This window comes from Mycobacterium sp. NPDC050853 (assembly GCF_040653875.1).
In the GTDB taxonomy this organism is placed as follows: domain Bacteria; phylum Actinomycetota; class Actinomycetes; order Mycobacteriales; family Mycobacteriaceae; genus Mycobacterium.
In genome coordinates this window covers 1,350,479-1,464,891 of sequence record NZ_JBFAGW010000001.1, presented here as the reverse complement: position 1 = coordinate 1,464,891, position 114,413 = coordinate 1,350,479, and the positions used below count along the sequence as shown (strand labels likewise).

Annotated in this window: 104 protein-coding genes and 6 pseudogenes (2 of these 110 running past the window's edge); 52 read left to right on the top strand and 58 right to left on the bottom strand. The window is 64.2% G+C overall.

The features are described 5' to 3' along the window. Positions 1–2, bottom strand: partial view of an adenylate/guanylate cyclase domain-containing protein gene (locus AB0H22_RS07220; protein ID WP_180749293.1) — a 2-nt sliver only. The gene continues 1,522 nt to the left of window position 1, outside the view; a 2-nt sliver of its 1,524-nt coding sequence is all that appears in the window; its start codon straddles the left edge of the window (only 2 of its three bases are visible, at positions 1–2); its stop codon lies off the left edge, out of view. A gap of 156 nt (positions 3–158) precedes the next feature. Between AB0H22_RS07220 and AB0H22_RS07215 the strand changes: the two genes are divergently transcribed. The 14 genes from AB0H22_RS07215 to AB0H22_RS07150 all read left to right on the top strand — a co-directional run bounded on the left by AB0H22_RS07215 (position 159) and on the right by AB0H22_RS07150 (position 16,321). Beyond that, positions 159–1,037, top strand: coding sequence for an alpha/beta hydrolase (locus AB0H22_RS07215; protein WP_358145715.1), 879 nt, complete (start codon positions 159–161; stop codon positions 1,035–1,037). Between the two features lie 42 nt (positions 1,038–1,079). Further along, positions 1,080–2,279 (top strand): AI-2E family transporter, encoded by a 1,200-nt coding sequence (locus AB0H22_RS07210; protein ID WP_358145713.1) that lies wholly within the window; start codon positions 1,080–1,082, stop codon positions 2,277–2,279. A 75-nt stretch (positions 2,280–2,354) separates the two neighbouring features. Continuing rightward, entirely contained in the window at positions 2,355–3,497 is a 1,143-nt protein-coding gene (locus AB0H22_RS07205) for an ATP-binding protein (RefSeq protein WP_180749785.1), read from the top strand. Between the two features lie 41 nt (positions 3,498–3,538). After that, positions 3,539–4,171 carry a response regulator transcription factor gene (locus AB0H22_RS07200; protein WP_180749784.1) on the top strand — a complete coding sequence of 211 codons (633 nt, stop codon included), beginning with the start codon at positions 3,539–3,541 and terminating at the stop codon, positions 4,169–4,171. 659 nt (positions 4,172–4,830) lie between these two features. Continuing rightward, positions 4,831–5,688: an ABC transporter permease gene (locus AB0H22_RS07195; protein WP_358146132.1), complete on the top strand. Its 858-nt coding sequence runs from the start codon at positions 4,831–4,833 to the stop codon at positions 5,686–5,688. Position 5,689: 1 nt separating this feature from the next. After that, positions 5,690–6,547: an ABC transporter permease gene (locus AB0H22_RS07190; protein ID WP_180749289.1), complete on the top strand. Its 858-nt coding sequence runs from the start codon at positions 5,690–5,692 to the stop codon at positions 6,545–6,547. Further along, positions 6,547–8,046 (top strand): MCE family protein, encoded by a 1,500-nt coding sequence (locus AB0H22_RS07185; protein ID WP_180749288.1) that lies wholly within the window; start codon positions 6,547–6,549, stop codon positions 8,044–8,046. The genes AB0H22_RS07190 and AB0H22_RS07185 overlap by 1 nt, the downstream gene beginning before the upstream one ends. Continuing rightward, a complete protein-coding gene (locus tag AB0H22_RS07180; protein ID WP_180749287.1) occupies positions 8,043–9,110 on the top strand; it encodes an MlaD family protein in 1,068 nt (355 codons plus the stop codon). Before AB0H22_RS07185 ends, AB0H22_RS07180 begins: the two co-directional genes overlap by 4 nt. Beyond that, entirely contained in the window at positions 9,103–10,149 is a 1,047-nt protein-coding gene (locus AB0H22_RS07175; protein WP_358145710.1) for an MlaD family protein, read from the top strand. The genes AB0H22_RS07180 and AB0H22_RS07175 overlap by 8 nt, the downstream gene beginning before the upstream one ends. A gap of 29 nt (positions 10,150–10,178) precedes the next feature. Next, entirely contained in the window at positions 10,179–11,273 is a 1,095-nt protein-coding gene (locus AB0H22_RS07170) for an MCE family protein (protein WP_358146130.1), read from the top strand. After that, positions 11,273–12,466, top strand: coding sequence for an MlaD family protein (locus AB0H22_RS07165; protein ID WP_358145708.1), 1,194 nt, complete (start codon positions 11,273–11,275; stop codon positions 12,464–12,466). The genes AB0H22_RS07170 and AB0H22_RS07165 overlap by 1 nt, the downstream gene beginning before the upstream one ends. After that, positions 12,463–13,713, top strand: coding sequence for an MlaD family protein (locus tag AB0H22_RS07160; protein ID WP_358145706.1), 1,251 nt, complete (start codon positions 12,463–12,465; stop codon positions 13,711–13,713). Before AB0H22_RS07165 ends, AB0H22_RS07160 begins: the two co-directional genes overlap by 4 nt. Positions 13,714–13,742: 29 nt before the next feature. Further along, the gene (locus tag AB0H22_RS07155; RefSeq protein ID WP_358145704.1) at positions 13,743–14,402 is read left to right on the top strand and encodes a TetR/AcrR family transcriptional regulator; all 660 of its coding nucleotides are present in this window, start codon (positions 13,743–13,745) and stop codon (positions 14,400–14,402) included. Positions 14,403–14,449: 47 nt separating this feature from the next. Next, the gene (locus AB0H22_RS07150; RefSeq protein WP_358145703.1) at positions 14,450–16,321 is read left to right on the top strand and encodes a DUF2339 domain-containing protein; all 1,872 of its coding nucleotides are present in this window, start codon (positions 14,450–14,452) and stop codon (positions 16,319–16,321) included. A 39-nt stretch (positions 16,322–16,360) separates the two neighbouring features. On the opposite strand, the gene AB0H22_RS07145 is transcribed toward AB0H22_RS07150, so the two are convergent. The 3 genes and pseudogenes from AB0H22_RS07145 to trmB form a co-directional block, all read right to left on the bottom strand. Beyond that, positions 16,361–19,390: an MMPL family transporter gene (locus AB0H22_RS07145; protein WP_358145702.1), complete on the bottom strand. Its 3,030-nt coding sequence runs from the start codon at positions 19,388–19,390 to the stop codon at positions 16,361–16,363. A 37-nt stretch (positions 19,391–19,427) separates the two neighbouring features. Beyond that, positions 19,428–20,108 carry an NYN domain-containing protein gene (locus AB0H22_RS07140; protein WP_180749281.1) on the bottom strand — a complete coding sequence of 227 codons (681 nt, stop codon included), beginning with the start codon at positions 20,106–20,108 and terminating at the stop codon, positions 19,428–19,430. Further along, a pseudogene (gene trmB, locus AB0H22_RS07135) lies at positions 20,105–20,806 on the bottom strand (tRNA (guanosine(46)-N7)-methyltransferase TrmB); the annotation flags it as partial. The gene AB0H22_RS07140 and the pseudogene trmB, both read right to left, overlap by 4 nt. Before the next feature lie 237 nt (positions 20,807–21,043). Between trmB and AB0H22_RS07130 the strand changes: the two are divergent. The 5 genes from AB0H22_RS07130 to AB0H22_RS07110 all read left to right on the top strand — a co-directional run bounded on the left by AB0H22_RS07130 (position 21,044) and on the right by AB0H22_RS07110 (position 26,858). After that, complete coding sequence (locus tag AB0H22_RS07130) at positions 21,044–22,123, top strand: hypothetical protein (RefSeq protein WP_358145700.1); 1,080 nt, start codon at positions 21,044–21,046, stop codon at positions 22,121–22,123. Next, the gene (locus AB0H22_RS07125; protein WP_358145698.1) at positions 22,120–23,625 is read left to right on the top strand and encodes a hypothetical protein; all 1,506 of its coding nucleotides are present in this window, start codon (positions 22,120–22,122) and stop codon (positions 23,623–23,625) included. The genes AB0H22_RS07130 and AB0H22_RS07125 overlap by 4 nt, the downstream gene beginning before the upstream one ends. Beyond that, complete coding sequence (locus AB0H22_RS07120) at positions 23,622–23,978, top strand: DUF6802 family protein (protein ID WP_180749278.1); 357 nt, start codon at positions 23,622–23,624, stop codon at positions 23,976–23,978. The genes AB0H22_RS07125 and AB0H22_RS07120 overlap by 4 nt, the downstream gene beginning before the upstream one ends. Positions 23,979–24,147: 169 nt before the next feature. After that, positions 24,148–25,968, top strand: a complete 1,821-nt coding sequence (locus AB0H22_RS07115) for a phosphoenolpyruvate carboxykinase (GTP) (protein WP_180749277.1) — start codon at positions 24,148–24,150, stop codon at positions 25,966–25,968. 56 nt (positions 25,969–26,024) lie between these two features. Continuing rightward, positions 26,025–26,858, top strand: a complete 834-nt coding sequence (locus AB0H22_RS07110) for an LLM class F420-dependent oxidoreductase (RefSeq protein WP_180749276.1) — start codon at positions 26,025–26,027, stop codon at positions 26,856–26,858. Positions 26,859–26,927: 69 nt separating this feature from the next. On the opposite strand, the gene AB0H22_RS07105 is transcribed toward AB0H22_RS07110, so the two are convergent. Further along, positions 26,928–27,152, bottom strand: a complete 225-nt coding sequence (locus tag AB0H22_RS07105; protein WP_180749275.1) for a hypothetical protein — start codon at positions 27,150–27,152, stop codon at positions 26,928–26,930. A gap of 136 nt (positions 27,153–27,288) precedes the next feature. On the opposite strand from AB0H22_RS07105, the pseudogene AB0H22_RS07100 reads away from it, so the two are divergent. Beyond that, positions 27,289–28,240 (top strand): annotated as a pseudogene (locus AB0H22_RS07100) (cytochrome c oxidase assembly protein). Here the strand turns inward: AB0H22_RS07100 and mmsB are convergent. From mmsB to AB0H22_RS07070, 6 genes and pseudogenes are all read right to left on the bottom strand, one after another. Then, positions 28,228–29,139 carry a 3-hydroxyisobutyrate dehydrogenase gene (gene mmsB / locus AB0H22_RS07095; RefSeq protein ID WP_180749273.1) on the bottom strand — a complete coding sequence of 304 codons (912 nt, stop codon included), beginning with the start codon at positions 29,137–29,139 and terminating at the stop codon, positions 28,228–28,230. The pseudogene AB0H22_RS07100 and the gene mmsB overlap by 13 nt on opposite strands. A 4-nt stretch (positions 29,140–29,143) precedes the next feature. Continuing rightward, positions 29,144–30,529, bottom strand: a complete 1,386-nt coding sequence (locus AB0H22_RS07090) for an MFS transporter (protein ID WP_358145693.1) — start codon at positions 30,527–30,529, stop codon at positions 29,144–29,146. Positions 30,530–30,608: 79 nt separating this feature from the next. Then, positions 30,609–32,069 carry an aldehyde dehydrogenase gene (locus AB0H22_RS07085; protein WP_180749271.1) on the bottom strand — a complete coding sequence of 487 codons (1,461 nt, stop codon included), beginning with the start codon at positions 32,067–32,069 and terminating at the stop codon, positions 30,609–30,611. Continuing rightward, the gene (locus AB0H22_RS07080; protein ID WP_180749270.1) at positions 32,066–33,193 is read right to left on the bottom strand and encodes a hypothetical protein; all 1,128 of its coding nucleotides are present in this window, start codon (positions 33,191–33,193) and stop codon (positions 32,066–32,068) included. The genes AB0H22_RS07085 and AB0H22_RS07080 overlap by 4 nt, the downstream gene beginning before the upstream one ends. Further along, positions 33,190–34,402, bottom strand: a pseudogene (locus AB0H22_RS07075) (phosphotransferase family protein). Before AB0H22_RS07075 ends, AB0H22_RS07080 begins: the two are co-directional and overlap by 4 nt. A gap of 43 nt (positions 34,403–34,445) precedes the next feature. Then, positions 34,446–35,216: a class I SAM-dependent methyltransferase gene (locus AB0H22_RS07070; RefSeq protein WP_358145690.1), complete on the bottom strand. Its 771-nt coding sequence runs from the start codon at positions 35,214–35,216 to the stop codon at positions 34,446–34,448. 80 nt (positions 35,217–35,296) lie between these two features. Between AB0H22_RS07070 and AB0H22_RS07065 the strand changes: the two genes are divergently transcribed. Continuing rightward, complete coding sequence (locus AB0H22_RS07065) at positions 35,297–36,529, top strand: glycosyltransferase family 4 protein (protein WP_358145688.1); 1,233 nt, start codon at positions 35,297–35,299, stop codon at positions 36,527–36,529. Between the two features lie 85 nt (positions 36,530–36,614). Here AB0H22_RS07065 and AB0H22_RS07060 read toward each other — a convergent pair whose 3' ends face one another. Further along, complete coding sequence (locus tag AB0H22_RS07060) at positions 36,615–38,282, bottom strand: hypothetical protein (protein ID WP_358146128.1); 1,668 nt, start codon at positions 38,280–38,282, stop codon at positions 36,615–36,617. 85 nt (positions 38,283–38,367) lie between these two features. After that, a complete protein-coding gene (locus AB0H22_RS07055; protein WP_180749266.1) occupies positions 38,368–39,549 on the bottom strand; it encodes a DUF3068 domain-containing protein in 1,182 nt (393 codons plus the stop codon). Between the two features lie 214 nt (positions 39,550–39,763). Between AB0H22_RS07055 and AB0H22_RS07050 the strand changes: the two are divergent. Next, a pseudogene (locus AB0H22_RS07050) lies at positions 39,764–40,888 on the top strand (acyltransferase); the annotation flags it as partial. Here AB0H22_RS07050 and AB0H22_RS07045 read toward each other — a convergent pair. Together AB0H22_RS07045 and AB0H22_RS07040 are read right to left on the bottom strand one after the other, a co-directional pair. After that, positions 40,834–45,120, bottom strand: a complete 4,287-nt coding sequence (locus AB0H22_RS07045; RefSeq protein WP_358145686.1) for an alpha-(1->3)-arabinofuranosyltransferase — start codon at positions 45,118–45,120, stop codon at positions 40,834–40,836. The pseudogene AB0H22_RS07050 and the gene AB0H22_RS07045 overlap by 55 nt on opposite strands. 42 nt (positions 45,121–45,162) lie before the next feature. Continuing rightward, a complete protein-coding gene (locus tag AB0H22_RS07040; protein WP_078360726.1) occupies positions 45,163–45,336 on the bottom strand; it encodes a DUF2613 domain-containing protein in 174 nt (57 codons plus the stop codon). Between the two features lie 275 nt (positions 45,337–45,611). On the opposite strand from AB0H22_RS07040, the gene AB0H22_RS07035 reads away from it, so the two are divergent. Both AB0H22_RS07035 and AB0H22_RS07030 read left to right on the top strand, forming a co-directional pair. Then, positions 45,612–46,613 carry a hypothetical protein gene (locus AB0H22_RS07035; RefSeq protein WP_358145684.1) on the top strand — a complete coding sequence of 334 codons (1,002 nt, stop codon included), beginning with the start codon at positions 45,612–45,614 and terminating at the stop codon, positions 46,611–46,613. 68 nt (positions 46,614–46,681) lie between these two features. After that, the gene (locus AB0H22_RS07030) at positions 46,682–48,358 is read left to right on the top strand and encodes a sulfatase-like hydrolase/transferase (RefSeq protein WP_180749264.1); all 1,677 of its coding nucleotides are present in this window, start codon (positions 46,682–46,684) and stop codon (positions 48,356–48,358) included. A gap of 18 nt (positions 48,359–48,376) precedes the next feature. Here AB0H22_RS07030 and AB0H22_RS07025 read toward each other — a convergent pair whose 3' ends face one another. Further along, on the bottom strand, positions 48,377–48,709 hold the full coding sequence (locus AB0H22_RS07025; RefSeq protein ID WP_358145682.1) for a TfoX/Sxy family protein: 333 nt from the start codon (positions 48,707–48,709) through the stop codon (positions 48,377–48,379). A gap of 87 nt (positions 48,710–48,796) precedes the next feature. Between AB0H22_RS07025 and AB0H22_RS07020 the strand changes: the two genes are divergently transcribed. Continuing rightward, positions 48,797–50,023, top strand: coding sequence for an RNA polymerase sigma factor (locus AB0H22_RS07020; protein WP_358145680.1), 1,227 nt, complete (start codon positions 48,797–48,799; stop codon positions 50,021–50,023). Here AB0H22_RS07020 and AB0H22_RS07015 read toward each other — a convergent pair. Next, entirely contained in the window at positions 50,020–50,823 is an 804-nt protein-coding gene (locus tag AB0H22_RS07015) for an alpha/beta fold hydrolase (RefSeq protein WP_358145678.1), read from the bottom strand. The genes AB0H22_RS07020 and AB0H22_RS07015 overlap by 4 nt on opposite strands. A 170-nt stretch (positions 50,824–50,993) precedes the next feature. Between AB0H22_RS07015 and AB0H22_RS07010 the strand changes: the two genes are divergently transcribed. Beyond that, positions 50,994–52,130 carry a glycoside hydrolase family 3 N-terminal domain-containing protein gene (locus tag AB0H22_RS07010; RefSeq protein ID WP_358146126.1) on the top strand — a complete coding sequence of 379 codons (1,137 nt, stop codon included), beginning with the start codon at positions 50,994–50,996 and terminating at the stop codon, positions 52,128–52,130. Here AB0H22_RS07010 and AB0H22_RS07005 read toward each other — a convergent pair. Both AB0H22_RS07005 and AB0H22_RS07000 read right to left on the bottom strand, forming a co-directional pair. Beyond that, a complete protein-coding gene (locus tag AB0H22_RS07005; RefSeq protein WP_180749260.1) occupies positions 52,127–53,419 on the bottom strand; it encodes a cytochrome P450 in 1,293 nt (430 codons plus the stop codon). The genes AB0H22_RS07010 and AB0H22_RS07005 overlap by 4 nt on opposite strands. Before the next feature lie 58 nt (positions 53,420–53,477). Then, positions 53,478–54,818: a cytochrome P450 gene (locus tag AB0H22_RS07000; RefSeq protein WP_180749259.1), complete on the bottom strand. Its 1,341-nt coding sequence runs from the start codon at positions 54,816–54,818 to the stop codon at positions 53,478–53,480. Between the two features lie 361 nt (positions 54,819–55,179). On the opposite strand from AB0H22_RS07000, the gene AB0H22_RS06995 reads away from it, so the two are divergent. From AB0H22_RS06995 to AB0H22_RS06985, 3 genes are all read left to right on the top strand, one after another. Beyond that, a complete protein-coding gene (locus AB0H22_RS06995) occupies positions 55,180–57,015 on the top strand; it encodes a fatty acyl-AMP ligase (protein ID WP_180749258.1) in 1,836 nt (611 codons plus the stop codon). Positions 57,016–57,149: 134 nt separating this feature from the next. Beyond that, a complete protein-coding gene (locus AB0H22_RS06990; protein WP_180749257.1) occupies positions 57,150–57,506 on the top strand; it encodes a YciI family protein in 357 nt (118 codons plus the stop codon). A gap of 1 nt (position 57,507) precedes the next feature. Further along, positions 57,508–57,870 carry a YciI family protein gene (locus AB0H22_RS06985; RefSeq protein ID WP_180749256.1) on the top strand — a complete coding sequence of 121 codons (363 nt, stop codon included), beginning with the start codon at positions 57,508–57,510 and terminating at the stop codon, positions 57,868–57,870. A gap of 2 nt (positions 57,871–57,872) precedes the next feature. Here AB0H22_RS06985 and AB0H22_RS06980 read toward each other — a convergent pair whose 3' ends face one another. After that, complete coding sequence (locus tag AB0H22_RS06980; RefSeq protein WP_180749255.1) at positions 57,873–58,613, bottom strand: MerR family transcriptional regulator; 741 nt, start codon at positions 58,611–58,613, stop codon at positions 57,873–57,875. Between the two features lie 80 nt (positions 58,614–58,693). Here AB0H22_RS06980 and AB0H22_RS06975 point away from each other — a divergent pair, with 80 nt between their 5' ends. Genes AB0H22_RS06975 through AB0H22_RS06965 form a run of 3 tightly spaced genes read left to right on the top strand, consistent with a single transcriptional unit; the run spans position 58,694 to position 60,887 of the window. Beyond that, complete coding sequence (locus tag AB0H22_RS06975; RefSeq protein WP_358145674.1) at positions 58,694–59,584, top strand: metal-dependent hydrolase; 891 nt, start codon at positions 58,694–58,696, stop codon at positions 59,582–59,584. A gap of 6 nt (positions 59,585–59,590) precedes the next feature. Beyond that, the gene (locus tag AB0H22_RS06970) at positions 59,591–60,406 is read left to right on the top strand and encodes a hypothetical protein (RefSeq protein WP_358145672.1); all 816 of its coding nucleotides are present in this window, start codon (positions 59,591–59,593) and stop codon (positions 60,404–60,406) included. Next, complete coding sequence (locus tag AB0H22_RS06965) at positions 60,315–60,887, top strand: cytochrome P450 (RefSeq protein WP_358145670.1); 573 nt, start codon at positions 60,315–60,317, stop codon at positions 60,885–60,887. The genes AB0H22_RS06970 and AB0H22_RS06965 overlap by 92 nt, the downstream gene beginning before the upstream one ends. On the opposite strand, the gene AB0H22_RS06960 is transcribed toward AB0H22_RS06965, so the two are convergent. Then, positions 60,884–61,771 carry a TerC family protein gene (locus tag AB0H22_RS06960; protein ID WP_180749253.1) on the bottom strand — a complete coding sequence of 296 codons (888 nt, stop codon included), beginning with the start codon at positions 61,769–61,771 and terminating at the stop codon, positions 60,884–60,886. The two genes, AB0H22_RS06965 and AB0H22_RS06960, sit on opposite strands and share 4 nt — an antisense overlap. A gap of 176 nt (positions 61,772–61,947) precedes the next feature. Here AB0H22_RS06960 and AB0H22_RS06955 point away from each other — a divergent pair, with 176 nt between their 5' ends. Further along, the gene (locus AB0H22_RS06955; protein WP_180749252.1) at positions 61,948–62,589 is read left to right on the top strand and encodes a TetR/AcrR family transcriptional regulator; all 642 of its coding nucleotides are present in this window, start codon (positions 61,948–61,950) and stop codon (positions 62,587–62,589) included. A gap of 4 nt (positions 62,590–62,593) precedes the next feature. Here the strand turns inward: AB0H22_RS06955 and AB0H22_RS06950 are convergent, their stop codons facing one another. From AB0H22_RS06950 to AB0H22_RS06930, 5 genes are all read right to left on the bottom strand, one after another. Further along, entirely contained in the window at positions 62,594–64,384 is a 1,791-nt protein-coding gene (locus tag AB0H22_RS06950) for a SulP family inorganic anion transporter (RefSeq protein WP_358145667.1), read from the bottom strand. After that, positions 64,385–65,503 (bottom strand): sulfate ABC transporter substrate-binding protein, encoded by a 1,119-nt coding sequence (locus AB0H22_RS06945; protein WP_358145665.1) that lies wholly within the window; start codon positions 65,501–65,503, stop codon positions 64,385–64,387. A 98-nt stretch (positions 65,504–65,601) separates the two neighbouring features. Further along, the gene (locus AB0H22_RS06940; RefSeq protein WP_358145663.1) at positions 65,602–66,162 is read right to left on the bottom strand and encodes a TIGR03086 family metal-binding protein; all 561 of its coding nucleotides are present in this window, start codon (positions 66,160–66,162) and stop codon (positions 65,602–65,604) included. A gap of 157 nt (positions 66,163–66,319) precedes the next feature. After that, complete coding sequence (locus AB0H22_RS06935; RefSeq protein WP_180749248.1) at positions 66,320–67,162, bottom strand: MaoC/PaaZ C-terminal domain-containing protein; 843 nt, start codon at positions 67,160–67,162, stop codon at positions 66,320–66,322. 4 nt (positions 67,163–67,166) lie between these two features. Then, on the bottom strand, positions 67,167–68,525 hold the full coding sequence (locus tag AB0H22_RS06930) for a 3-oxoacyl-ACP reductase (protein WP_180749247.1): 1,359 nt from the start codon (positions 68,523–68,525) through the stop codon (positions 67,167–67,169). A gap of 71 nt (positions 68,526–68,596) precedes the next feature. On the opposite strand from AB0H22_RS06930, the gene AB0H22_RS06925 reads away from it, so the two are divergent. Continuing rightward, a complete protein-coding gene (locus AB0H22_RS06925; protein WP_219602600.1) occupies positions 68,597–69,961 on the top strand; it encodes an acetyl-CoA C-acetyltransferase in 1,365 nt (454 codons plus the stop codon). A gap of 204 nt (positions 69,962–70,165) precedes the next feature. On the opposite strand, the gene AB0H22_RS06920 is transcribed toward AB0H22_RS06925, so the two are convergent. Continuing rightward, positions 70,166–71,665 carry a molybdopterin-dependent oxidoreductase gene (locus AB0H22_RS06920; protein WP_358145661.1) on the bottom strand — a complete coding sequence of 500 codons (1,500 nt, stop codon included), beginning with the start codon at positions 71,663–71,665 and terminating at the stop codon, positions 70,166–70,168. A 66-nt stretch (positions 71,666–71,731) separates the two neighbouring features. On the opposite strand from AB0H22_RS06920, the gene AB0H22_RS06915 reads away from it, so the two are divergent. Continuing rightward, positions 71,732–72,187 carry an AAA family ATPase gene (locus tag AB0H22_RS06915; RefSeq protein ID WP_358145659.1) on the top strand — a complete coding sequence of 152 codons (456 nt, stop codon included), beginning with the start codon at positions 71,732–71,734 and terminating at the stop codon, positions 72,185–72,187. Positions 72,188–72,216: 29 nt separating this feature from the next. Here AB0H22_RS06915 and AB0H22_RS06910 read toward each other — a convergent pair. From AB0H22_RS06910 to AB0H22_RS06900, 3 genes and pseudogenes are all read right to left on the bottom strand, one after another. Beyond that, a pseudogene (locus AB0H22_RS06910) lies at positions 72,217–72,846 on the bottom strand (DUF1361 domain-containing protein); the annotation flags it as partial. Positions 72,847–72,878: 32 nt separating this feature from the next. Next, positions 72,879–73,832 (bottom strand): alpha/beta fold hydrolase, encoded by a 954-nt coding sequence (locus tag AB0H22_RS06905; protein WP_180749243.1) that lies wholly within the window; start codon positions 73,830–73,832, stop codon positions 72,879–72,881. A gap of 81 nt (positions 73,833–73,913) precedes the next feature. Next, a complete protein-coding gene (locus tag AB0H22_RS06900) occupies positions 73,914–75,749 on the bottom strand; it encodes an acyl-CoA dehydrogenase (RefSeq protein WP_180749242.1) in 1,836 nt (611 codons plus the stop codon). 248 nt (positions 75,750–75,997) lie between these two features. On the opposite strand from AB0H22_RS06900, the gene AB0H22_RS06895 reads away from it, so the two are divergent. Next, complete coding sequence (locus AB0H22_RS06895; protein ID WP_180749241.1) at positions 75,998–76,573, top strand: DinB family protein; 576 nt, start codon at positions 75,998–76,000, stop codon at positions 76,571–76,573. On the opposite strand, the gene AB0H22_RS06890 is transcribed toward AB0H22_RS06895, so the two are convergent. After that, positions 76,570–78,336 (bottom strand): serine/threonine-protein kinase, encoded by a 1,767-nt coding sequence (locus AB0H22_RS06890; protein WP_358145656.1) that lies wholly within the window; start codon positions 78,334–78,336, stop codon positions 76,570–76,572. The two genes, AB0H22_RS06895 and AB0H22_RS06890, sit on opposite strands and share 4 nt — an antisense overlap. A gap of 109 nt (positions 78,337–78,445) precedes the next feature. Between AB0H22_RS06890 and AB0H22_RS06885 the strand changes: the two genes are divergently transcribed. Both AB0H22_RS06885 and AB0H22_RS06880 read left to right on the top strand, forming a co-directional pair. Continuing rightward, entirely contained in the window at positions 78,446–79,411 is a 966-nt protein-coding gene (locus AB0H22_RS06885; RefSeq protein WP_358146124.1) for a 2-oxoglutarate and iron-dependent oxygenase domain-containing protein, read from the top strand. 96 nt (positions 79,412–79,507) lie between these two features. Continuing rightward, positions 79,508–79,819, top strand: a complete 312-nt coding sequence (locus AB0H22_RS06880; RefSeq protein ID WP_180749239.1) for a hypothetical protein — start codon at positions 79,508–79,510, stop codon at positions 79,817–79,819. Between the two features lie 44 nt (positions 79,820–79,863). Here AB0H22_RS06880 and AB0H22_RS06875 read toward each other — a convergent pair whose 3' ends face one another. Together AB0H22_RS06875 and AB0H22_RS06870 are read right to left on the bottom strand one after the other, a co-directional pair. Then, positions 79,864–80,577, bottom strand: a complete 714-nt coding sequence (locus AB0H22_RS06875) for a hypothetical protein (RefSeq protein ID WP_358145654.1) — start codon at positions 80,575–80,577, stop codon at positions 79,864–79,866. A 5-nt stretch (positions 80,578–80,582) separates the two neighbouring features. Further along, positions 80,583–81,380, bottom strand: coding sequence for a crotonase/enoyl-CoA hydratase family protein (locus AB0H22_RS06870; protein ID WP_180749237.1), 798 nt, complete (start codon positions 81,378–81,380; stop codon positions 80,583–80,585). A gap of 28 nt (positions 81,381–81,408) precedes the next feature. Between AB0H22_RS06870 and AB0H22_RS06865 the strand changes: the two genes are divergently transcribed. Then, entirely contained in the window at positions 81,409–81,897 is a 489-nt protein-coding gene (locus AB0H22_RS06865; protein ID WP_180749236.1) for a flavin reductase family protein, read from the top strand. Here AB0H22_RS06865 and AB0H22_RS06860 read toward each other — a convergent pair whose 3' ends face one another. Continuing rightward, on the bottom strand, positions 81,898–82,332 hold the full coding sequence (locus AB0H22_RS06860) for a tautomerase family protein (protein WP_180749235.1): 435 nt from the start codon (positions 82,330–82,332) through the stop codon (positions 81,898–81,900). A gap of 35 nt (positions 82,333–82,367) precedes the next feature. After that, a complete protein-coding gene (locus tag AB0H22_RS06855; protein WP_358145651.1) occupies positions 82,368–83,063 on the bottom strand; it encodes an SDR family oxidoreductase in 696 nt (231 codons plus the stop codon). Between the two features lie 89 nt (positions 83,064–83,152). Between AB0H22_RS06855 and AB0H22_RS06850 the strand changes: the two genes are divergently transcribed. Next, positions 83,153–83,620, top strand: a complete 468-nt coding sequence (locus tag AB0H22_RS06850) for a helix-turn-helix domain-containing protein (RefSeq protein ID WP_358146122.1) — start codon at positions 83,153–83,155, stop codon at positions 83,618–83,620. On the opposite strand, the gene AB0H22_RS06845 is transcribed toward AB0H22_RS06850, so the two are convergent. The 11 genes from AB0H22_RS06845 to AB0H22_RS06795 form a co-directional block, all read right to left on the bottom strand. Next, entirely contained in the window at positions 83,617–84,231 is a 615-nt protein-coding gene (locus AB0H22_RS06845; RefSeq protein ID WP_180749233.1) for a flavodoxin family protein, read from the bottom strand. The genes AB0H22_RS06850 and AB0H22_RS06845 overlap by 4 nt on opposite strands. 11 nt (positions 84,232–84,242) lie before the next feature. Beyond that, positions 84,243–84,782, bottom strand: coding sequence for an SRPBCC family protein (locus AB0H22_RS06840; protein WP_180749232.1), 540 nt, complete (start codon positions 84,780–84,782; stop codon positions 84,243–84,245). Then, positions 84,779–85,096, bottom strand: coding sequence for a metalloregulator ArsR/SmtB family transcription factor (locus AB0H22_RS06835; protein WP_180749231.1), 318 nt, complete (start codon positions 85,094–85,096; stop codon positions 84,779–84,781). The genes AB0H22_RS06840 and AB0H22_RS06835 overlap by 4 nt, the downstream gene beginning before the upstream one ends. An 81-nt stretch (positions 85,097–85,177) precedes the next feature. Continuing rightward, positions 85,178–85,333 (bottom strand): hypothetical protein, encoded by a 156-nt coding sequence (locus AB0H22_RS06830; RefSeq protein ID WP_180749230.1) that lies wholly within the window; start codon positions 85,331–85,333, stop codon positions 85,178–85,180. A gap of 75 nt (positions 85,334–85,408) precedes the next feature. Then, positions 85,409–86,017 (bottom strand): SRPBCC family protein, encoded by a 609-nt coding sequence (locus tag AB0H22_RS06825; protein WP_180749229.1) that lies wholly within the window; start codon positions 86,015–86,017, stop codon positions 85,409–85,411. 81 nt (positions 86,018–86,098) lie between these two features. Further along, positions 86,099–86,845: a succinate dehydrogenase/fumarate reductase iron-sulfur subunit gene (locus AB0H22_RS06820; protein ID WP_180749228.1), complete on the bottom strand. Its 747-nt coding sequence runs from the start codon at positions 86,843–86,845 to the stop codon at positions 86,099–86,101. A 1-nt stretch (position 86,846) separates the two neighbouring features. Continuing rightward, complete coding sequence (locus AB0H22_RS06815; RefSeq protein WP_180749227.1) at positions 86,847–88,763, bottom strand: fumarate reductase/succinate dehydrogenase flavoprotein subunit; 1,917 nt, start codon at positions 88,761–88,763, stop codon at positions 86,847–86,849. A 32-nt stretch (positions 88,764–88,795) separates the two neighbouring features. Further along, positions 88,796–89,605 carry a hypothetical protein gene (locus AB0H22_RS06810; protein WP_180749226.1) on the bottom strand — a complete coding sequence of 270 codons (810 nt, stop codon included), beginning with the start codon at positions 89,603–89,605 and terminating at the stop codon, positions 88,796–88,798. Positions 89,606–89,657: 52 nt separating this feature from the next. Then, positions 89,658–89,930, bottom strand: a complete 273-nt coding sequence (locus AB0H22_RS06805) for a hypothetical protein (RefSeq protein ID WP_180749225.1) — start codon at positions 89,928–89,930, stop codon at positions 89,658–89,660. 203 nt (positions 89,931–90,133) lie between these two features. Further along, positions 90,134–91,189 (bottom strand): isocitrate/isopropylmalate family dehydrogenase, encoded by a 1,056-nt coding sequence (locus tag AB0H22_RS06800; RefSeq protein WP_180749224.1) that lies wholly within the window; start codon positions 91,187–91,189, stop codon positions 90,134–90,136. Further along, the gene (locus tag AB0H22_RS06795; RefSeq protein ID WP_180749223.1) at positions 91,186–92,649 is read right to left on the bottom strand and encodes an NAD-dependent succinate-semialdehyde dehydrogenase; all 1,464 of its coding nucleotides are present in this window, start codon (positions 92,647–92,649) and stop codon (positions 91,186–91,188) included. The genes AB0H22_RS06800 and AB0H22_RS06795 overlap by 4 nt, the downstream gene beginning before the upstream one ends. Positions 92,650–92,715: 66 nt before the next feature. Here AB0H22_RS06795 and AB0H22_RS06790 point away from each other — a divergent pair, with 66 nt between their 5' ends. Next, complete coding sequence (locus tag AB0H22_RS06790; RefSeq protein WP_180749222.1) at positions 92,716–93,960, top strand: aminotransferase class III-fold pyridoxal phosphate-dependent enzyme; 1,245 nt, start codon at positions 92,716–92,718, stop codon at positions 93,958–93,960. Then, positions 93,960–94,454 carry a DUF3830 family protein gene (locus tag AB0H22_RS06785; protein WP_358145644.1) on the top strand — a complete coding sequence of 165 codons (495 nt, stop codon included), beginning with the start codon at positions 93,960–93,962 and terminating at the stop codon, positions 94,452–94,454. The genes AB0H22_RS06790 and AB0H22_RS06785 overlap by 1 nt, the downstream gene beginning before the upstream one ends. A 10-nt stretch (positions 94,455–94,464) precedes the next feature. Here AB0H22_RS06785 and AB0H22_RS06780 read toward each other — a convergent pair whose 3' ends face one another. Continuing rightward, the gene (locus AB0H22_RS06780) at positions 94,465–95,856 is read right to left on the bottom strand and encodes an amidase (RefSeq protein WP_358145642.1); all 1,392 of its coding nucleotides are present in this window, start codon (positions 95,854–95,856) and stop codon (positions 94,465–94,467) included. Continuing rightward, positions 95,849–96,814: a D-2-hydroxyacid dehydrogenase gene (locus tag AB0H22_RS06775; RefSeq protein ID WP_180749217.1), complete on the bottom strand. Its 966-nt coding sequence runs from the start codon at positions 96,812–96,814 to the stop codon at positions 95,849–95,851. Before AB0H22_RS06775 ends, AB0H22_RS06780 begins: the two co-directional genes overlap by 8 nt. A 123-nt stretch (positions 96,815–96,937) precedes the next feature. On the opposite strand from AB0H22_RS06775, the gene AB0H22_RS06770 reads away from it, so the two are divergent. Genes AB0H22_RS06770 through AB0H22_RS06755 form a run of 4 tightly spaced genes read left to right on the top strand, consistent with a single transcriptional unit; the run spans position 96,938 to position 99,920 of the window. Continuing rightward, the gene (locus AB0H22_RS06770) at positions 96,938–97,699 is read left to right on the top strand and encodes an Asp/Glu/hydantoin racemase (protein WP_180749216.1); all 762 of its coding nucleotides are present in this window, start codon (positions 96,938–96,940) and stop codon (positions 97,697–97,699) included. Further along, positions 97,692–98,414 (top strand): maleate cis-trans isomerase, encoded by a 723-nt coding sequence (locus tag AB0H22_RS06765; RefSeq protein WP_180749215.1) that lies wholly within the window; start codon positions 97,692–97,694, stop codon positions 98,412–98,414. The genes AB0H22_RS06770 and AB0H22_RS06765 overlap by 8 nt, the downstream gene beginning before the upstream one ends. A gap of 28 nt (positions 98,415–98,442) precedes the next feature. Beyond that, positions 98,443–99,135 (top strand): GntR family transcriptional regulator, encoded by a 693-nt coding sequence (locus AB0H22_RS06760; RefSeq protein ID WP_180749214.1) that lies wholly within the window; start codon positions 98,443–98,445, stop codon positions 99,133–99,135. Positions 99,136–99,164: 29 nt separating this feature from the next. Continuing rightward, complete coding sequence (locus tag AB0H22_RS06755) at positions 99,165–99,920, top strand: isocitrate lyase/phosphoenolpyruvate mutase family protein (RefSeq protein ID WP_358145639.1); 756 nt, start codon at positions 99,165–99,167, stop codon at positions 99,918–99,920. Here the strand turns inward: AB0H22_RS06755 and AB0H22_RS06750 are convergent. Further along, positions 99,917–100,864, bottom strand: coding sequence for a hydrogen peroxide-inducible genes activator (locus tag AB0H22_RS06750; RefSeq protein WP_180749212.1), 948 nt, complete (start codon positions 100,862–100,864; stop codon positions 99,917–99,919). The genes AB0H22_RS06755 and AB0H22_RS06750 overlap by 4 nt on opposite strands. A gap of 97 nt (positions 100,865–100,961) precedes the next feature. Here AB0H22_RS06750 and AB0H22_RS06745 point away from each other — a divergent pair, with 97 nt between their 5' ends. Further along, positions 100,962–101,549, top strand: a complete 588-nt coding sequence (locus AB0H22_RS06745) for a peroxiredoxin (RefSeq protein ID WP_180749211.1) — start codon at positions 100,962–100,964, stop codon at positions 101,547–101,549. A 1-nt stretch (position 101,550) separates the two neighbouring features. Beyond that, positions 101,551–102,078 carry a carboxymuconolactone decarboxylase family protein gene (locus tag AB0H22_RS06740; protein ID WP_180749210.1) on the top strand — a complete coding sequence of 176 codons (528 nt, stop codon included), beginning with the start codon at positions 101,551–101,553 and terminating at the stop codon, positions 102,076–102,078. 61 nt (positions 102,079–102,139) lie between these two features. On the opposite strand, the gene AB0H22_RS06735 is transcribed toward AB0H22_RS06740, so the two are convergent. From AB0H22_RS06735 to AB0H22_RS06725, 3 genes are all read right to left on the bottom strand, one after another. Further along, positions 102,140–102,868 carry an isochorismatase family protein gene (locus AB0H22_RS06735; protein ID WP_358145636.1) on the bottom strand — a complete coding sequence of 243 codons (729 nt, stop codon included), beginning with the start codon at positions 102,866–102,868 and terminating at the stop codon, positions 102,140–102,142. 88 nt (positions 102,869–102,956) lie between these two features. Then, complete coding sequence (locus tag AB0H22_RS06730; protein ID WP_358145634.1) at positions 102,957–106,139, bottom strand: cytochrome P450; 3,183 nt, start codon at positions 106,137–106,139, stop codon at positions 102,957–102,959. A gap of 162 nt (positions 106,140–106,301) precedes the next feature. Further along, the gene (locus tag AB0H22_RS06725; RefSeq protein WP_180749207.1) at positions 106,302–107,012 is read right to left on the bottom strand and encodes a cutinase family protein; all 711 of its coding nucleotides are present in this window, start codon (positions 107,010–107,012) and stop codon (positions 106,302–106,304) included. Between the two features lie 345 nt (positions 107,013–107,357). Here AB0H22_RS06725 and AB0H22_RS06720 point away from each other — a divergent pair, with 345 nt between their 5' ends. Beyond that, on the top strand, positions 107,358–108,326 hold the full coding sequence (locus tag AB0H22_RS06720; RefSeq protein ID WP_180749206.1) for an acyl-ACP desaturase: 969 nt from the start codon (positions 107,358–107,360) through the stop codon (positions 108,324–108,326). Positions 108,327–108,352: 26 nt separating this feature from the next. Here AB0H22_RS06720 and AB0H22_RS06715 read toward each other — a convergent pair whose 3' ends face one another. Further along, on the bottom strand, positions 108,353–108,772 hold the full coding sequence (locus tag AB0H22_RS06715; protein WP_358145631.1) for an Hsp20/alpha crystallin family protein: 420 nt from the start codon (positions 108,770–108,772) through the stop codon (positions 108,353–108,355). A 148-nt stretch (positions 108,773–108,920) separates the two neighbouring features. Here AB0H22_RS06715 and AB0H22_RS06710 point away from each other — a divergent pair, with 148 nt between their 5' ends. From AB0H22_RS06710 to AB0H22_RS06700, 3 genes and pseudogenes are all read left to right on the top strand, one after another. Then, a complete protein-coding gene (locus AB0H22_RS06710; protein WP_358145629.1) occupies positions 108,921–109,580 on the top strand; it encodes a VC0807 family protein in 660 nt (219 codons plus the stop codon). 20 nt (positions 109,581–109,600) lie between these two features. Continuing rightward, positions 109,601–110,281 (top strand): VC0807 family protein, encoded by a 681-nt coding sequence (locus AB0H22_RS06705; protein ID WP_180749203.1) that lies wholly within the window; start codon positions 109,601–109,603, stop codon positions 110,279–110,281. A 47-nt stretch (positions 110,282–110,328) separates the two neighbouring features. After that, positions 110,329–110,901: pseudogene (locus tag AB0H22_RS06700) on the top strand (VC0807 family protein); the annotation flags it as partial. 59 nt (positions 110,902–110,960) lie between these two features. Here the strand turns inward: AB0H22_RS06700 and AB0H22_RS06695 are convergent. The 5 genes in view from AB0H22_RS06695 to AB0H22_RS06675 are tightly spaced (at most 56 nt apart) and all read right to left on the bottom strand, a layout consistent with a single transcriptional unit that may run on beyond the window. Further along, positions 110,961–111,512: a GNAT family N-acetyltransferase gene (locus tag AB0H22_RS06695; RefSeq protein ID WP_180749775.1), complete on the bottom strand. Its 552-nt coding sequence runs from the start codon at positions 111,510–111,512 to the stop codon at positions 110,961–110,963. 18 nt (positions 111,513–111,530) lie between these two features. Continuing rightward, a complete protein-coding gene (locus AB0H22_RS06690; RefSeq protein ID WP_358145627.1) occupies positions 111,531–112,406 on the bottom strand; it encodes a biotin-dependent carboxyltransferase family protein in 876 nt (291 codons plus the stop codon). Next, on the bottom strand, positions 112,403–113,038 hold the full coding sequence (locus AB0H22_RS06685) for an allophanate hydrolase subunit 1 (RefSeq protein WP_180749201.1): 636 nt from the start codon (positions 113,036–113,038) through the stop codon (positions 112,403–112,405). The genes AB0H22_RS06690 and AB0H22_RS06685 overlap by 4 nt, the downstream gene beginning before the upstream one ends. Before the next feature lie 39 nt (positions 113,039–113,077). Beyond that, positions 113,078–113,791 (bottom strand): queuosine precursor transporter, encoded by a 714-nt coding sequence (locus AB0H22_RS06680; protein WP_180749200.1) that lies wholly within the window; start codon positions 113,789–113,791, stop codon positions 113,078–113,080. 56 nt (positions 113,792–113,847) lie between these two features. Then, a protein-coding gene (locus AB0H22_RS06675; RefSeq protein ID WP_358146120.1) for an ABC transporter substrate-binding protein crosses the window boundary here: on the bottom strand, positions 113,848–114,413 show its 3' portion. 409 nt of this gene lie beyond the right edge of the window; 566 of the gene's 975 nt are visible here — the last part of the coding sequence; its start codon lies beyond the right edge, outside the window; it ends in the stop codon at positions 113,848–113,850.

Below are 114,413 nucleotides of genomic sequence, written 5' to 3'. Positions count from 1 at the left end.
ACTCAGGTATTCCGATCGGTCTACTCCCGTTTTACCCCAATTTCTGTGACATCACGAAGCATGCCAGTTCTTCCTGCTCTAGGGCGTGTGTATGCCCTGGACGGACCGGGAAAGGTGGGGGTATCTCGCGGAACCTACTGCGCGGTAGGGTGCCGTGCATGACGCAGCGCAGCATGCCCGTCCTGGAGGGCGTGACCCACGAATACGTACAAGCCGGGGACGTGAAGATTCACGTCGCCGTCGCCGGTCCACAGGACGGGCGCCCGGTGGTGCTGCTGCACGGCTGGCCGGAAAACTGGTGGATGTGGCACAACGTCATCCCGGCGCTGGCCGACTCCGGGCACCGGGTGTACGCCATCGATCTGCGTGGCGCGGGCTGGAGCGAGGTCACTCCGAAGGGCTACGAGAAGGAGCAGTTCGCCTCCGATGTGCTCGCCGCGGCGAGTGCGCTGGGGCTGGAGAGCTTCGATTTGGTCGGCCATGACTGGGGCGGCTGGACCGCGCAGCTGGTCGCGCTGAAGGCGCCACAACGCATCCGGCGGCTGGCCATCCTCAACATCCCACCGGTGTGGCAGGAGCCGGGACGCGTCGCCAGGCACGCCCACAAGCTGGCCTACCAGCTGGTGGTGGGCGCTCCGCTGGTCGGGCCGTTATCGCACCTGTCGCCGACGCTGTGGTGGTTCATCCGCCGCAGCGGCATGCCCAAAGAATCGGTGGACTTCTTCCGGAGCTGCTTCCGGGACCGCGACCGCCGGGTTGCCGGATCCAAGATCTACCGGTCCATGGTCGGCAAGGAGTTCGCCAAGCTGGCGCGGGGACCGTACGACGATCAGAAGCTCGCCATGCCGGTGCGGGTGCTGTTCGGGCTCGACGATGTGGCCGTGCATCCCTCGCTTCTGGAGGGCTTCAGGGATCATGCCGACGATCTGAACATCACCGAGGTGCCCAACTGCGGTCACTTCATCGTCGACGAACAGCCCGAACTTGTGGTGAAGTGGCTGACCGAGGTGCTGGCCGAGCCTGTCGCGCAGGGGTAGATCTACTGCTCTTCGCCTACGTTGCTGGGTTAGGCTCGCCGCATGACGCACGCTGACGCCGCCGAGTCGGTTCATCCATATGTGCGCAAGGGGGCTGCCTGGTCCTGGCGCCTGCTGGTGCTGCTCGCCTTCGGGCTTGCATCGCTGTGGTTGTTCTGGCACCTCAAGACGATCACCATCCCACTGCTACTTGCTCTGATGGGCGCGGCACTGTTGGTGCCGACGGTCAACTTCCTTGAACGGCATAAGGTTCCGCGCTCGCTGGCGGTAGTGGTGGTTCTCCTCACCGGTACCGCAGCGGTCGGCGGAATCCTGACGTTCGTGGTGGACCAGTTCATCAAGGGCTTGCCCGACCTGTCGACCCAGCTGACCAACAGCATCGATTCGCTCAAGAACTGGGCCATCAACAGCCGGTTCCACGTCAGCGAAGAACAGATCGGCAAGGCCGGCGATGCGTTGGTCAACAGCATCAAGGACAACCAAGACAAGGTGACCAGCGGGGCGCTGGCCACCGCCACCACGGTCACCGAGATCATCACCGGCCTCGTGCTGACGCTGTTCACGCTGATCTTCTTTCTGTATGGCGGCAAGGAGATCTGGGAGTTCATTACCCGGATATTTCCCACGGATGTGCGGCCGCGGGTGCGCCGTGCCGGCGTTCTGGGCTTCGGCTCGCTGATCGGCTACGTGCGGGCCACCTTCGCAGTGGCGCTCGTCGACGCCGTGGGCATCGGTGTGGGTCTGGCGGTTTTCAGTGTGCCGCTTGCGCTTCCGTTGGCCTCGCTGGTCTTCCTGGGAGCGTTCATCCCGATTATCGGTGCCGCGATATCTGGATTCGTGGCGGTGTTCATCGCGCTCATCACCAACGGGCCCTTCACCGCGGCGATGATCCTGGTGATCGTCATCGTGGTGATGCAGGTGGAAGGCCATGTGCTGCAACCGCTCATCATGGGGCGTGCGGTCCAAATCCATGCCTTGGCGGTGGTGCTGGCCATTGCGACCGGCGGCGTGCTGGGTGGCATCATCGGCGCGCTATTGGCCGTGCCGGTTGTCGCAGTGCTCAACACTGCCATCCGTGCACTGATAGAACGGGACGACTCCGACGATCCGTATCTGATTGAAGGAGAAGAGGAGGCGGAGATCCTCGATCCGGAGATGGTGCCCGACAAGGGCCCGCCGGCGGTCAACGCCGGCCCGGGCAACGGAGTACCGGAATTGGGCCCGGCTCCGCCCAAGGAGTGACGGAGCGTCTGCGATGAACCTCTTGGGTGAAGAGCATTGAGCAGCGCATCCGGACACGGAACCGTCCCACGCTGGGTGAGCGGTAACGATCCGACGGCGTCGCTGTGGCGGGCCGCGCAGGTGTTCCGGCTGGCGAGCTTTGGGTACGCGCTGCTGGCCTCACAGTGGGTGTCCTACACGCACTACGACCGGCAGGCGCTGAGCTGGGCGCTGTATGCCGTCATGGCGATATGGACGGGGTTCGCGGCAGTCGCGCTGTCTCGCAACTGGTTCCGCCGGTGGCAGCTGGTGCTGTGTGACCAGGTGATCGTGATTGCGCTCATGCTCGCCGGACGCCTGGTGGTCGATGTGCAGTGGTACAGCGGGCATCAAGCCCTGCCGACCACGCTGTGGGTGGCCAACGCGGTGGTGTCCGTGGGGCTGCTACGCGGACAGCTGGCCGGTGTCATATCCGGTTTCGTTCTCGCCGCTGTCAGCATCGCGGCGCGTGGACTCCCGGTCAGCGCGCTGTGGCTCGATTCGACCATGCCCGCGTTGGTGGTGGTGGGGCTCGCGATCGGTGCCGCGTCGACTACCGCGAAGCGCACCTTCTACGAACTGCGCCGCGCGGAACGAGCGGCCGCGGCGGCGATCGAACGCGAGCGGTTGTCCCGGCAGGTACACGACGGAGTGCTGCAAGTGCTGTCCTATGTGAAGCGGCGAGGTACCGAGATCGGTGGCCCGACAGCAGAACTCGCTGCGATCGCCGGTGAACAGGAAGTTGCGCTCCGGGAGCTGATATCGGGTGCGACACAGACCACGCTCGCCGATGACGAATTGGTCGATCTGCGTCCACTCCTGCGCACTCAGGCCAGTACCGCCGTTTCGGTGTCGGCCCCGGGCTCGCCGGTGCTTATCGGTCAGCACATGGGCAGTGAACTGGCCGCCGTGGTGCGTAGCGCACTGTCCAATGTGGCATTGCATGCCGGACCGGAGGCGCACGCGTACGTGCTCATCGAGGATCTGGAGGATTCGGTGGTCGTAACGGTGCGCGATGACGGCAGCGGTATTGCGGACGGCAGGCTGGATCAGGCCGAACGTGAGGGACGGATGGGCGTGTCCCGGTCGATTCTGGGCCGGGTAGCGGATCTTGGCGGCGCGGTCCTGCTGGAGACCGCGCCCGAGGAGGGAACCGAATGGGAGATCACGGTGCCCAAATCTCAGGAGGTGGGGTTATGACCGACAGGCCCGAAAGCACTGACAACGAGCCTATTTCGGTGATGGTGGTCGATGATCATCCGATGTGGCGCGATGGCGTTTCCCGTGACCTGCAGGCGGCGGGGCTGCGGGTGGTGGCCACTGCCGACGGTGTCGCCTCATCAGGCCGGATCGCGGCGACGGTGAAACCCGATGTGGTGCTGATGGACATGCAGCTGACCGATGGTGATGGCGCACAGGCCACCGCAGCTGTACTGGCGGTTTCCCCGGGCAGCCATATCCTGGTGCTGTCGGCCTCCGCTGAACGCGAGGACGTACTGGAAGCGGTGAAGGCCGGAGCCACGGGGTATCTGGTCAAGAGCGCATCCGCTGTCGAGCTCATCGACGCCGTGAATGCCACGGCCAAGGGCCAAGCGGTATTCACGCCGGGCCTGGCCGGGTTGGTGCTCGGAGAGTTCCGGCGCATGTCGAGCACACCCGCGACGGATACCGATGACACGCCAAGGCTCTCCGACCGGGAAACCGAGGTGCTGCGGCTGGTCGCGAAAGGATTGAGTGCCAAGCAGATTGCGACTCGACTATCGCTGAGCCACCGAACCGTCGAGAATCATGTGCAATCGACCCTGCGTAAGCTCCAGCTGGGCAACCGTGTGGAACTGACCCGGTACGCCATCGAACACGGGCTCGACGAATAGATTATTCAGCCGGCGGCGACCTCTGGCGCCGATTGCGCGAATCGATAGTTGCATGGGCTGAATGTCCTACTGTGTCAGGCTATTTCAATAGTTGCGATCGGGCGGAGCGTCGTTGTTCTTGTCGAAGTAGTAGCTGTTGACGTGCGCGCAGCTGTGCTGCCAGAAGATCTGCCGACGTCGGCTGTCCGGCAGCACGCGCCTAGCAAATAGTGTCGACATGGGTTTGTGAGGCGTGCGCGATGCGCCCGGCGCTACCTTCTCGGCTATTGCGGGGGAACGGTGAGCGGTAGCGCTGGTGGGGAGTTGGGATCGCGGCATCCCTCTGCCACCGGCCCGATCGACCCCCCGGGCCGAGGTGTAACCCCAAAACTCCCTGATTACTGCATGATTCGTGCCGACAGCGGCGGGTCGATATGGGCCACATTGACTGCGACTACATAATGTGTGATCTGGCACACAGTAGACCAATCGGTGTGATTTAGGATATGACCGACTATTCAATTAACGATTGATCGTTTATCGTCAACGCTCACTGGCACCGCAGCCCGTGGCTCGTCAGCGAATGCCGGAATCAATGAGGAGTCTGGAATGCGTGGTGCGCCGATCCGTGCGTCACTTCCCGTCGTCGGACGAGAAGTGACGCTGTGTCCAGCTCTGTCGTGACCGCACCCGCCGGACAAGCCGCGGCCGAAGACGGTGCAGCGGTAATCCAGGATTGGGCCACCGGGTATGTCAAGCGGCACCCGCTCGAATCTCTGAGCACGGTCGGTGAGCAGTTCATGCTTGGGGTCCGCACTATCCAGTGGTTCTTCATCGACCTGTTCACCGGACAGTTCCAGTGGCAGGAGTTCGTCAGGCAGGGCGCCTTCCAGGCCTCGACGGCCATCGTTCCGGTCATCCTGGTGACGTTGCCCATCGGTGTCACGCTGTCGATCCAATTCGCCTTGCTGGCAGGCCAAGTGGGTGCGACCTCATTGGCCGGCGCGGCCAGCGGTATCGCGATCATCCGCCAGGCCGCCTCGCTGGTGGCCGCGGTGTTGATGGCTTCGGCCGTGGGATCGGCGATCACCGCGGACCTCGGTTCTCGCACCATGCGAGAGGAGACCGATGCCATGGAGGTCATGGGTGTCTCGGTGATCCGTCGGCTGGTGGTGCCCCGGTTCGCCGCGGCGATCATGATCGCCGTAGCGCTGACGGGTGTGGTGTGCTTCGTAGGATTCCTTGGCGCCTACCTGTTTAACGTTTACTGGCAAGGCGGCGCGCCCGGCAGTTTCGTGTCTACCTTCGCCTCCTTCGCCACCCCTGGCGACATGGTGTTGGCGGTACTGAAGGCAATCATCTACGGAGCCATCGTTGCTGTGGTGTCGTGTCAAAAGGGCCTGTCCACCAAGGGTGGTCCCATTGGTGTTGCCAACTCCGTGAACGCCGCGGTGGTGGAATCGATCCTGTTGTTGATGGTCGTGAATGTCGCCATCAGCCAGCTGTACATCATGTTGTTCCCGCGAACGGGGCTGTGACATGACGGTATCCAGCTATCTGGCGCCAGGGCGTCGGCCGTTCATACTTATCTACAACAGGATTCGTCGTCCGCTGATGCGGTTCGGCCACATGGTGGCCTTCTTCTTTCGCACTCTCGGCGCTATCCCGGTGGTGCTGCGGCAGTACCGGAAGGAGTTTCTGCGCCATCTGTCCGATATCGCCTGGGGCAATGGATCATTGGTGGTCGGCGGTGGAACTGCGGGAGTGGCGTTGGTCCTGGGGGTCACCGCAGGTGCACTCGTGGCCATTGAGTCGTACAACTTCCTGGACCTTCTCGGGCTGGGACCCGCCACCGGCATCATCAGCTCGCTGGCCAGTACTCGGGAGCTCGCGCCGATCATGGCCTCCCTGGCATTCGCGATGCAGGCGGGTTGCCGGTTCACCGCACAGCTGGGGTCGATGCGGATCGCCGAGGAGATCGACGCCATGGATTCCGTTGCCATTAGGCCGATCCCGTTCCTGGTGACAACTCGGCTGATGGCGGCGGTTATCGCGGTGATCCCGCTGTATCTGGCCTGCTTGGCGATCAGCTATATGTCCTGCCAGGTCATGGTGGGCATCCTCAGCGGCGGCTCGGTGGGTTCCTATCTGCACTACTTCGGTATTGGTGTCAGCGGTATCGACATCGTGTATTCGATCATCAAAACGGTGGTCTTTGTGTGGATCGCCTCAACGGTCCAGTGCTACTACGGCTTCTACGCCAGCGGTGGGCCCGAGGGCGTGGGAATTGCTGCCGGGCATGCCATGCGTGCCGCCATCACAGTTGTCGTGATGGTGAACATGCTGCTGACCATGGCGCTGTGGAGCGTCGATGCCGGCGCCAGGCTGGGTGGCTGATGCCGAATTCCTTTGAAGTGGATGGGCGCGGCCCTTCCGATAACCAGCTTCTTGCGGTTTCCGTTGTGACAATCGCGGCAATCGCGGCACTCACCGGGACCATGCTGTTGAAGTCTGCGGGGCGGCTCGATGATCACGTCCGAGTGGTGGCCGATCTGGTGAATGTCGGTGACGGGCTGCCGCAGAAGTCGGACGTGAAGTATCGCGGCGTGCTGGTCGGCGAGGTCGACGAGGTCATACCGGCGATCGGCAACAAACCGAACTTCGTACATATCAATCTTAAACCCCAGTACGCCAAGTCAATCGCGGCGACCGCCACCGCCCGCGTGGTGCCGAGCAATGTGTTCGCGGTGTCTTCGGTGCAGCTGGTCGACCGCGGACCCGGTGCCCCCATCCGCGCCGGCGCCCACATCGCCGAGGACCAACAGCTGCCCACCGTGTTGTTCCAGACCACCGTGAGCAAGCTGCGTGATGTCCTCAATGCCACCGGCCGTGGTCGTGAAGACAACTCGGTCGGCATCCTGGCTGCGGTGGGGGCAGCCACCGACAGCCGACGGGTCAAACTGCTCACCGGTGGCGCCCAGCTCAACCGGCTCATCGCCGAGCTGAACGCGATCGTGGCCACCGACGCCGGGCCCTCGACCGCCTCGGCACTGCTCGATGCCACCGAAGGCCTTAAACAAACCGCTCCCGATCTGCTGGACTCACTGCACCAGGCGGTGCGGCCCATGCAGACCCTGGCCGAGAAGCGCGAGCAGCTGACGAGCCTGGTGCACGCCGGGCTGACGACAGTGGGCAACACCAGGCAGGCCTTCGACAACCACACCGACCAGCTCATCGGCATCACCACCGGGCTCACCCCTCCGATCGGTGTTTTCGCCAAGAATGCCGACAAGTTTGTTCCGATTTTCCGGAATATGAACAAGCTGTCCCGCAACTGGTTTGAGCAGATGTGGATGGCAGACCGGGACCTCCCGAACATGCCTATCGCCGTGACACTGGCCCCCAGCTACACCTACACCCGTGCCGACTGCCCGCGCTATGGCGAGATAAAGGGGCCGAGCTGCTTCACCGCTCCTGAACAGGTGGTGCGCCCGGATCTTCCCGAGACACTGCTCCCGCAGAACTACAAGCCACCGGCGGATCTGACGCCACCGGCTGGAACGGTAGTGGGTCCCAACGGAAACCTCGTCGCAGTGGGTCCGCCGAATGTCACGCCGCCGGGCGGCCCGAACCTGGTCGACCCCAACCCACCGCTGCCGTGGTGGCAGCCTGTCCCGGCACCTCGCGTGCCCGGCACCTCTGATCCCGAGGACGTGCAACCGCCGACAGCAGCGCCCGCCTCATTTGGCGGGAACGTCGGACCCGTTGGTAGCCGGCGTGAACGGGATCAGCTCGGTGTGCTCACCGGTGGTCCGGCGACTCCCGCCACTCAGCTACTGCTCGGGCCGGTGGCTCGGGGGACCGCAGTGTCGTTCGTTAAGGAGGTACCGCGGTGAAGTTCCGTGGTCCGTTGATCGCACTGGTGGTCTTCATGACCGTGGCCATGACACTCAGCTGGTTGGTATACGCCACACTGCGCCGCGATGTATCGGGAAGCACCACAGCGTATTCGGCGGTATTCACCGATGTGTATGGCCTGCGTGATGGGGACGATGTGCGCATGGCCGGTGTGCGGGTGGGCCGTGTGCAGAAGATCGAGCTGGTCGACAACGAGCAGGCCAGGGTCGACTTCGTGGTTCAGAACGACCAGAAGCTCTACGGCAACACGATTGCCTCGGTGACGTATCAGAACATCGTGGGCCAGCGTTATCTCGGTCTGTCGCCGGGCAAGTCCGGTGACCCCGCCAGCAGCACAGTGCTCTCCGCGGGGGCGACGATCCCAGTGGAGCGCACCGACCCGTCCTTCGATGTGACGACACTGCTCAACGGTTACGAGCCCTTGTTCAGCACGCTGTCCCCGGAGCAGGCCGACAACCTGACCAAGGGTGTCATTCAGTCGCTCCAGGGGGATAACGCCTCGATTGTCACCCTGGTCAATCAAACCTCGGTTTTGACAAGAACATTCGCGGGCCGCGACCAGGCGCTGGGCAACGTGATAACCAGCATGAACACCGTGACGGGCAATCTCGCCCAGCAGAACGACGGCCTGGACAACATGCTGACCCAGACGCGACAGATGGTGTCGGACCTGGATCGCAAGCGTCCCGAGTTGGTGTCCTCGGTGGGGTCGCTGGCGCAGACCATGCGTCGCCTGTCGAAGATCACCAACGAAGTCAACCCGTCGCTCGACGAGCTGATTACCCGCCAGCCCGGATTCGGCAAGCACGTGGTGAGTATCGAACCTCAATACGCCTTCCTGGGGGACAACCTCCCGATCGTGCTGAAGGGGCTGTCCCGCTTCTACTCCGAGGGTGCGTTCATCAACGTCTACATGTGCGATCTGAACCTCACCGGCTTCTTCCCGGGCCTGAACGACGTGATACCGATCATCGTCAACGCGGCGACACCCGGAAACGTGGCTCAATACACCCCGCGATGCAGGAACATGGCCAATGGCTGAGCAATCCAGGCGGCAGAGGATCAAGAACCGACCGGTCGAGACCTACAACAAGACCTGGCTGGGGTTCATCGCCATCGCGGTGATCGGCGCACTCGTGGGCGGCATGCTGCTCATCAAGGCCATCGGTCTCGGCTACACGAGCTACACCGCCGAGTTCGCGCAGGCCGCGTCGCTGCGGGCGGGCCAGCCGATCACCGTGGCAGGCATCCCCGTCGGGAACATCACGAGCATGAAGCTGGTCGGCGATCACGTCGAGGCCGGGCTGAGCGTCCGCGACGACATCAAGCTCGGCAAGGACACCAAGGCCTCGATCCGGGTCACCACGATTCTGGGCTCCCGGTACCTGGATTTGCGTCCCAGGGGTGCAGGACCGTTACCCGACAAGACAATTGACCTTGCTCATACCGAGGTTCCCTACGATTTGCAGTCCGCGTTGGCCGGGGCGACCAACACCTTCGATCAGGTCGATTTCGACAAGGTGGCGCAGTCACTGAGCATCTTGGGCAAGCAGCTGCAGGGGCTGCCCGATGTCATTCCACAAGCTATGGCGAACATTCAGACGCTGTCCTCGGTTATTGCCGATCGGCGCGATCAACTTGGCGCCCTGCTTAAGAGCACCGAGAGGATCACCAACACGCTGCGCCGCCAGCAGTCCGGTATCGGCGTTCTGGTCAACCAGGGACAGGATCTACTCGGTCAGTTCGTAATGCGCAGCAGTACCTTCCACGCGATGCTGCAGTCGTTCACGAATCTTGTCGAACAACTCAGCAAGGTTGTCGTCAAGGACCGGCCGCAGCTCATCGAGATGCTCAGGACCGCACATGAGCTCTCCGACATGCTGGGTAAACACGATGACCTGCTTCGGAGCCTTTACCCGATTGCACCGGTCTTGTTGCGCGGGATCGCCAATTCCACCGGCACCGGTAACGCCATCGATATCAACCTGACGAACGGTCTGCTGGTCGACTCGTGGATGTGTGCGATCAGCGGTCGGGCAAAGCAATTCGGAATGATCCCGTATTTCAAGGACTGCAAGTGACGGACAAGGGCGACAAAAGAAGTCGGCTGATGGCCATGATCGGCACGTTGGCCGTAATGGCCGCGGCCATTGTTGGTGCCGGCGCGTACTACGTGAAGTCGAAGCTGGATAACATCACGCTGACCGCGCAATTCGAGAATGCCTCGGGCCTTTATGAAGACAATGTGGTTGCGGTGCTGGGCATGCCGGTCGGCAGGATCACGAGGATCACGCCCAAGTCGGGGTACGTGGAGGTGCAGTTCACCGTCGACAAGGACGTGAAGGTGCCCGCCGATGTGCAGGCCGTCACGCTGTCGACGTCGATCTTGACCGACCGCCAGGTGGAGCTGTCCCCGCCCTACCGGGGCGGACCCACACTAAGGGACGGTGACACGATCGGGCTGGGCCACACCAAGACCCCGGTGGAGTTCGATCGGGTGCTGGGCACACTGGACCGGCTTTCGCTGTCCCTCAAGGGAGATGGCAAAGGACAGGGCCCGGTAGCCGATATCATCAACTCCGCAGCCGGAGTCGCCGATGGTAACGGTGAGAAGATCAAGGCCGGGCTGGGGGAGCTATCCAAGGCGCTGCGGCTGAGCTCGGAGGGTGGGGCGACCACCCGCGAGCAGATGACCACCATCATCAAAAACGTCAGCTCTCTATTCGACGCGGCGGCGGCCAATGACGGCAAGCTGCGTGAATTCGCTTCTACCGTGCGTCAACTGAGTCGGATCCTCGATGATGAGGCGTTGGGCACCGGCTCCACCGGCCGCAGGTTCAACGATCTGGTCAAGCAGGCTGGTGACATCGTCGAAGCCAACCGCGGCGACCTCAAACAAACCATCCTCAACTCCAACACCGCCCTCAAGGCGGTGGTCGATAACCAGCGCGAGATCTCCGAGTTCATCGACGTCACCCCGCTGGCGTGGGACAACATGTACAACGTCGTGGACCAGGACAACAAGCGACTGCGCGTCCGGTTCATGACGGATCGGCTGCTGTTCGAGAGTCAGATGGACAAGGAAATCTGCAACATGATGGGACTGCGCCAATTGGGTTGCGGCACAGGAACCCTGCAGGACTATGGGCCTGATTTCGGGCTGACCTACGTCCTGGATGGACTCGCGGCGATGGGACAGAAATGATGGCCGCACGTACGGGGTTGATGGCGTCGGCCGCAGTGGCTGCCACCCTCCTCAGCGGATGCGCGACCAACGGCCTGGGTGACCTGCCGTTGCCCGCTCCCGGGATCGGTGACGGTGGCTATCACCTCACTGCGCTCTTCTCGAATGTCCTGAATCTGCCCGCCAGTGCGAAGGTGAAACTCGCTGGTGCCGATGTGGGGCAGGTCGACGAGATGCGAGTAAGCAACTTCACGGCCATCACCACACTGCGCATCCTCGACGGGGTGCGGCTGCCCAAGGGCAGTACCGCCGAATTGCGGTCGGCCACACCGCTGGGTGATGTTTTTGTCTCGATCCGGCCCCCTGCAGGAGTGCCCTCGGACGGACCGGTCCTCAACGACGGCGATACCATTGGTCTCGACGCGACGACCGCCGCAGCGACGGTGGAGTCGGTGCTGAGCTCGGCCGCGCTCGCCTCCAACGGTGGTGCGGTGCGCAACCTCACCAACATCGTCAATGGATTCGGCAAGGCGACCGGCGATCAGGGCCAGGCGTTCGGGGACTTGATCAAGGACTCCAATCAGCTACTGAGCACCCTGAATTCACGCTCTGCGCAAATCTCCGAGGCCCTCACCCAGACCTCGCAGTTGGCCGACAGGCTCGATGCCAAGAACCAGACCGTCGCCGATATCGTGACAGCGGCGGGGCCGGCAACAGAGACTCTGGCCGCCAACACCGCGCAGCTGTCCGAACTCCTGCTCACAGTGGGTGATACGACACGCCAGCTGCAGAGGTTCCCATCGATCGCCGGTACCGATACCAGCGGTCGCAGCATCATCGCCGATGCCAATACCGTTTCCCGGGCCTGGAACGATGTGGCACAGGATCCCGACACCAGCCTCGCTGCGTTCAACCGCATCCTCCCGACGGCCATCAAAGCAACTGCCGGAAACTCACTTTCGCTGCATGCGTCGCTCGACCAGCTGGTCCTGGGTTCGATACCCGATGTGGGCTCCCTCGCCGATATCGGCATCCACGGGCCCAAGCGGTCCAACTGGGCGCAGCTGGCGGGGTCCATCAAATACACGCTGTGGCGCCTGCAGGAACGCGTTGTGGGCAAGGGTGCGTATGGCCAGGACACTCCTGTGCGCCCCAGCCCCACCGAACCCGGTGTCATCGAGCCTGTTCCGGCGGCCCCAGGCGCCGGACGATGATCAACGCGATCGCCAATCCGCTGATCGGTGCTGTGCGTGCCGGTCATCGCCAGAAGGCAGTGCTGTCGGGTGTGGCACTGGCATTGACCTTGGTCCTGGCAGTGACCTACTTGTTCGCGGGTGCATTGCGCGCCAACCCCTTTGCGTCCACCTACCGGGTCACCGTGAAGCTGCCGGAGTCTGGTGGGCTGTTGCCCCGGCAGGATGTGGCATTGCGGGGAGTCAAGATCGGGACGGTGCAGTCGCTGGAGATTACCCAGCAGGGTGTCGAGGCGACCGCCGAGATCCAGTCGAAGTACACGATCCCCGCGGCGGCCAAGGTTCGAGTGACCGGCCTCTCTGCCGCGGGTGAGCAGTACCTCAACTTCGAAGGCACACCCGATCAACAGGGCCCATTCCTTAAGGACGGCAGTGTGATTGCCGAGGGTGTGCAGGTACCTGTGACGCTGGCCAAGCTGCTCGCTGATGCTGATGGGCTGTTGGCGCAGGTGGACCCCAAGAAGCTGGAGTTGATCAAAAGGGAGCTGAGCCTGAGTAAGGAGGGCCCGCGCAAGCTCACCGAGATCATCGACGGCGGCACCTTCTTGCTCAGTACCTTGGATTCGGTCTTGCCGGAAACCACCAGCATCCTCAAGACCAGCCGGGTGGTGCTGACCTTGGCTGCCGATAAAAACTCCGGTATCAAGGCCACCGCCGACAGCCTGGGCCGCACCCTACGCGGTGTGGACAAGATGCAGAACGGCTACCGCACCCTGGTAGGACAGACGCCCACAACACTGGGCGCGGTGGACAACCTGTTCGTCGACAACTCCGACACCATGGTCACCCTGCTCGCCAGCCTGGCCACCGTTTCGCAGATGCTCTATGTTCGCGCACCTGCCATCAATGCGTTTTTTCCCAACTACCGCGGATCGACGTTCGGCGCGATCGCTGACACCATGCGCGACAACGGCCTCTGGGCCACCGCCGACCTGTATCCACGGTATGCCTGTGATTACGGCACCCCTCGTGTGCCACCGTCTACCGCCGATTTTCCCGAGCCGCCGCTTTATACCCATTGCGTCAGTGATGATCCGGCGGTGTTGATTCGCGGCGCCAAGAACGCACCGCGGCCCGCGGGCGATGACACAGCTGGCCCGCCGCCGGGCGCCGACCTCGGGAAGAGGACCGATCCCACTCCCAAGGGGAGGTTCACCGTCCCGACTCCACAAGGCGGGCCGACGCTGCCCATCGAACCTCCGCGCTGATCGAGATATGCGGTTGGTTGGAGTGACACATGGGTGACGAGAACAATCCAACCGCACCACGGCAGCGCCTCGCCCGGGGACAGGGTTGGCGGCTGCGGCAGCAGATCATCGATACGGCGATGGACCTCATCCTCAGGTCCGGCGAGGCCCGCGCTCCCTCGGCCCGCGAATTGACTCGGGAGCTGGGTATCACGGCACCGTCCCTGTACCGCCACTTTTCGAGCACCGATGAGTTGGCGGACGCCTTGTGCTCGAGATACTTCGAACAACTCGGCGAGGCGCTGCAGCGGGCGACGTTCAACATCTCCACGGCGCTGGAACGACTGCAAGCGCTGGGCCTGGCCTACGTGCGCTTCGCCGCGCAGAACCCGCTCTTGTACCGGTTCGCGACCGCACGCCCACCGCGTCTCGGCAGCGAATCGGACGAAATACTTAGCAGTTCAGCCTTTCTCCACCTCCAGGGCGTTGTTCAACAACTCGTCGACGAAGAACAGTTCCCGCCGGGTGACACCCTGGAACCGGCCCTGCAGCTGTGGGCGACTACTCACGGGGTCGCCTCGCTGCTGGTGACTAGGCCACACCTGCCGTGGGGGGAGCAGGAATCCTTTGCGTCCCGAACCCTGTACGCCGCGTATCTGGGACATGTAGCGGCAGAAGACCTAGACCGTGCGGGCCCCGGTGATGAGTAGACCTACCTAGCGCGGTGAGAAACCCCTACTCGCGGTAGTAGGTCTACGTGTTCACCTCAGATCGAGTAGCCGTCACGCTGAGAGGCATGACAGATCCACAGTTGCAGCAGATGACCGCGACGTTGGACGAACTCGACGGGCGTGAGCGTGCGCTGCGTGCCGAGCTCGATGCGCTGCGGGGCCGGATGATCGAATGGACCCAGGCCGAATACCATAAGGCTCAGCAGTATTGGGACGAGTACCGGCGCACTCAAGGCGCCACACCGTCCGCCGCGCCGGTCCCGGTACCACCGGTCCGGATACCCGTGACGGTGCAGGTGCCGGCCGCGTCTAGGACAGCACCTCCTCGGCAGAAACCATTCTGGGCACGTGAGGGATTCGCCAGCAAGGCGATGGCCTTCGCGGGTGCGGTCGTGACACTTGCCGGGGTGGTCATGCTCCTGGTGCTGGCCGCCAAGAGCGGGTACTTCGGTCCGATACCACGCATGCTCTCCGGTGCCGTCCTCGCGGCCGGTCTCATTGGACTGGGCATCCGGGTGTATTCTCGTCCCGGGGGCCGGATTGGTGGTATTGCCACCGCAGCAACAGGATTCGCGGCCGCATTCTTCGACGTGCTGGCACTGACGGTGATTTACGACAAGATTCCGGTGCTGGCGGGACTGGTTCTCGCGTTGGCTATCACCGGCGCCGGCTTGGTGCTGGCGCGGAAGTGGAACTCGCAGCCCTTTGCCGTGGGTGTGGTCGCGGCGATCACCTCCTTGGCTCCGTTCCTCACCGATGGGTTCACCGCGGAACTCGCCGCCTTCGCGCTGGTGCTGCTGATCGCGAGCCTGCCCGCTCAGATCGGCCGGAATTGGCCAGTGCTGCACGCCTTCCGGACCGTTGGCGTCACCCTGACGCTCCTCGCGGCCATTCGTGCCGCCGCGGGACATCCGTATGCTCTGCTCATCATGGCGGTGCTGGCACTCCTGGTGACCCTGCTGGGGTCGCTGTGGCTGCTCACCGGCGACCATGCCGGCCAGGGTGACCTGACTTCGTCGGTGATGATCGGTATCGCCTCTATTCCGGTTCTCTACAGTGCCTTGTCCTTCGCGGTGTGGCCGCTCGGAGTGCTGGTACCTGTCGGGGTCGCCGCGGTGATGGGCGCGGTGCTGCTGTTGGTCGGTGGCCTTCCGGTGCATGCGCGCATCACCATGACTGCGGTCGCGGGTCTGGCGCTGCTACAGGCCTCGGTCGAGGGCACCCACGCGGCCTTGCTCGCGGTCGTGTTACTGGCCATTGGGTTGTCCTTCTCCGCCATCGGCTATCAACTGCGGGACCGTATTTCATTGGTAGTGGGTCAGGTGTTCGGCGCGCTGGGCGGTATGGCGTACATCGCGTACGTGCCCCCGGAGCTGCTGACGGACTCGAGCAGCGCCGTGCACGTGGCGGGGCCGCTGTTGATCGTCGCGAGCGTGCTCGCGGCCGTCACAGTCGGCATGGTGATGGCGGCCATGAACCGGGTCGGCTGGGCGAACCCGGAGTCCGCTCCCGTGCGAGGTGTGGTGGCCGGGGTGTCGATGCTGTATTCGGGGACCGCTGCAGTCATTCTGTCGGGCACCGCGCTGCTCGGCAATATCGACGGGTTCCTGCTGGGCCACGGTCTGGCAACGGTGTCTTGGATGGCAGTATCCGTGGCGCTCCTACTCGCCGGACTGCGGCGCTACCGCGACCAGAGTTGGGTGACCAGAACGGGATTCGTTCTTGCCGCGATGGCCGTCGCCAAGCTGTTCCTGTTCGACCTGGCCACCCTTGACGGTATCGCACGGATCGGTGCGTTCATCGTCACCGGCCTGCTGCTGCTCGGCGGCGGCACGCTGTACGCGCGTGAATATGCAACTCGCGGTGAACTATCCATAACCGAGCTGCCCGTCAAGTAGCCCATCAGACTCCGTGAGTGGTGGTGGAGAGGGACGTCGCTAGATGCGGCGTCCCTCTCGGCGCAGCAGATCCTGGGCGCTGACACTGCCACCGCGGCTGCGGCGGGTGGCCTCGTCCGCGTCCTGCTGCTGTTGCGGCGTGCGCTTTTGGTCGCGATCCTGCCCAGGTGCCGGCAGTACCTCCGTCGCATCAGCGGCGGGGGGAGCGGGCTGCGGCGACTGAGGAGGACGCGGAGCTCGAGGTGGACCCTGCCGCGTGGCATCCGGTTTAGCGATCGGCATCGCCGTCGTCGCGTCCTCACCGGCTGTGCCATTGGCACGGTTCGGCTGTGCCGGTTGCGGTTTGGGCTGAGGCTTGGAGACGGGAATCGCGGTGGTCGCATCTCCCGATTCAGCGGCCGGGCCGGAGCCGGGCTGCTTGGGGCCGCGCAGTTCGCCGAGCCACGACTCGATCTCTCTATCGGCATTGCGGCGGTCCGGGCGATGTGTCCCCGCGACGCTGGTGCGGGCGGTCGGAGCGTCGGGACCGGAAGGGTTCCCACCAGGCACACGGGTAGTGGGCGCATCGGTAGGAGGAACGTTCTTACCGGGTACCGACATCCGTGTCGTCGCGGGTGCGTCCCCACCGTCGTTACCTTGCGACGGCAGGTTGACCGGTGTGGTCGGGGGAGCGGGCGGGGGCGGAGTGGGCCGCGCCGGAGCCGACGGATCGTGCTGGCGCGGTGCGGGTGCCGAGGGCAACCGGGTGCGCTCGGAGGCGATCTGCAGCTTGGTGGTGCGTGCATTGGACCCGACCGGGGACACCGCCGCAGCGATAGCCTGCTCGCGGCCGGTGGGACGCTTGCGCTCGTCGGGGAGGGTGACTTCGCCGAGGCCGAGCTTCACCTGCACACGCTTCATCCACACCGGTGCCCACCAGCAGTCGTCGCCCAGCATCTTCATGACCGCCGGGATGAGCAGCATGCGGACCACGGTGGCGTCCAGGATGAGCGCCGAAATCAGACCGAAGGCCAGGTACTTCATCATCACCAGATCGGAGAAGGCGAAACCGCCCGCCACCACGATGAGGATGAGCGCGGCCGCGGTGATGATTCGGCCGGTGTTGGCGGTGCCCACCCGCACCGCCTCAGCGGTCGACAGCCCTTGCGCTCTCGCCTCGATCATGCGGGACATGAGGAACACTTCGTAGTCACTGGACAGGCCGTAGATGACGACAATGATCAGGACGATGATCGGCGCTGTCAGGGGTGTCGGCGTGAAGTTGAGCCACTTGGAGAAATGCCCGTCGACGAATATCCATGTCAGGATGCCCATGGTCGAGCCCAGGCCGAGGGCACTCATCACCGCGGCCTTAATGGGCAGCACAAGTGATCCGAATGCCAGGAACATCAGGATCGTGGTAATGCTGATCAGGATCACGATCACGAGCGGCAGCTTGTCGAAGACGCCGTTGATCGAGTCGTATTCGAGTGCCGGGGTGCCGCCGACATACATTGTCACGCCCTTGGGCACGGGCATGTCGCGCAGCGCTTTGACCTTTTCGCCTGCGGTGTTGCGGACGATCAGGGCGTTCTGGATGACCTTGACGCTGGCGTCGCCGTCGGTCGTGACGGCCTTACGTCGCTGCCACATCTGGGTCTTGTCCCCATCGGGCTCCACGAAGCCGGGGACCTTCATGGCTTCGGCACGGATCTGGTTGAGCTGAGAGTCGGTGGCGCCCTTGGTGACGATGGTGATGGTCTCGGTGCGGAAACCGGGGAAGAGCGTATCGAAGTCTTCCTGCGCCATGCGGGTGGAATTAGTTGGCGGCAAGTACTTTTCGCTGAAGCCGCCGAGCTTCAGGTTGCCCAGAGGGATGATGAGTAGCAGCATCACGATGACGATCGGGACGGCGAACGCCACCGGCCGCTTCATCACGAAAACCACTGTGCGGCCCCAGAATCCGTTCTCGAGCTCCTCGCGTGACTTGGTCCGGCTGAACCGCTTGATACTCAGCGCGTCGACATGCCGACCGAGCACGCCCAGACAGGCGGGCAGCACGGTTACGGCCAGAATCGCGGCGAGCAGCACCGAGGCGATACCGGCGTATGTCAGCGACCTTAGGAACTGCTGCGGCACGATCAGCATGGGCATCAGCGCCGCTGCGATAAGGGTGGCCGAGAACATGACGGTGCGGCCCGAGGTGATGACGGTGCGGCGGACCGCGGTCTCGGTGTCGTACCCCTCGGCGATCTCCTCGCGGAAGCGGCTGACGATGAACAGCGAGTAGTCGATGGCGATACCCAAGCCGATGAGCGTGACCACCGGCTGGGCGAAGAAGTGCACCGGAGAGAAGAGGGTGATCAGCCGCATGATGCCCAGCGCGCCGGCGATGGTCAGGCCACCGACCATCATGGGGAGCCCGGCCGCGATCACACCGCCGAAGACGAAGAACAGCACGACGGCCATGACCGGCAGCGACAGCATTTCCATGCGCTGCGTGTCTTTGTCGATGGTTCCGGTGAGCTCACTGGCGACGGGCTGGAGGCCGGCCAGCTGGATATCGACGCCGTCGAGCAGGAACTTGTTCTTCGCGGGATCGGGTTTTGTGGCTTTTTCCGGGTTCGCCAGTGCCTTGTAGTTATTGAGGATGGTGTCGTCGTTATCGCCCTTAAGCGCGATCGAGACGAAGGTGTGTTTGCGATCCGGCGTCACCATCCGCATGACGGTGGGGTCTGTCGTCGTCGGCGCGCGCAGCCAGCCGGCCCAGCCGTAGATCTGGTCGGGGTTGTCCTTCTGCAGCTGGTCGAAGTGATCGGTCAGCTTCTTCTGGAAGGCGGGATCATCGACGGTCTTACCGTCGGGAGCCGCGATGACCGCGACAACGTGCGTGGTTCGGTCGCGGCCCAGGGCGTCGTCCGCCATGACCGATGCCTTCACCGATTCGCTGTTGTCGTCGAAGAACCCGCTCTGCGTCACGTGGTCGCCGAGGGTGATACCGAACAGTCCGGAACCCAGGCAGATCGCGACGAACGCGGCAACGACGATGAACCGATACCGGTACACCATTCGACCCCACCAGGCGAACACAGATATCTCCTAACTAGCGACTGTCACGCGCCGGTTTTCATGTCCTGGACGTAAGCAACGCCGACAACGGTCGGAATGGCTGTAACCAGGCGCCTTCGTCGGGGAGCGAATCTAGACCCACCCGCGGCAAGGCTCGGGGGAAAACTCCGGGTATGTCCTCGAGATCGACGAACCCCAGAGTATCCGAGGTTAGCGCCCAACTCGCATGTTCGCGAAATCCCAGCACACTGACGGGGACCCCGTCACCGGCGATCTTCTTCAACGGTTCGCGGAAAGCCTGACCATCTGCCGAGGCCACAAACACCCCGGCCAGGCCTTCATCGGACCGCAGCTCGATATGAGCAAGCATGTCGGCGTCGACGTCACTGTCGTCGTCGATCTTGGGTTTGGCGAATACCGCAAACCCAACGTTACGCAGCGCCTCGACCCATGGGCGTACCACTTCGGCACTCCCCGACGCGATATTGGTAAACACAGTGGCCTCGGGTTCGACGAGGCAATCGGGATGGTCTGCCGAATACTCGGCGGTGCGCTCCAGCAGCCAACGGCCCAGAGCGTCGAACCGCGGTCGGTTCTCCGCCGATGGGCGGCCGCCGATGATGGAGCCCAGTCCCATGTCGAGGTTTGGGGCGTCCCACACCAGCAGCACCCGCAACGACCGGCGGCGGATGGAATCGTCGGCCGTGTTCGGGTCCCGTAAATCTTCGGCGACGCTCACAATCGTTTCCAGACGAAGTCGTTGATCGTGCTGCCGACCGTGTGCGCTTTTCCCTCGAACTTGGTGGTGGGCCGGCGCACCGAGACCGGAACGCTCGGATCGTGAACATCGAGTCGGTGCAGTGTGGGCTCCGCGTCCCCGACCTCGGCGATATGTTCCGCGTAATCCGCATGGTCGGTGGCCACATGCAGGGTGCCGCCCGGGCGGAGCCGGTCCGAGAGCAGTGCCACGGTGCCCGCCTGCAGCAGCCGCCGCTTGTGATGGCGGGTCTTCGGCCACGGATCCGGGAAGAACACTCGTGCCGCGGTCAGCGACCCCGATGGCAGCAGATGCTCCAGCACGTCGAGCGCGTCACCGCGGATCAGTCGAACGTTTTCGATGCCCTCACGATCGATCGCGGAGAGCAGCTGAGCGAGCCCTTTGCGGTAGACCTCCACCGCCAGTACGTCGAACTGAGGTTCCTCAAGTGCCATCGCGGCAGTAGATGTTCCTGTGCCGCAACCAATTTCGAGGATTAAGGGGGCGGTGCGTCCGAACCATCTGGCGGGCTCCAGGGGCGGGCAGGAACCGTCGGCTTCGCGGGCGACCCGGCCGTACGTCGACCACGATTTGTCCCAGGCCTTTTGCTGCCCCTCGGAGAGTGACGACCCGCGCGATCGAAAGCTCGACACACGGCGTGTGTGGTGGTGCTGGCCGTCCGCATGGGCAGTGGAATCGGCAGTGACGGTGCCCGGGAGCTCGTCGGTGGCTGATCCAGCTACCGCACAGCCCCGCTCCTGGCCGTCACAACGCATCTTTCCATGGTCACCTATAGGAGGCAGATCCCATAATCCCGGCGCGGATTGATACTCAACAGATGCCTACCAGGGTGGAACCTGCCATCGGCGCAGGTGACAATGTGAGCATTTCCGTTGACCGAACGACTGGAATAGGTGATGACGCGGGGGTTTGAGATCTTCCGGGGAACGCTCGACCGGTTCGCGGCGCGCCCCGAGATTCGGCAGGCACGCGGTGGCCAGCGCATTCACGATGTCGCGGTGCGGGCGGGCGACCCGCTGCGGGTCACGGTTCGGGGCCGCGCCGGTGTGGGTGTCACGAGCGTTATCGGCGCGTTGGGGCGCACCATGCCTGCCGAGGCCGGACCGGGACATGCGCTTATCGAGGTTCCGATCCCCAACCAGGATCCTGCAGATTCCACCGACGCCATGGATGTCCAGATCGTGGTGTTCGCGGAGGTGCTCAAACCCGAAGATCGTGCCGTCCTGGCGGCATCCGCAGCCCCCAAGGTGCTGATCCTCAATAAGGCGGATCTAACCGATCCCGGCGGCGCCCGTGGTCCATGGACCGCCGCGGTGGGGCGCTGTGCCGAATACCGCGCCGAGACGCGGGTTCCGACGCTGCCGTTATCCGCGCACGTCCCGCTGGCCGATCTCGACGAGGGCATCGTCGAGGCCCTCAAGTCGATGGTCGAGCACCCGGCCGACACCAGTTCCGTCGACGCCTTTGTCACCTGCACACATGAGGTGCCGGTAGCAATGCGGCGGCGCTTACTGCATGAGTTGGACCTATACCCGATGGGCTGCGCGATCGGGGCGCTCCGGCAGGTTCCCGGCCTGGGGGCGCCGGCGCTCACCGCGCTGTTGCGTGACTTGTCGGGTATCGACGCGGTGGTGGACGCCATTCGTGCCGCCATTGCCCAGGGCTGGTACCGCCGGATGCGATCGGTGCTCGCCGAACTTCACCGGATCGGGGTGACGGGTGTCCTGCCTATGCAGGTCGACGCCTTCCTGACCAGCGACGACCTGCTGGTGGCCGCAATGCAGTGCGCAGTGGACGCCGCCACGGCGGCGGGTATACCGGTGGAGCTGAGCGATCATCCCGAGGATCACCGCTACCGCGCCGAGCGCTGGCAGCGATTCGCCGCGGGACCGGTGACCGCCACCTATGCCGCGATGGGCACCGACATCGTGCGTGGGTCGTTGCGGCTGTGGCGGCTGGCCGGAGGTCGAGCGTGAACTTTCCTGTTGATAAACCGGCAGACAAACGGGTCGACGAGTTGGTACTCGCGGTGGACCCCGCGCTCGGCCCGCTGGGCGTGGACCTGCAAGACGTGGTGATGGTGACCGGCGGCTGGCTGGCCGGCGCCTCGACGCTCGCGGGCGGCTTGGCGGGGCGCATGTCCGGAGTGCGCATTGTCGAGCCCGAGGATCTGCAGCACGGGCAGGCGCCGGGAGTGGTCGTGTTCGTGTGCAGCGGGACGGCGCCCTTGACGCCGTCGGATTGCGGTCTGATCCAGCTGGCCGCCGCCAATACCGATGCGCTCATCGCCGTGGTGTCGAAGATCGACGTGCATCAGTCCTGGCGCGAGGTGATGGATCGGAACCGGGAGATCCTGGCCGAGCACGATTCCCGATTCAGCGGTATCACCTGGCTGGGGGTATCGACGCGTGGAGACGCACCGGGGCTCGACGAACTGGTGCGCGCCGTGCGTAAAGTCCGCGAAGAACCTGCCCGAGATGAGCGAAACAGACTGCGCGCCTGGGCAACTCGTCTACAGGGCATGTTGAATGTCTCCCCGGAGGCCGGGGAGGGCGCTCGTGCCGATGAACTGCGCAATCAGCGGCAGGCAGCGGTACGACGGACGCGTTCGGGCAAGTCCGAGCGGACCTTGGCGTTGCGCAACCGCGTTGCCCAGGCCCGCATGACGCTGCTGTACTTCGCGCGCAAGCGGGTTGGCTCGGTAGGCGGTGAGCTACGCGAGGACATCGCCGAACTGAAGCGGCGCGATGTGCCGGGGTTTGGCGACCGGGTGCGGCGTCGAATGGCCGAGGTGGTCGCCGAAGTGGAACAGGGCACCGAGGAACACCTTGCTGAGGTTTCCTCCGAGGTGACCCAGCATTGGGTGGCCCCGAGGGCCAGCGCCAACCGCCCGGTGCCGCCCGAGACGAGCGACCCTTCGGTGCGGTCACGCCGTCTGGAGACGCGGATGATGGCGCTATTCGGGGTGTTCTTCGGTCTGGGTGCAGCGTTGACGGTGTCGCGGTTGGTGGCGTACGCGCGCCCGGGCCTGGCCCTGGTGGGTTTGGCGGTGGGCCTGGTGGCCGGAGCGTGCATCGCGGTGTGGCTGGTGGCGGTGCGGGGGCTTTTGCACGATCGGGCGGTGCTGGACCGCTGGCTGGGCGACACCATGGGGGAGCTGCGCGGGTACTTGGAGCAGTGGGTGGCTGCGCGGGTGTTGGAGGTGGAGACCAGGCTCAACGCCGATCTGGTCGAGATCGACGAACGCGAGAACGACAAGCTGGCCGCCCGGGTCGGGCAAATAGATACCGCGCTGCGCGAGGCCGCCATGAATACCGCACGGGCAACAGCACTGCGTAACCGTGACCTGCCGTCGGTGCACAAGGCGCTAACCAAAGTCGCCGAACGGCTGGACGCGACCGGCCGAAAAGCTGAGAATAGGTCGATGGGCCGCTTGCGGGCGGCGGGTCAGGCTGAGGAGGATCAGGCGGAGTCATGATCGAAGGTTTTGACCAGGGACTACCTGGGGGACTCGGGGAAGGAGTGCCCGAGCCGGGGCATGCCCTCAGTCCGGACCTGCACGTCGATCACCATATGTACCTACCCAATGGCGGTGAGCTAATCGACCTGGGGAAAGACCTCATCGACACCGACCACGACGGCATCGGCGACACCGTCGCGCTCCATCCGTCCGACGGGTCGACCGGGCTTTCCATAGTCTCCGATATCGACGAGGACGGTGTGGCGGACAAGGTGACCACGTTTGGCGCGGACGGTACCTACGAGACCTGGGTCCGCGGATCCGGTGCGCACTGGGAGCTCATCGAACACGGTCGCGTCGGGGAAAAGTAGTACCTGCTTCTGGCCGTCGCCTGCTTGCCTTCTATCTGATCTTCGCGCTTTCTGTGACTAACTGTCAGCGACCCCGTTTCACGTCGAACATGGTCGGCGTTAACCTCATATATCAAGGTCCCGCCCGGCGTCGGCGCGGCCCTGCGTACCTACAGAGGAGATGCTCTCGATGACAGCAGCGACCATTCCCGGTCTTGACAACGCTCCCACGAAGCATGCGGGTTTGCTTGCCTGGGTCCGTGAAATCGCTGAGCTGACTCAACCTGATCGAGTGGTGTTCGCTGACGGCTCCGACGAGGAGTTCGCGCGGGTCTCTCAGCAGCTGGTGGACGCCGGAACCTTTCAGCGTCTGAATCCCGAGAAGCACCCCAACTCGTTCCTTGCGCTATCGGATCCGTCGGACGTTGCGCGAGTGGAATCGCGCACCTACATCTGCTCGGAGCGTGAAGAGGACGCCGGCCCCACCAACAACTGGGTGGAGCCCGCCGAGATGCGCGCGACCATGACCGAACTGTTCCGCGGCAGCATGCGCGGACGGACCCTGTGGGTGGTGCCGTTCTGCATGGGCCCGCTCGGCGCCGAGGACCCAAAGCTGGGAGTGGAGCTCACCGATTCGGAGTACGTCGTCGCCTCCATGCGTGTGATGACCCGCATGGGTGCCGCCGCGCTGGAGAAGCTGGGTGATGACGGTTTCTTCGTCAAGGCGCTGCACTCGATCGGTGCGCCCCTGGAGCCTGGCCAGGAAGATGTGCCGTGGCCGTGCAATGACACCAAGTACATAACTCACTTCCCCGAGACGCGTGAAATCTGGTCCTACGGTTCGGGTTACGGCGGTAACGCGCTGCTGGGCAAGAAGTGCTACTCGTTGCGCATCGCCTCGGCGATGGCGCATGACGAGGGCTGGCTCGCCGAGCACATGCTGATCCTGAAGCTCATCTCGCCCGAGAACAAGGCGTACTACGTGGCCGCGGCATTCCCGTCGGCCTGCGGTAAGACCAACCTCGCCATGATCCAGCCGACGATTCCCGGTTGGCGTGCAGAGACTTTGGGTGATGACATCGCCTGGATGCGCTTCGGCGAGGACGGACGCCTGTACGCCGTCAACCCGGAGTTCGGTTTCTTTGGGGTGGCACCGGGCACCAACTGGAGCTCAAACCCCAATGCCATGAAGACCATCGAGGCCGGCAACACCGTCTTCACCAACGTCGCCCGTACCGATGACAACGACGTGTGGTGGGAAGGCCTGGAGGGTGAGCCCGATCACCTGGTCGACTGGAAGGGCAACGACTGGTACATCCGGGACACGGAAAGCAAAGCCGCCCACCCGAACTCGCGTTACTGCACCCCGATGTCGCAGTGCCCCACCCTGGCCCCCGAGTGGGACGACCCGCAGGGTGTGCCGATCTCGGCGATCCTGTTCGGCGGCCGTCGCAAGACAACTGTTCCGCTGGTGACCGAGGCTCGAGACTGGCAGCACGGCGTGTTCATCGGCGGCACTCTGGGTTCGGAGCAGACCGCGGCCGCCGAGGGCAAGGTCGGTGCGGTGCGCCGCGACCCGATGGCGATGCTGCCGTTCATGGGTTACCACGTGGGCGACTACCTGAACCACTGGATCAACGTCGGTAAGCAGGCCGACGAGTCCAAGCTGCCCAAGGTGTTCTTCGTCAACTGGTTCCGTCGCGGCGGCGACGGCCGATTCCTGTGGCCAGGATTCGGCGAGAACAGCCGCGTGCTGAAGTGGATCGTTGATCGGATCGAGCACCGGGCCAACGGTGTTTCCACCCCGATCGGCACCGTCCCAGCCGTCGAGGATCTGGACCTGGCAGGTCTGGACGTCGATGAGGCCGACGTCGCCGAGGCGCTGACCGTGAACGTTGACGAATGGCAGGCCGAGCTGCCGCTTATCGAGGAGTGGTTCGAGTTCATCGGCGACAAGCTGCCGACCGGCGTCAAGGACGAGTTCGACGCCCTTAAACAGCGACTCGGGTAGCGGCTTCCGAACCGATCTGGTCGACGCTCCAGGTACGTGACGCCTAGGGTTGTGGAATGCGCTTCGCGTTCAAGACATCTCCGCAGAACACCACCTGGGACGACATGCTGGCCATCTGGAAGGTGGCCGACGAGATCGAGGTCTTTGAGTCCGGCTGGACCTTTGACCACTTCTATCCGATCTTCTCGGACTCCAGCGGGCCGTGCCTCGAAGGCTGGGTGACCCTCACTGCGCTCGCGCAGGCCACCCGACGGCTGCGTGTCGGGGTGCTGGTAACCGGCATTCACTATCGGCATCCGGCCGTGTTGGCCAATATGGCCTCGGCGCTGGACATCGTGTCCGGTGGCCGCTTGGAACTCGGCATCGGTGCCGGCTGGAACGAGGAAGAATCCGGCGCTTACGGCATCGAGCTGGGCAGCATCAAGGAACGTTTCGACCGGTTCGAAGAGGCCTGCGAGGTGCTCACCGGTCTGCTAAGCCAGGAGACAACGAGCTTCGAGGGCAAGTTCTACCAGCTGAAAGACGCACGCAACGAGCCCAAGGGGCCGCAGAAGCCGCACCCCCCGATCTGCATCGGCGGCAGCGGCGAGAAGCGGACGCTGCGGATCACCGCCAAGTACGCCCAGCACTGGAACTTCGTGGGCGGACCGCCCGAGGAGTTCGCCCGTAAGCGTGATGTGCTGGCCGCGCACTGCGCGGATATCGGCCGCGACCCGGGCGAGATCACGCTCTCCGCCCACATCCGGCTCGGCGAGGATCGCGACTACGCGAAGGTTGTCGACGAGGCCGCCGCGCTGGGCGCGGAGGGTCTGGACTTGGCGATCATCTACCTGCCCCCGCCGTATGACCCCCGTGTGCTGGAGCCGTTGGCCGAGGCGCTTCGTTCCTAACCGCGAGAGCGCAATCAGATACGCAGAATGGCAGTCCCGCGTATCTGATTGCCTTCTCGGCAGGTAGTTCTAGCCGGTCTTGCTCTCCAGGGCCGCCAGCGCCGCGGCGATCGCGAGGTACTTGTTGGTGCCCAGCTCGCGCACGGTTGAGATGTTCAGGGCTTCCTTCAGTGCCGCGTCATGCTTCTCGGTGAGACCGGCGAGAGCCGACGGCGGTGCGTCGAGGACGTCCTTGAGGTCCTTGTTCTCGTAGGCCTTATCGAGTGCCTTCTCGAGATTCACGGATACAGCCATCGTTCCTCCTCTGGTTTGCCCCGCCCGTCGCGCACCCTAGTTAGCGAAGCTGTGAACCAACGCTGTTTGGCTATCCGCGATCCGAATTGCAGGTGAACGGCCCGAATCGGTACCCGGATGGCCATCTAATTCAAATATGCGCATAATGCAATTAATGAATACCCCGGCTGAGCCACCCACAGTCTGGTCTCTGCTGGAGTGGAACCCACCCGCCGTCCCGGTGCTACCGATCGTCGCGGCCCTGCTGGTACCTGCTGAGTGTGGTTCGGCTACGCCGGATGGGCCGCAGCTGGCCATGGTGGTCGACGGTGTCCTTCCTATCCGGGTGTCTGATCCTGGCTGCGGTCATGGGACTGTCGATAGAGCGTTACGGATTCCGGTTGTTCAGCGCCTTCATGTTCCAGCAGTTGACGCTGTCGATCCTGGTGCCGCCCTTGTTGGTGCTGGGCTCACCGGGGCGGCTGCTGTTGCGGTCGACACCTCATCAAGGGCCCGGCAGGTGGGTGCTGGCGGCCGCGCTGGCCGGGTTGCGCAGCCGTACTGCCGCGTTTCTACTGCACCCGGCCGTCACCCTTCCGCTGTTCCTATTCAGCTATTACGGTCTGTACTTGTCGCAGCTGTTCGACACCATTGCCGCTACCTGGCTGGGGCACAACGGATTAGAGATCTTCTTCTTGGTCACGGGCATGCTCTTCGTCATCCCGATCCTGTCCACCGACCCTCTGCCGATTCGGCAGACCAACCTCGGCCGGATGTTCGACATCTTCGTGGAGATGCCGCTGCACGTGTTCATCGGCGTCATTCTCATGATGGCGCCCAGGCCTTTGATCGGGATCTTCGCCAACCCGCCCGTCGAGTGGGCCGTTGACCCGGTGCAGGACCAGGCGGTGGCAGGTGCACTGGCCTGGTCGTACGGTGAGCCCATCGCGTTGGCGACCACCCTGATCTTCGCCATCCGGTGGCGGCGCGAGGAACTGGTCGAGACCGAGGTGCGCGAGGCCGATGATGCCCGTCAGGAAGACGAATTAGCTTCGTACAACCGGTTTTTGCGGCAGCTGCACGGTGACCGGCCGGATCAGGGCGCGTAGCCGCGGGCCGATCCGTCGGGGGTCGTGTACTTGACGATCAGCGAGCAGTCCTTGCCGCCCAGTCCTTCGTCGATGAGCTGCTGGAACTGCTCGGTGACCATGGTCGCCGCGGGCAGTTTCACGCCGGTAGCCTCCCCGGCGGCCAATGCCAGCCGGGCGTCCTTGTGTGCCAGGTCCACCGTGAAGGTGGCATCGAAGTTGCGGTTGGCGGCGGCGGATTCGATGATGTCCGGCACCGGGTACCAGGTCTGCTGTGCCCATGACCGTGCCGAGGAGACCGAGCAGATCTCCCAGAACACCTTGGGGTCCAGGCCGAGTCGGTCGGCCAGTTGAGAGCCTTCCGAATTCGCCATCATGTCGATGAACAGCATCATGTTGTTGCAGATCTTGGCCGCCACCCCAGCCCCGCCGTCTCCCGCGTGGATCACGCGTCCGGACATGGGCTTGATGTAATCGGTCGCCTCACCGACGCTTTCCAGGCCGCCGCCGAGCATGAAACATAGCGTGGCTGCGTGCGCGCCGCTGATGCCGCCGGATACCGGGGCGTCGACGAACCGGAATCCGCGCCGTGCCGATTCCGCGTGACAGTACCGAGAGGTTTCGATGTCGACGGTCGAGCTGTCCACCAGAAGCGTTGACGGCGAGGCGTTCTCCCAGATCCCGTAGGGGCCTTCGAACACAGAGCGTACATGCTCGCCCTTGGGCAGCATGGTGAACACGACTTCGGCGCCGGCCAGTGCCTCGGGGATGCTGTCGACCGCGGTCACGCCATGGGCTTCGGCGCCGGCGAGCGCATCACCCGAGAGATCGAAACCGCGCACCGTATGTCCAGCCGCTACCAGGTTGGCAGCCATCGGGCCGCCCATGTTCCCCAAACCGATCCAGCCGTATGTCGCCATCTGTTCAACCTAGCCGTGCGCGATCGGCGGCATCCAGCTCATGCAGTGAACTGCCCTTGGTCTCGGGCAGGGCCCAGACGGCGATCAGGGTGATGGGAGCGACGGCCGCCAGATAGATCGCCACCGGCACCCAGCTGTGGTACCTGCTCAGCAGCGCGGTACCGATGACCGGAGCCAGTGATCCGGCGAAGATCGAAGTCACCTGATAACCCACCGACACCCCCGAGTACCGCATTCGGGTGGGGAACATCTCCGCCATGATCGCCGGCTGCCCGGCGAACATCAGTGAGTGCACCAGCAGCCCGATCAGGATGGCCGCCAGGATCACCCAGTCGTTGCGGGTGTTGAACATCGGGAAGGCGATGAAACCCCACCCCGCCGCCAGCAGAGCTCCCAGTGCATACGGTGCGCGTCGCCCGACGATATCGGTGTACCGGCCGACGATCGGAAGTGCGATCGCCTGAACTACGTGACCGATCAAGAGCAGCAACAGGATTCGCTTGTTGTCTATATGCAGCTGGGTCTTCAGATAGGTGATGGAGAAAGTGACAACCATGTAGTAGAGGATGTTCTCGGCCACCCGCAGCCCCATGGCGGTGAACACCCCACGTGGGTACCGGCGGAACACCTCGATGACGCCGTAGGAGGTCGATGAGCCGCTTGCGCGAAGAGAATTCGGCAGGGCCTTGCTCTCTTCCAGTTCTCGGCGGGCTTCCTGGAAGATCGGTGCATCGGATATCCGGGTGCGGATGTAATAGCCGATCGCGACGATGATGACCGACAGCCAGAACCCGACGCGCCAGCCCCAGGACAGGAACGCGGCGTCGGAGAGGGTCCACGACAACATGAGCAGCACGAGGGTCGCCAGCAGGTTGCCGAGCGGTACGGCCGCCTGGGGCCAGCTCGCCCAGAAACCGCGCTCCTTGTCGGGGGAGTGCTCGGCCACCAGCAGCACGGCGCCTCCCCATTCACCGCCGACGGCGAAACCCTGGAGGAACCGCAGGGCGACCAGCAGGATCGGTGCGGCGTAGCCAACCTGGGCGAAGGTCGGCAGACAGCCCATGAGGAAGGTGGCGACGCCGACAAGCACGATGGCGATCTGCAGTAGGTGCTTGCGGCCGTAGCGATCTCCGAAGTGCCCGAACACGATTCCGCCGATGGGTCGGGCGACGAACCCGACCGCGTAGGTGAGGAACGCCTTGATGATGTTGTCGAGGTCGTTACCGGCCGCCGGGAAGAAGACCTTGTTGAAGACGAGGGTGGCGGCGGTGGCGTAGAGGAAGAACTCATACCACTCGACGACGGTGCCCGCCATGGATGCGGCGACGACCTTACGCAGGCCGGTCGGTGTGGGGTGGGGACCGCCATCGGGCGGGGCGGTCAGCGACATGGCGCCAACCTAGCGGCGACACGCCGTCTCGTGGCGGGATTGTGCGAGACGTATCCGCCAGGAGACGGCGTGTCGGCGGCTAAACGCTTTCGAGGCTGACGCCCATCGGCAGCAGCACGCTCTTGAGCTCGCAGTACTCCTCGATACCCTCGGGCCCGTTCTCCCGACCGATACCGGACTGCTTGTACCCGCCGAACGGGCAGCTGGGGTCGAACGCATACCAGTTGATGCCATAGGTGCCGGTGCGGATCTGCGCCGCGACCTCAAGGCCCTTGTGGACATCTGCGGTCCACACGCTGCCCGCCAGGCCGTAGTTGGAGTCGTTCGCGATCTTGATGGCCTCGTCCACCGAGTCGTACGCGATGACGCACAGCACCGGGCCGAAGATCTCCTCCTGCGCGATGGTCATCGAGTTGTCGACATCGGCGAAAATCGTTGGCTGGACGAAGTATCCGGAGTCCAGGCCCTCGGGGCGCTTGCCGCCGAAGGCCAGTCGAGCGCCTTCCTCGATGCCTTTGGCGATGTAGCCCTCGACGCGGTCGCGCTGTTTGGCGGTGATCAGTGGGCCGACCTGGCTCGCCGGATCGGTAGGCAGCCCGACCGTCATGATGGATACGAAGTTCACGATGCCGTCGACGACCTCGTCGTACCGCGACCGCGGCGCCAGGATGCGGGTCTGGTTGACGCAACCCTGCCCGGCATTCATCAAACCGGCGAACACCAGCATCGGCAGGCTGGCGGCCAGATCGGCGTCCTCGAGGACTATGGCCGCGGACTTGCCGCCCAGTTCCAGCGTGACCTTCTTGAGGTTCTTGGCGGCGATGCCGGCGATCTCCTTGCCGACGGCGGTGCTGCCGGTGAAGCTGAACACGTCGATGCCGGGGTGATTGGTGAGGGCGCGGCCGGTCTCGGCCCCGCCCGGCACCACCGACAACACGCCCTCGGGCAGGCCGGCCTCTTCGAACACCTCGGCCAGGATGAAACTCGACAGCGGCGTCTCGGCGGCGGGCTTGAGAACCACCGGGCAGCCGGCCAGGAACGCCGGGCCAATCTTGTTGAGCGCCAGGAACAGCGGAACATTCCATGCCGCGATGGCGGCCACGACACCGGCCGCTTCGCGGGTCACCAGTGTCTGTCCGTAGGCACCATTGCGCAGCTCACGCCACTTCACGGCGTCGGCGGCGTTGGCGTAGTACTGCAGGGCACCGAATCCGCCCATCCACTGTAGCGTCTCGACAACCGGTGGGGGAGCACCGGTCTCATCGGAGATGACGGCGCAGACCTCGTCCTTGCGCGCCTCCAGCAGCTGCACCACCTTCTGCAGCACCGCCTGGCGCTCGTGTGGGGTCATCCGTGGCCACGGGCCGTCCTCAAAAGCGCGGCGTGCGGCGGCGACTGCGCTATCTACGTCAGCGGCGGTGGCGAGCGGACACTGGCCCACCTTCTCGCCGGTGGCGGGAGAGAAGACCTCAATCACGTCGTCGGTGGCGGGTTCCGTCCAGGCGCCGCCGATGAAGAGCTTGTCGAAGTTGTGCGTCATGAATCGCTGTCTCTCTCTTGGTGTGTATCAATAAATCCAGTGAATCCGGAGGGAGCGTGGGGGCCGATGGGGCCAAATTCGAATAACCCCGTGCCGTGCACCTCGACACCGTTCTCGGTCGCCGTGAACGCGGCCAGGTTGTCCACGGGGCAGAGCATCTTGAGCGTCGGGTCCAGCTCCTTGACGTTGTAGCGCTTCCCCTGGACCACCTGCTCGCCCTGCCACATGCCGTGCCGCCAATCGGGATCCAGGCCGTAGCCGGTACCGAATCCGAAGTAATGCGGCAGGAGGATCTCGGCCTTCACCGTGATATCGCCCAGCTGTAGCGTGGCTTCCGACGCTTCGCGGGTGCCCGGGATCAACGTGATGTCGTGTTCGACGGCGGGCAGCTCCTCGACCTCACGGGACGGGTCCCGCCAGACTCGGCGCGCACCGGACACGACCCGGTCGCCTTTTTCGTTCTCCTGGTTGATCAGGATGATCGAGTACTCGGGGAAATCGATCACGTTGTAGAGCCAGTAGAAGCCGCCCGCCAACGTGGCCCGGCGGCCGGCGGGTTCACCCTCGCCGACCGGACGGATGCCCCAGGAGCGATCGCGGTTACCCGACCAGTTCACACCGTCGAGCTCGTGCCGCTGCCCATCGACTGTCAGATGCCCTGCCCAGGTGCCGGTTTGGGCAAAACGAGAGGTGTCGAACATGACCCGACCCAGCTGGCGCTGATAGTGCCCCGGCTCCAGGGAGGCGGGGATGTGCCCGGTGTAGGTGATATCGAAGCTCAGGTCGTAATCATCGCCCGGCTCCAGAACCACCCGAATCTTCTTGAGGCCTTCCAACACCTCGATCCGGTAGGGCCCGACGGCGAGGTCGGCGCGGTCGGCCCCGAGCGCGCGGGATGCCCGGAACACCACGATGTCATCGCCGTGGCGCACCGAGGCGAATGCGTCTGTCACCCCGAGATTGGGATAAACCCCGAGCCCGGTGATCAGATAGGGGAGGTCCGCTTGCCCGCCGTGGCAGCCGAAGTAGTAGCGGTCGTAGAAGTTTCGGTCGGAGGTTCCGACATGCCGGATCACATCGGCGATCTGATGGATCGGGTAGTCGTCGAACGCGGAAAGGCTCATGCGCCGATCCCCTCTCCCAGCTGGGACCAGTACGCTCCGTCGAGCATCTTCTCCAGTGTGGCTCTATGCAGGATCAGGTCGTCGGGATCTTTGGGCATTTGTGCCTGTCCGAATGCCATGGCGCGCATCTGGATTCGCGCCATAATGATGGCGTGTTGCAATGCTGCGTAGGCGGTGTAGAAATCCAGGTCGGCGGCGTGGTGTCCGGTGAGCGTGGCGTACTCGGCGGCAATATCCTCGCGCCGGCAGAACGTGGGTAATCCGGCCAGTCCGGCGATTTCGGCCAAGTCCTGGAAGAACCTGTGCAGGAAGATGATCCAGCCCAGATCCAGCTCGCGTGGTCCGATGGTTGCCATCTCCCAGTCGAGCAGTGCCACCGGTTCGAAATCACGGTAGATGACGTTGCCCGGGCGCGAATCACCCCAACTGACAACATCTTTAGCTCGCAGGGAGTCGTGGGGCCAGTTCTCACGTAGCCAGTCGAAACCGCGATCGATCAGCGGAATGGTCGGCCCGTCACCGCGCACCCACTCGTAGAGCTCCCGGGTGCGGCGCACATGGGCGTCCAAACCGGTCTCGTCCTCGCGGGCGTCGTTGAGAAACGCGAAATTCTCCACCGGCGCGGTGTGAATGCGTGCGAGCTGATCCACGGTGAGCCGCTGCATCTTGCGACGGTCGGCCTCGGAGGCCTCGGTCACCCAGGAGCCGAAGGTGTAGGGCATGCGATCGGGCGGTACCTCGCCGTCCACCCGATCCATCACGAAGAACTCACCGCCGAGCACCGCGGTGTCGTCGCAGTACCACCTGACCGACGGAACCAGGGCCTCGGAGTGCTGGCCGAGTTGGTCCATCACGTCGAACTGGCGGCGCATGTCATAGGTGGGGAAGACCGGGCTCGAGTCGGGCTGAGGTGCCGTTCTGATCACCAGGCGGTGGGCCGCGCGCTCGCCGTTCTCGGTCCATTGCGCATCGGCCAGGATCGTCTCGCTGGACATGCCGTTGGCGCTGGGCAACTCCGCGTGGTCCACGCTGAGCGCGGCATCGGTCGGCAGTTGGGCTGATATCCAGTCGGTAAGTGCGCCGCGCAAGGTTTCCGGGTCGCGTTGTGATTCCGCGGGGCGTGCAACGTCCTCGTGCGTCGCTGTCTGCTCAGTCAAGGTGTCGTGACTTCCGTTTCATGTCCGCCTCGTTGCGTGACGCACGCAACACTACCGGGCAGTCAGGGGAAGTGGAACCTGTTGCAATTCTGGAATCAGTGGGGGCGCAGGACAAGCACCAGATTACTCACCCAAACCTCCCGCACAGCGGGAACTTTGGCTATCCACCATGCCCATTTGGGGTGGTAGCGGGGAAATGCGGCAACCAACGCGCCTGTTCCGTGGGCCCACTCAAGCCCATCGCGCGCCGATACCGGGAAAAGTGACGACCCGTAGTTGTTCTTGGGCGGGTGACCGTGCTTGCGGGTGTACCAACGGGCGGCGCGGGCGCCGCCGAAGTAATGGGTCAGGCCCATTTCGTGGCCACCGAAGGGACCGAGCCAGACGGTGTAGGACAACACCGTCAGCCCTCCGGGGCGAGTGACCCGCAGCATCTCCTCACCGAGCCGCCAGGGCTCCGGTACATGCTCGGCGACGTTCGAGGACAGGCAGATATCAACACTGGCGTCGGCGAGCGGTAGCGCCATGCCGGACGCCCGCAGATATGCGGCGCGCGGGTCCCTTATGCCGTCTCCTGCCGCGTGCATCTCCCGTGGATCGGGTTCGACACCCAGGTACCGGGCTCCGGCGTCGGCGAAGGCCGAGGCGAAGTAGCCGGGCCCGCCGCCGACGTCCAGCACGGTACGGCCCTGCAACCCGTCGCCGGTTGCCTGTTGCCATAAATCGGTGACCAGGTGAACTGTGTCCTGCGCCACGGCACCGTAGAACCGCTCTGGCGCACTCTGCTCGTAGCGAAACGAGGCCAGCAGGCTGGCCGAACGCCAAATAGTGGCTCGCTGCGCAAACAGATCGGTGATATCCGGCACGGGTTCTCGTTCTGCTCGGTCTTCATTTACGGAACGCGGAATTTCTGGAGGCCCACCCTAACGGCCTAGGGTGCTTAGCGGTGTTAAGCGAAGTGTCAGATCAGCCGGGCCTCCCGCGGGAGGTCCTCATGTTGTGCTGGCGTGACACCGACCATCCGCAGGGCGGCGGTAGCGAGACCTACCTGCAGCGCATCGGCGCGGAGCTGGCGGCATCCGGGGTGAAGGTGACATTGCGATGTGCCGCCTACCCCGGCGCGCCCCGCCATGAGGTGGCGAACGGAGTGCATATCTCGCGCGGCGGCGGGCGATTCACGGTGTACCCGCGTGCACTGCTGTCGCTGCTGGCCAGTCGCGTCGGCCTGGGGGCGCTGCGTGATGTGCGCCCCGATGTCGTCATCGATACCCAGAACGGCATCCCCTTTTTTGCCAGCACCGTGGTGACGGCGCCCGTGGTGATGCTGGTACACCACTGCCACCGAGAGCAGTGGCCGGTGGCAGGCCAGCTCATCGGCAGGCTGGGCTGGTGGCTGGAGTCGCGGTTGTCTCCGCGGATGCATCGGCGCAATCAGTACTTGACGGTCTCGCAGCCATCTGCGTCCGACTTAGTGGCGCTCGGTGTGGAACCCGGACGGATTGCAGTGGTGCGCAACGGTATCGATCAGATACCGGATCCGTCGGTGGTCGCCTCGCTGGAGGGTGTGCGCAGTGAAACGCCCCGAGTCGTGGTGCTCTCGCGCTTGGTGCCGCATAAGCAGATTGAGCACGCACTGACCACGCTCGCATTGCTGCGTGACCATGTGCCCCATGTGCATCTTGATGTTGTCGGAGATGGCTGGTGGATGGATCCGCTGGTGGGACATGCTGCACGGCTGGGTATTTCAGAGTCCGTGACATTCCACGGGTACCTCGGTGAGGAAGCCAAGCATCGAGTGCTGCAACGTGCCTGGGTGCACCTGATGCCGTCACGCAAGGAGGGCTGGGGCCTGGCGGTCACCGAGGCTGCGCAGCATGGGGTGCCCACTATTGGCTACCGCTCCTCCGGTGGGCTTACCGATTCGGTCACCGACGGCATCACCGGTCTGCTGGCGCGCGACCAGGATGAGTTTGTCCGGCATACCGCGACGCTGTTGGCGGACAACAAGCTTCGTTACCGAATGGGCGAGGCGGCGCGGGCTCGCTGTGCCGATCTATCGTGGCAGCGCAGCGCGGCCGGTGTGTGGACCGTGCTTAAGGCGGCGGTGCTGGGCATCCCGGTGTCGGGGATTGTCGGTGACGAGCCGGTGGTGGCTGCGCCCGTCGAAGTTCCCGCCTGACGTACCGATCAGTCCGCGGAGAGATGCCGGGCTGCGAGGGTAGCCCCGATGCGGGTGCGGACGGTCGATCTCGACGACTACAGCTTCACCTCTGGTGGCGGCGCTCCCGCAGCCCGGTGACGGCCGCGGCGCCGCCCGCCAGCAGGAGCGTGACCCAAACCAGATGTGCGGCGATGACAGCGATGCGGCGGCTCAGGGAGGCCGCAATTGGTGCCCACGGGCCAGGTACTCGGTAAAGCGCGATATCGCCGTCCCGGTACACCGGTTCCAACTGGGCCAGCGTCCTCGACGAAAGCCCTTGTTCACCAGGAGTGTTTGCCTGCACCACTACCCAGCCGATGCCCTCGGCGGACAACTCGCGGGGCGCGGCCCCGGCGCGTAACAGCTCCGCGACGCGACGTCCACGGCCGCCGTCCCCGCGCACATCCTGTCCGTCAACGCGGAGGTCGCCGCTGGTCACCGTGTCCGCGCGGATCCAGCGGGGGAATGGATCCAATACCGGGATCGACGAAGGGCCCCAGGGGTATTGCCGCAAGGTCTCGGGTGGCAGCACGGCTACCGGATGCGGTTCGGCATTTATTTTGGCGGCGATCGCGCCCCATCCTGCGGGGTACGTCACCGACTCCACCCGGCCGCCGACTCCCCACGCCAGATCGGGCAGCGTGAATACCAGTGCCGCGCACGCCAGCCCGGCCGCTACCCACTGAGAGGGTCTTTCGCGCAGCGCGGTCACCGCAGCGGCACCGGCTACTGCGTACGCCGGCATCGCCAATGCCACCCATTTCTGGCCGTCGCGCAGTATGCCCAGCCCGGGCACCTCGGTGATGAGCCAGGTGGTCAGCGTCAAACCCGGCCCCGTCGCCAGCAGTGTTGGAATAACCACGGCCGCAATGGCAATGCCGATCAACCCGAACGCCGTTTGGGTGCGCCACAGGACCGTCACTCCAACCACCACCACGATGAGCAGCACCGCGGAGAAGGCCAGCGCGAACAGTGTCGAGCGTGAGGCGGGTACCGCCGAGGCATTCCACATGCCGCCCAGTGAGGCCAGGCTGCCGAGTGTGCTCAGTCCCGGTTCGGCGCGGGCCGCGAAGGCATGGACACCGGCCTCGTCGCCCGCAGGTATGGCGGTTCCGAGCCCGGATGCCACCAGCCACGGCATCGCGGCCAGAATCGCGACAATGGACACGCCGCCCGCCAATCGTCTACGGGAGCAACCAGTCCCGTTGCCTGGTGCGGCAATAGCAGCCATACCGACGATCAGTGCGAGCACCGTACCGGTGGGTGTCAACCCGGCCAGCGCGATCCAGAACGCGAGTATGCACCATGCCCCGACATCCGTCGCCGAGCGCAGCCGGGTGACCGTCAACGCGATCCACGGCAGGCAGCCGTAGCCGACCAGCAGACTCCAGTGCCCCTGTAGAAGCCGCTCGGCCACAAAGGGATTCCAGACCGCGATGGTGGCCGCTACTAGCTCGCCGGGGACCCCGGCGGCCGGAACCAGGCGGGCCGCCAGGCGCGCCGCTCCCCAACCGGCAAGCCATAAGCCCACCGCGAGAAGGGCCTTGACGAGAACTCCGCCGTCGACAAGCACCGTCATGACCGCGATGAAGAAGTCCTGGGGCACGGCGCGTGGCGCCGCTTCGGTGACCCCCAGTGCCGTATCGGTCAGGTACGACCGCGGTGTCGAGACGGCGTCGCGGATCAGCAGATAACCCGGTGCGGCCAGCGGCGCGGTAATCGACGCCGCCAAGACCAGTGCGTACAGCGGTGCAACGATGACGCGCTTGTGCGAAGAGCGTCTGGTCGAGTGGCCGGTGCGGCGCAAGACGTCCCGGCTAGAGGTGGTTTCGAGGAGACGGGAACTTGTCGGTGTCCGCCTCGCTGGCGGACGGTTTCTCCGGGCCACGACGGCCGAAGAAACCATGGTCGACCGTGTCGAGCCCAGGATCGATCAGCGCCGACTCGGCCCGCAGGCTGAACGAGCCGAGCAGGCCGCCACCGACCAGTGCAACGACGCCCAGGGCGGCGAAGGTGATAGGCAAGATGTTCGACCAGATCGACAGGCTGTCGCGCGTATTGCGAGCCGCCTTCACCTGGTTCTCGACGGTCTCGTCATTGGACTGCACCGTGTAGTCAACCATCGTGACCTCGGGCTTGACCGCATCGCGTGAGTAGTACTGCATCGCATGCTGTTTGCTCTTGACGATGATCCCGCTGACCGGGTCGACCCAGAACTCGCGCTGCGCCGCGTAATAGCGGGTCATGGTGATCTCTTCGTCTTCGTGCTCGGCCTCGACGCCCCACTGCGAAGCGCGGGCCGTCACCTTGCCGTCCTCGTCCTTGTCGTATAGCGACGGGTACGCGACCGGCTCCACCAGCTTGCCGTTGGCGTCGTAGCCCACGTTCTGGGTGAAGTGATACGCGGTGAGTCCGTTGACATCCTCTTCGCCGGTGTAGTTGGCGTCGAACGCCTTCTGCGCGATCACGTCGAAGTACTGATACGTCTTCTTCTCGGTGTCGAAGGGGAACCGATAGCTCAACCCCTCGTGCTTGAGCGCAATGGTGGTCGGCGGTGTCTCGTCCTCGATGGCGCGCGGCTTCTGCACACTGCCACCCGGGTTGTCATCGCTGGCGATGGCCTCGGCGGAGTGACGGTCCACGGTGACGGTGTCGACGGTGGCGAGGATCAGCCCGGCGTCGCCCTGCTTGTCGGTCCGCCTCAGGGTGATACCGGCCTGCAGGCCGACCTTCGTGGCGTCGGCAGGGCTGACGGTGCTGATCTGTTCCTGCAGTGCCAGCGGCCTATCGGGATCCGTCACGAACTTTTGGCCGGACAGCGACGCGGGATCCAGGGCACGGCCCTTGCCCTCGCTCACCAATGTGGCGTCCCAGTCGAGCGGAATCTTCGCAAGCCGGTTGCTGGTGTAGGTACCGAGCAACAGGGCGGCGATGATGAGAGCCGAACCGAGTCCCAGCAGCCCGCACGCTGCGATACGCATCATGACTCCGCGGTTCACGGCTGCTGACCCTCTTTGCGCAAGCGGCTCATCGGTCGCCGAACCCTCCTTAACGTGCAGTAACCCCGTGCTTGACGGCATGTCATGCCCAGGGCAAATCTGTTTGACCCTAACAGCCGCCGCCGCAGGGTGGTCATTTGGCGATCGTACGGATTCAGGGTTCAGGTTCTGGTCAAATGCCGCCGGATCGACTTAGAACCGTACCCTCGGCGGGGTGACAACAGCGCAGTCATCGGCTCCGGCCGGCTCGGCCGTCCATGCGCGGGGCTTCGTACCTGCGTTGGAAGGTATGCGTGCCTGTGCCGCGATGGGGGTTGTGGTCACGCACACCGCGTTCCAGACGGGCCACAACGGTGGCGTCGACGGCCGCATTCTGGGTCGCTTCGACCTGGCTGTGGCCGTGTTCTTCGCGCTATCGGGATTCCTGTTGTGGCGGCCCCATGCACTGGCAGCGCACGGCGGGCCCGCGCCCGCTTCCACCGGCCGGTACTTGGCGTCGCGGTTCGTTCGTATCGTTCCGGCCTACCTGGCCGCTGTTTTCGTGGTCCTGTTGCTGTTGCCGGACGCGGCGGGAGCCCGCGGAATCGTCTGGCTGGCCAACCTGACGCTCACGCAGCTGTATATCCCGCTAACACTGACGGCGGGTCTGACGCAGATGTGGAGCCTGGCGGTGGAGGTCGCGTTCTATCTGGCGCTGCCCATTATCGCGCTCCTCGTGCGGCGGATGCCGGTCCGGTGGCGTGCCCCGGTGCTGCTGATGGCCGGGGTGGCCAGCCTGGGTTGGTCGTTCATCCCCTTCCACACCGCCGTCGGTATCAATCCGCTGACATGGCCGCCCGCCTTCTTCTCGTGGTTCGTCGCGGGCATGCTGCTGGCCGAGTGGAGCGCCGCCCCACCCGCCTGGACACTGCGTTTGGCCCGCCGCCGGGTACTGCTCGCGGGCGTCGCCCTCGTGGCGTTCGCAGTGGCGGCATCACCGCTGGCCGGGCCGGAAGGGCTGATACAGGCACCGCCGCACCAGTACGCCATCAAGATTGCGATGGGTGCGACGCTGGCCTGGGCGCTGCTCATGCCGCTGACCCTGGATGCCCCCGGCACCGGACACCGCGTGCTGGGCAGCCCGCTCATGGTGACCTTGGGACGTTGGTCGTACGGCCTTTTCATCTGGCATCTGGCCGCGCTGAACATGGTCTTCACCGTCATCGGGAGGTTTCCGTTCAGCGGTCACTTCCCGCTGGTGCTGATCCTCACCCTAATATTCGGCTTCGCGATGGCCGCCGTCAGTTATGCGTTGGTCGAATCGCCGTCACGGGAGGCGTTGCGGCGCTTCCAAAAACGGCGCAACGGTACTCGGGAAGGCAACCGTACTGCGGCCACTGACACCGTGGTCACCGAGATGAGCGCCAGTAACTGAATCCACCACGAGTGTCCGGTGTAGCCGCCCACCGATCGCCACGGATGACGTGAGAGAGCCGCCCCCGCCAGCAGGAGGGAGCCGCCCGCGATGTACGCCCCGGCCGCGGTGAGCGCGCGTAGCGATATACGTGTCCACACCTTTACCGCCAGCACCGTCAAGCCCACTGCCGCGCCCGCGATGCCACTGACGGCGGTGAGAGCCGCCAGCACCGCGACACCTGCCGCAGGTCCGGAACGCCATGGAATCACTAAGGGTTTCAGGGGAAGAACGACTTTCCGTCGCACCGGCAAGAAGGCCAACAGCGCGAGGAGTGGAAGCAGGGCCAGCCCGCCCACGAGGCCCATTCGGTACCACGTGTTGAGGCCGAAGGTCAGTGTGATCGGTCCGCCGTCGCCGGCCGGAACAAGCCACCCTTGCTGCCAGCCGTTGACGCGTATCGGTGTGAGCGTGTGCCCGTCCTCATCGTGTGCCACCCACCCGGGGTTGATGCTTTCGGGTACGACAAGTACCCGGTCGCGGGGTGCCGGTTCCGCCGTGACCTCGCGCCGGTCCGGCCCCCACATACCCTTAGGCGCGGTTGTTGCAGTGGTGGCGGGCGGGATGACGCCGGGGGCGGTGAGTTGCACTCCGTCGACCAGGAACTGCTGGCGCGGGTTGACGGTCACCTCTTGTGGCCCAGCGCCGGTCGCAATCGGGATGGCATCACAGGGCGTGGCCGCAATGACGTTTCCTGCCAACAGATCGCGCACCGTCGTCGTGATGGACATGGGTATGAAGCGCCCCGCGAGCGCCAATACCGGTCCGCGATCGCATCCAATGATGATCGTGCGGTTGCCGTTCGCCTCGGCGTTGGTGGGGGCAATCGGCTGGGCGTTGGTGTCCAGCGCAACCACCTCGGCGATACCGGGCGGCTTGAGCTGATCGAATCCGAGTGCGGTGCGGTCGATGATGTCGGTCCAGTCCATGACCGTGATGGTGATCGTGTCCGTGACGGCCGGATGCAATGCCAGCGTGGTCTCTGAGGCCTTCGGGTCGACGTTCCTTACCTGAGGTCCGTCGCCGAGGTTTATGGCCACCTGTTTAGGGTGCGTGGGTACCTCGGTCCTGCTGGGCTGTAGCCGAATACCGCCGACTGCAACGGGTTTCGGTAACTTGATGATGAGCGAGGGCAGGTGCTGGCGCAGCACCGAATTCTGTGGTGCCGTCCAGACGGTGCCCGGATCGCCGTCGGTGGCCGCGTACGACGAGCCCCGCGGATCGATCACATCAGAGTCCCCGGACGCGACGGTGGTGCCCGGCTGCTGGGTCAGATCACGCAACTGTGGCCCCGGGCGGGACCGCACCCAGACCTTCGGTAGGAGCGAAAGAGGTTGGGGGACTGTCAGTGTCCTGATGAAGGTGCCGGGCTCCTCGGGTGCAAGCGATAGCGTCGCCGCGCAACGCAGCCGCTGCGGTGAGGGGGCGCATCCCGATCGGCCCTCCAGCGGCGAGCCCAGGTCCCAGCCGAGCACACCGGCTCCTGCAGGGGGTGCGGGGATGGTCGCGCTGTGGCGGAGATCAACGGAGTGGGCGTACCCGGCGGCATCGTATTGAGTGAGGGATAGCTCGGTGATGCCGAACTGCACCCCGGAGGTGCCGTCGTCGGTCCCGGTGGCGGTGACCTTTACCCAGGTGGTTTCCCCTGGCCGCAGCGCGATATCGAGGGGCTGGCCCGGCTTGTCGTACCGCACCGACGTCGTGCCATTGTCGGTCTCGACCTCCAACCGGCGCACCTGGGCGCCGAGGGCGGTAGCGCTCGGCGTGACGGTGAGGATCGCGTTGGTGATGGGCCGATCCAGGTCTACCCGGATCCATTGCCCCAGAGCGGCTTCGAGGGAGTTGCTGACCCAGCTGGTCGCATTGTCCCTGTCGATGACGGCGGCCGTGCTGGTTCCCGGCGCCACATTGGGCAGGCCCGTCGAATCCGATGCGGAGCTGGATGCCGTGATGGTCCCACCCGTCCAGCTGCCGTTCACGGAGGGAACGCCGGTGGCCGGGTAGTCGGGCACCCGGTTGAAGGTGCGGCGTTTTTCACCGGGTGCGCGGATGGCTGAGGAATGGTCGTCAACACGTCCGTAGTCGGTCTCGCGAGCCAGCGGACTGTCGGTGACCACCGTCGCCCCTGGGCGCAGGCCTGCGTGGGTGGCATCGGTCGCCAGTAACGCGGGTCCCAGCGGTTGTTGGCCGAGCTGACGGCGGCGCTCATTCAACCGAAGCAGCGCCTCCGGTCCGCCCGCGACCAGAGGCATGCTGTTCAGATCGGCGAAATAAGGGTCACCGTAGTGCTGTAGGTAATAGGGCAGGTCTGGATGTCGCCGGCCCTGCGGCTGCACGGCATAGATCTCTATGGCCGGATACTGGGGGCGCAGGTCGCTGTCGGCGACAAAGCCCTCCACCGTTCCGGCGCCGACCGGATCGCCGAACTGGGTGACCTTGGTGAGGCCGGGGGATCCCTCGATGGTGCGGTGCACCAGTATCGGCCGCGCCGAACGGGAGGTGTCGGGGTCAAGATCATTGCGCACCACCAGATAGGAGATGCCCTGCTGTGCCAGGGTGTCGGCCAGCCCGTCCGAGGAGCGACCGGCGGCGAACAACTGCTGCACCGAGTCGATGGCGCGGATTGTCTCCGGCGGTGTCAAAGGAATGGAATCACGTACACCCCAAGGTGTTTGACCCAATACCTGTAGGGGCTCATCACGGGTAAGACCCCAGGTCTGGATGGCAAACGGGGCCCCCGGCACCACAAGTGCTCGCCCGCCGTCGTCATGATCGGCCAGCCAACGGGCCGTGTCCTTCCAGTAGTTGGGGATCTCGTCGAACCCGCCGCGGGGTACCAACCGGCCCGTCCATGCCAGCGATGTGCTCGCGATGAGTGCGACCAGCAGCGCGATCCCGAAGGCGACCCCCCGGTTGCGTTCTGGACGTGCCAGTGCCGCGAGCCATTCCCGCGCGGAGACGCTGGCGGGCAGTGGTGTTCGTGATAACGCATGAGCCAGGCCGAGAATCAAGGGCAAGCGGATCAGTGGTTCCAGCTTGTGTACGTTGCGCAACGGAGTGCCGCTTGCATCCAGGAAGAATTGAATCTGTTGGGCCACAGGCGATCCCATTGCGCCGGTGTATCCGGCCGTGAGCAGCACCAGACCCACCAGAAGTACAGCGACAAGGCGTCCGCGAGCCGGCATACCCCGCATCGCCAGTCCTGCCATGCCGCCAGCCGCCACCATCGCGGTGGCGATGACCATGGCCGACTGGGTGACCAGCGAGGCACCCGCGGTCGCGTCCGGGGCCACAAACGGCGTCCAACTGTCGGTCCCACGCAGCACCTCGGTGAGTGAGGTCCACTGTGTGGTGACCCCGGAGGACTCGATGAAGTCGAGGAAACGTGGGCTGATCTTGCCGAAGATGAGCAGCGCGACGATCCACCACGAGGTGGCCAGCGCCAGACAGGGAATCCACCATGCCGTGAATCGCCACCAGGTCCGGTTTGGTTTGTGCGCCAGCCACCAGATGACGGCAACGCCACACGCGAGAGCGGTGGCGACGGCATTGACCGCACCCATCAACGCCACCGCGAAAGCCGACAGCGCCGCCGCTCGGCGAGGGGACACCCGGCCCTGGAACGTCAGGATGACCGGTAACAGCACCCACGGGGCCAACATCATGGGCAGCGTCTCGGAGGAGATGGCTCCCAGGGTTGTCAGCACCCGTGGTGAGAGCGCGAATGCGACCGCGGCGAAGATCCGGGAGCCGCGGGTGCCGATACCGAGCGCTTCGGCGACCCGGATGACGCCCCAGAAGCCGGCCACTATAAGTAGCGCCCACCACAGTCGTTGGGTTACCCAGGCCGGCACCCCGAGGAGATGCCCCAGTGAGAACACGGCGCCATGCGGAAAGAGGTATCCGTACGCCTGGTTCTGCGCCTGCCCGAACGGCAGGTCACTGCTCCACAGGTTCAGTGCCCGTGCAGCAAACCGCAGCGGATTGATCGCCAGATCCAGTTTGGTGTCCGGGGATATCTGTCCGGGTGATTGGGTGAAGGTCAGCAGCAGCGCGAGCGCCGAGGCGACCGCGAGCCATCGTCGGCTTAGCGGGGAGGAGTCAAGGCGATGAGTCAAGGCATTCGAATGCGGCGGGGTGTCGTCGGTCGCCGCGGAAGGTCAGCTCCGGTTGCCGTAATCGGGCCGGTTGAGGATTGCCGTCGAGGGATCGATTCCGGTCACGGCCGGCTTCTTGTCCTGCTCGACGGAGAGCGTCACGCCGAAGACGGCGGCGGCGCCCAGCAGCAGACCGATCAGCACGCTCGCGGCGGCCGGCACCACAAATCTGGTCATCGGAGCTCCTCTGGGTCGTGCAGATACCAGCGGCCAAACTAGCACGTTCGGTATTGGTCCCGATTATGGCGCGACAACCCGACCTGATACTGCAACGATCATTTGGGTATCGCAGACGCGGGTAAGGGGATGGCAAATGAGCCTTTCGTGGCCCCCTTTAACCACGTCGATGCGCTACTGCGTACCGGCCCGATCATGGTGAACGTTGAGAGCCTGGCCCGGCGGATGGCCGCATATGGTCGCCGATACCTTTTCGTGCGGAATAATGGGCGCCCATGACCGGTCCATACAACTACGGACCGGCGCCGGACTATGACGCGGAGTTCGCCGCCGCACGCAACCCGGCGCTACCGCAGGATCAGTTGTTGCGGCTGTGGCACACGCGCCCCGATCTACGTGAGGCCCTGGCCCAGCTGCCCGCCTGTCCTCCCCATCTGGCGGCACAGGTGCAGTTCTCCGATCCGTGGCGTGACCCCAATGCACGATCGCATCGCGGCATCGTCATGGCATTCGCGACGTTGGCCGGTCTGTTGGTGATCGTCGGACTCGGTTACGTCGGCTACATGGCAGTACGTCCCACTGGTTCCACCGAGCAGACACACGGGATGCTGCCGCCGGACGACCCGAAGACGACGAGCAGTTCCGCGGTGACCTCCACGACGGCTCCCGCGCCTCCATCGGGCCCCCTCAAGGCGGTCGACGTGTCCACCAATTGCGTTCAGGCTGAGGACGGCACCGACAGCAATGGGGCGAAGTACATCTACGACCCCGCTAAGGCATTCGACAACGATCCGCTCACCGCTTGGCGATGCCAGTGGAAGGAACAAGACGGTCAGTCGATCACGACGAAGTTCGACCATCCCATGCTCGTCACCGCGGTCGGTTTGATTCCCGGCTACGCCAAGACTGATATAGACGGATCCGACCGATTTGCCCAGAATCGCAAGATCACAAGGGTGCGTTGGGAATTCAGTGACGGTAGTTCGGTCAAGCAGCAGGTGCCGGTGAGCCGTGCGCTGGCAAGCATCAAGGTGAATGTGGTGACCGATTCGGTGACCATGGTCATCGAGGCCACCGAACCCGGTGTGTCGATCGTGAACAAGAACGGGCAGCGCCAGGATGCCTTCAACGGTCTGGTGTCGGTGAGCGAGATCGAGATCATGGGCACCCAGCCTCCGGCCGGCCAGGCACCTCCACCGGCACCCGCGCCCCAGCCTGGTCAGGTAGCACCCCCGGCTCAGACGCCACCGCCGAATCCGGCGCCCGCGCAGCCGTAGCGCGGCGTATCCAAAACTGGCTGGGTGCTTAAGGGTTCATTGCCAGGAATTGCGGTTACGTTGGACGCATGGCTGAGCTCAACCGCAGAACTGTGCTGACCGCCGGTGCCATCACCGCAGGAGCTGCCGCGGTCGGTTTCGGAGGATACGAGATGCTCCGCAAGCCGGGACGCAGCGACTCGTCGGCATCCGAAGAGGGTAAACCGAACATCCTGGTGATCGTCGTGGATCAGATGCGGGCCCCGCAGTGGTTCCCTGATATCCAGAAACTCACCAGCATTTTGCCGAATCTCAGCAGATTGCAAAGGGACAGTGTCACTTTCGCATCGCACTACACCGCGTCGAACATGTGCACCCCATCCCGAGGCGCCATGACCACGGGGTTGTATTCGCATCAGACCGGATGCCTGTTCACCGGGGAGGGGCCGAGCGAATCGAGCCTGGCCCCGCAGTTCCCCACCTGGGGCACCATGCTGCGCCAGCAGGGCTATCGAACCTGGTGGTGGGGTAAGTGGCATCTCGGTCACTGGAGCGACAACACGCCCGAAGGTCTTGATGCACACGGCTTCTCCGGCGGAACCTTCCCCTCGCCGAACGGCATGCCGAATCAGGGCCTGCAGAAGGATCCGGGCATCGTCGATCAGTTCGCCGGATGGTTCGACGCCGAGGCAGGCAAGGGCCCCTGGTGCACCACCGTCTCCCTGGTGAACCCGCACGACATCTGCTGGTGGCCGAAAAATCCGCTCCCCGAAGATGTTCCGCACTGGTTCGATGCCGTGCCCGTCAATTTCCAGACGCCCGATGAGCTGCGGGCGCGACATAAGCCGCAGTTGCAGATCGACTATGCAAATTTCATGTCGCCGATCATGACGGGGGCGATGACATATGCGGGCCCGGATGTCGCTCGCCAATGGGCTCGCTGCCTGGACATGTATCTGTGGCTGCAACAACAGGTGGACGCCCAGATCGGGCGGGTGCTCGAGAAGTTGGCATCGCGTCAGGAGGTGGAGCGCAACACGGTGGTCGTCTTCACCTCCGATCATGGGGAGTACGGCGGTTCACATGGGTTGCGCGGCAAGGGGGCGACGGCGTACGAGGAGGCCATCCGGGTTCCGCTGTACATCCGCGATCCACGTGGTGTGCTCACTCCCAAACCGGGGGAGACGCGCAATCAGTTGACCTCGAGCGTCGACCTCGCACCCCTGCTGCTGACGATCGGTTCCGGTGGCAACGGCTGGCGCTCGGATCCGCGCTACTCGTACCTGGCCGCGCGCGCCGATATCGCCGATATCGCTAAACGCAATGCGGCAGGGCGTAGGTGGATCGCACACGTCACCGACGATATGTCGGTGGAGGAGATGGCCACCCTACTCAAGGATCCCCGGATCCGTGCGGTGATGGGGGAGAACGCTCCCACCGAGATCCCCACCTCGGCGCCGAGTCATATCGTCGCGGTCCGAACCGCAGAAGCCAAGCTGGCCACCTATTCGTACTGGAAACCGGGCGGCATGCAGATCGATACCTCGCGGCCGACGGACCACGAATTCTATGACTACTCAACACCTTCCGGACAGCAGGAAGTCGAGAACCAAGCGGGACGTGGCGGAAGGGAAGCCGAGCTGCAGGCACTTATCGACAACGAGGTGCTGCCCGAGGTGCAGGCCCCTTTGCCGACATTCCTGGGTGCGGCGCAGGAGCAGGGCCTGGCCGATATGCAGAAGCTGATGGTGCTGCGCGGCGGGTAATCCTTGTTCGCCGCGTGCTCATTTGGGTGGAAGCGAACCGGCGTAGGCCACGGCACGTTTCACCCACGGTTCCAGCTGCCGCTTGGTGCGCACGCTCTCGGCATCAATGCTCAGCCAGCCGTCCATTTCGCGTCCACCCATCACCATCCGAGTCACATGTGACTTGCTGACCAGTGTGTCGGTGTCGTGGGGGTCGCAGCGTGCCAGCAGACCGTCCCCGCGTTTCGCGGCGACGGTCATATGCCCGTCCACTAGGAACGCCAGCCCACCGAACATCCGTTTCTCGGTGACACCCCTGGTCGTGGCGATCACTTCGCGGATGCGCTCAACAAGGTCCTCGTCATAGGCCATGGGCCAATTGTCCCGCGCTGTCGATTTCGGTACCTGCCGTTCGTGGTACTTGCAGAACTCCCGACACCTGAGAGGCACCATTGACCCGTGGCGCAAGACGATATCGGCCGGATCTTTCGCGAGGAGTACGGCCGTACCGTGGCGATGTTGATCCGTTACTTCGGCAGCATCGACCTGGCCGAGGACGCCGTGCAGGAGGCGTTCGAGGTGGCCATCGCGAAATGGCCGCAGGATGGCATCCCGCCCAATCCCGGTGCATGGATCACCACGACGGCCCGCAACCGCGGCATCGACAAGCTGCGCCGCGACCAGCGGCGCGACGAACTGTCCGAAGAGGCAACAACTCTCTTGGAACAGTCGCGGGAACAGCCGGAACCGCAGGAGGTGGGTCCGGTGCAGGATGACCGCCTGCGGCTGATCTTCACGTGCTGCCACCCGGCGCTGTCCCCTGAAGCGCAGGTCGCGCTGACACTGCGGTTGCTCGGTGGGCTCACCACGGCGGAGATCGCCAACGCGTATCTGGTGTCGGAATCGACCATGGCAGCGCGTATCACGCGCGCCAAGAAGAAGATCGCATCGGCGGGAATTCCGTACCGGGTGCCCGCGGATCACGATCTGCCGGACCGGCTGTCGTCGGTGCTCGCCGCCCTCTATCTCGTCTATAACGAGGGCTACGCGGCCTCCTCGGGTACCTCACTGACGCGCACGGACCTCTCCGGTGAGGCGATCAGGCTGGTGCGGGTGCTCACAGATCTCATGCCCGACGAACCAGAGGCGGTGGGACTACTGGCATTGGTGCTGCTTACCGAGGCCCGCCGGCCTGCACGTACCGATACCGGTGGAGCGCTCGTGCTGCTCGCCGATCAGGACCGCACTCAGTGGAACCACGAGATGATCGACGAGGGCCATGAACTGGTACGACGCTGTCTGAGGCGCAACGCGCCGGGCCCGTATCAGATCCAGGCCGCCATCAATGCCGTCCATGACGATGCACCCTCGGCCGCGCGTACCGATTGGGGTCAGGTCGTCGCGCTGTATGACCAGCTGACGGTGTTCACCCCCACCACCGTCGTAGCCCTCAATCGTGCGGTGGCCATTGGTGAGCGCGATGGCGCGCAGGCCGGGCTGGATGCGATCGAGTTGCTGCGGCAGGATCTCGATACCTACTACCCGCTGCATGCCGCGCGCGCCGATCTGCTCACCAGACTCAGCCGAAATCGGGAAGCCGCAGACGCCTACCGAAAAGCGTTGGTACTCACGGATAACGAGGTGTTCCGCGGGTACCTCGGTGACCGGCTGGCCCGGCTGGATTAGGCGATGCCCTTACGGTCCAGCCAGGCAAGTGAGTCATCGATGAGCTGTGCTGTTCCGCTGTCCACGATGAGTGAATGCCCGCGATCGACATACGGGAGGTACTCGGTGTCGGCGCTGGATTTCCGGTACTGCTTGAACGTGGAGCGAGTCAGGACATCGGGGACCGTATGGTCCAGCTTCCCGGACATCAACAGCAGTGGGCCGCGCTGGTTGTTCTGCGTGTTGACGGCCGCAGCGGAATTCGGTGTGAAGTTTCCGAGCGCGAGTTGGAACAGTGGGCGTGCGGGGCTCGGAATCGTCCATTGGTCGAATAAGGAGTCGGACTCGTCCTGAGACACCGCATTGGCGAACGCGTACCGGAACTGTTTCCGGTCGAGTGACACCGCGCGGTGCAGGTTCCTCGGGTCACTTAGGAAGGCGATGGTCGATCGGGCCTGTGCCGGTCCGATTGCTTTCACACCTTTGATCTGCCCCGGGCCGATGGCGATTGCCGCTGACCCGAGGTCCTGGCCGAGCAGGTGCTGAACGATGAAACCGCCGACCGAGTGACCGATCAGGATGGGCTTGGCCGGAAGGGTCTTGATCAGGGTCGCGTGATGTGCGGATATCTCCGCCAGCCCGACGCCGGCTTGTGCCTCTGGCTGCTGGCGGGCCGCAGTCAGAGCATCCGGCACCCCGGGCCATTCGGCGAGTATCGGATCGAATCCCGCCGCACTGAAACGGTCGGCCCATAATTCCCAGCTCGTCGAGTGCAGCCACAGGCCATGGACAAAGACGACAGGTGTTCTTGTTGTGCTCATTGACGGCCTCTCCGAGGGTATTTCGGGCTGAGTGGAGTGCACAAGATTCTGGTTACGGGCGTGGCTATAACTTACGGGAAGGCGGCGAGATCCACTGGGAATCCTCAACCGAGCTCGTCTGTGCGGCGGTCAGTCTGACTACGGGTCCATGACACGATGGCCCCATGAGAATGCGTGCAGGGTTAGTACTGACCGGTCTCGTCATCACGGCACTCACGGCCTGTGGTGGCAACACCTCGGAGTCGCCGAAGGATTCCGCGACGCCGGCGTCATCCCCGAAGGCGCAGGCCCCGGCTACGGCCGCACCCGCGGAGGACCTGGCCTGCCTGAGCACCCGCGACAGGTTGGCACAGCTGCTCATGGTGGGCATCAAGGATGCCGACGATGCCCGCAAGCTGGTACGTGACCATCACGTCGGCGGGATCTTCGTCGGCAGCTGGACAAACAAGGAGATGCTGCAGGACGGCTCCCTGCACGACATCATCACCGGGGGCCCGATACCGGCCGCGGTGAGTGTCGACGAGGAGGGCGGCCGGGTGTCGCGGCTCAAGGATCTCATCGGTCCCGCACCGTCCGCCCGCGAACTGGCTGCGACCCAGACACCGGAACAGGTACAGGCACTGAGCCAGGAGCGCGGACAGAAGATGAAGGACCTCGGCGTCACCATCGACTTCGCCCCCGATGCCGATGTGACCGACGGCGATCCCGACGGTGCGATCGGTGACCGGTCCTACAGCGGTGACCCGGAGAAGGTCACCGAGTACGCCGAGGCCGCCGTGCGCGGATACCAGGCCGGGGGCGTACGTACCGTGGTCAAACACTTCCCGGGTCACGGCCATGCCTCGGGTGACTCGCACACCAACGGCGTAGTGACGCCGCCGCTGGATCAGTTGCAGGACAACGATTTGGTGCCCTACCGCGCGCTGGTGACCAGCGGTGCCGCCGTGATGATCGGTCACATGCAGGTACCCGGGCTCACCGGTGACGACCCGGCCAGCTTGAGCCCCGCCGTCGTCGACTTGCTGCGTAAGGGAACGGGATACGGAGCGCCGGCGTTCGACGGTGTCATCTTCACCGACGACCTATCCTCGATGGCCGCCATCACGGACCTTTTCCCGATCGACGAGGCAGTGCTCAAGGCCATCAAGGCCGGGGTCGACTGGGCGCTGTGGGTGAGTACCGAGAAGGTTGGCGCGGTTCTCGATCGTCTCGAATCGGCCTACAACGCAGGCGAACTGAACGCCGACGCGATCAACGCATCAGTGCGCCGGGTGTTGGCCTTCAAGGGCGTTCCCGCCTGCGGTTAGGCCGGCCCCAGGGAGACCGGAAGACTGGACAGCCCGTGGATACCCATCCCGTCGAAGTACTCCGGCTCGCCGACCAGTGTCAGCTGCGGGAAGCGCTCGAAGAGTGACTGCAGGGCGGTATGTAGTTCGACACGCGCCAGCACCTGACCCAGGCACACGTGAATTCCCGTGCCCAGCGTGATGTTTTCGCGCGCGTTGGGGCGGGTGATATCGAAGACATCCGGGTTATCGAATACCGCAGGATCGCGGTTGGCGCCGCCGAGAAGCAGCAAGGCCGACTGGCCCGCCTCGATGGTGTGTCCCTCGATCTCGACGGTCTCGGTGGCGACGCGGGCCGACCACTGATTCGAGGTGTCATAGCGCATGAGTTCCTCGATGGCATTGGGCCACAGCTCCGGGTCTGCACGCAGCGCCGCCAGCTGCTCGGGGTGGCGTAGCAGTGTGACGATCGCCTTACCCATCAGGTGCGTGGTGGTGACGAATCCCGCCCCCAGGAACACCGCGAGGAACATCTTCAGCTCGAAATGGCTCAGATCGCTGTCGAGGAGTGCTGCGGCCAGCTCACTCTCGGTTCCCTCGCGGCGCAGCCGGGCGACATGGTTCTCAAGGTATTCGTCGATCTCACGTAAAGCCGTTGTGCCGTCCTGGTATTCACGCCAGGACGGTGCGGTGGTCGCGATCAGCCGGATCGCTCGATTCATCTCCGTGTAGAGCAGCGAATAGTCCTGCGGGGGGACGGCGATCATCTCGCCGATCACGGCGATCGGGATCTTCGCGGTGTAATCGGGGATCAGATCCGGATGTGGACGCTGCTTCAGCGCATCAAGGTGGCCGTTCGTCACCTCCTGAATGCGTCCGCGGAGGCTCTCGATGGCACGCGGGGTGAACGGGGCGGCGACAAGACGCCGCAGCCGCCCGTGGTCCGGCGGATCGGTGATCAGGATGGACGGGGGCTCGGCGGGATTGAGCAACTGCGGATCGCTCCACGCGGCCAGCCGCTGAATGAGTGGCGATGAGGATCGATGTTCGGGCTTGAAGGTGACGAACCGGTTGTCGCGAAAGATCGTTCGGACGATCTGTGCGTCCGCGGTGATCCAGCCATCCCCGAACTGCGACATCCTCCCGCGGTTACGGATCCGGTCGATGATGTTGTAGATGTCCGCTGCCCGGGCGGTATCGATCCCCAGCTCCGCGACCGGTTCACCCTGGCGGACAGCCCGTTTCAGGAACGCACGGGCTATCCCGTGCGTCACCGCCCAATGCGTGCGCTGTTTGATCCGGTCCCGCATACGTCCGATCCCCGTGTCGGCTCACTCGATGCCGAACGGACACCGAGCAATATCGAGATTAGCTGCTGGCCCGCACTCGGGCACGGCCGAGGTTCACCGGCAGGCTTCCGAAGCCGTGCAGGTTGACGTGATGACCGGGGGTGGGCTCGGCGGTCAGGGTGAGCTCGGGGAACCTTTCGAAGAGAGACTGCAGCGCCACCGCCCCCTCCATCCGGGCCAGGCTCGCACCCAGGCAGACGTGGATGCCGCTGCCGAAGGCCACGTGCTCACGCGCGTTGGCGCGAGCCACGTCGAAGACATCGGGCTGATCGAAAACGGCCGGGTCGCGGTTGGCTCCACCGAGTAGCAGGATGGCCATGGAGCCGGCGGGCAGTGTGTGCCCTTCGAATTCGACGGTCTCGGTCGCCACCCGCCCGGTGACCTGCACGGGGGAGTCGTAGCGCAGGACCTCTTCGATGGCGTTGGGCCAGCCCTCGGGATTCTCGCGCAGGTAGGCGAGCTGTCCGGGGTTGCGCAGCAGGGCCACGATGCCGTTCCCGATGAGGTTGACCGTCGTCTCGAATCCGGCACCGAGCAGTAACGCCATGGTGGCCTTGAGCTCACGGTCGTCCAGGTCGCCGTCACGCACGATGCTCGCCAGGATGCCGTCGATGGTGGGGTCCTGCGCGAGCTCGCTGCGGAGTCGGATCAGGTGGGCGTCGAAATAGCGGTCGATCTCGATGAGTGCCTGGGTGGCGTCTCGGTAGGCCGACCAGGTCATACCGATATCCAGCAGTGCGGCCCCGTGGTTGCCCCACTGGAGAAGGAAGGGAGCATCGGCGCGCGGTACGCCGAGCATCTCGGCGATGATTGCCACGGGCAGTTGAGAGGCGTAATCGTCGAGCAGGTCGGCGTGCTCTTTCCGTTCCAGGTTCTCGAGCAGTTCGGTGGTCACCTCGCGGACGCGATCCTCCAGCTTGCGCACCGCGCGTGGTGTGAACGCCTTGGAGACCAGCTTGCGGAACCGGGTGTGTTCGGGCGGATCGATGGCCAGCATGGCGGGCGGCTCCACCGGGTTGGGTAGACCGGGTTCTGTTTTGGCGAAGATCCACCGGCTCAGCGCCTGGGGGAGAACCGGGGAGGGAATGTTGTTGGGCGCCAGGGTGATGAAACGGCTGTCCCGCAAGATCTCGCGGGTTTGCATCAGGCCGGTGAAGACGAGACCCGTGGCGCGGGCCGGAGCGATCGGCCCATGAGATCGGATCTCTTCGATGTACCGATAGTGGTTCTCGGCGCGGTCCGGACTGAGGAACAAGGCGGCCAGCGGCATCTTGCCTACCTGGGTCAGTAGTCCAGCGCGACTGATGCCATGCATGGTCACCCACCGCGACCAGTACTTGATTCGATCCCTGGCCCGCATATTTGCCTCCCACACTGGATGCTATTTGTCACGAGTCTAATAGTGTGCGGGCGGGAAGGGAATGCCGAAAACGCCCGCACCTTCCAGGGAGTCCAGAGTCGGGACGGCCCAGATCTGTTACCGAGGCGCATCAAGGTGGTCGTACTCGTCACATCACTTCGCCGAGGTGTTTAAGGGCACAGTGAACAATTTGCTCCAAGGCCCCTCTCTGCACGGCTTCCTAATGAGACTTCTAGTACCGTTTAGCACTGGTACGTCACGTACCATCTGCGTTCGGTCGGGACCGTAGCAAACCGTGATGCAATGATTCATTGCTGCTTGTTTGACCGGCCATCGTAGTTACGGCTACGCGGAGGTTGCGATGAAGTCACTAGTGGCAGGGTTGCGTGTCGAGGAGTATCTGGACGAGACGGGCGCTATCTCCTTACCGGATGGCTATACCGTCAACCACTATCTCGAGTGCGCTGTTGACGGGGAACACGACACTTTTGCCTACCGTTACGTGGATTTCAGCAACGACCCTGACGGCGAACCGAACGACCTGAACTGGCCGCAGCTTCGTGCCCGCTCCCGCGCGGTCGCGGCGAGGCTGCAGCAAGTGACCAAGCCGGGTGATCGGGTCGCGATTCTGGCCCCGCAGGGCCTTGACTATGTGATCGGCTTCTTCGCCGCTATCGAGGCCGGGAACATTGCAGTACCCCTCTTTGCCCCGGAGCTTCCCGGCCACACCGAGCGGCTCGACGCGGTGCTCACCGATGCCCAGCCGACGGTTGTGCTGACCAACGAGGCGGCCGCCGAATCGGTCAGCAGCTTCGTGCGCAGGCTGCCGCGCGAGCGCCGCCCCCGGATTGTCGCGGTGGATGGCGTGCCCGATTCGGTGGGTGCAACGTATGTCCCGGTGACGCCGGATACCGATGACATCGCGTACTTGCAGTACACATCGGGATCTACGCGGGTGCCTGCCGGGGTGGAAATCACCCATCGCGCGGTGATGACCAACGTGCTGCAGATGGTCATCTCGGTCGGCCTGGATGTGGATGTCCGGGGAGCGAGCTGGCTGCCGCTGTACCACGATATGGGCCTGCTGATGCTCATGTTCCCGCTGTGCGGCGGCCGGATGACGCTGATGTCCCCGATGTCGTTTGTGCGCCGGCCCGGCCGCTGGATCCAAGAGCTAGCGGCCGCAGCCCATCTGGGCCGCACCTTCGGTGCCGCGCCCAACTTCGCCTTCGAGCTCGCCGCCGAGCGGGGTCTGCCCAAGGACGACCAAACCCTGGACCTGAGCAATGTGGCCGGGCTGATCAACGGTTCCGAGCCGGTGAGTATCTCCTCGATCCGTAAGTTCAACGAGGCTTTTGGCCCATATGGACTGCCGCCCACCGCGATCAAGCCCTCCTATGGCATGGCCGAGGCGACGCTGTTCGTCTCCTCCATCGCCCCCGACGCGGAACCCTCGGTCATCTATATGGATCGTGAGCAGTTGGGCGCCGGTCACGCCGCCCGGGTGGATGCCGCTGACGCGAATGCAGTGCCGCAGGTGTCCTGTGGGCAGATCGCGCGCAGCCAGTGGGCGGTCATCGTCCACCCGAACGCCGACAGCGAACTACCCGACGGACAGGTCGGCGAAATCTGGTTACACGGCAACAACATCGGGCGTGGGTACTGGGGCCGCCCGGAGGAGACCGACCTCTCGTTTCGTAACAAGCTGCAGGCACGGCTGGACGAGGGCAGCCACGCGGACGGCACCGAACCGGGGGCCAGCTGGTTCCGCACGGGCGACCTCGGCGTCTATGTGGACGGTGAGCTGTACATCACCGGGCGGGTCAAGGATCTGGTGATCGTGGACGGCCGTAACCACTACCCCCAGGACATCGAAGCCACCGTCGAAGAAGCCTCCCCAGCGGTGCGGCGCGGTTTCGTGGCGGCGTTCTCGGTGCCTGCGGGCTTCGACGCGGGAGATGGGTTCGCCGAGAAGCTGGTCATCGTCGCCGAACGGGCTGCGGGTGCCGGCCGGGCCGAACCCGGGCCCGTCATCGTCGCTATCCGGGCTGCCGTTTCTCGTCGGCACACCTTGCCCATCGCCGATGTCCAACTGGTCCCGGCCGGTGCTATCCCCCGTACCTCCAGCGGAAAAATCGCCCGCCGCGCCTGCCGCCAGGAGTACCTGGACAACAAAATCGGGACGCACGGCTCGTAGATCGGCTGGCAGCAGCGAGGTCTTCCGGCGATCTCTTGCCGATTTTTCGATGAGGTGTCGATTCGGGGGAGGTCTATTCGTGGTGAGGTTGAAGGGCAAGCCGACGGGGCGCCCGCCAACAGATAGGAGACGCCATGAAGCAATACCTGCTCACCGTCCACAGCTACCGAGATAACGCGACCCGGTGGAGTGATGAGGACGCACAGCGGATGTATGCCCAGACCGGTGTGTTCAACGAGAAGCTGCAGGCGGCCGGTGTCTGGGTGTTCGCCAACGGGCTGACCGAACCCTCGGACGCAACGGTGGTCCGCAGTGTGGGTGGCAAGGTGACCACCACTGATGGGCCGTACCTGGAGACCAAGGAACATCTCGGTGGCTTCTGGATCATCAACGTCCCGGACCTCGACGCCGCCCTCAAGTGGGCAGCCGAGGGGTCGGAGGCGTGCGGGGAGCCTGTCGAGGTACGTCCCTTCCATGACGAGGAGGCATGAGATGAGCCGCTACCTGCTGTCGCTCGTTTATGCACCAGGCTCGGTGCCGCCCGACGAATCCGCGCTGGAAACGATCGCTGTGGACGTGCAGGCCGTCACCCGCCGTATGCAGGAGGCGGGGGTGTGGCTGTTCGCGGCGGGACTGCAACCTGCCGATACCGCCACCATGGTGACCGCCAACGCCGGTGGGCATACGGCCACCGACGGGCCGTATTGCGAAACCAAGGAACAACTCGGCGGGTTCAGCATTATCGATGTGCCTACCCTGGCTGAGGCGCAGCGATGGGCCGCCGAGGTGTCCCGCGCTGTGTGGTGCCCCATCGAGGTCCGTGGCTTGGACCGGGGCTGCGGCGAGGTCGACTGAGGCTAGGCCGACGAGGCCGGGCGGTTGTTTTCCAGTACCGCTTCGGCCTCTTTGGCCTGTTGCAGAAGAATCGGGTCGACCGTGTCGTCCAGCGCCCTGGCCAGCATTCGCGAGGCGAGCGTGACAGTCAATTGTTTTGCCTGCGCGGCATTTTCGGCGATCTTTTCCCAGTTCCCGGAGGTGTAGCCGGACTCGGCGAAAGGCTGCCACACGTCGGCCACATAGGCGCCGAGCAGCAGTTGCGCAATCTGGTGTTGCAGCCGGTCGACCTCACGGAGTGTTTCGGACATGCGGGCCAGGGACATTCCGGCTGCCGCTAGTAGCCGGACGGCATCGAGGGTCTCCGCGTCGCGGACCGAGACTGTTTTCTCGTCTACGTCGGAGGCCAGCCCCGCGGCGATCAGCGCCGTATCGGCACCCTCGCCGACCCACATCACCAGCTCCTCTCGGGGCGTGACCACCGGCTCTCCGGTCGCGAATGGGCTGAGGGCCTCGGTGACCATCTTGCGGACGCTGTCCTCCGAGCCGCCGCCCGAGTCGATGACCCGACGGATTACGTCCAGCGGAAAACCCTGGGATTTAAGGGTTTTGACGTGGTTGATGATCGCGACGTGCTCGTCGGAGTAGATGCCGACGCGGCCGCGTTTTTCCGGCGGGGGCACCAGCCCGAGCGTCTGCCACTCGCGGATATTGCGCGCGGTCATCGCCACGCGCTGCGCCAGCTGGTCGATCGTCAGGTCCATCAGGGGAAAAGATTACCCCATTGTCCGTTACGGAAACTTCCGTTACGTTTATGTCCGGAACGTCAACGGAGAGGATTCCCATGACCGTCGCTGCCCAGACGAGCTACCCGAAGACCCGGCGGATTGCCTTCCGCTTCGATGAGTCGGAGTCCGCGAAGCGGTATTTCGCGAACGATGACATGGTCTTCAGTCATGCCGTGGCCTTCCTGTCGGCCGTGTTCCCGCCGGGGGAGGACATCTTTGTGCGGTCAGTGCGCCGGTACCGCGACAAGATCACCGATCCGGACCTCAAGAAGCGGGTGGCCGGATTCATCGGCCAGGAGATGACGCACGGGCTGCATCACCGTGAGCTCAACGAGCAGCTTTCCGGGATGGGTTACCCCACAGCGTGGTTCGACTTTCTGCTGGACAGCACAGAGCGAACCGAGGACTTCCTTGACGCGCAGTTCCCGGACCCCGATCGGCTGCGGCTGATACGGCATCTGCTGCTGGCCTTCACTGCCGGGGCCGAACACTTCACCGCGGTGCTGGCCGAGCACGTGCTGGGCCGCCCGAAGCTTCAGGCCATGATGTCGGACCCGGAGATCAAGAACCTGCTGAACTGGCACGCCATCGAGGAACTGGAGCACAAATCGGTGGCCTTCGACGTCTACCAAGCCGTCGGTGGCTCCGAGCGCATGCGCATAGGCATGATGCACCTGCTCTCCAATATCGCCCTGCCGTTCATCGTGCTGGGCAGCTGGGTGTCCATCGCGACAACTGACGAGACGGCCCGGCGCCAGCCGGTGCGAGTGCTCCGCGAGACGGTGAGGATGGTTCGGGGGCCGCTCTTCCGTGGCTTCTACTCTGCGATGAAGCCATACAAGCGCAAAGGTTTTCATCCCGATGACATCGACACCACTGCCCTGATGGCACAGTGGCAGGGCAGGCTCTTCGGGACCGACGGCGAACTTGTCGGTCACCTTAAGTAGCGCGCCATGACACTCAGGCATGACGCCCGGCTGGTCTATACGACTACCAAACCCGTTGTGCGGTCCCTAATCACCAATGCGGGGACCGAACTTCGGGCCAAGGTGTCCAGCCGCATGTTCCCGGGCGCGCAGGAGACCGACTTCGATCCCATGGATCCGGAGACCGCAGCCAATCCTTACCCCGGATATCGGCGCCTGCTCACCGGCGGACGAGTCCACTACAACCGGAAGCGCAACATCTTCATTCTGTGTCGCTACGAGGATGTGCGGGCGGCTGCACGCAATGACGCGTTGCTGTCCAACCGGGATGGCGTGGTGCGGGCCAGATTCGAGGTGCCGATACTGCTCAACATGGACCGGCCGCGGCATACCGAACTGCGCCGCAAGGCGCTGCCCGGGTTTACTCGCGGAGCTCTCGAGGGTTGGGCGCCGACCGTCGACCGGCTGGCTGCAGAGCTGGTGACCGGGCTCCTCGGCAACCCCGGCGCGGATGTTGTTGAACACCTTGCAGTTCCGTTGCCCATGCGGATGATCGCGCACATTCTCGGCATTCCGCCGGAGGATGAGGCGTTCTTCCGCCATTGGTCCAACGAGTCGGTACGCGTCGCCAACGTTGAGTTCAGTGCCAAGGGGCTGAGGCAGGTTCCGGGGACGCTCAACGGGGTTCGGCATCTGCACGATTACTTCATGACTCAGCTCGGCAAGGGAAATCTGCTGGGGTCCCGACACCGTGCTTGGCAGGCTCGTTGCGAATGCGGGCGAGGGGGAGATCAGCCACGACGAGCTGTTCTACTTCGCGTTACTACTCTTGCTAGCCGGTAACGAGACCACTACCAACCTACTGAGCACCATGTTTCTGACGATGTCGGAGAACCCGGACCAGTTCGGGCTCATCAGGTCCGCCCCGCGGCTACTCCCCGGCGCCGTGGAGGAACAGCTGCGTTACTCGTCGCCGATTCAGAACTTCTACCGCACCGCAGCGGCGGACTACCCCGTCGGGGATGTGGTGATCCCCGCCGGTGCGCGGGTGGCGCTGTTGTGGGGCGGGGCCAACCGCGATCCGCGCGAATTCGATGATCCCGACCGATTTCTCGCTGCCCGTGCGGTCAGTCACCATGTGGCCTTCGGGTCGGGGATACACCTGTGCCTGGGTGCGGGTTTGGCTCGGATGGAGGGACAGGCGGTACTTCGAGAGCTCGTCAATCGTGTCGATCGGATCGAGATCGACGGCACGCCGCGGTGGACGACCAACAGCTCGCTGCGGGGCCTCGAAGAGCTGCGCGTTCGGCTCGTGCCGCGCTAGCCGAGGCCGGCGCGGGTATCGCCTCCCTTTCCGTCCACCGGCTTACGGGACAGGCCCACTGAACCGGCCTCCGGGCTGGTGGACGTGGCCGCCGCTATCGCGACGGACTCGTCGACACCCGGATAACTGGGCCGCAGGGCAACGGGCTGATGAGTCGTGTTGCCTTGCCGGGCCTTCCGTGCCGCGGCAAGCAGGTTGAGTGCCTCGACGAGGATCGCGAACGCCATCGGGCCATAGATCATCGCCTTGTCGATCTTGACGCCGAATCCGTCGGCGATGAGGAAGACGCCGATGAGCAGGAGGAAGGACAGCGCGAGCATTTTGACCGTCGGATGCCGATTCACGAACGCAAAGACGAAGCGGGATGCGAACAGCATGATCGCGAAGGAGAGCACCACGACGGTGACGATGACGATCATATTGCTCGTCATGCCCACGGCGGTGATCACCGAATCGAGAGAGAACACCAGGTCCAGCAGCAGGATCTGAACCAGGACGGATTTGAATGTCGCTGCCCCCGCGGATGATTCGCTCTCGTCTCCCGAGCCTTCGAGCTTGAGATGTATTTCGTGAACGGCCTTGTACACCAGGAACAATCCGCCTGCGATCAGGATGAAGTCCTTGACCGAGAACCCATGGCCGAACAGTTCGAGAACGTCCTCCTTGAGTGTGATGATCCAGCCGGCCAGGAACACCAAGCCAACGCGCATCACCATGGCCAGGGTGAGGCCCAGATTGCGCGCCCGTGCCTGCTGGCCGCTGGGCAGCTTGCTGGCGAGGATCGAGATGAAGATGACGTTGTCGATACCGAGCACTACTTCCAGGACGAACAGGGTGAGGAAGACGGCCACCAGGTCGGGTGTCAGCGCAAGAGTGAAGTCCACGCGCAGGATCGTACGGGGTGGGGGTATCTGGATAGTGACGTTTGCGCGCTACCCTGCGGTCGGAGAAAGAAACTCTTCTTCTTGCCCACGGTTTCCCGGGTGTATGCAATAGTCGAACCACTCAGTAGCTTACTCTGGAGTAAGTTCGCGTGGACGTCCCAACCTCGGAGGCATGCATGGCCGGTGGTACCAAGCGGCTGCCCCGTGCCGTCCGGGAGCAGCAGATGCTGGATGCCGCTGTGCAGGAATTCGCGCTCAACGGCTTCCGGGACACCTCGATGGACGCCATCGCCGCGGCCGCCAAGATCTCCAAACCGATGCTCTATCTGTATTACGGCTCCAAGGAAGACCTCTTCGTCGCGTGCCTGCGCCGCGAACTCGGCCGGTTCGTCGAGGCGGTGCGCGGCGATATCGACCTCACCAAATCGCCTCGAGATGTGCTGAGCACCACGGTCGTATCGTTCCTGAACTACGTCGACACCCACCGGGCCTCCTGGATCGTCATCTACGGGCAGGCCACTAGCACACAGCTTTTCGCCAAGCAGGTGCGTGAGGGACGCGACCGCATCATCGAACTGGTCGCGCGGCTGATCAAGGCCGCCTCGCCGGAGATCGACCCCGACACCGATTACGACGCCATGGCCGTTGCCCTCGTCGGCGGTGGCGAGGCCGTGGCGTCCCGGGTCGCGACCGGTGATATCAAGGTCGAGGACGCCAAGGACACCCTGCTCAACCTGGGTTGGCGCGGTCTGCGCGGCCGTCCCCGGGACGAGGCCCCCGCGAGCGGCAGGGACCCCCAGGTGGCCAAACGCGCCTAAGGCGTCACACCAGGTAGTAAAGCTTTTCCTGGTTCGTCGTCGGGGCCGAAGGTGCTTCATCCAACCGGGTCTGTGCGTACCGAACGGCCTTCAGCGTCGCCGAGAATTCCTGGTCCTCCTCCGGGAAAACCTGCTCTGCCGGGAGCCATTCCGTGAATCCGATGTTGTGCAGCAAGGCAAGTGAATCCGGACGTACCCCGGCGAGCAGGATGGTCACGCCGCGCTCCTGCTGCTCCCTGATGAAGTGTTCGAGACGTTCGATGCAGACGACATCAGGGTGGCGCACCCGTTTCAATCTCAGGATCGCGACCTTCAGATTCTCGTCGCGGATCCTGGTGTGCAGCGCGTCGAGATAGCGGTCGAGTTCCGGTGCCGCGCCGAAGAACAGCTCCCCTTCCAGGTCGTAGATGACGGGGGAAGCGGCGTGGTGGGGATCGCTCGTGCCGGCTGCATCGTCCTGGGGAATCCGCTCGCGGATGACGCCCTCGTCGGTGACGATGAGCTCGGCGGCCGTGAGTTTGGCTGCTCGCGGTACGAACAGCAGGACCGACAGCACCACACCAACCAGTACCGCGGTGTCCAGATTGACGGCCACGCCGACCACCGCTGTGATGATGACCAGCCCGGCGTCATACCGTGACGCCTTCACCGCGTACTTGAGCCGCCGGAAGTCGACCAGCCGCACCGCCGTTACCAGCAGCAGGCCCGCCAGCGCAGCCTGCGGGATATAGCGGAGCAGCGGTGCGAAGAGCAGCAGCGCGATGGTTACCGTTGCCGCACTGACGATCCCGGAGAACCTGGTCGCGGCGCCGGACTGGTAGTTGATGGCCGAGCGGGACAACGAACCAGAACCGGGCAGGCATTGGAAGAAGCCGCCGGCGAGATTGGCCAGGCCCTCGGCAAGGATCTGACGGTTGTAGTCGATCTGCTGCCCGGTGTGGTGGGCGATGGCCTTGGCGATCGACAAGGCCTCGATCAGACCGATGAATGCGATGGCCAGCGCGCCATGGGACAGCTCGCCGAGAGTGCTCACCTGGACGTCGGGAATGTGGAACTCCGGGAGGCTGGCGGGGATCTTGCCGGAGATCTTCACATCGGTATGCCCCGCGCCGTCCGGCACCGTCCAGCCATAGGCGTAGGCGATGACGGCGGTGACGACAAGCACCAACAGCATGTCGATCTGCGGCAGGCCGTAGCGCTGGACCAGTCGACGCAGCAGCACCGCCAACACCACCGCCGAGGCGCTCAAGACCAACGCGTGGTAGTTCACGGCATCGCCGTGGAACAAGGTGAGCCAGGCGCGCTGCAGCACCTGCATGTGTCCGTCTCCCTTGTCCCGCACACCAATTGCGTTGGCGATCTGGCCGATTGCCAGCAGCAGGGCGGCGCTTGCCATGAATCCGATGATGACGGATTCGGAGATGTACCGGGTGAGGTCGCCGAGCTTGAAGACCGCGATGAGGATCTGGATCGCACCCACCAGCACGCCTAGTAGGAACAGTGCTTCGAACAGTCCGGTCCGGTTCTCCGGGTCCAGGAATGCCAGCGAGCTGAACACCAGTAGTGAGATCGCGCTGGTGGGTCCGTTGATCAGATGGGACGATGATCCGAATATCGATGCGATGGCCGCGACCACGATCGCGGAGTAGACACCATATTTCGGATCGACCCCAGCGATGAGCGCATAGGCCATGGCCTGGGGCAGCGATATCGCCGCCACCGTCAGACCGGCAATGATGTCGCGACGGGCCTTGATGGCGTCGTAGTTCTCGAATATTCCTAGTGCCGAAGACATCTAGCGTCCTTGTCTGTCGGAGGCGAAGGTGGTGGTGCCCCGGTTGGCGGTGCGCGGGATGGTTTCGTAGATTCCGTTGTCCGAGAAGAACTTCTGGCGCGCGTCATCCCAACTGGACGCGATCGCCGTGATGGGGAACAGGTTTATCGCGGGCAGTGTATTACCGTGGCGGGCAAGGATTTCGGGCTTGAACGGACGGTAGCCGCGTTGCGCCGCGACCTCCTGGGCCTCGTCGGTGAAGAGGTACTCCAGATACGCCTTGGCAATCGCGGTCCGCTTGGGATCGTTCAGGTTGGCGTCCACCCAGGCGACCGCAGGCTCGGCGCGAATGCTCACCGGCGGATAGACGATCTCGAGTTCGCCCTTGTTGGCATCGACCTCGTTGATCGCCTCGTTCTCCCACGTCAGATGCACGTCGCCGAGTCTCTGAACCGAGAACGTGTTGGTGGCTCCGCGTGCTCCGCTGTCGAGTGCTGCGACGTTTCCGAACAGTGACGTGAGATAGGTTCGCGCGTCCGCCTCGGTTCCGCCTCGCGTCACGACCGAGCCCCATGCCGCGAGCACGGAGAGCTGTCCGTTGCCGGAGGTGCGGGGGTTCGGCGTGATGACGGCGACGTTCTCTTTCGCCAGGTCCGGCCAGTCGTGGATGCCGTGCGGGTTGCCCTTGCGGACGACGAACACGATCGTCGACGTGTAGGGAATGGAGTTGTTGGGCAGTCGTTGACGCCAATTGGGCGCGATCAGCCCGCGCAGGCTCAGCGTGTCCACATCACTGACGGATGCCAGCGACACCACGTCGGCGCGCTGGCTGCCGTCCAGGACGCTGCGGGCCTGCCGTCCCGATCCGCCGTTGGTGCGCTTGATCTCGATCGTCTTGCCGGTCTTGTCCTTGTACTGCTTGGTGAAGGTGCCGTCGAGAACGTTGTAGAGCTCACGCGTCGGGTCGTAGGAGACATTGAATAGCCGGTCGGTGCTGTGGTCCGGCAGGTTCTTGACCACCACTAGGGTCGTCGCCACCAGGACGGCGACCACGCCGAGGATGTTCAGCAAGGGGAGCTGTCGCAGCAGCGCCCGCCAATCGACAGGTGGTGCTTCTTGGTGGGCTTCGTCCGCTGACACGACGTACTCCTCGAATTTGCTGCAGGCAAGTGACGAGCGATCGTAACGATCGATTCGCCGAAGTACAGCCGTGGAGATCAGCGTGAGTAATACTCGGGTTAGCTTGCCGGTGCCCAGTCGGGGTCGCGGCCGGTGAAGGCGATGAGCTTCACCAGGTTCGGGGAGTCGTCCGAGACGGACACCTCGTCGGCGAAGAAGTCCCCGTCGCGCCTCTCAGGCTGAATGATCATCCGCACCGACTCCAGCGCGCTCGTGGCAAGCGCCTCGGAGGGTGCGAAATCTTGGCCGGTGGACACGGCGTAGTCCCAGGCGTGGACGAGGAACTCCGAGGTGAGGATGCGCACGGCCACCTCAGCCGGGAATTCGCCGATCGGCATGGTCACCATCCCCGCGGTGCCGCGACGCTGCCAGGCATCGACCGCTGTCTGCGCCTGCGGAAGCAGGCGGTCCGCGGCCGAACCCTCGGAAGCGATCTCGATATCGGCACCGGCGGCACCGCCCAACAGTGTGATTGAGTTCTGCAGGTGTTCGGTGAGCTGTGCAACCGTGAACTTGGCGTTCGGGGTCTGTTTGTCGTTATCGGCCGCGGCGAGTCGGCTGACGACCTCATACAGGGCGGAGCGGGCTTCGTCGACGTTCTCGAGCAGTGATGTGGTCATGGTGGCTCCAATCTCAAGGGATTCTCTCTACCCATCAGACGGATAGACCATGCCGGATCCGACATCTCATCGGATGAAAAAACGCGAGTGTGCGTCTAGGCAGAAGATCTCGGAGAAATCTCTGCGTAGACGCACACTCGCGCCAGAAGTACAGGTATCAGAGTGGGGTGATGGTTCCGTTCAGGTGCGGGTCACCCTTCTTCGGGTTGCGAACGGCAATATCCCAGCCGTTGCCATCCTTCTCGATCCACACGCCCACCGAGGCGGGCAGCAGGATCGGCTTGCCGAACTTGATGTCATAGCGCACCGCATCGGGGATCTCGCCCTGGATGTTCCCGAGAACAGCTGCAGCGGTGAACATTCCGTGAGCGATTGCCTTCGGGAAACCCAGCACCTTCGCGCCGATCGACGAGGTGTGAATCGGGTTGTGGTCGCCGCCGACTGATGCGTACCGACGAATCTGCCCACCGCTGATCCGCAGCGTCGAGTTCGGCGGCGGCAGCTTGACGGCCTTCGGCGGTTCGGACTTGGGCCCGTCGGACAAGCTGGTGCGCTGCTGGCGCAGGAACGTCATGGTCTGCTGCCAGACCGTCTCGGTGCCGATGGTGATATCGGTGAGGACGTCCACCAGTAGACCCTTGCGATGCTCGCGCAGGTTCTGTGTGCGCACCTCGATATCAACGGTGTCGGTCGCGGTGATGGCGCGGTGCTGGGTGATGTGGTTCTCCAGGTGCACCGTGCCGATCGCCGGGAATGGGAAGTCGAATCCCGTGACCAACTCCATCACCGAGGGGAACTGCAGCACGAACGGATAGGTCACCGGCACTTTGTCGGTGAAACTCAGGCCGGTCACCTTGGCATAGGCGGCGACATGCGCGGGGTCGATCCGCACACCGTGTGTCCGAACAGCCCTGCTGGGCAGGGTTGTCGGGCGCGGGATGAATGGCAGTGCACCGACAGCGGCCATGGCCATATTGCGAAGGCCCGAGGGTTGCGTCATGTTGTTACGCCCCCAGCCAGGACTGGCCGCAGACCCGAACCACGTTACCGGTCACCGCGTTCGACGCGGGGCTGGCGAAGTAGGCGATGGTCTCGGCGACGTCCACCGGCTCGCCGCCCTGGTTCAGCGAGTTGATGCGGCGGCCGACCTCGCGGTTGGCCAGCGGGATGGCGGCCGTCATCTTGGTCTCGATGAAGCCCGGTGCGACGGCGTTGATGGTGATGCCCTTCTCTGCCAACGACGGGGCCAGCCCCTGGGTGATACCGATCATGCCGGCCTTGGTGGCGCCGTAGTTGGTCTGTCCGCGGTTACCGGCGATGCCGGCGATGGAGGCCAGGCCGATGATGCGTCCACCGTCGCCGATGGTGCCGTTCTCGATCAGGCCCTCGGTAAGACGCTGCGGAGCAAGCAGATTGACGGCGATCACGGAATCCCAGCGGGCGTCGTCCATGTTGGCCAGCAGCTTGTCGCGGGTGATGCCGGCGTTGTTGACCAGGATGTCGGCCTTACCGCCGTGGTGCTCCTTGAGGTGCGCGGTGATCTGGTCGACGGCGTCGGCCGCGGTGACGTCCAACGCCAACGACGTTCCGCCAACCTTCTGTGCGACGGCAGTGAGGTCGTCCGACGGCATGTCGATCGCGACGACGGCGGCGCCGTCGCGGGCGAACACCTCGGCGATGGTCTCACCGATACCGCGGGCGGCACCGGTGACGATGGCGACCTTGCCAGCCAGCGGCTTGTCCCAATCGGCGGGCGCGGTGGAGTCGTCGGCGCCCACGTAGAACACCTGGCCGTCCACATAGGTGGACTTGGCAGACAGGATGAAGCGCACGGTCGACTCCAGGCCCGTCGCACCGGCCTTGGCATCGGGGTGCACGTAGACCAGCTGCACGGTGGCGCCGTTACCGAACTCCTTGGCCAGCGAGCGGGTGAAGCCTTCCAGCGCGCGCTGGGCGATGCGTTCGTCGGTGGTGGCGGCCTTGTCCGGGGTGGTGCCGATGACCAGCAGGCGGCCCGACTTGCCGACATTGCGCAGCAGCGGGGTGAAGAACTCGTGCAGGCCCTTGAGCTCGACCGCGGTGGTGATGCCGGTGGCGTCGAAGACCAGGGCGCCGAACTTGTCGGCCCAGCGGCCGCCGAGGTTGTTGGAGACCAGCTCGTAGTCCTCGGCCAGGGCGGCGCGCAGCGGCTCGGCGAGGCGGCCCTCGCCGCCGATCAGCACGGGACCGGCCAGTGCGGGCTGGCCCTTCCTGTAGCGGCGCAGATTTTCGGGCTGAGGGATACCCAGGCGACCGGCGAGCAGGTTGCCGGGCCCGGAGTTGACCAGCAGCGCATAGAGGTCGTCAGTGAGCTTGGGGGACATGTGCCGTTCCTTAGTGGTCGCCTGTGATTGGTCTAGGGTGAACTCGACAAAGAACTTACTCCAGAGTAAGAATGCTCGGTAATCCTGCCCCCTTAACAGTGGAGAGACAAGTGGCAACCAGCTCGACACGCAAGTCAACTGCGTCGCAAGGCCGCCGCCGCGTAGCGGTTCTCGGCGGCAACCGCATTCCCTTCGCACGCTCGGACGGCGCTTATGCGAATGCCTCTAACCAGGACATGCTGACGGCCGCTATCACCGGCGCCGCCGACCGCTTCAACCTCAAGGGTGAGCGTCTGGACGCCGTCATCGCCGGCGCAGTCCTCAAACTGAGCCGTGATTTCAATCTCACCCGTGAGTCGGTGCTGGGCAGTCCGCTGTCGCCGTACACCCAGGCCTTCGACCTCCAGCAGGCTTGTGGCACGGGTCTGCAGGCCGCCATCGTCGGTGCCGACGGCATCGCCCTCGGCCGCTATGAGTCTGTGCTGGCCGGTGGCGTGGACACCACCTCCGATGCGCCCATCAACTTCGGCGATGACCTTCGCCACACCCTGCTGGCGATCCGCCGCGCCAAGGACAACGTGACCCGGCTCAAGCTGCTTGGCAAGTTGCCGGCTGCCCTCGGCGTCGACATCCCGCAGAACGGCGAACCGCGCACGGGCCTGTCCATGGGCGAGCACGCCGCCATCACCGCCAAGAAGATGGCCGTCAAGCGCACCGAGCAGGATGCCCTGGCCGCCGCCAGCCACCAGAAGATGGCCGCCGCCTACGACCGCGGTTTCTTCGACGACCTGATCAGCCCATTCCTGGGCCTGTACCGCGATGACAACCTGCGGCCCAAGTCGAGCGTGGAAAAGCTGGCGACGTTGAAGCCGGTCTTCGGCGTCAAGCACGGCGACGCCACCATGACCGCCGGTAACTCGACCCCACTGACCGACGGCGCCTCGGTGGCGCTGCTGTCCAGCGAGGAGTGGGCTGCCGAGCACAACATCCCCGTGCTGGCCTACTTCGTCGATGGCGAGACCGCGGCGGTGGACTACATCAACGGCCCCGACGGTCTGCTGATGGCCCCGACCTACGCGGTGCCGCGCCTGCTGGCTCGCAACGGTCTGACCTTGCAGGACTTCGACTTCTACGAGATCCACGAGGCCTTCGCCTCGGTGGTCCTCGCGACCCTGCAGGCGTGGGAGTCCGCTGACTACTGCAAGGAGCGCCTCGGTCTGGACGCTCCGCTCGGTGCGATTGACCGGTCCAAGCTCAATGTCAACGGCTCCTCGCTGGCGGCCGGACACCCGTTCGCGGCCACCGGTGGCCGCATCGTGGCGCAGCTGGCCAAGCAGCTCGCCGAGAAGAAGGCCGAGACCGGGAAGCCGGTGCGCGGACTCATCTCGGTCTGCGCCGCGGGTGGCCAGGGTGTGACCGCCATCCTCGAAGCCTGAGTGGTCTAGACGGCATTACCGGGACCCCCGGCTGCGGGCACTATGCCTGTGACCGGGGGTTTCGTCTTTTTTGGGGCATGTTCAAAAAATATTCGAAATGTGTGTAACGCTCCCGGAGTAGGTGTCGATACATGGGTAGCCTCGCGCCACCGTCCGACCCCCCGACCCGACGGCGGCGCGAGGCTACCTAATTTCTAGGGTCCGTTATGCGTCGACCCTGACCAATGTTCGTGGCCAGCCGGTTGCTCCATCCGGTGCGGGTGGGGCACTTTCTTCTGTCTGAACTTCACCGGTTCCGTCGGTTGCCCGCGCGGTGATCACGTGCTCGCCCGATGTGGACTGCCACGGGAACCACCACTGGCGCCAGGTGTCGATCGAGTACTCCGGGGCTAGTCGTGCCTCTTGCCACGGCTCCTGGTCGACGCGCACCTCCACCTTCGTGATTCCGCGATGCTGGGCCCATGCGGTCCCGGCGATGATCTGAGTGCCCGTGCCCAGGCGACCACCCGCCCGGGGTGCGTCGATGCGGCAGCCGGTCTTGATGGGGCCGCGTGCCGACCAACCGCGGACGGTCCAGTAAGCACGGGCCTTGTCGAAACGTGTGATCTCCCAGTCGACAACCCACTTGGTCGCCGACACGTAGCCGTACAGTCCGGGCACCACCTGCCGTACCGGATATCCGTGCTCAACGGGCAGCGGCGTCCCGTTCATCGCGATGGCGAGGATGGCATCGCGGCCGTCGATAAGCACATCGAGCGGGGTACCTGCCGTCCAGCCATCTGTGCTCGTGGACAGCAACATATCCGCATCGTGGTGAACCCCAACGGATTCGAGGATCGGCTTGATCGGAAAGCCGGTCCACATCGCATTGCCGATCAGATCCCCGCCGATCTCGTTGGAGACGCAGGTCAAGGTGACCGCGCGCTGGGTCGCCGCCATGGCGTTCAGGTCAGTCCATGTCAGGGTGCGTGGACGGTCGACCATGCCGTGGATGTTGAGCTGCCACTCGGCGGTGGTCACCTGGGGCACGCGTAGGGCCGTGTCGATTCGGTAGAAGTCCGCATTACTCGTGATGTAAGGGACCGCTCCCTTGACGTCGATCCCCGCGGGCAGCGGCGCAGTGGGTGCGACGGGTGCGGGCAGCGTGGCCTCCCGACGTTCCTCGGCGACGACGGCGCCCTTGCTCCAGCGGCTGCCGAGCCAATAGGCACCCGCTGATGCGGCCGCGAAAACCGCTGCGGCCCCGAAGAACTTGCGTCGATCCGGTGCATCCTCATGGGCGTCGTCCGAGCGGCCGACTAGTACGCGTAACACCAGCACCCCCGCCACGGCGGCGATCACCGAGGGCCAGACCCAGGTAAATCCCCCGGTCGGGCGGGTTGCGGCGGCCAATGCTCCGATGACGCCGAGCGCCGCGATGAGGGCCGAACCGTATCGTCGCTCGCGCTCGACGAGACCAGCCGCCGCGGCGAGAGCCGCGATAACCGCGGATAGGCAGGCGAACAGCACCGCCTTGTCCGAGGTGCCGAAAATCCCGATAACCCATTCGCGTACGGCTGCTGGGGTGTGGTCGACGACCATGTTTCCGACCGCGAAAAAGGGCGCGGAATCCGGTGCGACCGCTGCGGCGGTGAGTTGTCCGGCCGCGAGTGCGGCCCCCGCGGCGATAAGACCCGCGATGATCCGTCGTGCTGCCTGCTCCATCGTCACCTCCGTTGGGGTTCACTCTTCTCCTGCTGTCAACGACGCGCCACCGCATATGGTTCAGCTGTGGGACGGGTGTTGGTGACGGGCATGTCGGGAACAGGGAAGACCACGCTGCTGGAGGAGCTGGCGCGTCGTGGCTTTCACACCGTCGACACCGATGACGACGGCTGGACGCTCGCGGATGGCTCCTGGGACGCGATCCGGATGGCGGCGCTACTGGACCGCCATCCCGATGTCATCGTGTCCGGCACCGTGGATAACCAAGTGGACTTCTATGACTGGTTCGGCAACGTGGTGCTGCTCAGTGTGCCGCTGGACATCGCCCTGCAGCGGGTGAGCACCCGCGTCAACAACCCCTACGGTCGAACCGAGCCCGAGAGGATCGAGATCGCGCGGTACACCGAAGAAGTGGAGCCGCTGTTGCGTCAGAGCGCCACGGTGGAATTGGATGGGCGCCTGCCCGTGCCCGAGCTGGCGGATCGAGTCGGAGCTCTGGCAGCTCCCAGTTCCTCACCGTGAGGAGTCGCCTTTTTCTGGTCGGGCGTCTCGTCGGGAGGCGACAGTGACCACACGGTGAGGTAGGCCAGCCCGAAGAATGCGGCGACGGCCACGGCCACACCGGTATGGGCCACAAACGAAAACGGGGAGCTCACCCACTCGAGGGTGCTCGCGGCGACGGCGCCGGGACGGTGAATGAGATCCCAGGAGTTCCAGCGCTGGAAGCGTCCGATCACCACCCCCACCGCGCACAGGCCAACGGAGATGATGACGGCTATCCAACCGGTGACCCTGCCGAAGTCACGCTGGATTCGCCTGTGCACCAACCGTAGTGACACGACGCCGAGGATGATTCCGGTCCACGCCGCGACCCCGTACTGAAGAACGTGACGCCAGAAGGCGATGCCGTCGATCAGGTGCACCAGATCGGTGACGAGATAGGGCGCGTTGGGCAGGAAAACGAGCCACACCAGCCCAATCGGGATCAGCCAAATACGTCGTCGCACAGCCGAAAACGCCAACGCCGCGAAGACGGGGAGCCAGGCCAGGAACAGATTCCAGATGAGGAATCGGGTGGGATAGAACATCGGGGCCGCGGGATCGGTGACGCCGAGCAGGACCGTCAACAGGCTGGTTGCGACCAGTGAGAGAACCAGTACGGCACGTCGGGCTTCGGTCATGCGTCAAGTTTGCCCGAAAGCCGAGCGAGTTGTCAGCCGGCGATGGCTCGGATGAATCCGACGGCCGCGTCCTGTAATTGCTGTAGGCCCGGATCCTCCAGCGGATAGTGCCCGGATCGCTCCAGCGGCACCACTGTCACCGGCACCTTGGTGATGGGATCGAGCACCGGTCGGCTCAGCTCGTAGGGCGTCCAGCGGTCCTCGTCGGGTTGGGTGAGGATGATCGGACACACATCGAAATCGGCGGGTTCGATCGCCGGCGCGTAGCTCATGTACTCGGCCAGGAACTTCACGGTGACCCAGTTCGCCGCGGAGCTGCGGTCCTTCATAAAAACCTTCATCGCCGCGCGGTTGTTCGCGAGTGTGCTCATCTTCGATGCCAGCCACATGGGGTAGCGCACTCGCCGGGCCGGTGTCTTGGCCGCGAGCCGAAGGAAGGGCACGCCGACCCGAGCGGTCAGCAGATCGTGCGCGGTACCGTCGGCGACCTCGCGTACCCGCTGGTCCAGGAAAGTCATGCCGATGATCCCGCGCACCGTGTCACGCGGCGCCTTCGCAGCGACGTGGTAGGCCAGCATGCCGCCGGCGCTGAGCCCGTACAGCACGATCGGCCGCACATCGCGCCGTCGCTCATAGTCCAGGTAGTCGACCACCAGGTCAACCCAGTCGCCGTACCCCGGCACCGATCCAGGTGCCACATCGGTAAGCCCATAGCCCAGGTTGTCGATGGCGATGGTCTCGAAACCCTTGCGCGCCAGGGGTGCACCGAGGATGAGGGACATCTGCCGGCCGTTGGTGCCGACACCGTGAAGCAGCACCACCTTGACCGGTGCCGCGGGATTTGCGTACCGGTCCAGGTGTACCTGATTGCCCCGCCAGTCCCAGAACTCCTCCTGAGGTGCGGTCGAGTCGTCGAGGCGCAGCCGCTCCGGAAGGAACATCTGGAGGTCTTTCCACGCCTGCTGGTCGCGGTAGTAACGAGGCATGCAGCAACCCTATGCCGGGGGAGAAACAGACGAAGCCCCCGGCTCCCAGAAGAGGGAAACGGGGGCTTCGTTGTCAACGAATCAGAATGCGGCTTCGTCGAGCTCCATGATGTCGTTGTCGACGTTGTCGAGGATCGCCCGAGTCGAGGTCAGCTGCGGCAGCATGTTCTTGGCGAAGAACGATGCGACCGCGATCTTGCCCTCGTAGTAGGACTTATCGGCGCCGGTCGCGCCGGCGTCCAATGCCTCGATTGCCACGGCGGCCTGACGCTGCAGCAGCCAGCCGATCAGCAGATCGCCCACGCTCATCAGGAAGCGCACGGAGGCCGTGCCGACCTTGTAGACCTGGGTGATCTCCTGCTGTGCGGCCATCAGGTTCGTGGTCATGGTCGCGGCCATGCCCTGTACGTCCTCCAAAGCCGTTGCGAGCAGTGCGCGCTCGGCCTTGAGGCGGCCGTTACCGGTCTCGCTATTGACGAACTCATCGATCTTGCCGGAGATGAAGGCCAGCGACTTGCCCTGGTCCTTGACGATCTTCCGGAAGAAGAAGTCCTGGGCCTGGATCGCGGTGGTGCCCTCGTACAGCGAGTCGATCTTGGCGTCGCGGATGTACTGCTCGATCGGGTAGTCCTGCAGGAAGCCGGAGCCACCGAAGGTCTGCAGGCTCTCGGTCAGCTTCTCGTAGGCGCGCTCCGAGCCCACACCCTTGATGATTGGCAGCAGCAGATCGTTGAGCTTTACCGCGTCCGAGGCCTCGACACCGTTGATGACATCGGCGGTCACGGTGTCCTGGAAGGTGGTGGCGTAGAGGTACAGCGCGCGCAGGCCCTCGGCGTACGCCTTCTGGGTCATCAGTGAGCGGCGCACGTCCGGGTGGTGGGTGATGGTGACGCGCGGCGCGGTCTTATCCGTCAGCTGTGTCATATCGGCGCCCTGCACGCGGGTCTTCGCGTACTCAAGTGCGTTCAGGTAACCGGTCGACAGGGTGGCGATGGCCTTGGTGCCCACCATCATGCGGGCCTGCTCGATGACGTCGAACATCTGCGCGATGCCGTTGTGCACCTCGCCGACCAGCCAGCCCTTGGCGGGAACGCCATGCTGGCCCAGGCTCAGCTCACAGGTGGCCGAAACCTTCAGGCCCATCTTGTGTTCGACGTTGGTGACGAAGACGCCGTTGCGCTCGCCCGGCTCGCCGGTGGTGAAGTCCGGGATGAACTTGGGCACGAAGAACAGCGACAGGCCCTTGGTACCGGGACCGGCGCCCTCGGGGCGGGCCAGCACCAGGTGCAGGATGTTCTCGAACATGTCGTCGGAGTCACCCGAGGTGATGAAGCGCTTCACGCCGTCGATGTGCCAGGAGCCGTCCTCCTGCTTGACGGCCTTGGTGCGGCCGGCACCGACATCCGAACCGGCGTCGGGCTCGGTGAGCACCATGGTGGCGCCCCAGCCGCGCTCGGCGGCGAACTCGGCCCACTTCTTCTGCTCATCGGTGGCCACGTTGTAGAAGATCTGCGCGAAACCGGCACCGCCGCTGTACATCCAGACTGCGGGGTTGGCGCCCAGGATCATCTCCTGGATGGCCCACATCAACGCGCGTGGAACCGGGCTACCGCCGAGTTCCTCGATCAGGCCGAGGCGATCCCAGCCGGCGTCGGTAAGCGCCTTGACGGACTTCTTGAAAGCCTCGGGGATGGACACCGAGTGGGTCTCGGGGTCGAAGACCGGTGGGTTGCGGTCACCCTCGACGAAGGAGTCGGCGAGCGGCCCCTCGGCCAGCGTGCGCATCTCGGAAAGGAAAGTGCGAGCGGTGTCTTCGTCCAGCTCAGGGAAGGTCTCGGATCCGAATACCTGCTGGATTTTGAAGAGCTCGAAGAGGTTGAACTCCAGGTCGCGGACGTTCGACTTGTAGTGGCCCATGTGCGTCGTTGCCTTTTCTCGTGGGGCTGTTCTGATATTCGGTTGGGTTCTTACTGCTGATTAAGTTACCCACCGGTAACAAGTGAACTATACCGCCGACCGCCGTGTGACAAAAGTCCTGGCTTTGTGGTTGTCATCACAATCTGATATCGCAGGTCAGTGGTGGTTTTCCGCTGTTCTCGTGAGTGATGTCGGTGGTGTGGTGTTGGCTTGTGCGTGCCAGCTCACAGCCCTGAGAGGAACGTTGTATGCCTGCCTTAGCTTCGCCGCCGAAACCCAATGATCGTGACGGGTTGATCGGTTTCCTGTCCCAGCAGCAAGACGCGTTTCGGATCGTGGCCTTTGGTTTGACCGATGAGCAGGCCAGGCTGACGCCGACGGTGGGAACGCTGTCGGTCGGTGGCCTGATCAAACACATCACCAATGTTCAGCACTCGTGGACCGACAAGATCATCGCTGCGCCGGGTAGTGGGTCGGCCGGTGAGCGCGCGGCCGACGAGTTCACGCTGCGTGATGAAGAGACGCTCGCGGGCGCCCTGGCGGCGCTGGCCGCGCAGAACGCCGCCACTCTGGCCGCCATCGCCGAGGCCGACCTTGACGCGGCGGTCCCGGTGCCGAGAAGCGCTCCATGGTTTCCCAAGGACCTGGACGCCTGGAATGTGCGCTGGGTGGTGCTGCATCTCATCGAGGAGGTGGCCCGGCATGCCGGGCACGCCGATATCGTTCGCGAGTCCATTGACGGCGCAACGATGTACGAGCTCCTGGCGGCCGCCGAGGGTTGGGAGCCCACGGATTGGCTCACGCCGTGGACGCCGAAGGGCTAACGGCCGTACCGCAGGATCTTCATGGTGGTGGCGAAGTTCAGCGCTGTCGCGCTGAGGGTGCCCGCCGCGTCGTTCCGGTTGGTCGCACCGCTCACCAGGATGTACACGAGTAGTCCGCGCACGACGTTGAACGACACGTGCTGCCGAACACCGTTCGCCCCTGACGGAAACATGAAGCACGATTCCGTTGTGGTGAGCTCCTTTTGGCCATTCTGGGCCGGGGGCGACTCGTCGAACTCGAATGAGCATCGCCAGGTGGTACTCGCGCCGGGGATGGTATACGCGACGGCGTCGCACTTCTTCAAGGCATCGGATGTGCCGTCGGTGGATAGGGCATCGGATGCCGGGACAACCCTGATCAGGATTTCCCGCTGGGGTTTGTTGCGGTCGTGCAGATAGAGAGTCGAGATCTCCCGGCCTTTGGAACGTAGCGCCCAGATGGGGTCAATGGTGTTGCAGCCCGCGGGAGTTCCACCGATATTGGTGGCAGCACCGGGTGGTACCGCCGGATTGAACTCGCCTGATCTGAAGGTCGGTGCCGGGTTCTTCTCCCATCCGTCGGGATAGTCGAATTGTCCGGGCAGCAAGGTGTCGAGGATGCTGTTCGGCTGTCCGGCCAGCGACTCTCCCGGCTTCACCATGGGGGCGCTGGACCCGGACTGCGTAGTGTTTTTTGTTGTGCTGTCATGGCGGGGCCAGATCACGACGGCGACGACAGCCGATGCGACCACCAGCACAGTGGTGCCGACGAGAGCCGCAATCCGCTTGTGCTTACGCAGCATTCGTGCCGAATCCGCTGCGGCAGGGGGAGCGGTGGTCTGCGCGAAGTGCGATGTCGTGGTGGGCACGGGTTGGGTCAATGTCTGCCGGTGCTGGGCTGGGTCCGTCAGGAGATGTTGTGCGGCGAGGGCGAACTCTCCGGCGCTTTGATACCGATCGGCCGGATTCTTGGCCATCGCCTTGGCGATCAACGCATCCATCGACTCGGGGACCGCGGCGAACTGTGAGATGCGGGGCGGAGGCGCCGAGAGGTGTGCGTTGATGATCGCGGGTAGGGAGCCACCGGAGCCGAATGGTGGTTGGCCCGTCAGCATCCGAAAGAGCGTGCAGCCCAGGGCGTAGACATCGGCGCGGCCGTCGACCGCCGCGCCGGACAGGACTTCCGGTGCGGCGTATCCGATGGTCGCGGTCACGTTTCCCGCCGAGGTGACGGTGTTGCTGTCGTCGAGCGCTCGGGTTACACCGAAGTCACCCAACATGATTCGGCGATCTCCCGCGGAGATCAGAATGTTGGCCGGTTTCACATCGCGGTGTACCAGACCACGGGCATGCAGGTAGTCGAGCGCCTTGGCCACCTCGCCGACGATGTGGATGGCCCGGTTCAGCGTCATGCGGCCATTTACGGATTCGGAGTGCGCATCGCTGCCCTGGACGTACTGCATGGCGATCCACAGATCGCCCTCCGGCGTCTCGCCGCGGTTGTGCACCGTGACGATGTTCGGGTGGTCCAGGGAGGCGGCGAGCGAAGCCTCCCGCATGAACCGTGCCCGGAAGGACGGGTCGCGTGAGGCTTGGGCGTTGAGGATCTTCAGAGCCTCGGGGCGTTGCAGATTCGGATTGGCGGCGAGATACACGGTGCCCATGCCGCCGCGGCCGAGGACGCGCTCCACCTGATATCCGGATACGACCGTCCCCGATGGTAGGTCGCCGGCTTGTGCGCGCTGGCTACCCGGACCCGGTGAGGGCCTCTCCGATGACGTCATTTCCCCTGTGCGTCCCTCTCGCCCGACGGTTTGGCCATCGTACTTGGGATATTTCCTCATGACGGTCAAGACCGTGGCCGCGGTGAGGCCTGCCGAGGACCATGGAGGCATGGGTGAGCTTCCCGTCGTCGACCTATCCGGCGATCCGCACCAGCTACGCGCGAAGCTGCGAGAGGTCACCCATGAGGTCGGGTTCTTTTACCTCACCGGTCACGGTGTTGCGACTCGGCTTGTCGAGGAGGTGCTGTCGGCTGCTCGCAGACTTTTCGCTCTACCGGAGGCGGACAAAGACGCGATCGCCATGGTGCGAAGCCCGCATTTTCGCGGGTTCACCCGGCTCGGTGGAGAGCTGACAGGCGGGCTGACCGATTGGCGTGAGCAGATCGACATCGGGCCGGAACGTCAGGCGAATCTTCACGGGGACGGCGACGACTACATGTGGTTGCAGGGGCCCAACCAGTGGCCGGATGCTGTTCCCGAGCTGCGGACGGCGCTCACGGCCTGGGATTCCGCCCTTGCTGCCGTGGGGCGAAAGCTACTGCAGGAGTGGGCCATTGCCCTTGGTTCGGCGGGCGGCGTGTTTGACGAGGCATTCGGTGCCGAACCCGCGACGCTGATCAAGGTCATCCGGTACCCCGTCAGCGGGACGACCACGCAGGGGGTGGGTGCGCATCGCGACTCCGGTGTGCTGACCCTGCTCCTGGCCGAACCCGATGTCGGAGGTCTTGAGGTCGAGGTGGATGGGACGTGGCTGGAGGCGCCAGGGCGTGCGGGTGCGTTCATCGTGAACATCGGCGAACTGCTCGAACGGGCCAGTGGTGGGTATCTGCGTGCCACCCGTCATCGGGTGAGACTGACGGGGGAGCCCCGCATCTCGGTTGCCTACTTCTTCAATCCCAGGCTTGACGCGCGCATCCCCACGCTGGAGCTGCCACCGGAGTTGGCGGACCGGGCGCGAGGTGTCACGGTCGATCCCGATGATCCGATTCACGCGACGTACGGCGCCAACGCGTGGAAGAGCCGGCTGCGGGCCCATCCCGATGTGGCCAGCGCGCATGGACACGTAAACACCTAGCCTCCTGGCGATCCTCTGGTTCCGCTCCGCGAACCGCCGATGCGCGTAATACTCGGGCTGTGGCAAACTATCGCCATAAACCGAGGAGGAGGAACCATGCGGACAATCTGTTCGATGGCTGCGGGGATCGGACTGGCGGCGATGATGTTCGCTGCACCCATCGCGTCGGCAAACCCGGGGGAGGGCCCCGTTGCGGTCCAGTGTCAGGTGTATGCCGACAACAACTTCGGCCCACCTGGTTTCGGTCCGGGAAGCATGCCGGGTATGGGCTTCGGCATGAAGCAGTGGGCCGGCGCCGTGATTGGCCGCGGAAGTAACGAGGCCGAGGCGCGACAGGATGCGGAGCGGCAGATGTGGGGCCCGTACGGTATGGCGCCCGAGCTCCGCGACTGCGTGCCTGCAGCGTAGTCAGCGAAACAAGATCACGGCAGACGCGAATTTGTAAGCAACCCTCAGCGGGGGGCGCCGATTCCGTCGCGCAGCTTACGGATCGTGAGTCCTAGTACGCCCTCGCCGGGTCGGGGGTCATCACCCGAGGCGTTCACCGACACCACTCGTCCTTGGACGATGCCGTAGTACGTCAGGTACCGGAAGTCGAAGCTGCCACGGCAGTGCGACTCGACGGCGATGAGATCGTCCGCCGGAACCGGCGGGACCGGCTGGTGTGCGGTATCCGTGCACTTGATGCCTGCACTGTCCTGATCGGGGCATTGCGCGAGCCGGGTGCGGATGGCGGAAAGGTCCTTCCAGGTACCCGCCTCGGCGATCATGATCGTCAGACTCGCCCCACCAGGAGGGCTCGTGTTCGAGAGGTGCAGTTGCGCCGGGGTATCTGCGGCAGGTGGCTGCGCGGGCATCGCACCCTCGGGATCGCACGGCGCGGCGGTCGCCTCACCGGGGCTCGCTGTGGTGAATACAAGTTCGGCCCGGGCGATCCCGCCGTCGTCGGTGGGCACGGTGAATCCGGGCGGGTACTCGGAGGGGTCGGGCAGATAGGCGGCGAGATCCATCGGCGGTCTCGCGACCGTCGGGCTTGTGGGTGCCTCGCCGGCCACCGGAGCGTGCGCACGCGGCCAGATGAGGGTCACGGCCAAGACGGCGCCGGCGGTGGCCAGCAGCAAGGCAAGGCCGGTCAGCACATGCCGGGTGGGGCTCTGGGCGCTCACGGGCGCTAGATGCTGCGGGCCTTGAACTGGGGCTCGGTCTTGTCGATGCCGGCCTTACGCGCGATAGCGAAGTTGGGTCCGCGCATGAGCCGCAGCTGCAGGCGGCGTTCCAGCCCGAAGGCTCGCCGCGGCACCATGGACCAGGCCTTGTCGAAGAGGGTTTTGGTGGCCGCCACCGAATCGGGGGAGCGGGACAGAATCTGGTCGATGAGTTCCCGCGCATCCGCCTCGGGGTCGGCGCTCACCTGGGTGACGAGTCCGATCTCCTTGGCGTAGAAGCCGTCGAACGTCTCGCCGGTCATCGTCAGCCGCTTCGCGATATCGATCCCGATCAATTGACTCAGCGTGACGCTGCCTGACATATCCGGAATCAGACCCCACTTTGCTTCCAGGATCGAGAACTCGGCGTCGGGGGTGGTGAACCGGAAATCGGCGCCCAGCGCCAGCTGCAGCCCGCCTCCATAGCAACGGCCGTGGATGACGGCGATCACCGGAATGCGCAACCGCCGCCACGCCCAGCACGCTTCCTGAAAACCATTGGTGCCCAGCCAGGGCAGCGGAATGAAGTTCGCGACGATGCGTGCCGGCTCCTTCCCGGCGGCCGCGAAATCCAGCCCGGTGGAAAATGCGTCCCCCTCACCGGACATCACCACCACCCGAATCGAGGTGTCCGCGGCAATATGGCGGGCGACGGCGGTGAGCCCGTTGAGCATGTCGATGGTGAGTCCGTTGAGCTTCTCGGGGCGCGCCAAGGTCACGCGGGCCACCTGGCCATCGACGCGTAGGGTCACATGTGACGTCATGGAGCAAGACTAGAGGTGACAACCATTTATGACGAGCGATACCAGTTTGGACGCGGCCACGCTGCGTGAAGCGTTCGGACACTTCCCGACCGGCGTGGTCGCGATTGCCGCCGAGATCGGCGGGACGCGAACCGGATTGGCAGCCAGCACCTTTGTGCCGGTGTCTCTGGACCCGCCGCTGGTGGCGTTCTGTGTGCAGAATTCCTCGACGACCTGGCCGAACCTGCGGGTGGCCCCACGCCTGGGTATCAGCGTGCTCGGGGAGGCGCATGACGACGCCGCCCGGACGCTGGCTGCCAAGACCGGCGATAGGTTCGCCGGGCTCGACACCTCGACCACCGACACCGGTGCGGTGTTCATCGGCGGCACCACGGCCTGGCTCGAGACGTCCATCGAGTCCGAGGTGCCCGCCGGTGACCATGCGATCGTCATTCTCAACATCCACGGGTTGACCGTGCACTCCGCTGTGGCGCCGATCGTTTTCCACCGCAGCAAGTTCCGTAAGTTGCTCAGCTGATCAGACGTTGACCGGGTAGGGGTCGGATCTGTTGGTTCGAGCCCACTCGCGTTCGGCCTCGGAGTTCATTGGCGGCGGCACCAGCCCGTTGATCATCCAGAGTTCCTCGCTGGTCTCGTCGATATGGAACTCCCAGTGCAGGTCTGCCTTGTCCATATGTGGTGCAAGCACGCTGCCGATGTACTGGGTGATGCGCTCGCGCCCGGCCTTGTCGGGCAGGGTGCGAGCGATGTGATCCACGACGATCCGTACTGCTGTCTCGGTTCGTTCACCGCCAACGTAGAAGTCGGACGGTTCAATCTCCTTGAACACCGTGACCACATAGAACCGTGGGAGCCCCACGGCGACGTATACCTTGGTGATGCTCTTGGCGAGTTCGGATTTCTCGTTGCCGGAAAACACATTTGGCGTGTGATAGATCGTCCACAGCGGCATGGCTTGCTCCTCACTGTCGCTTCCGTAAGTAGTGGTCAGTGGCCGGGGCGGTAGGCGAGGTTCTCGACGGGGCCGGACAGCAGCGACTTGATCTGCGTCGTGAGGTCGTCGGTCAGTACTTCGTTATCGCCCTTGTCCAATGCGTCCATGATTCGTTCGGCGATCACGCGCGGTGGTGTCTTGGGAACGTCGAGCACTGACACCATGTCGGTGTCGATGAACCCGGCATGGACGCCGAGCACGTGGGTGTTCTGCGGTTCCAGCTCCAGGCGCAGCGAGTTCGTCACCGACCAGATGGCGGCCTTCGACGCCCCATAGGCGCCGGATCCGCCCAGCCACGAGAGCACCGAATGGATGTTCACGATGGCTCCGCCACCGTTGGCCTTGAGGATCGGGGCGAATGCCCTGACGATCCGGAGTGGACCGAACACGTTGGTCTGGAAGGTTGCGTCGATGCCGTCGAAGTCACCGGTGAGAAGCGAATCGGGATGGAGCACACCCGCGTTGTTGACCACGATTTCGACGTCGGAGAGGTCGTGGGCCAAGGCGCTTACCGATGCCTCGGAGGTCACCTCGAGTTGTTTGGTCACCACGTTCTCGCGCGGGTCTTCAAAGGGTTCGCGCGCGGTGCTGTAGACCTTGCGCGCTCCGCGGCTCAGCACCTCGTCGACGATCGCCGCGCCCAGACCGCGGCGTCCTCCGGTGACCAGAACTACCTTGCCTTCGATCATGCCTCACTCCTAACTAACGATTACGTTACTTAGAACGGTAGCGGCCCTAGCTGGATAACGCAAGCGTTAGTTACAATGTGCTGGTGACCATGGAATTCGAGGGAGTGCTGCAGGACCGCTCGCGGTGGAACACCGGCGCGTGTTCGATCGGGAAGGCACTAGACCTCCTCGGGACCAAAACCGCATTCTTGATCGTCCGCGAATGCTTCTATGGCTCAACTCGATTCGACGATTTTTCGGAGCGAATAGGGGTGTCTGCGCCTGCGGTATCCCGCGCACTCAGGCAACTGGAGGCCGCGGGGGTCATCGCGAAGGTGCCCTACCGCGATCCCGGTCAGCGGGAGCGAGACGGGTACGTCCTGACCCAAATGGGTGAGGATCTCCTCCCGGTGCTCATCGCCCTGCTCAAGTGGGGAGACGAGTACTTGCAAGACGGTCACAAGCCGCTGGCCTTGATCGACAAGAAGACCGGTCGGGAAGTCGAGGTGCAGGTGACGTCCCGGCCGGGTCAACAGGTTGCCGCAGGCGGTATCGAGATTCAGTGGGCGGGTCGTTAGACGGCTGCCGCAAGCCGTCCCGCGACCAGCTGCCGCGTCACGGTGGCGACGCGTTCCCCCAGGTGGCGGCAGGTCTGCAGGTCGGCGGGATGGACTTGGTCCGCATTGGCGTCGACATCGGTCTGTGCACCCGCGCCCAGCCAGAAGCCGAGCCGGTTGAGATCGTGCTCGCTGCCGGCGGCGCTGTTCCATCCGGCGCCGAGTCCGAGGCTCACCCAATGCATATGGTGCTGTGCGGCGAACACGGCCAGCGAGGTCAACGCATGCAGCTTGTCCCCGGCCTTGGCGCCGGAATTCACGAATCCCGCAGCCACCTTGTCTTGCCAGGCCCCGGCCTGGCATCGCCGGCCAGTCTTTTCGGCGAAGGCCTGGAAACCCGCGGCCACGTTTCCCATGTAGACGGCGCTGCCGAAAATCAGGGCATCCGCGGAGTCCACGGTGTCCCAGTCGGCGTCCGTCATGGAACCTGCAGAAATCAGTGTTACATCTGCGCCTCCGTCGCGGGCGCCGTCGGCGACGGCATGGGCCAGGGTGGCGGTATGGCCGAAACCGGAGTGGTACACGATGGTGACGCGGGGTCCGTTGTTGCCTGGAAAAGCACTGGGGGACATGGTTATTCCTTTCAGTTCGCCGCGTCTGCGGCAATGAGGGCGGCGATTTCCTGATAGCGCTGTCCCCATTCCGGCATCGGCTCGCCGTCGAGGTAGGCGATGAGGCGGTCGAAGAAGGCATGGGTTCCCGGGCGGAAACCGTTGGCGTGCTGCACGCTCAGACCGCGGTGAGTGAATCGCAGCAAGGTCCCGTCGCCGTCGGCGCTCAGCTCGTATCGGACCACGCTATGCGCGGGTTCTGATCCTCTTCGCGCATGCGGCTCATCGAGGATCGCCTGTTTCCACTCGTGTTCGAGGACGTGCGGCGGCTCCCAGACCAGAACGCGACCGGTAACCCGCTTGGCCTCGGTTGGCAGGGGTGGACCGGACGGGACCATCTGGAATTGCCCGCCCGTGCGGGTCTCCAAGGTGGTCTCGCCGATCCAGGCGCGACGCTGTTCGGGGTCCGCGATTGCCGACCACACCGTCTCCACCGGGTAGGGCAGGCGCCGTTCGAAGGTGAGGGCGGCGCGGTCGCCATCCACGGTGAGTTGTCCGAATCGGTTGTTCACGGTTTCTCCTTGTGGGTGCGCGCCAGGTGCTTTTCCAGTGCGTCGAGGTGGGTGTTCCAGAAGTGGCGGTATTGCTCGATCCATTCGTCGATCTGCACCAGGCCATCGGCGCGCAGTGCGTAGATCCGGCGCTGCGCGTCCGGTCTGACTTCCACCAGGCCCACTTCGCGCAGTACTCGCAGGTGTCGCGAAACGGTGGGTTGGGTGAGGCCGGGCAGTGTCGCGACGAGCTCCCCAGCTGTGCGTTCGCCGGTGGCCAGGGCATCGAGCAGCACGCGTCGGCTTGGTTCGGCGACCGCTTCGAAGACGTCCATGACGCCAATATTACATTTCATCTATATAGATGCAACCGCATACAAAGGGCCTGCGCCTATACATCCCAGGGGCGCTACGGCCTAGGGACGCTTGGCGAGTTCTTCTTGGTATCCGCGGACGCGATCGCGTAGCTCGCGTGAATCATCGGCGCGACCTTCGCGATCGGCGAGATCGGCGCGCAACAAGAGCTCCTTGATGGCAGTGCGAATATCTGCGACGCTCACGGTGTCACCCATATTTCGATGCTGCTCGCATTACCCAGAGGTGAGCATTGGTCGCAGGCCACAAAGTCCCGGGCGACTACTTGGAGCTCAGCGTCCGCCCATGATGGAACTCAGCTTGCCGATCTGCCACTTGGCCACCGGACGAACGAAGGGTGCAGCCCAGCGCAGCGGTAGCCAGCCCACCCACTTCGGGGTGCCGCCCACGTTCCAGGTGAGCCGAGTGCCGCCCTGTCCGTTGGCGGTCACTTCGAAGATCTCGGCGGCCGAATCCAGCACCAGCGGAACGGAAAACCCGGTGATGGTGACACCAAGGCGCTGGTTGGGTTCGTTGACGACGATCTGTTCGGCCAGCACGGCGAAGGTGTTGACGAAGGCCCGCTTGGTTCCGACCTCGCGGGATGCGGTGCCTGCGTAGTCGACACCCTTGGTGAGCGGGACCCAGCTCATGAATCGCTCGTCGAGGAGGGCCTTGAACACCTGGTCGGGCGGGTTGGGGAAGTCGCGTTGCACGGAAATCGCGAATGAGGCCCCGGAGGCGAGGTATTCGGGCAGCTGATCGGCGGACACGGTGGTGAGGTTGAACCGTGCCGCCGAGATACCGCCCGCGGCAAGGACCGCCAATAAGATCAAGCCCGCTATTGCTCCGGCGCCGGCCAGGCACACGGCCGCGATGACAATGACCTGCCAGTTTTCCATGGCACCAAACCTAGCGAACGAGCATGCGGTTACGTGCCGGGTTCGGGGTTGTGATCGGACACCAGATTTTCGCTATCCGCTCTATCGGCGGAACAACTTGTTGCCCAACCATACGATCGGGTCGTACTTACGATCGGCGATGCGTTCCTTCATCGGGATCAGCGCGTTATCGGTGATGTGTATGCCTTCCGGGCATACCTCGGTGCAGCATTTGGTGATATTGCAGTAGCCGAGGCCGAGTTCTTCCTGCGCCGCTTCGCGACGGTCGGCGACGTCGAGGGGGTGCATTTCCAGCTCGGCCACGCGCATCAAATAGCGCGGTCCGGCGAAGGCCTTCTTGTTCTCCTCATGGTCACGCACCACGTGACAGGTGTTCTGGCACAGGAAGCATTCGATGCACTTGCGGAACTCCTGCGACCGCTCCACATCCTCCTGCTGCATCCGGTACTCGCCAGGCTGCAGATCTTTGGGCGGAGTGAATGATTGTATTTCCCTGGCCTTTTGATAGTTGAACGACACGTCGGTGACCAGGTCTCGGATCACGGGGAAAGCGCGCAACGGGGTGACCGTGACGGTATCGGACTCGTCGAATGTCGACATCCTGGTCATGCACAGCAGCCGGGGACGGCCGTTGATCTCCGCCGAGCAGGAGCCACACTTGCCTGCCTTGCAGTTCCAGCGCACCGCCAGGTCCGTGGTCTGAGTCGCTTGCAGGCGATGGATGATGTCGAGCACTACCTCGCCCTCGTTCACGGGGACGGTGTAGTCGACAAGCTCGCCGCCATCGTCGTCGCCCCGCCAGACCCGGAGATGCGCGTCGTAGCTCACGTCAGGATTTCCTCTCGGAGTGTTCTGCCAGTTCTTCGGGCGTGAAGTACTTCTCCAGTTCGGTGATCTCAAAAATGTCCAAAAGATCTGAACGCAAAGGAATTTGGGGCTCCGGGGTGACGAGTACATCGGGAACCGCCGGATCGCCGCCGGTGGTGCTACACACCAGTAGCGTCTTGCGCCAAGTGGCGTCCATGCTTGGGTGGTCGTCGCGGGTGTGCCCGCCGCGGCTCTCGGTGCGCAGCAATGCTGCCTTGGCCACGCATTCGCTGACCAGCAGCATGTTGCGCATGTCGATCGCCAAATGCCAGCCTGGGTTGAACTGCCGATGCCCCTCTACTGCAACGCGTTTGAAGCGTTCCTTGAGTTCGTTCAGCTTGACCAGGGCCTGCTCGACTTCCTCCTCCTTGCGGATGATGCCGACGAGGTCGTTCATCGACTGCTGCAAATCGGTGTGCAGGGTGTACGGGTTTTCGAAGGCGCCGCCGTCGGGGGGGCCGTTGAACGGGACCAGGGCGAGTTGGGCGGCCTTATCGATGTCGGTCTCGGACACCTGTGGGCGAGACGCGAGCGTCTTGACGTACTCGGCGGCACCGAGGCCGGCACGCCTGCCGAACACCAGCAGGTCGGAAAGGGAGTTGCCGCCCAACCGGTTTGAGCCGTGCATGCCACCGGAGCATTCACCGGCCGCGAAGAGGCCGGGCACAGTCGCGGCGCCGCTATCGGGATCGACCTCGATACCGCCCATCACGTAGTGGCAGGTCGGCCCGACTTCCATATCGTCTTTGGTGATGTCGACCTCGGCCAGTTCCTTGAACTGGTGGTACATCGAGGGCAGCCGCTTCTTGATCTCCTCGGTGGGGATACGCGAGGCGATGTCCAGGTAAACGCCGCCGTGCGGGGTGCCGCGGCCGGCCTTGACTTCGGAGTTGATGGCCCGGGCCACCTCGTCACGGGGCAGCAGGTCGGGGGTACGTCGTGCGGAGTCGTTGTCCTTGAGCCACTGGTCGGCTTCTTCCTCGGTTTCGGCGTACTGGCCCTTGAACACCGCGGGGATGTAGTCGAACATGAACCGCTTGCCTTCGGAGTTCTTGAGCACGCCACCGTCACCGCGTACACCCTCGGTGACCAGGATGCCTTTGACCGAGGGCGGCCAGACCATGCCGGTCGGGTGAAACTGGATGAACTCCATGTTGATCAGCGTCCCGCCGGCGCGCAGCGCCAGGGCATGCCCGTCGCCGGTGTACTCCCAGGAGTTCGAGGACACCTTGAATGACTTGCCGATACCGCCCGTTGCCAAAACCACTGCGGGAGCCTCGAACAGGATGAAGCGCCCGCTTTCGCGCCAGTATCCGAACGCGCCGGCGATCCGGTCGCCGTCCTTGAGCAGGTCGGTGATGGTGCATTCGTGGAAGATCTTGATGCGGGCCTCATAGTCGCCGGTTTCGGCGAAATCCTCCTGCTGCAGAGAAACGATCTTCTGTTGCATGGTGCGGATGATCTCCAGGCCGGTGCGGTCACCGACGTGTGCCAGCCGCGGGTAGGTGTGGCCGCCGAAGTTGCGCTGGCTGATCCGGCCGTCCTTGGTCCGGTCAAACAGTGCGCCATAGGTTTCCAGCTCCCAGACCCGGTCCGGCGCCTCCTTGGCGTGCAGCTCTGCCATCCGCCAGTTGTTCAGGAACTTGCCGCCGCGCATGGTGTCGCCGAAGTGCACCTCCCAGCTGTCCTTGGCGTTGGCGTTACCCATTGATGCCGCGCAGCCGCCCTCGGCCATCACGGTGTGCGCCTTGCCGAACAGCGACTTGCAGACCACAGCGACCTTGAAGCCCTGCTCACGTGCCTCGATGACGGCGCGCAGTCCGGCGCCACCGGCACCGATCACGACTACGTCGTATTGGTGCCGTTCGAGTTCAGCCATGGATTAACCCCACTACGTTGTGAATTTGATTGCTAACCAACAAATCTAAGGTCGGAGATGGTTCCGCTGGCCACCAACATGATGTAAAAGTCGGTGAGGATCAGCGTGCTCAGGGTGATCCAGGCGAACAACATGTGCCGGGTGTTGAGCTTGCTGACCTGTGTCCAGATCCAGTACCGGACAGGGTGTTTGGAGAAGTGCTTGAGTCGTCCGCCGGTGACGTGCCTGCAGGAGTGGCACGAGATCGTGTACACCCACAATAGGACGACGTTGGTCACCAAGATCACGTTGCCCAAGCCGAACCCGAAACCGCCGGTCTTCTCGGAGTGGAACGCGACGACGGCGTCGTAGGTGTTGACGATCGAGATGAGTGCCGCGGCGTAGAAGAAGTACCGGTGAATGTTCTGCATGATCAGCGGCAGCTTGGTCTCACCGGAGTACTTGGCGTGCGGCTCGGCCACGGCGCAGGCCGTCGGCGACTGCCAGACCGACCTGTAGTAGGCCTTGCGGTAGTAGTAGCAGGTCAGCCGGAATGCCAGCAAGAACGGCAGCGAGATGAAGGCCATCGGGATGAACCACGGCAGCTCACCCACCCAGTGGCCGAAGTGACTCGACCCCGGTAAGCAGGCGGTACTGACGCAGGGCGAATAGAACGGCGTCAGGTAGTGGTACTGCGGCACCCAGTACGCGCTACCCCAGAACGCCCGCACGGTGGCGTAGACGACGAAGGTCGCCAGGCCGAGGTTGGTGAGTAATGGTGCGAGCCACCATTTGTCGGTGCGCAGCGTGCGCTGCTGAATTTTGGCACGCGAAGGCGAGAAGACCCCGGTGGCTTGGCTCATCTGATTCCTTGCTCTTCGCGCAAGCTGGGGGTACCTCCCGCTAGCGGGGGCCTCATCGATAGCCCCCCACGCCTTCGTCGTCGATATCGCCCCAGAATTCGCGGTCGTATTCGGTATCGGGGATCTGAATCTTCTCGTTGCTGCCATGGCGGTGCTCATGCGGCGCGAGGTCCAGGTCCGCGGCGTCGATGTCCAGCCGCTCTACGTCGTTGACGATCCGACGTACGGCCGGGAGGTCGCCGTAACGAGATTGCAGGGAATGGACACACCGGCGCAGGCTGCCAAGTGCTTGGTTGAGCTCGGTGAGCTCCGTCTTTGTCGACATCGGACTCCTTGGGCTGAAGGTGTCGTGGATCACAGGCTACGACACCCATCTTGCCAGCAGAGCCGAACGGGAAGTGACACAAGTCACTGATGTCTTGGTTAAATCACGATCACCGCGCGGATTCGGCGATTGCCACCGCATGCCGAGTGTGGGTGCTATGTACGAAAATCGCGCCGAATACGTGCATACCCCCACGCTCGACGCTAAGGCAGTGCGCGTTCGGCGATTGCAGTGCCGAGCTGTTCGGTGGTGGCGGTTCCTCCGAGGTCGGGGGTGCGGACGCGCCCTTCCGACAACACCTGGTCGACTGCATGGCGGATCTTGTTCGCCGTCTCGGACTCGTGCAGATGATCCAGGAGCATGGCGCCGGCGAGTATCTGCGCGACGGGATTGGCGATGCCCTGTCCGGCGATATCCGGTGCGGAGCCGTGCACCGATTCGAACATCGAGATGGCCGTGCGCTCGGGGTTGATGTTTCCGGATGCTGCAAGCCCGAGTCCTCCAGTGACGGCAGCCGCCAGATCCGAGAGGATGTCGCCAAAAAGATTGGAGGCGACGATGACATCGAGGCTGCCCGGGTCGCTCACCATCCGCGCGGCCAGGGCGTCGACATGTATCGATGTGGACGGTATCTGCGGGTACTCGGCTGCTATCTGGTTGAAGATGCTGTCCCAGTACGGCATTGAATGAATGATGCCGTTCGACTTGGTCGCCGAGCAGACCCGGACACCCGCCGAGGCGGCCAGCTCGAACGCGTACCGGATGATTCGCTCGCATCCGATGCGGGTGAAAATTGATTCCTGTACCGCGAATTCGTTGTGGCTGCCGCGGTTTTGCACGCCGCCGATCGTCGAGTACTCGCCCTCGGTATTCTCGCGCACGATCACCATGGAGAGTGCGTCGGCGGGGACTCCGGCCAAGGGTGAGGCGATACCCGGCAGCAGACGCACCGGTCGCAGGTTCACGTACTGGTTGAAGGCGCGCCGCAGCGGGATCAGCAGGCCCCACAACGACACATCGTCGGGGACTCCTGGATAGCCCACGGCGCCCAGCAGAATCGCGTCGAACGTGGCCAAAATCGCGGGTGCGTCGGCGGGCATCATTGCGCCGGTCTTGGCGTATCTCTCGCAGGAGTAATCGAATTCGGTCCAGTCGATGCGGGCGCCGGTGGCGGCGTCCATCACCTTGACGGCCTCCCGGGTCACGTCGACGCCGATACCGTCGCCGGGGATGCTTGCAACTCTTATCCGGCCGCTCATATGGCTGCTCCTATGTACTTGGTCTCGAGAAACTCCTCGATGCCGGCGAAACCGCCTTCGCGCCCGATCCCGGACTGCTTGACACCCCCGAACGGGGCGGCAGGGGTGGACACCACCCCTCTGTTCAGGCCCACCATGCCGGTCTCCAGTGCCTCGGCCACTCGCCATCCGCGGCGGGTGTCGTTGGTGTACAGGTATGCCACCAAACCGAATTCGGAGTCATTAGCACGGGCGATCACTTCCTCCTCGGTGTCGAAGGTCGCAATGGCCGCGACCGGCGCGAAGATCTCGGTGCGCATCATGTCGCTGTCATCGGGCACATCGGTCAGCACCGACGGAGGATAGAAGTAGCCGATGCGGTCGGGGATATCTCCGCCCAATCGCACAGTGGCGCCGCGGTTCCGGGCATCGGAGACCAGCCGGTCTGCCTTGGCGACGGCATCCAGGTCGATGAGCGGACCCACGTCCACCCCGGATTCGGTGCCGCGTCCCATGTGCAGCGCGGCCATCTTCGCGATGAGTGCCTCGGTGAAGGATTCCGCGATATCGCGCTGCACGTAGATCCTGTTGGCGGCGGTGCAGGCCTGTCCGATGTTGCGCATCTTCGCCGTGAAAGCGCCGCCCGCGGCTTCTTCGGGGTCGGCGTCCGCGAAGACGATGAAAGGCGCGTTGCCGCCGAGTTCCATCGAGGTGCGCCTGACGGTGGGCGCGCACTGCGCCAGCAGGTAGCGACCCACTTCGGTGGATCCCGTGAAGGAGAGCTTGCGTACCCGAGGGTCGGCGAGTAGCGGTGCCATGGTGGCTCCGGGATCATCGGTGGTGATCACCGATACGACTCCGTCGGGGACTCCGGCCTCGCACAGGATGCCCAGCAGCGCGAGGATCGACAGCGGGGTCTGCTCGGCCGGTTTGAGCAGGCAGGTGCAGCCCGCGGCAAGGGCAGGGCCGATCTTGCGGGTCCCCATGGCCAATGGGAAGTTCCACGGGGTGATCAGCAGACACGGTCCCACCGGGCGGTGTGTCACGATCAGCCGCGACCCACCGTCGGGCGCCAGCATCAGGCCCCCGTCCAAACGCACCGCTTCAGCGGCGAACCAGCGGAAGAACTCTGCCGCATAAGCGACTTCGCCACGCGATTCGGCCAGGGGCTTGCCCATCTCCAACGTCATGAGCAGGGCCAGGTCCTCGGTGCGCTCGATCATCAGCGCATACGCGCGCATCAGCACGTCGGAACGCTGCTGCGGTGTCGTTGCGGACCAGGATCGTTGGGCGGCAACGGCATTGTCCAAAGCGGTGAGAGCGACGCCGCCGTCCTGATTGGCGACATCGGCAAGCACTTCCTCGGTGGAGGGGTCGAGCACCGGGAAGGTGGGGCCGCGGCGGGCCTGCTGAGCGACCGCGTTGGCGACCACCGATGTCTCGGTGGTGGACAGGGGGGTAGACACTGTGCCGGGATGCATGCCACCATGCTAGGTAGATTGTCAACAATCGACAATAGTTCCGGACGTATGGAGTTGAGGGGTGTCATGACCGCGTTATCGCCCGTGCTCAAGCAGGCCACCGCGGTGGTGGCGGCGCGAGGCCAGGGTTGCTATCTGTACGACGAAAGTAACCGTGAATACCTGGATTTCACCGCAGGCATCGGGGTGGTGAGCACCGGCCACTGTCACCCGCGCGTGGTGGAGGCCGCGCAGCGCCAGGTGGCCACGCTGATCCACGGGCAATACACCACCGTGATGCACCGCCCGCTGCAGAATCTGGTACGTCGCCTTGGTGACGTGCTGCCCCCGGAACTGGATTCGCTGTTCTTCGCCAACTCCGGCAGTGAGGCCATTGAGGCCTCCGTGCGGTTGGCGCGGCAGGCCACCGGTCGCCCGAATATCGTTGTCTTCCAGGGTGGATTTCATGGACGGACACTGGCCGCCGCCACCATGACAACCTCAGGACCGCGATTCTCCTCGGGAATCGGCCCCCTGATGGCCGGCGTCTACACCGCGCCATTCCCGACGGCGTATCGGTACGGCTGGAGCGAGGCCGAGGCCACCCGATTCGCGTTGCAAGAGCTCGACTACCTGTTCGCGACTGCGACGGCACCTAACCAGGTGGCGGCCATGGTCGTCGAGCCGGTGCTGGGGGAGGGCGGATACATCCCGGCCAATACCGAGTTCCTGACCGGCATAGCAGCGCGGGCTCGGGAGCATGGCATCCTGCTGGTGCTCGACGAGGTGCAGACCGGATTTGGGCGCACCGGAGAATATTTCGGGTATCGGCACTTCGGTGTCATCCCGGATATTCTCGTGATGGCCAAGGGGATTGCGAGCGGATTCCCGATTTCGGGTATTGCGGCCTCGGCCGAGTTGATGGGGCGCGCCTGGCCCGGATCGCAGGGTGGCACCTACGGGGCCAATGCCGTCGCATGCGCGGCGGCGCTGGCCACCCTCGATGTGATCGACGAGGAAGGGCTCGTCGAGAACTCCCGGGCCCGAGGGCAGGAGTTGCTCGACGGTGCGCGAAAGATCGCCGCTGAAAATGGAATTGACGGTGATGTGCGCGGACTCGGTCTCATGGTCGGCGTGGAGTTCAGCAAGGACGCGCAGCCGGCGTCTCAACTCGCTGCGCGCGCGCAGGCCGCCGCCGCCGAGCGGGGTCTGCTCTTGCTCATGTGCGGTCCGCATATGAATGTGGTGCGCATGATCCCACCGTTGGTGGTGACGGCCGATCAGATATCCGATGCCCTCGGCATTTGGACTTCCGTGCTGGCGGGGCTGTGATGGATCGCTACATCTCCATCACGCTGACCCAACGAGGCATCACCTGTCGCGCTCGGCTGCTGGATGCCGAGGCACCGAGAACCTGTGAGACGGTGTGGAATTCGCTACCGTTGACGGGTCAGGCATATCACGCCAAATACGCGCGCAACGAGGTGTACACCCTGCTGCCCCCGCTACTGCCCGCACCCGGCCGTGAGAACCCCACGGTTACCCCGATCCCCGGGGACGTGTGCTTCTTCGGTTTCGAGCCGTGGGAGATCGGGAATCCGGCATACGGTTACGAGCCGGGGTCGGAAGCGCATTCGGCGCAAGGTGCCACCGATCTGGCGATCTTCTACGGTCGGAACAATCTGTTGATCAACGGCGATGCCGGTTGGGTGCCGGGCAATGTGTTCGCGACCATCGAAGAGGGACTGGCCGATATCGCCGCGGCGTGCCAGGACCTGTGGCTTACCGGGGTCCAAGGAGAGCAGCTGGCCTTCGCGCGGGCCTAGCGCGCCGTGCTCAGCCCGCGAGCACCCGTTCCGCGAAGTGGCCGACCGCCAGCACCAGGTCGTCACTGTGTCGCGGGCCCACGATCTGCATGCCGACCGGCAGCCCCGCGGAGGTCCGGCCCACCGGAATGGAGAGCGCGGGCTGTTGAGTCATGTTGAACGGGTAGGTGAATGGTGTCCATTGGGCCCACCAGCGCATACCGGATTCCGGCGGTACATCGGCTCCCACCGGGAAGGCCGGGATCGGCACCGTCGGAGTGATGAGCACATTGTGCATCTCGTGGAAGTCGCCCATCGCAATACCTAATTGCACACACGTGTTGCGTGCCGCCAGGTAATCGGTGGCGGAGGTCCCTGCTCCTGCGCCCCACATGGCTGCCAGTCCCGGATCGATGCTCGCACCGGCCTCGCCGATGGATCCGTAGTTGTTCAGGCTGGCGGCCGCACCCGCGGCCCATAGGGTTTCGAATGCGTCGATCGGATCGGTAAAGCCTGGGTCGGCGTGTGTGACAGGGAGCCCGGCCGCGTCGAGCGCGTTCACCGCGTCTTCAACCAACCTGGCGACCTCGGGATCGACGTCGACATAACCGAGGGTGGGGGAGTAGGCGATATCCAGCCCGGTGATATCGCGGTATACCTGCGAGCGGTAGGTGGTGAGCGTCGGTGACAGCGAGGTGGGGTCGCGGTGATCCGGCAGGCTGATGATGTCCATCAGCAATGCGGCGTCCTCGACCGTGCGGGTGATCGGACCGCCATGTGCCAGTGGACCAAAGGGGCTGATCGGGTACATCGGGACTCGGCCGTGCGTGGGTTTGAATCCGACCACGCCGCAGAAGCTGGCGGGGATCCGGATGCTGCCCCCGCCGTCGGTGCCGATGGACATCGGTGCCATACCTGCGGCCACGGCGGCCGCGCTGCCTCCGGAGGACCCGCCGGCGGTACGGCGCGGGTCGACGGGGTTGTGGGTGGTCCCGCGCTGGTGGCTGTCGGTGACTCCCTTCCACGCAAACTCGGGTGTGGTGGTCTTACCGACCATGACCATGCCGTCGGCCCGGATGCGGTGTACGGCAGGGCTGTCCACCTCCCACGGGCCGGCGGGATCCACCAGATCGGAGCCTCGCAGGGTGGGCCAGTTCTGGGTGAGGAAGACGTCCTTGATGGAGATCGGCACTCCGTCGAGTAGGCCGCGGGTGTAGTTGCCGCGCCAGCGTTCTTCGGATTCGGTGGCCGCCGCCAGGGCTGCCTCCTCGTCGACGAGGCAGTAAGCATTGATAGCGCTGTCTGTTTGGGCGATGCGAGACAGCACCGCAGCCGTCGCCTCGACGGGTGACAGTTCCCCCGAGGTGTAGGCGGTCACCAGTTCGAGGGCCGTCATCTCGGTGGGGTCGGTCGGTTCATGCATTGCGGTGCATCCTGTCCTTGTCGACGATGTTCAGGAGTTCCTCGCCGCGGAGGTACCGTTCGAAATTGGCGATGAACTGGTCCTGGAGGCGATCGGACCAGCCGTGGACGTCACCGCTGTTATGTGGGGTGATGTGTGTATTCGGTGTGCGCCACAACGGATGCCCGACGGGCAGGGGTTCGGGGTCGGTGACATCCAGCGCGGCTCCGGCGATGGTGCCCTGGTTCAGCGCAGTCACCAGGTCCCAGGAGCCGACCAGCTCACCGCGGCCCACGTTGATCAGCCGAGCGGTAGGACGCATCGCCGTGAGCACCTGTGCGTTGACGATGTAGCGCGTCTGTGCCGTGAGTGGTGCCGCCAGCACCAGATACTCGATATCGCCCACATAGGAAGGTAGGTCAGCGGATTCGGCCCTGCCAATTACCGTGACCTGCATACCGGCGGCGGTCAGTAGTGCGGCGATTGCGCGCCCGATCGGCCCGGTGCCGAGCACCGCGACGGGGACCCCCTCGATGCCTTCTGATTCGAAATGCCGCCAGCTCAGGGCGGCCTGTGCCCGGGTGGAGCGGCGGATGTCCTTGGCGAAGGCCAGGATCTGTGCCAGTACGTACTCTGCGATGGGTCGTTCGAAGATGCCGCGGGAGTTGGTGAGCACCACATCACTCTCGACAAATTCGTCGAACAGCACGGGGTCCACACCCGTCGACGCGATATGCACCCAGCGCAACGAATCGGCAGCGGGCCAGGCCTCACGAAACGCCGAGGACCGAAAGTCGTAGACCAACAGAATCTCGGCTCCAGGCAACGCCGTCGTCAGTTGATCGGATTTCACCAGTCGTAGCTCCGCGGCCTTGGCCACCGGGGCGAGCCTGTCCGGAACGGAGTTGGAGGAGTGCTGCACAGTGACAACTGGTCTTCGCGCAAGCGGCTCATCCCCGACAACTGGACGCGCACTCACGTTGACACCGTATGGAGATATCGTATGATTGTCAACAATCTGAGTTGCGATGATCCGCTTGCGTGAAGGGCGTTGGACGCAGCCTCGGGGGACGAGCGATGCTGCGAGTGTTAGGTCCTGCCGGTGGATTTCACGTCACTTCCCGACTTCGCGGAGTCGGCCGACCAGCGTGGCATCGGGATCATTGCACCCTTTGATCTGGCGCTGGAGCGTGAGCTGTGGCGGTGGGTTCCCGCGGAGGTGTCTTTGCATCTCGCCCGCACCCCGTATGAGCCGGTGCCGGTGAGCCGGGCCATGGCGGAGCTGGTGTCCAATACCAGTCACCTGCAAGCGGCCACCCGCGATGTGTTGCATGTCGAGCCGGAAGTCGTTGCGTATCTGTGTACTTCGGGCAGCTTTATCCGGGGAGTTGAGCACGAACGGTCGTTGGTCGAGGCGATCATGGCGGCCGGCGCCAAGTCCGCCGTCACCACGTCGGGTGCGTTGGCCGAGGCGGTGACGGCACTGAATATCAGCCGGATCAGCGTCATCACCCCCTATGACGCCGAGCTGACCGAACTGCTCGTGAAGTTCCTGGGGGAGTTGGGCGTAACGGTGGTGCGGACAGATCACCTGGGCCTGGGCGGTGGGATCTGGAAGGTCAATTACCGGACCGTGGCCGAGCGGATCTTGGCCGCCGATACCGACGAGGCCGAGGCGATCTTCGTCAGCTGTACCAACCTGCGCACCTATGACGTGATCGAGCCTTTGGAGGGCCTGTTGGGCAAGCCGGTACTGACGGCCAACCAACTGACCATCTGGGCGTGCCTGGACCGGATGAGTCTTCCCATGATGGGACCCGGTAAGTGGCTTCGCGATGTATTCGGAGGAGGTTCGAGTGGCTAATGCACGTCCGACCGTGGGTTTCATCTATCCCGACCACGCCGCGGAATCGGATTACCCGTTGGTGGCGCGGCAGCTCGATATGAACTTCCCCGTCGTGCACATCTACGGCACCGACCTGCACGCCGTGCCCGAGCTGCTCGATCTGGGCAGCCCGGACAGGCTCGCCGAGGGGGCACGGCTGTTGCGGCCGCACGAGCCGAGCGCAGTGGTCTGGGCGTGTACCTCGGGCAGCTTTGTGTACGGGCCGCAGGGTGCGGCCGAGCAGGTGGCAGGGCTCTCGGAGTGCAGCGGAACCCCCGCATCGAGCACCTCCTTCGCATTCGTCAATGCTCTTGCCGCCTTGGGTATTTCACGTGTGGCTGTAGCCGCCAGCTATCCACGGGACATCGCCGAGCTGTTCGTGGCCTTCCTGGCGGCGCATGACATCGAAGTGGCGGCGATGGGTGAGGCGGGTATCGACACCGCTGCCGAGGTGGGCCGGCTCGCCGCAGATCAGGTCGACGAGCTGGCGGACGCCAATGACCACCCTGATGCCCAGGCACTGCTGATCCCGGACACCGCCATGCACACCATCGCGCATGTCGAGCGGCTCGAAGCACGCCTGAGTAAGACGGTCTTGACCGCCAACCAGGTGACGGTGTGGGAAGGTTTGCGATTAATCGACGAGGTGCCCGATATTCCGGGTTTGGGGCGGCTTTTCAGGAGAGAACGATGATGGTCTTCGCGCGAGTGGCTCATCCACGATGACGACGCTGGTACCTGAGGAATTCGCCCCGCTGGAACGGCAATCGACGGCCGAGCTGATTGCCGAGCGGCTGCGGATCGCCATTATGCGGGGTGTGCTCGCGCCGGGCGCGCAGCTGGGCGAGGCCTCGTTGGCGGCGCAATTCGCGGTATCCCGAGGACCGCTGCGCGAGGCCATGCAGCGGCTGGTTTCGGAGGGTCTTTTGCGCAGCGAGCGCAATCGCGGCATCTTCGTCATCGAGCTGACCGATGAAGACGTCCAGGACGTCTACCGGGCGCGGGCCGCCATCGAGCGGGCGGCCTTGGAACGCATCATGTCCGGGGATACCGTCACCACCTATCGTCGGCTGGTCGTGCCGGTGGCAATGATGACCGAGGCTGCCACTCGGGGCGATGTCGTCGCCGTCACCGATGCCGATCAAGAGTTTCATCAGGTGCTGGTCGATTGTTCGGGAAGCCCGCGGCTGCGCCGCGCCATGCGCACTCTGCTGGTGGAGACGCGCATGCTGCTGGGCGAGCTGCAGGGCACGTACGCCGACCTCGGTGAGCAGGTCCGCGAGCATGAAGTCCTCTGCGCGGCGATCGGCGCCGGTGACGCGCCCGCGGCGTATCGATTGATCGAGGAGCATATGCGCGATGCGGTGGCGCGTCTGATGGCGCATCGTGGTTCGGCGGGCGGACCGGTGGAGTAAATCCAGACGAACCGGGGTTGGATGTAGGCATGTCTACTGATCTCGCTGCCAAGGCCTCCCTGCTGAAGTCCCTGCACGTCCCCGGCGATCCGGTGTTTCTGCCTACCGTGTGGGACGCCTGGTCGGCGAAACTCGCTGTGGAGGCCGGTTTCGTGGCCTTGACGGTGGGTTCGCATCCGCTCGCCGATTCGTTGGGAAAGCCCGATGAGGAGGGGATGTCGTTCGAGGACGTACTTACCCGGGTCGCACAGATCACCGCGGCGGTCGACGTGCCGGTATCGGTGGATATCGAGTCCGGTTATGCGCAGACAGCGCAGCGTCTCGTTGAGGGACTGATCGAGGCGGGGGCGGTTGGCCTGAACATCGAGGACACCGTGCACAGTGAGGGCGGCCGGATCCGCGAGCCGCAGGAGCACGCGGATCTCGTTGGCGCACTTCGGCTTGCGGCCGACCAGGCGGGCATGCCGGTGGTGATCAATGCGCGTACGGATGTCATCCTGCGGCAGATCGGGGATGAGTCCGATCGGGTGGATCGCGCCATCGCACGGCTGAAGCTCGCCGCCGAGGCCGGTGCCGACTCGCTATATCCGGTGGGCAGGCATGCGCCGGATGTGCAGCAGCGCTTGACATCGGAGCTGCCTCTTCCGGTGAATGCCATTGCGGTGCCCGATGTGGATGATCCGGCTTCGTTCGGTCCGCTGGGTGTCGGGCGGATCAGCTTCGGGCCGTTCCTGCAGCGGGCATTGTCGGCGCGGGCCGAGGAGATCCTGGCGCGCTGGCGCTAGACGATCTCTGCCAGCGAGTCGGTGACCGGGTGCACCGCTGAGACAAGCTGGGTCAGCAGGCCGGCTAGCCGTCGATAGGCGTCCTCGCGTCCACTGATCGCGCGGTACACCAAGCCGATCCGGCGACCCGGCACCGGCGCGGCGAAGGTCGCGGTGGCCAGCCCGCCCCTCGCGGTTTCGGCGGTGACAGCGGTACCGGGGATGAGCGTGACCCCGAGTCCGCCCTCGACGCACTGCACGGCGGTGGCCAGGGAGGCAGCGCGGGTGTGGCCCAGATCGGGTCGCACTCCAGCGAGCTGGCACACCTCGAGCGCCTGATCGCGAAGGCAATGGCCCTCGTCCAGCAACAGCAGTGGCATATCGGCCAGGTCGGCGGGCTCGACGTTTTTACTGCCTGCGAGCGGATGTCCGGCCGGGAGGGCGAGAACGAAGTCCTCCCGGTACATGGGTATCTCTGCCATGCCGTGGGTTTGCGCGGGCAGCGCCATCACCGCGACATCCAAGGACCCGTCGGCGAGAGATCGCAGCAGTCGCGAGGTCTGGTCCTCGGTGACCCGCAACGACATCTCGGGGAATTCGCGGGCCAGGCCGCTGAGCACCATGGGCAGCACATACGGGGCCACGGTGGGGATCAGGCCGAGTCGGAGCGTCTGTGCGAAGGGATCGCGCACCCCGCTTGCGGCGGAAGTGAATTCGTCCACCGCATCCAGCGCGGCTGCGGCCTTCTCCAGTAGGGCCTCACCCTCGGGTGTGAGCAACACCTTGCGGGTGTTGCGTTCGATGAGCTGCACCCGCAGCCCCTCTTCGAGCATGGACAGGGCCTGTGAGAGCGAGGGTTGACTCACTCCGAGCTCGGCGGCCGCGCTTCCGAAGTGGCGTTTACGTGCGATAGCCACAAAAGCGCGTAGGCCGACGACCGTTGGCTGATAACTACGATCGGACATACCTATCAATATAGTGCGAACAATCACGTTTTGTTTTGGAAGTATTTCCGGCACGATGGTGCCAGTAAGCAAATCAGCGAATACGTGAAGGAGAATCGTGACTCTGCGGACCATCGGCGATGAATTCCCGGCCTACAACCTGACTGCGGTGATCGGTGGCGATCTGTCGAAGGTGAACGCGCAGCAGCCCGACGACTACTTCACCACCATCACCAGCGACGACCACCCGGGCAAGTGGCGCGTGATCTTCTTCTGGCCCAAGGATTTCACCTTCGTGTGCCCCACCGAGATTGCTGCCTTCGGCCGTCTGAACGACGAGTTCGCCGATCGTGACACTCAGGTGCTGGGCGCCTCGGTGGACAACGAGTTCGTGCACTTCCAGTGGCGCGCCCAGCACGAGGACCTCAAGACTCTGCCGTTCCCGATGCTCAGCGACCTCAAACGCGACCTGGCCGAGGCCGCCGGAGTGCTGAACTCCGACGGTGTGGCCGACCGTGCCACGTTCATCGTCGATCCCGACAACATCATCCAGTTCGTCTCCGTCACAGCGGGTTCCGTGGGCCGCAATGTCGAAGAGGTGCTCCGCGTGCTCGACGCGTTGCAGTCCGATGAGCTGTGCGCCTGCAACTGGCGTAAGGGCGACCCGACGATCGATGCGGGCGAGCTGATGAGCGCAGGCGTCTGACGTGGGCATTGACAACCTGAAAGAGGCGCTGCCCGAGTACGCCAAGGACCTCAAGCTCAACCTCGGCTCGGTGTCTCGCACTACCGTGCTGTCGCCGAGCCAACTCTGGGGCACCCTCGTGGCGACGGCAGCGGCCACTCGGAACGAGCGGGTGTTCAAGGAGATTCGCGAGGAGGCCGCGGGCGTACTCACTCCCGAGGCCCTCGATGCCGCGCTGGGTGCGGCGTCCATCATGGCGATGACCAACGTGTTCTACCGTGGCCGTGGCTTCCTCGACGGGGCCTACGATGACCTGCGTCCGGGGTTGCGGATGAACATCATCGGCAACCCGGGGGTCGACAAGGCGGAGTTCGAGCTGTGGTCCTTCGCGGTATCGACCATCAACGGCTGTCACTACTGTGTCGGCTCGCATGAGAAGGTGCTGCGTGAGGCCGGTCTGACCCGCGAGCAGGTGCTCGAGGCGCTCAAGATCGCGGCGATTATCGCCGGGGTCGCGCAGGCGCTGGCCACCGCGCCCGCACTCGTCTAAGCAAAGGCAAAGGGCCGCCCGCACGAGTTGTGCAGGCGGCCTTTGTCGTTGCCGTCAACTGCTACGAATTGCCAAGTACTGCTAGCGCTGACCGTGTGGTCATTATTCTCGCCGTCCGCTCCGCGCACCAGGCCAGCGCCTGGTTGTGCAGCGCAGCGGTGTAGTCCGCGACGGCATCGGAGACGATGAATGCCTGGATGTCGTTCTGGACTGCATCGGTGGATGTAGCGGTGATCCCGGAGAAGGCGTAGACGCCGACGATGATCAGCTGGTCCCGGCCGGCTTTGTGCATGATTTCCAGGAGATCCGAGCGAAAGAACTCGCTGTACTTCCATTTCGTGAGAACGGTATCCGTTGTGGTCGGCGCGAGAGGGTCGACAATTGCCCGCTCGGCATCATCGTCTGGCATGCCCGGCCCGTAGAGCCTGCCGAAGAGCCCGCGCTGCTCCGCTGTCATGCCTCCTGGCTGAGCGGAGTAGAGCACGGGCACGTCATGTGCGTGCGCCGTGTCGAGCAGGCTCTTGATGTTCTTCAGCACGGTCTCGACGGGATCGGCGTTCGGCTTATAGGCCTTGACGAAATAGTGCTGCATGTCGTGGACCAAGAGCATGGCGCGGCTTGCTTCGAGTGTCCAGGGTGCGCTGGTCGCTGGTACTTCAATTGTGCTGAAGGGGTAAGCAATTGAACCGGTCGGCCGAACGTCGGCATGGGCGCTCCCAGAGCCCGTGAGGCCCAGCGCTGCCGTGGACAGTGCCACGGTGCCGGAACCGAGAAATGTGCGTCTACGCATTCAAGGCACTCTCTCACTTGTGACGAGTCGGGGGAACCGCAAGGAAAACACTACGTGTACCGCGCCGGCGACGCGGGCCCCGTAAGCCTTACTCCGTCCAGACATCCTCGACGTAGCGATCGGTCTCGACCAGGTTAATGAGCCAGTCCCGGGCCTGAGAATCGTTGGCGCGGGTGCGTTCCCGGTAGATATGCAGGAACGCCTCACGAACGGCGGGGGCCATCTTGCCGCCATCGCCACAGACGTACACGTGCGTTTGCTTGGCCGGATCGCCAAGCAGATCCCAGACGTCGTCCGCGTCGGCAGCAATCCGATCTTGCACGTACCTGATGCCGTTCTCAGCTGCGCGGGAGAACGCGGGACGCATGTGCACCACACCCGCCTGCTCCGCCGTCTCGAACTCCTCGCGGAAGAGATAGTCCACTTCCGGGTGTCGAACGCCGAAGAAACAGAGCGCTGGTGCGTACGGCTCGCCGGCACTGTGCGCGGCGACCCGGTCACCGACAAAGCCCCGGAATGGTGCGACGCCGGTACCGGCGCTCACGAGAATGACGTTCCGGGCGGGGTCGGCCCCGGCGCGGAATGCCTGCCGGGCCTGGTCGACCCGTGCCCGGATCTGTTGTCCCGGTATGGCATTGGCGAGATAGTTCGAGGCCACGCCCTGAAAGTCTCCGAATCCAGACCGGGCTGGGGCGTCGAGCACGCTGACCACCAGTTCGACGACTCGCGGACTCTGTCGGGCCGAGGAGGCTATCGAATAGTGCCGCGGCGTCATCGGCTCGAACAGTTCGAGTAGTTCGGCGCGGGACAGCTTGGTGGCGGGGAACTCCAGGAGACAGCCTGCGATACCGAGCGATCGGCTCTCCGGATGTTCGGCGAGTGCCTCCAATGCGGCTCGTTCCGGCGGGCAGGGGTTGGCCGCCGCCAGCCGGAGCAGCTGGGTTCTGGTGGCCGGTTTGCGTAGCTCGAGGAAGTGCGTGAGCAGCTCGCGCACACTCACTTCGCGGTCAAGCGCAATGGCCCGGCGGGTGCTGCGCCGGGTGTTGACGGAGATGCGCCGGTCCAGGATGAGGCCGAGCAGTTCCCCTGCCTTGTCCACGAGCTCCGGCAGGTTATCCGCGAGGACCGTGAGATGGTCCCCGGTGCGGTAGTCGAGGTCTTCGGGCAGCGCGACTCGTACCAGCCTTTTGGCCTGCCCCAGTGAGTTGTCGGCACTGACCAGCTCCCGGTTCTCCAGGACGGTCATCGGTATCACCTCGAACCGGGCATCGATCGCCGCCGTGACCGGTCCGTCGATGGCGCGCAGTTCGTAGAGAGGTCCGTCGGCCGGCGCGGTAGAAATGTCCGGACCGGAAACACCGCCCAACGAAGTCCAGAGGGCTTGCGAGAAGGCCTCGACGGTGCCCGCGAAATCACCGGAGGTGTCTGCCTCACCTCGGGGAAGAATCGGTGTTCCCCCGGCCGCGGCGAGGCGCTCGTCGATCCTCTTCGGCACTGCCTGGTAGGTCTCCGCCCAATTCCGGTCCCCGACTCCGAGTACCGCGTAGCGCAGCCCGCTGCAGGTATCAGCCTCTGCGCTATCGAGCCAGGCGAGAAACTGCCGGGCGTCATCGGTCGGCTGACCGTTGTAGGAGGCCGCAACCACGAGCGTCACGCCCTCGGTGGGTAGCGCTGCGGCCGCATCATCGAGGGGTGCGACGGTTGTCTGATAGCCGAGATCGGCCGCTTCCTCTGCGAGCTGGTGCGCTAACGCCCGGCAGGTGCCGAGATTTGAGCCGTGGAACACGGCCAGTGCCGATCCTGGCGCGGCGGTGGCAGCCGGTTGTCGCGTCTCCTGTGTAGTCGCGGGAGCAGCGGTCAGCTCATGCCGACGGTCCTGGGAAATGCGCCGCGCCAAACCAATCCGGAAGCCGACTGGTTTCCGAAGGAGATCGCTATGGGTGCGTAGTTGGTAGTGCTCAGAGTCGATAAAGCGGTATCTGTGTACCAGCGTGGCGATCGCCATCGTTGCCTCGTGCAGCGCGAACTGCCGCCCGATGCACGACCGGGCACCGGTGCCGAAGGGTTTGAACAGGTTCACCGGCCGCGCGGATGACCTATCCGGCGAGAACCGGTCGGGGTCGAAGATCTCCACGTTGTCACCCCATTGTGGCTGCCGGTGCAACGCGGTGGTGAGGACGGTGACAACCTCGCCCTTCTGCACTGGATAGCGCCCCGCGAGCAGGGTGTCTTCCGTGGCCATCCGGTCGAATTCCCGGACCGGCGGCGAGAGCCGCAACGTCTCGTCGACAATCTGGCGGATGTACCGGAGCTTGCCAATCTCGTCGAATGTCGGGGTGTGTTCGTCCTCGGGCCCGAACACCCCGTCAACCTCGGCCTGAGCCCGGTGCAGCACGGCAGGATTCTTCACCAGGCTGTAGAGCGCGGTAGGCATCATCGTGGACGTAGTGTCCTGCCCGGCAATCAAGAATGTGAGGACCTGAGAGTGAATGCTGCTCAGCTCCAGCGCCGGAGTCTCAGCGGAAGCGGGCGCGAGCATCAGTCCGAGTAGATCTTCGTGCGCGGCGGCGCTCTCGCCGTGCCGGGCGATGAGCTCATCGATGAAGGTATGCAGTTTCCGCTGTTCCGCCGCGAACAGATCCTGGTCGCCACCTTCCGGGGTCATCATCTGCTGCATCGCAACCGCGAAGCTCGACGGGATTGCCGCGAGCCCCTTGTGCCGGTAGGAGTCGAACCTTTCCCCGAAACCAGCCAGCCCGACCGTATCCATGGCGAGCTTGCCCAGATCCTCGGCCACGTCCACGAGGCGCTCTCCGGCACTGTCGTCCCAATTGGCAATGAGCTGACGGTTGATATCGAGCATGGCGGGGTGGTAGTTGCGTATACCGCTATAGCTGAAACCGGGCAGCAGGACATCGTGGGCTTTCTGCCAGTTCGGCTCACCCGGGTAGGCGGTGAACAATCCGTCGCCCGCAAGGGGGCGGAACCGGTCCAACCGATCGGTGATGCCCTTGATGAACCGGCTCTCGTCGCACAGCTCCTCGACCAGTGCCAACGAGCAGGCATACAGCCGACGCGAGACCCCGAAGTTTGCGTAGAAGAGTGGCCCGAACTCCTCGACGAGCAGATCCGCCGGTAGGGCATAGGGCCGGCCAGGCAGCGGACCGGATGGCAGCACGCGTCCGTCGGCGCAGGGAATGCCATCGATTTCCGGAGGGTGGGCGGGCGAAGTGTATTCGCCCGATTCCGCCACGCGAATATCGCTGCTCATGCGTTTCCCCTTCACTTCCGCAGGTGTAGTCAGATGTCTACACCATGGCCGTCCATAACTGTACACATGTGACTACAGCCCCGGCAATGTCATGGTTGGGGTGATGCGATTGTCCTGCGTCTGGGCGTTCGTCCGCGTCGTAACCGATGAAACGGACGGTGTCTACGCCGCTTGCGGGGTATTGCCGCCCATCGCAGCGACCAGCCGTTCGACGACGGTCTGGGCCGCGCCATCGGTGAGCTTGTCCTTGGCGTAGGTGGTGTGAGACACGATGTCCCCGCCCTCGGGATCGCAGAAGAAGTCTCCCGGATTGCACACGTCAATGACCTTGTGCAACAAGTCGTCTCGAATCGCCAAATTGACGTCCACGCCGGGCGGCCGAATGTTCTTGGGGTCCCCGAAGAGCACGATGGAGACGATGCGCTGCTCAAGACCCGCGGGCAGTGGATTCGTGAACGTGTAGGTGCCCGGCGGGGTATTGCCCAACAGCACATCAACCACCGCTGCGCCCTGGGCGTACCCGCCGACTACGAACTTCATCTTCGGGCAGTCGGCGGCCGTCTTCTGGATGTGCTTGCTCAGATCATCCGACCCCTTGCCGGCTTGGACGAAGTCGATACTGGCGGGGTAGTTGACCCCGTACGTGTCGATGCTCATTCCCTTGGCGCCCTGCAGCCGCTTCTTCACCGCGTCGGTGAACAATTTCCCGACATCGCCGAGACCCGCGGGTTCGTTTGTGCCGCGTGCAAAGGACAGGTCGATATCGGCGCAATCCGATGCGTGCGCTAGTTGCGGCGAGTGCAGCCCATAGCCACCGAACATGACCAAGAATGCAATGGCGGTGCCTGCCACGTGGCACTTTGCAGTTCGCATTACTGCACCTTTCGTGATGTTCGAGATCGTTGTGCCCCAAAGTACCGGCCGGCCAGGGGGTGTGCCCGGTGCAGAACTGGCGAAGGGATTGCGCCGCGCCACAGTTTCGGGTTTGCGGCATCGCACGTGCCGGCTTCAGAGTGTGGGGGCTTTGGGCTCGAGTTTCCGCGCCCTCCGAGTCGCTGTCCAGTTGCGATAGCTGAAACGGAGGTACTAGCCCGTTTATTTGGGCAGTTGGCGCGGAGGTTGCTTGCTATCGTCTAGTAACGAACGTCGGGAATGGCATTGCTCAGGTAAGTTACGCTGTCTGAAGGCTCGGGTTTCCAACGCGAAAGACAAGGTGTGATGTCGAGAGAGCTAACCGATCTGGAGATGCTCAGCGAGTTGGAGCCAATTGCTGAAGCCAATCTCAATCGGCATTTGTCGGTGACCACCGACTGGCATCCGCATGACTATGTTCCCTGGGACCGCGGCCGCAACTTTGCGCAGATGGGCGGCGAGGACTGGGATCCCGAGCAATCTCAGCTCAGCGATGTCGCCAAGGCGGCGATGATCACCAATCTCCTCACCGAGGACAACCTGCCCTCCTACCACCGCCAAGCTGCCAAGTACTTCGGTCTCGACGGCGCCTGGGGAACCTGGGTGGGCCGGTGGACCGCCGAGGAAAACCGCCACGGCATCGTGCTCCGGGACTACCTCGTCGTTACTCGCGGTGTAGATCCGGTGGCGCTGGAGCAGGCTCGCATGGAGCACATGACCGCTGGGTTCAATACGACCGCGGAAGAGGAAGATGCGCACAAGACCGATTTCCTCCTGTCGGTCGCGTACACCACCCTGCAGGAGCTTGCGACCCGCGTCAGCCATCGCAACACCGGCAAGGCGTGCAATGACCCGATCGCAGACCGGATGCTGCAACGCATCGCGGCCGACGAAAACCTGCACATGATCTTCTACCGGAACATGTGCAGCGCGGCACTGGATCTGGTCCCGGATCAGGCATTGGAAGCCATTGCGGCGGTGGTGGAGAACTTCCGGATGCCCGGCCAGAACATGCCGAATTTCCGCCGCAACGGCGTGCTGATGGCCAAGCACGGTATCTACGATCCGCGTCAGCATCTCGAAGAGGTTGTGACGCCGAATCTACGTAAGTGGCAGATCTTCGAGCGCAATGACTTCAGCGCCAAGGGCGAACAACGACGTGAGCAACTTGCCGCCTACGTCGAAGACCTCAAGGGCCAAGTAATCAAGTTTGAAGAACAGCGCGATCGTCTGCTCGCGCGTGAAGCGAAGAAGAGGGAAGCCCGCGCCGTGTAGCGCGGGCACTCCTCTCGACGTGTCGGTTACTTGGTGATCTCGATCTTTTGGGCCTCGGCGTTGGCGTACGCGCCGGTGACCTTGACCGTCAGGATGCCTGCGTCGTAGCTCGCGGATATCGCGTCGCCCGTCACATGGGTCGGCAGCGTGAAAATGCGGCGGAACGTGCCGTAGCGGACCTCGTTCCGGACGCGTCCCTCGGTGCGCTCGTCGCGGCGTTCACCGGATACCGCCAACTTGCCGCGCTCCACCTCGACGGTGACGTCCTTATCGACGTCGACGCCGGGGAGGTCGAGACGTACCAGTGCGTCATCCCCGTCCTTGACGACCTCGGCCGCCGGCACGAAACCGGGGGTCGGCCAGGTTGTGGCCGGGCCGAAGGACTGGCGGACCAGGGCGTCGAATTCGGCGAACGGGCTGCGTCGCGTCCACACCAGATTGCTCATAGTTGTCTCCTCATACCGGGCCGGATTCTCAACCGGCCGTCACTTGTACAAACTTGAGTGATGGGCGCTGAAGTTCCGTTTCCCGTACGCCCACGGTGAACATGCGCGCCGGCCCGGGATTCCCAGGTTCGTCACGTAGCCTCGCGCCGTGCCCGAGCAGCCCGAAGAAAACCAGAAGGCACCTGCACGCGAGGTGTTGAGACAGGTCCTCGCCAGTGTCGGGCCGACGCTGGGCACGTACTACGCGATGCGCGCGTTGGGCCAGTCCGAGATCCACGCATTGATCGCTGCCACGGTTGTTTCCGGCATTCAGGTGCTGTTCAAGGTGGCCAAGAACCGCAAGTTCGACGTCTTGTCGGGCTTTCTGATGTTCAACTTCGGGCTGAGTCTGGTCATCGCCCTGGTGACCGAGGACGCGCGTATGGCGCAGGTGTCCAACACCATCCCCGGCATTCTGCTCTCGCTGTTCCTCATCGGCAGCGCGCTGATCGGTAAGCCGCTGACCGAGTTGATGATCGCCAAGGCGAGGCCCGGACGAGTGGAACAGCTCGCGGCCGAACATCAGTGGACCGAGGACGACTTCCGCTCGTACCACCGGATGCATGTGCACGTGAGTTTCTGGTGCGGTGTCATCAGCGTGCTGTTCTCGGCGCTGTCGATCGTCATCATCTACAGCTTCTCTGTTGACGTTGCGCAGGCAGTCAACCAAGTCTTCTCTCTGGTAACGACAATTGGCCTGATCATCGGCATGATTGTGGTGATCCGCCGCTACCTGCAGCGCCTGACGTACGACTCGCCTGCGGCCTGACGACCGGATACAGTCGCGCGGTGACCGTCACCAGTGAACGGCCTGACGGGGACACCGCGACCGAAACCGCCATGTCTCCTCGTCAGCTGCTGCTGGAAGGTCTGTTTAACGTAGGGCCCGCGCTGTGCGCCTACTTCGGATTGCGTTTGGCCGGATTCTCGGAGCTGCATGCGCTGATGGCCGCGACAGCGGTATCGGCCACGCAGGCATTGGTCAAGATGGCGTGGAAGCGGGCCCTCGACCCGGTCTCGCTGCTGGTGGTGCCGATCTTCGGGGTCAGTCTCGTCATGGCGTGGCTGACCCGTGACCCACGCCTGTCGCAGGTCACCAACGAGGTACCCGGCATGCTGTTGGCCACGTACTTCCTGGTCAGCGCGCTCATCGGTAAACCGCTGACGGAGTTGCTGGTCACCAAGTTGTGGCCCGGCGGCGTCGAGAAACTGGCCGAGGAACAGGGCTGGACCGATGCGGATCAGCGCTCGTATCACCGGCTACATGTGCATGTCAGTTTCTGGTGCGGCGTCTTCAGCCTGCTGTTCTGCGCCCTGATGGTGGTGATCATCTACAGCTTCTCGGTCGACGTCGTACAGGCCGTCAACCCGGTGGTGTCGATGCTGACCACCGGCGGTCTCATCGTGGGCGTCGTCGTTGCGATCCGGATGTACCTGCGCCGCAAGGAACGAGCGGTGGTCGGCCGGTAGACCCGTTTTCTCAGGGTCTCTCAGATTGCATCGGTACCGTCGCTGTAGTGAGCGGGTTGGGTAAGGGCGCAAAAGAATTCGGCTCAGGGAAATTCACGCTTCGGCATGCGTTGGTGAGTGCCGGGCTCGGACTCGGAACGTACTACGGGATGCGTCTGCTGGGCGCTTCGGAGTTGCATGCGCTGATGGCCGCGGCGGTGGTGTCGGCGATCCGCGTCGTCTACACAGCCTTGCGGGATAAGCGATTCGATATCGTCGCCGGCTTCATCATGCTGATGCACGGCGCGACTCTCGTGGTCGCGCTGCTCACCAGCTCGCCGCGGCTCGCACAGCTCACACACGTCGTCCCGGTGGTGCTGTTCGGGTTGTTCTATATCGGCAGCTGCCTGACGAAACGACCGCTCACCGAGATCGTCGTCGACATGATTCGCCCCGGGTGGGTGGCACGTCATCACTGGAGTGATGCGGACCTGCGCGCCTATCACCGGATGCATGTGCGGCTCTGCCTGATTGTCGGCGCGCTGGAGTTGGTACAGGCCGCGGTGATGGCGGGCATCATCCTGCGTTACTCGGTCGACGTCGCGCAGGTGCTCAACGGGCTACTCGCGACCGCGGGTAGCGCCGCGCGGCTGGCGTTCGTGATCGCGGTGATCTGGATCTTCCTACGCCGCCGAGGCCATCACCAGGCGTCGCCGCCGCGCCAATCGCAGGTCAGCGAGCCGGAGGGGTCGACCCCGGAACTCATCGGCAGCACATGCACGCCCTCGCCCGCGGCGGGCACAATGCCGTCGGCCGTCAGGACGGGAGTGGTTCCGAGCCAAGGAACCCAGCCGCGGGCGCGATAGAACGGGGCAACCTCGTCGTCGGCGCTCAACGCACCCAGCTCGTAGGCGCCACGCAGAACTTGTTCGGCCGCATCCATGATCGCCCTGCCGAGTCCGTGTCCACGCCAATCGCTATCTACTGCAACGCCTTCCACATAACCGGTGCGTAGCGCACGCCCCTGGTGCAGTAGCCGACGCTGGATCACCGCGGCGTGCGCGATGAGTGTTCCGTGATACCAGATGAGTGCGTGCATCCCGCCCAGGCAGTGTTCCCAGTCTTCCTCGGTGAAATCGCCCTCAAATGCCTCGACCAGCAATTCCCTTGCTGTGAAGCGTGTTTCGCTATCCAGATCGGCGGTGTGGATGAGTCGCGCGGTGTGGGTTCGGATAACGGGGACGGTCGGCATGGTCGACACGGGGTGCTCCTAGCTGAGGCGCGGTCGTGACCAATGGAATCGAACGGTTTGTCCTGGCCGTACCTGTGCGGCCAGATCGGCGTCGTGATCAGTGATCACCCCGATCACGGGATAGCCTCCGGTCACCGGATGGTCCGGGCCCAGGATAACCGGCTGGCCGCCGGGCGGTACCTGGATTGCACCACGCACCACACCCTCGCTGGGCAGCTGCCTGGCGAGGTCTCGCATCTCGAGAGGCTTGCCGATCAGTCGGGTGCCCACTCGATCGCTGCGGTCGGAGACGATCCAGTCTCCGTGGACCAGTGCATCTGGGTCGACGAACCAGTCATCGCGCGGGCCCGGCACCACCTTGAGCTCGACGATGTCATCGGTGATGGTGGCCACCGGCGCCTGCTCGATCTCCGGGAATGACGGGGACCGCGGTCCGACAGGCAGCCTGTCCCCGGCCTGTAGCGGCTTGGGGCCGATGCCGGACATGATGTCGAAGCTGCGCGAGCCCATCACCGGCGCCACGCTGACTCCTCCACGCACCGCCACATAGCTGCGTAGTCCGCTGCGCGGCGTGCCGAGTGATACCACATCGCCATCCTGAACCTGGGCAATGCTGTTGGTGCCAAAGGGAATTCCGTTGACGGACGGATCGGTATCGGCGCCGGTGACGGCCACGACCGCGTCACCGCCGGATACCCGAAAGGACATACCGCCCAGGGTCACCTCGATGGTGGCCAGATTGTCTGGATTGGCCACCAGCCGATTGGCCAGGGAATGCGATCTGCGGTCCGCGGCCCCCGAACGACCGACGCCCATGGCTGCCTTGCCGATGCGGCCGAGGTCCTGGATCAGGGCGAGGGGGCCGGTGCGCATGACCTCCAGGGTGGGCCTCATGCCGTCACCTCCCGGAACTTGACGTGGGTACCGGGAGTGAGAAGTGCCGGTGGATTGCGGTCGAGGTCCCAGATGACGGCTTCGGTAGTGCCGATCAGTTGCCAGCCACCGGGGGATTCCCGCGGGTAGATCCCGCTGAACTCCCCGGCGAGCGCGACCGCCCCGGCGGGCACCTTGGTGCGCGGCTCGGCGCGACGGGGGATGGCGAGGCGCGGGTCTCCGTCGACGAGGTACGCGAAACCCGGTGAAAATCCGCAGAATCCGACCGTCCAGACGGTTCCGGTATGCGCGGCGATGACACCGTCCACACCCAGACCCGTGTTCTCGGCGACCTCTTCAAGATCGAGGCCGTCGTATCGGACCGGGATTGTTACCGGTGGCGATTCGGCGGCCTCTGCTACTCCAGCGGCTACGGTGCGCTGTGTTAGCCGGTGACGGACCCTGGCTTGATCGGTGGGGCTGTGCAGTTTCAGCAGGATGGTGCGGGAGGCGGGAACGATATCGGTGACGCCGTCGATAGGGGCGGCTTGCAGCGCTGATGTCCAGGCCAGCACTTCCTGCACAGACGTGTACTCGAGCAACAATGCCCGGTCCCCGTGATCCCGCACCTTCAAATCTGTTGCGGTACTCATATTTCGACGGTACCCCCGTGGCCGCGGCTAGGGGTGCATTTATCCGGCCTGTGTATAAGTGGGCTCGTTCTTCTTGATGTAGGCGATCACCCGATAGGTAACGGGCAGCATCACGATCTCTACGACGGACTTGAAGATCCAGCCCAGCGCCGTGTACGTCGCCAGCTGGCCGAAGGTATGGATACCCAGCGCAGTGGCCGCAATCGAGCAGAACACCAGCGAGTCGGCGAACTCTCCGATGACCGTCGAGCCGATCAGACGCGCCCACAGGTGGCGTTCCTTGGTGCGCTTCTTCATCCACACCACGACAAGAGAGTTAAGCGTTTGTCCGACAAGGTATCCCGCGAGCCCAGCGACCATGAGGGTGGTGATGCTCTCGACAATGGTGGCGAAGGCTTCTTGGTGGGGATAGAAGTCGGCGGCCGGCATGATCTTGGCCGCCCACAACACCAGGCATGCCAGTGCCTCCATCGCGAACCCGAGCAGGATCACCCGGTTGGTGGCGCGATACCCGTAGACCTCGCTGAGTACATCGCCGATCACATAGCTCAGCGGGAACAGCACAAACGCTCCGTCGGTGATCAGGGACCAATCTCCGATAACGGGACCAAAGCCAATTGCCTTGGTGGCAGCCACATTCGAAATCAGCACCACGCCGACGAAGACGGCCGACAGGAGCGGGTAGTAGCTTCGCCCCACCTGCGCGAAGACCACCTGATCCTGGGGACTTTTCTCGACCTCGCTTGTCTGCATTCCGCGAAGTCTAAGGTGCTGGCGGGCACGTGGTCTGCCCGCCGGGGCCGGTCACGTCAGCCGAGCACCCGGGCTAGCTGGGGGACCAGGTTGTCCACCACGTAGGTCAGGCTCAACGGCGAGCTGAAGTTGATCGCACCGGCCAGTTCCTTCCCGGCGAAGATGCTGCGATTACGCACGTCGAGCTTGGTGATCGTTGGATCGGCCTGCAGCGCGGCGGTCTGCTCATCGGATTCGGTGCCCCACAGCAGCACATCGGCCTGGCCGAGCACGGTGGAGAGCTGGTCGAGCGGAAGGTACGCGAGTTGGTCACCCTTGGCGAAGCCGTCCAGCGCGGTGGACACGGTCAGCCCGAGGGCGGTGAGGAACCCGGTACGCGGTCCGGACCGGTACGCGATGGCCTGTCCGTCGAGCAATTCGCCTTGCAGATAGATGACCTTCTTGTCTTTGAAGCCGGCGTGGGCCGATGCGGCGGCGGTGAACTTGTTGTCGACGGCCTGAACCAACGCGTCCATCTCGGCGGCCTTGAACACCGCCTGGCCGATGGCCCTGGCCTCGTCCTTCCACGGCTCGAAGAACGCGTACTTGCCCGACTGCGCGACGGTCGGCGCGATACCCGAGA

Excerpts from the sequence above, each read along its gene's own strand:
- AB0H22_RS07115 (WP_180749277.1), top strand. The coding sequence starts at position 24,148 with ATGACAGCAGCGACCATTCCCGGTCTTGACAACGCTCCCACGAAGCAT.
- AB0H22_RS07130 (WP_358145700.1), top strand. The coding sequence starts at position 21,044 with ATGACGCGGGGGTTTGAGATCTTCCGGGGAACGCTCGACCGGTTCGCG.
- AB0H22_RS06930 (WP_180749247.1), bottom strand. The coding sequence starts at position 68,525 with ATGTCCCCCAAGCTCACTGACGACCTCTATGCGCTGCTGGTCAACTCC.
- AB0H22_RS06980 (WP_180749255.1), bottom strand. The coding sequence starts at position 58,613 with ATGGACCTGACGATCGACCAGCTGGCGCAGCGCGTGGCGATGACCGCG.
- AB0H22_RS06690 (WP_358145627.1), bottom strand. The coding sequence starts at position 112,406 with ATGAGGCCCACCCTGGAGGTCATGCGCACCGGCCCCCTCGCCCTGATC.
- AB0H22_RS06995 (WP_180749258.1), top strand. The coding sequence starts at position 55,180 with ATGAAGTCACTAGTGGCAGGGTTGCGTGTCGAGGAGTATCTGGACGAG.
- AB0H22_RS07120 (WP_180749278.1), top strand. The coding sequence starts at position 23,622 with ATGATCGAAGGTTTTGACCAGGGACTACCTGGGGGACTCGGGGAAGGA.
- AB0H22_RS06830 (WP_180749230.1), bottom strand. The coding sequence starts at position 85,333 with ATGGGTGACACCGTGAGCGTCGCAGATATTCGCACTGCCATCAAGGAG.
- AB0H22_RS06730 (WP_358145634.1), bottom strand. The coding sequence starts at position 106,139 with ATGAGCAGCGATATTCGCGTGGCGGAATCGGGCGAATACACTTCGCCC.
- AB0H22_RS07170 (WP_358146130.1), top strand. The coding sequence starts at position 10,179 with ATGGCCATGATCGGCACGTTGGCCGTAATGGCCGCGGCCATTGTTGGT.
- AB0H22_RS06815 (WP_180749227.1), bottom strand. The coding sequence starts at position 88,763 with ATGGCTGAACTCGAACGGCACCAATACGACGTAGTCGTGATCGGTGCC.
- AB0H22_RS07160 (WP_358145706.1), top strand. The coding sequence starts at position 12,463 with ATGATCAACGCGATCGCCAATCCGCTGATCGGTGCTGTGCGTGCCGGT.
- AB0H22_RS06950 (WP_358145667.1), bottom strand. The coding sequence starts at position 64,384 with ATGTCTTCGGCACTAGGAATATTCGAGAACTACGACGCCATCAAGGCC.
- AB0H22_RS07040 (WP_078360726.1), bottom strand. The coding sequence starts at position 45,336 with ATGACCAGATTTGTGGTGCCGGCCGCCGCGAGCGTGCTGATCGGTCTG.
- AB0H22_RS06975 (WP_358145674.1), top strand. The coding sequence starts at position 58,694 with ATGACCGTCGCTGCCCAGACGAGCTACCCGAAGACCCGGCGGATTGCC.
- AB0H22_RS07165 (WP_358145708.1), top strand. The coding sequence starts at position 11,273 with ATGGCCGCACGTACGGGGTTGATGGCGTCGGCCGCAGTGGCTGCCACC.
- AB0H22_RS06890 (WP_358145656.1), bottom strand. The coding sequence starts at position 78,336 with ATGACGTCATCGGAGAGGCCCTCACCGGGTCCGGGTAGCCAGCGCGCA.
- AB0H22_RS06895 (WP_180749241.1), top strand. The coding sequence starts at position 75,998 with ATGCCTGCCTTAGCTTCGCCGCCGAAACCCAATGATCGTGACGGGTTG.
- AB0H22_RS06970 (WP_358145672.1), top strand. The coding sequence starts at position 59,591 with ATGACACTCAGGCATGACGCCCGGCTGGTCTATACGACTACCAAACCC.
- AB0H22_RS06940 (WP_358145663.1), bottom strand. The coding sequence starts at position 66,162 with ATGACCACATCACTGCTCGAGAACGTCGACGAAGCCCGCTCCGCCCTG.
- mmsB (WP_180749273.1), bottom strand. The coding sequence starts at position 29,139 with ATGGCGACATACGGCTGGATCGGTTTGGGGAACATGGGCGGCCCGATG.
- AB0H22_RS07215 (WP_358145715.1), top strand. The coding sequence starts at position 159 with ATGACGCAGCGCAGCATGCCCGTCCTGGAGGGCGTGACCCACGAATAC.
- AB0H22_RS06835 (WP_180749231.1), bottom strand. The coding sequence starts at position 85,096 with ATGGACGTCTTCGAAGCGGTCGCCGAACCAAGCCGACGCGTGCTGCTC.
- AB0H22_RS07085 (WP_180749271.1), bottom strand. The coding sequence starts at position 32,069 with ATGACGCACAACTTCGACAAGCTCTTCATCGGCGGCGCCTGGACGGAA.
- AB0H22_RS06725 (WP_180749207.1), bottom strand. The coding sequence starts at position 107,012 with ATGCGAACTGCAAAGTGCCACGTGGCAGGCACCGCCATTGCATTCTTG.
- AB0H22_RS06795 (WP_180749223.1), bottom strand. The coding sequence starts at position 92,649 with ATGCATCCCGGCACAGTGTCTACCCCCCTGTCCACCACCGAGACATCG.
- AB0H22_RS06865 (WP_180749236.1), top strand. The coding sequence starts at position 81,409 with ATGACGAGCGATACCAGTTTGGACGCGGCCACGCTGCGTGAAGCGTTC.
- AB0H22_RS07010 (WP_358146126.1), top strand. The coding sequence starts at position 50,994 with ATGCGTGCAGGGTTAGTACTGACCGGTCTCGTCATCACGGCACTCACG.
- AB0H22_RS06695 (WP_180749775.1), bottom strand. The coding sequence starts at position 111,512 with ATGCCGACCGTCCCCGTTATCCGAACCCACACCGCGCGACTCATCCAC.
- AB0H22_RS07035 (WP_358145684.1), top strand. The coding sequence starts at position 45,612 with ATGACCGGTCCATACAACTACGGACCGGCGCCGGACTATGACGCGGAG.
- AB0H22_RS06790 (WP_180749222.1), top strand. The coding sequence starts at position 92,716 with ATGACCGCGTTATCGCCCGTGCTCAAGCAGGCCACCGCGGTGGTGGCG.
- AB0H22_RS06855 (WP_358145651.1), bottom strand. The coding sequence starts at position 83,063 with ATGATCGAAGGCAAGGTAGTTCTGGTCACCGGAGGACGCCGCGGTCTG.
- AB0H22_RS06850 (WP_358146122.1), top strand. The coding sequence starts at position 83,153 with ATGGAATTCGAGGGAGTGCTGCAGGACCGCTCGCGGTGGAACACCGGC.
- AB0H22_RS07185 (WP_180749288.1), top strand. The coding sequence starts at position 6,547 with ATGCCGAATTCCTTTGAAGTGGATGGGCGCGGCCCTTCCGATAACCAG.
- AB0H22_RS06715 (WP_358145631.1), bottom strand. The coding sequence starts at position 108,772 with ATGAGCAATCTGGTGTGGACGCGACGCAGCCCGTTCGCCGAATTCGAC.
- AB0H22_RS06785 (WP_358145644.1), top strand. The coding sequence starts at position 93,960 with ATGGATCGCTACATCTCCATCACGCTGACCCAACGAGGCATCACCTGT.
- AB0H22_RS06935 (WP_180749248.1), bottom strand. The coding sequence starts at position 67,162 with ATGACGCAACCCTCGGGCCTTCGCAATATGGCCATGGCCGCTGTCGGT.
- AB0H22_RS06845 (WP_180749233.1), bottom strand. The coding sequence starts at position 84,231 with ATGTCCCCCAGTGCTTTTCCAGGCAACAACGGACCCCGCGTCACCATC.
- AB0H22_RS06810 (WP_180749226.1), bottom strand. The coding sequence starts at position 89,605 with ATGAGCCAAGCCACCGGGGTCTTCTCGCCTTCGCGTGCCAAAATTCAG.
- AB0H22_RS06780 (WP_358145642.1), bottom strand. The coding sequence starts at position 95,856 with ATGCATGAACCGACCGACCCCACCGAGATGACGGCCCTCGAACTGGTG.
- AB0H22_RS06990 (WP_180749257.1), top strand. The coding sequence starts at position 57,150 with ATGAAGCAATACCTGCTCACCGTCCACAGCTACCGAGATAACGCGACC.
- AB0H22_RS06985 (WP_180749256.1), top strand. The coding sequence starts at position 57,508 with ATGAGCCGCTACCTGCTGTCGCTCGTTTATGCACCAGGCTCGGTGCCG.
- AB0H22_RS06925 (WP_219602600.1), top strand. The coding sequence starts at position 68,597 with ATGCTCGGTAATCCTGCCCCCTTAACAGTGGAGAGACAAGTGGCAACC.
- AB0H22_RS06750 (WP_180749212.1), bottom strand. The coding sequence starts at position 100,864 with ATGTCCGATCGTAGTTATCAGCCAACGGTCGTCGGCCTACGCGCTTTT.
- AB0H22_RS07175 (WP_358145710.1), top strand. The coding sequence starts at position 9,103 with ATGGCTGAGCAATCCAGGCGGCAGAGGATCAAGAACCGACCGGTCGAG.
- AB0H22_RS06900 (WP_180749242.1), bottom strand. The coding sequence starts at position 75,749 with ATGGGCCACTACAAGTCGAACGTCCGCGACCTGGAGTTCAACCTCTTC.
- AB0H22_RS06905 (WP_180749243.1), bottom strand. The coding sequence starts at position 73,832 with ATGCCTCGTTACTACCGCGACCAGCAGGCGTGGAAAGACCTCCAGATG.
- AB0H22_RS06685 (WP_180749201.1), bottom strand. The coding sequence starts at position 113,038 with ATGAGTACCGCAACAGATTTGAAGGTGCGGGATCACGGGGACCGGGCA.
- AB0H22_RS07080 (WP_180749270.1), bottom strand. The coding sequence starts at position 33,193 with ATGAGCCTTTCCGCGTTCGACGACTACCCGATCCATCAGATCGCCGAT.
- AB0H22_RS07025 (WP_358145682.1), bottom strand. The coding sequence starts at position 48,709 with ATGGCCTATGACGAGGACCTTGTTGAGCGCATCCGCGAAGTGATCGCC.
- AB0H22_RS07000 (WP_180749259.1), bottom strand. The coding sequence starts at position 54,818 with ATGCGGGCCAGGGATCGAATCAAGTACTGGTCGCGGTGGGTGACCATG.
- AB0H22_RS07210 (WP_358145713.1), top strand. The coding sequence starts at position 1,080 with ATGACGCACGCTGACGCCGCCGAGTCGGTTCATCCATATGTGCGCAAG.
- AB0H22_RS07110 (WP_180749276.1), top strand. The coding sequence starts at position 26,025 with ATGCGCTTCGCGTTCAAGACATCTCCGCAGAACACCACCTGGGACGAC.
- AB0H22_RS07190 (WP_180749289.1), top strand. The coding sequence starts at position 5,690 with ATGACGGTATCCAGCTATCTGGCGCCAGGGCGTCGGCCGTTCATACTT.
- AB0H22_RS07155 (WP_358145704.1), top strand. The coding sequence starts at position 13,743 with ATGGGTGACGAGAACAATCCAACCGCACCACGGCAGCGCCTCGCCCGG.
- AB0H22_RS07200 (WP_180749784.1), top strand. The coding sequence starts at position 3,539 with ATGGTGGTCGATGATCATCCGATGTGGCGCGATGGCGTTTCCCGTGAC.
- AB0H22_RS06755 (WP_358145639.1), top strand. The coding sequence starts at position 99,165 with ATGTCTACTGATCTCGCTGCCAAGGCCTCCCTGCTGAAGTCCCTGCAC.
- AB0H22_RS06805 (WP_180749225.1), bottom strand. The coding sequence starts at position 89,930 with ATGTCGACAAAGACGGAGCTCACCGAGCTCAACCAAGCACTTGGCAGC.
- AB0H22_RS07090 (WP_358145693.1), bottom strand. The coding sequence starts at position 30,529 with ATGTCGCTGACCGCCCCGCCCGATGGCGGTCCCCACCCCACACCGACC.
- AB0H22_RS07105 (WP_180749275.1), bottom strand. The coding sequence starts at position 27,152 with ATGGCTGTATCCGTGAATCTCGAGAAGGCACTCGATAAGGCCTACGAG.
- AB0H22_RS06885 (WP_358146124.1), top strand. The coding sequence starts at position 78,446 with ATGGGTGAGCTTCCCGTCGTCGACCTATCCGGCGATCCGCACCAGCTA.
- AB0H22_RS07015 (WP_358145678.1), bottom strand. The coding sequence starts at position 50,823 with ATGAGCACAACAAGAACACCTGTCGTCTTTGTCCATGGCCTGTGGCTG.
- AB0H22_RS06680 (WP_180749200.1), bottom strand. The coding sequence starts at position 113,791 with ATGCAGACAAGCGAGGTCGAGAAAAGTCCCCAGGATCAGGTGGTCTTC.
- AB0H22_RS07005 (WP_180749260.1), bottom strand. The coding sequence starts at position 53,419 with ATGCGGGACCGGATCAAACAGCGCACGCATTGGGCGGTGACGCACGGG.
- AB0H22_RS06720 (WP_180749206.1), top strand. The coding sequence starts at position 107,358 with ATGTCGAGAGAGCTAACCGATCTGGAGATGCTCAGCGAGTTGGAGCCA.
- AB0H22_RS06825 (WP_180749229.1), bottom strand. The coding sequence starts at position 86,017 with ATGGAAAACTGGCAGGTCATTGTCATCGCGGCCGTGTGCCTGGCCGGC.
- AB0H22_RS06870 (WP_180749237.1), bottom strand. The coding sequence starts at position 81,380 with ATGACGTCACATGTGACCCTACGCGTCGATGGCCAGGTGGCCCGCGTG.
- AB0H22_RS06800 (WP_180749224.1), bottom strand. The coding sequence starts at position 91,189 with ATGAGCGGCCGGATAAGAGTTGCAAGCATCCCCGGCGACGGTATCGGC.
- AB0H22_RS07030 (WP_180749264.1), top strand. The coding sequence starts at position 46,682 with ATGGCTGAGCTCAACCGCAGAACTGTGCTGACCGCCGGTGCCATCACC.
- AB0H22_RS06955 (WP_180749252.1), top strand. The coding sequence starts at position 61,948 with ATGGCCGGTGGTACCAAGCGGCTGCCCCGTGCCGTCCGGGAGCAGCAG.
- AB0H22_RS06860 (WP_180749235.1), bottom strand. The coding sequence starts at position 82,332 with ATGCCGCTGTGGACGATCTATCACACGCCAAATGTGTTTTCCGGCAAC.
- AB0H22_RS06880 (WP_180749239.1), top strand. The coding sequence starts at position 79,508 with ATGCGGACAATCTGTTCGATGGCTGCGGGGATCGGACTGGCGGCGATG.
- AB0H22_RS06920 (WP_358145661.1), bottom strand. The coding sequence starts at position 71,665 with ATGGAGCAGGCAGCACGACGGATCATCGCGGGTCTTATCGCCGCGGGG.
- AB0H22_RS06735 (WP_358145636.1), bottom strand. The coding sequence starts at position 102,868 with ATGCGTAGACGCACATTTCTCGGTTCCGGCACCGTGGCACTGTCCACG.
- AB0H22_RS06760 (WP_180749214.1), top strand. The coding sequence starts at position 98,443 with ATGACGACGCTGGTACCTGAGGAATTCGCCCCGCTGGAACGGCAATCG.